The organism is Bradyrhizobium sp. CSA112, assembly GCF_029051645.1.
Lineage (GTDB): Bacteria > Pseudomonadota > Alphaproteobacteria > Rhizobiales > Xanthobacteraceae > Bradyrhizobium.
Genome location: NZ_JAACFS010000015.1, coordinates 56,389 through 159,270, shown reverse-complemented (window position 1 = coordinate 159,270; position 102,882 = coordinate 56,389). Strand labels below are relative to the sequence as shown.

Below are 102,882 nucleotides of genomic sequence, written 5' to 3'. Positions count from 1 at the left end.
CCCATGAACATGGCATGGACCGACGGCGCAGCCTCGACGAGCTTCCACGCGCTTTCAACCCTCCATCATCGTCGAAAGGTGATTCATGATGAAATCGATCCCCGTCGCGGCCGCCGCGCTGATCCTGTCGCTCGCCGCCGGCTCGCTCGCCCAGGCCCAATCCGGACCCACCCCGCAGGAGCAGATGGCCTGCCGTTCGGATGCCGGAAAATTCTGCGCCGAGCATGTCGGCAAGCCGCCGCAGATGAATGCTTGCCTGCGCGCGAACAAGGCGCAGTTATCGGAAGGCTGCCGCAAGGTGGTGGAATCGCGCGGCGGCTAACCCATCATCGGGAAAGTCGCTACCGGCCTTCTCGCCGGAAAACGCTCACCCGGCGATCATGTCCAAACAAAAGGAGCGCGATGACATTCTCATCACGCTCCAACATTGCGCTCGCCGCAAAAGCATCAATCATCCTGACCGAACAGCCTGATCCGGGGCATTTCGCTTCTCACCGGCTCGGCGAAGATGTCCCTTCGCCTGCGCTCGCCGAATTCCCTCGGCTCGCCTTCTTCCCGAATTCTGATCCGCCGCGGCTCGGTCACTTCGCGGACTCTCTCCTCGATGACATCGACCTCCTGCTCACGGGGCTGCTTCCATCGGCGCTTGTCTGTCCACTGTTGTCGCCTTTCGGCGCGCCGCCTTTCGGCAGCCGCCCGCTTCATGTCGACGTCGCTGGTCCTGGCTTCCCGAGACGCGGTGGTCTTTTCGTCGGCCTGTTCGGCGGGCTTTGAAGGTTGCGGATGTGACTGCGCGGGTTGCACGGCCGCTACGTTGTCGGCGGTCTTTTCTTCGCTATGCGGAGCATTGGCAGCGGGCGCTGCCGCCTCTGCTTGTGGCTGTGGTTGGGCTTGAGGCTTTGCTTGCTGCTGTTCCTGTGCGGGCGCGGGAGGCGAATTAGTCGCGGCCGGCGCAGTTGCATAAGTCACCGGCTCCGCTGGCGCCGTAGAGACGGGTATCGGCTCCGCCGACATTCTGCGTTCCAACTTGGAAACCGTCTGTACAGGTGGGCTCACGATGTTCGCGGCCAGATATCCACCGCCGAGACCTGCGGCGACCGCCACGACCACGGTTCCCACCCCTGCAAAATAAGCGGTCGACGTCCGCATAATTCGGCTCCCTCGTCCGCGCGGCAACGCGTGGACTGGACCGATGTTCCTGCACGTCACTGTGTGAAAACTGGAACTGGCGGCGCTGCCATCGCAGCGCTCGCAGCTCAGATCATCGCGGCGACTTTTTCCAGGCCGATGATGCGCGCGAGCGTGCGGACTTCGCTCTTCTGATCTTCACGCAACTGGAACAGCAGCGGCATCGCCGCCGATTTCAACTGCTGCACTTCCGCGGATTCGGGATCGATCTGCACCCCTGATGCATTCGGATTGGCTTGGCGGCCCGCGTGAATCTTGCGGGCAACGGCGCGCAGCGCGGTTTCCACCGGCGGCCAGTAGTACTCCTGCGACGCAGAGAGTTTCAGGCGGTCCTTGATTCCTGCGATCTGGACGTCGCTGAGCAGCGCGTAGTTTTTCTGCTGCGGCTGCGGCTTGGCGACGGCCTTGGGCTTCGGCGGCGGGGCGGCCTGTGCCGCGGCAGGCGGCGCAACTTCCTTCGGCAGCCCGATATCGACAGGGGCGGTCGACGCATAGGCCTGACGCAACGGCTCGCTTAGCGCAGCGGTGGTTTGGGGCGGCTCAAAGGCCGCAGTCGCGTAGCTCACGACGGCAAGCCGGTCCTTCTTGCTTTCCTTGTTCGACACCGGCGTCTGAACGGCAGCAGCGGGGGCAGAGGCCAGTTGGGGCTGCGCCGCAGGTACGCTGTCGCGGCCGAGAATCGCGGTGGCGGCGGCGCCGACCACGAGAAAGCAGATCAGTGCGACGATCGTCATCGTTTTGGTCAAAAAGGTCTCCATTCCCGCCGACGTTTGGCCCTTTTGCCGAAAACTGGATGACAATTGAGGCATTACGATGCCGATCGCAGCCGTAACGCGATCGAAAAGCTGGGGAAATCGCCCGAAACGAATCGGAATCAGGCCGCCGCGGCCAGTTCGTAGGCCTCCTGGATATCCGCCACGATATCGGACGCCTCCCACACGGCGTCGGGGGCGACCGCCTGCAGGGTGACGGTCCAGTTGCTCTTGCGGTTGCGGGGCATGCTGACGACGTCGAATTCGATACCGCGGCACAACGGATGCCGATCGAGCGCAAACATCACCCGCCGCCTGATCTCCTCGAGGGTCGCGGGGGTTTTGCCAAAATAGCGGTCCAGATCCATTTTCATGCCCATCGGCTTGCGGTCCCGTCCTACCGTGGCGGCGGACCATCCTCTGGGGTTATTGTTGGGGCTGATATGGTTAACGGCGCGTTAAGCCTCGGCAGGTAACCCCGGAACCAGGCAAATAGCGGAGCGGAACAGCAGGGCCATGGGGGGATCGACACCAGCGACGACGGCCGCGGCCGGGCCGTCGGTCCGCACCGCGCTGGCGGCGGCAGCGCTGGTTTCGGCGGTCACGCTGTCAGTCGCGATCTTCGAACTGTCGATGGCGGACTGGCCTTCCGGCTTCGTCCTGCTCGCAATCATTCCGCTGGTGGCACTGCTGTTCTGCGGTTGCGCCCTATGGTCGGCGACGCTGCTGCTTCGCATCCGGAACGGCGGCGTGAAATTCGCTCTTCCCTTCCTGGTCTGCGCCCTGGCGCTCGCCGTCCTCGTCTATGCCCCTCTGCACGAGATTGCCCTGCAGCAGAATTTCCACTGGCACCGGCAGAATCGCGAACGGATCGTGGCGCGGGTCGCGGCCGGCGAACTCAAGCCGAATGTCAGCCACAATGAAAACCTGATCGCGCTCGGCGACCGCGAGCCCAACGTTTCCGCAGGCGGCAACGACATCGTCGTCGATCAGACCGACGAAGGCACCTATGTGCTGTTCTTGACCTCGCGCGGCCTAAAGCACTATTTCACCGGCTTCCTGCACGTGCCGCCGGGCGGCGATCCCAAAAAATTCTTCGAGTTCGAGGACAAGCCGCCGAGCCGGCTCGTCCGCTACGACAAGGATTGGTATTTCGTAGCGAACTAGGACGCTGGCTTGACGCGCACCGTCCATTGCCGCCTTCCGCCCGTGACGGTGCCAAGCGCGATGCCGCCGATGATCAATGTCATCGCCAGAAACAGCGACGGCTCGAGCGGCTCGTTCAACATCACGGTTGCGCTGATGATGCCGAGCAGCGGCGTCGCCAGCAGCCACAGCGAGGTGGTGACGGCGGGCAGGCTCCGGTTCACCATCGTCATCGCCCAGTTGGCGAACGCTGTGCAGACGATCCCGCTATAGAGCAGAAGGGCGGCGAGACGGCTGGTCCACACGATGCGCGGCGCGCCTTCCGTGATCCAGGCAATGGTCGAGAGCAGCGCCGCCGCCAGCAGTACCTGCCAAAACACGAGCTGGAAGGGCGTCGAGATCCATTTGTGTGCCCGGACATAGACGATGTTGCCGGCCCAGCAGAATGCAGCGAGCAGAATCAGGCCGCTGCCGGACAGCGCGTTGCGGTCACCCCAGTTCAGCGTCTGTGGATTGAAGATGACCGCAAGGCCCGCCAAACCGCAGCCGATACCGATCGCACGCCGCCGCGTGATGGGCTCCGACAGTAACATCGCGGCGCCGATCGCGACCCATAGCGGCGTGGTATAGCCGAGCACGATCGCCCTGCCTGCCGGCACGAATTGCAGCCCCGACGCGACCAGCGCCGAAAACGCCACCAGATGCAGGATCGAGGTGCAGAAGACGACCGGCAGATCGCCGCGCCTTGGAATGATGAACTGCCCCTGCGCCCACAACAGCGGCGCGAGCGTGGCGGCGGCGATCATGCAGCGCAGCGCCGTTGCCCACAGCGGCGGCATGTCGTGCACGACCATCCTCGTCACCGGCCAGCTCGTCCCCCACGCCAGCACGACCATGGCGAGTAGCACCGCCGCGCGGCGGGTTGAAAGCCGATCCGCCATTTAACACGTCCCGTCATGGTCCCGATCCGCCTTGCCTAGCCTTTCAACTGGCCCTAACAAAAGAACCAGTCTTGGCAAAACAACAGAGCCAGTTATGGACGAGCTGCTGCCCGGGATGCTCCATCTGTCGCGAGACGGCGGCGAGACGCTGACACGCCAGCTCACCGACCAGTTGCGAGGGTTGATCACGGGCAGACGACTCGCGCCCGGCCGGCGGTTGCCGTCGAGCCGGCGTCTGGCGCAATCGCTCGACGTGTCGCGCAACACCGTTTCGTTGGCGATCGAGCAATTGGCCGCGGAAGGCTATCTGAGCCTTTCGGCCGGTCGTCGTCCGGCGGTGGCGAAAGGCCTGTCTCTGGACGGCGGCAAGCCTCCATTGCAGGGCAACCGCGCGGCGGCCGGCCGTTTGAAACTGTCATCCTGGGCGCGCGGACTGCCACAAGTGAACTGGCCGCCTGTCCATGCCGGGCATCCGCGGCCGTTTCAGCCGGGGCTGGCGGATGAGCGGGAATTTCCGCACGACCTCTGGAGCCGCTGCCTGCGGCGCGCAGCGCGAAACGCATTGTCGCGGCGGGACAGATCCATCAACCATCCGCCGCTGCAGCAGGCACTGTTGCAGCATCTGGCGGTTCATCGCGGGATCAAGGCCGAGCCGGCCCAGATCCTGATCGTGCCGACCGCCCAGGCCGGCCTGACGCTGGTCGCTGGTGCGCTGCTCGAGCGGGGCGATCACGCCTGGATCGAAAGCCCCGGCTATGGCGGCGCCCACGTCGCGCTGCGGGAGGCCGGCGCCATCGTCTCCGCCATTCCGCTCGACGCGCAGGGCATGACGGTCGGCTCCCGCAAGCACGCCCCTCGCCTGATCTTCGTCACCCCTTCGCACCAGTACCCGACCGGCCGGCTGATGCCGATCGGCCGCCGCCTCGAGCTTCTTCGCTACGCCGACGCGGCAGGCGCCTGCATCATCGAGGACGACTATGACGGCGAATTCCACTACGAAGCGCGCCCCGTGGCCGCGCTGCAGGGGCTCACGCCGTCGCCGCGCATTTTCTATCTCGGCACCTTCTCGAAATCGACCTATGCGGACATCCGTATCGGCTATGTCGTCGTGCCCGAAGCGCTCGTCGAGACCTTCGAACTGGCGCAGCGTCACATGGGCATGTTGACGCCGGTCGCGATGCAGGAAGCGCTGGCTGAGTTCATCAGTTCAGGCGCCTATCTCGGCCACATCAGAAAAATGACGCGGCTCTATAAAGGCCGCCGCGACCGCATGCTGCGGGCGCTGGCCGCGGAAGCCGGCGACCGTCTCAGCGTCGAAGCCCCCGCCGGCGGAATGCAACTGCTGGCGCGATGCAACGGGCCGGCGAACGACCGGCAACTGTCAGCGCGGCTGCTCGAAGCGGGCGTCGTCAGCCGTCCGCTGTCGAGCATGCTGTATCACAGGACAGGTGAGCACGGCCTGTTTCTCGGCTTCGCGGCATGGAATGAAAAGGAGATCGATCAGGCCGCGCGCATCCTGGGACGCATCGTCCGCTAGGACGCGCGGTATCGCGGCGAACTAGCCGGCCGCCCGCTTCGGCTTTGCATTCGCGGCCACGTCCGCAGGCGCTGGAACCTGCATGAGAATGGTTTGAGCGGTCGGCGCTATTTCCACGCCGCACTCCTGGAATCGCCGCTTCATGCGGCGGTTGAATTCCCGCTGCACCGGCCAGCGGCCGGCATCGGTGCAGCGAATCTGGCCGACGATCGAGGCCATCGAGCCGTCCACCTTGTCGACGCCCCACAGTTCGAGATCGCCGCGTATCAAATGCTGGAATTCGGGTTCGCGGCGCATCTCGGCGACGATGTCCTGAAGGATCTGGCCGGCGCGGTCGGTGTCCTCCTTGTAGGACACGTTGACGCTGACGGCCGCATTGCCGGCGCCACGGCTTGAATTGGTGATCGTCGTCACCGCGCTGAACGGCACGATGTGCACCGAGCCGTCGCCGGAGCGCAGACGAAGGGTGCGAATCGATACGTTTTCCACCGTCCCCGACAGGCCTGACAGCGTGACGTTATCGCCGACCTGGACGGTATTTTCGAGCAGCAGAAACAGCCCGGTGATGAGGTCCTGCACCAGTTTCTGCGAGCCGAAGCCGATGGCGATGCCGACGATGCCAGCGCCGGCGAGCAATGGCGCGACGTTGACGCCGATTTCGCTCAGCGCGGTCAGGCCGACGACGGTGACGATCACACCCAACAGCACCGTTCGCAGCATTGGCTGAAAGGTACGCAGCCGCGCCGCGCGCACGTAGTGGCCCTCACGCGATAGCGCAGTGATCTTGCGATCCAGCAGCGCGTTGCTGACTTCCCAGATCGCCGCCGCCGCCAGCGCGGCAATGCCGACGGTCACCACCGCCGACAGCAACCGGCTGCCGATCTGGCCGCCATAGAACCAGACGACGGCGTTGATGCCCCAGACCTCCAGCAGTGCAACGAAGCCGATGAAGGCAATCACGGCCGAGACGATGTTGCGGAGCAGCGGCAGATAGCGGTTGGCGCGGGTCTCCAGGCCCGGGAAGCGGCGCAGCAGATCCGGGCTGATGCGAAAGCCGCGGTCGATCAGGCTCAACACCAGGATGGTGGCGAGGCGCACGATCAGCACGACCGCGACGGTGCCGACGAAATATTGCAGCAGCAGCGAATAGCCGTTGCGGATGTTCAGCGCCCATACCGCCCACAATGCGAGGTCGAGGGCGATCGCAAGATAATGCCAGAGGCCGGCGACGCGGTTGCGTATCCTGGCCGCGGCGCCGTCGCGGCCGGACGGCGCGCGAATGGCGTCAGCGACCTGCCGGCGGCACTGCAGGATGACGACGACGACAAAGAGATGCACGACCAGCATCACCAGGCGGAGCACCGCAGCGTAGCCGGCGCGATGCAGGCCGAGAAGCAGCGCCACGTTGGCGAAGGCGATGCCCGAGACAGCGACGGTTACGATGCGCCGCGCCCATATCTCTATATAGGCGGCGGTCTCCGCACGAACGCGAAACAGCCCGAAAGGACCGGCCAGCGCCCGCACGACGCAGATCAGCGCGCGCGACAGCGCATAGGCATTGACGACCGCGAGGATCACAAGCCGGGTGGTTGAGAGATCGCCGATCCCGGTGCCGAGCAACATCGTGGCGATCCCGATGAAGACGAGCACCGGGAGCAGTTCAAGCACGAGGCGTCCGAGGACGAAGGGCAGCCTGACCAGCGACTGCCAGGTGCGCGCCAGGCTGAGCCGCCGCCGATGCTGCGCGGGCGCCGCGGCAACATCCGCAGCAGACGATGGCGGATCGACCATGGCCAGCGTCTGCGCCGGGGCCTGCGCCATCTGCGGAAGCCACGCTTCCAGGAGGGCCACCGGCCGTTTGATAAGGTGGAAGACCAGCCATTCGGCAGCGAGGGCGCAGATGAACACCAGCGCCAGCTTCCACGCGATATCGAGCAACTGATGATAGGCGGACGGATCGTTGGCGGTCCGCACGAACCAGTAATAGAACGCCCGGAAATGCGTCAATGTCCGCGCAATGTCGGCGACCTCGCGCGAGATCTCGCCGACCTGCTCGGACACCGTGAGCAGGAGCTGTGCGCCAAGGCTGTCCGCCGTGAGCGGTATCGCGGATTTCGGCTCGCCCGCTGCGGCCTGCGGTTGCGGCGAGGCATTGGCGATCGCGCGCAAGGTCTCGATGACCTGCGCGCGCTTCTTGTCATCGGAGAGCGTATCGAGCGCCCGCTTCGCCTGATCCGGCGTCAGGACCTCGGCGTTGCCGGCTGGAGGCGCCGCCGGCGCAGCGCCTTGCTGGGCGACAGCCGGGAACGCATACAGGACGAAGGCCAGCAGGATCGAGGGGAGCAACCTGTGCGACACGAGAGCCTCGTTGAATAAAGTGCGCCCGACGGCAAAACCGCGAGCGGTTTCGCCTTCGCGCATGCGTCATGTCGGATTGCCTGTTTTCGCCGTCATCTTGTGTCGGAAGTTTGCCACTGCAGCGGTTTTCTCTTGGCATTTGCCGCATCACATTGATGCGCACCGCTCAATCGCCGGGAACTTTCTCCGCTGCAGGATGAAAGAAGCGTAGCGTGACGCCCTAGCCAGGCTGTACGCGCGCGGCGGCCGCACGATATTCCGCGAGCGTGCGCGCAACCAACTCGTCGACAGACAACACTTCCGTCACGCCCGAGACGGAATGGCCTGCGCTCCAGATATCCTTCCAGCGCTTGGGGCTGCTTTCGCGGACACCGATGTCGATATCCTTGGCGATATCGATCGCGCCGCGCAGCGGCAAATTATCCGGATCCAGACCGGCGGCCTCGATCGATGGCCGCAACATGTTGGTCTGCAAGCCCGTGAATGCTGATGTCAGCAGCACATCGTCGGCGGTGCTCGCAACCAGCAGTTCCTTGTATCTGATATCCGCCATGCTCTCGCGGGTAGCGATGAACTTGGTGCCCATATAGGCGAGATCGCAGCCGAGGGCCTCGGCCGCGCGCAAGGCGTGGCCGTCGGTGATGCCGCCCGCCAGCACCAGCGGCCCATCGAAGAACGCGCGCACCGCGCGCACGAATACGAAGGGGTTGAGCCAGCCGGTCTGGCCGCCCGCGCCGGCCGTCAGCAGCACCAGTCCGTCCGCGCCCGCGGCGACGGCGCGCTCGGCATGTCGAATCGAGGCGACATCGGCAAACACCAGCGCGCCGGCATCATGCAGCGGCCCGATCACCGGCGCGGGCGAACCGACCGAAGTGATCACCATCTCCGGCCGGTGCCGCAGCAGCACCTCAAGATCCTGCTCCAGCCGCGCATTGGAGCGATGCACGATCAGATTGGCGCAGACCGGCGCTGACGGTTTACCGCTGGCATCCGCATGCGCGTTCAACCTGATGTCGATCTCCGTTAGCCATTGCTCGAGTTGTTCAGGGCTACGGCAATTGACCGTGGGAAACGAGCCGATCACGCCGTTGCGGCAGGCGGCGACCACGAGCTCGGTGCCGGAGACGAGAAACATCGGTGCCGCGATCAGCGGCAGGCTGAGGCGGTCGCGAAAGCGCGAGAGAGCATCGACGGATGGCAAGGCGTTTCTTCCAGGCTTGAGCCACTTGCTTGTTGTGCCAGCGTTCGCGCCAACCTTGGCACGATTAAAGCCGCGGACAAAGCAGGCGGAAGGAAGAACAAGATGAGCGGCGGCGGCAAGGTCAACAAGAAGGTGCTGAAGGCCAGCTTCTGGGCCGGCCGCGTGCGGATGGTGGGGTAACGCTGCTCCGTGTCCCCGGACGCGGTGCAGCGCGTACCGCTGCTCCGCAGAGCCGGGCTCCTGCTTCAGCCGGCCATGCGCCTCTGGATGGCCGCCTTCGCCTTGTCGAAATCATTGGGCACTTCGATGTCGACCTCCAGCGTCGAGACGCTCTTGCCCCGCTCCAGCTTGACGATGACCTTGTCCGGATCGAGCGCCACATGTTTCGACACGACAGCGAGAATCTCCTCCCGCAGCGTGACGAGCAGGTCGGACTGACCGAGCAGCCCGCGCTCATGCGCCAGCAGAATCTGCAGCCGCTCCCGCGCAACCGGAGCGGATGCGTTGCGGCCGCCGAACAGCCGCAGCAGGTTCATGCTCATGCAGCTCTCCGTCCCAACAGCCGGTTCATGAAGCCCTTGCGCTCGGCAGGCACGACCATGGCGACTTCCTCGCCCATCAGGCGGCGTGCCGCATCGATATAGGCGCGGGCCGGTGCACTCTCCGCATTGTTGAGCGTCACCGGCGTGCCGACGTTGGACGCCTTCAGGACATCCTGGCTTTCGGGAATGATGCCGATCAAGGGTGTCGCGAGGATTTCCAGAATGTCGTCGATATTGAGCATCTCGCCGCGCGCCGCGCGCGCCGGATCATAGCGGGTGATCAGCACGTGCTTCTCCACACGCTCGCCGCGCTCCGCCCTTACCGTTTTTGAATCGAGCATGCCGATGATGCGGTCGGAATCGCGCACCGAGGAAACTTCGGGATTGGTGACGATGACGGCTTCATCGGCAAAGCGCATGGCGAGCGTCGCGCCGCGCTCGATGCCGGCCGGGCTGTCGCACAGGATCCAGTCGAACCGGCTCCTGAGCTCGGCGATGACGCGGCCGACGCCCTCGTCGGTCAGCGCATCCTTGTCGCGGGTCTGAGAGGCCGGGAGCAGCCAGAGATTCTCCAGCCGCTTGTCGCGGATCAAGGCCTGCGGCAGCTTGGCGACGCCCTGCACCACGTTGATGAGGTCGAACACCACGCGGCGTTCGGCGCCCATCACAAGATCGAGGTTGCGCAAGCCGACGTCGAAATCGACCACCACGACGCTTTGCCCGCCCTGGGCAAGCGCCGCGCCGAGCGCAGCAGTAGAGGTGGTCTTTCCAACGCCTCCCTTGCCTGAGGTAACGACCAGGACCTTGGCCATACGTGATCTCCTTAGCCGGTTAATTCAGCGGGGTAATTTTCATGGTGTCGCCCTGCAGCCAGGCTTGCGCCGGGCGATTGCGGAGCGACTCGTCGATTTCTTCTGCAGTCTGGTAGTAGCCGTCGATGGCGAGCAGCTCCGCCTCGATCTTCTGGCAGTAGATCCGCGCATTGGAATTGCCGTTGACGCCCGCCATCGCGCGGCCGCGCAGCGTCCCGTAGATGTGGATCGATCCGCCGGCAACGATCTCCGCGCCCGACCCGACCGAGCCGAGCACCGTGACATCGCCCTCGATGAAGATGATCGACTGACCCGAACGCACCGGGCTTTCGAGCAGCAGCGAGGTCGGCTTCGGCCTGGCTTCGGGCTCGGGCTTCTGCGCCGGCTCGTTTCGCGTGATCACGCAGGCGCGGCCGCCCGTCAGCAAAGGCGGCATGTTCGCACCAAGGCGCTCTTCCTCCACGCCCTCGATGCCGAGGACGCGGATGTTGCGTTCGCCTAAGCTGCCGAGAAGATGGGAGATCGCCGAGGCGCTGAGATCGACAGAGGAAAGATCGAGCACGATCGGCTTGCCGACGAAATAGCCGGGCGAGCGCGCCAGCGTAGCGTCGATCTCGGCGAGCCACTCCACGATCGGCACGACTGGGCTGAACACAAACGCGACATAGGAGCGGCCGCGCAGCCGAACCAGTTGACGCGTGGGATCCGCTCGGACGTCCATGATGCTCGACTCGCCTTTCTTATTGAATAGTTAACAATCGACGAAGTTGGTTAACGAGTAATTAATGCGACAACGCGCGCTGCGCGCAGAAAACAGCGCAACACGCAGCGAATCCGGCGCATTTGTGGCCGATTCTTGCTGCTGACCGCTTGGGAATGCGCGTCAAAGCCTTTGCGTAAAGGGGTCGCGCGCGGTTGTAGTTAACAGGACCTCAACTTACTTTCGTCACGTTTCCGACCTAAATTAGTCCTCGCGCGGCTCCAACAAACTTATGAGTGAAACTTATGAGGCTGGCGGACTCCCTGGGGTCTGGCAGCTCATTCCGTCGGGCATGACGGGACATTTGCCGGCAGGGGACGAGGGCAGTGGAAGCCGTGGGCGTGGAGTGGTCGCGAGATCGTATCTCGCAGACAGGTGTCGTCGGAAACAGGGACGACGCCCTACATTCTGATTCAAATCTTCCAACCAAGCCTGGCAACGGGTGGAAGGCGGACGGAGATTCCTCCGCGCGCCTCCTCCATGAGCTGGAACTCCTGTCCGATGTCTCCGCAGCCGTTTCGCCGCCGCCTAATCCGCCGGGTAACCCGCCAAGTGCCATGAGGAGTGAGCGTATGAGTAGTGTGAGTGAGCAGGACCACCTCAATCCCCGCGACCCCCTGTACTACGCGCCGCGCTCGCTACGTGAGCGGTCGGGGATGCGCGGTGCAAGCCCCGAGACGCCGTTTTCTCCGGTGTCGTTCGACTCCCAGCTCGAGAGCGCGGTATCCGACGCGCTGCGCCATCCCCTCGATCCCGAGGTGATGCACGAGCCCGGCCTGGAGTCGAAAAAGGCATTGTGGACCGTCGCGGCACGCTTCGCCGGCGCCATCGGCGTCGCGGCGCTCGTGGCGCTGTTCTTCGTCGTCGCCGTGCCCGGCTCGCGGCAAAGCGACGGTGAGCCATCGACGTCGACGTTCTCCAACGTCGCGCAGTCGATCAAGACCACTTTGTTCCAGTCCACGGAGGCTTCGCCAAAGCCTGCGATCAACGAATTCCAGGCCCTTCTCGCCTCCACGCCGCCGAGCGCGCCGGCGGCGTCCGACCAGGACAGCCAATTGCTCAAGCAGTTCATGCAGTGGCGCGAGAAGCCGGATCCGGCCACGCCCCAACGCACCAACCCATAATCCAGACGGAGGGCTGACCATGCCCGAGAACCGACTTACGACGATCTTGTTCTCAAGGAGTCTGCCATGACCTCACACCGGATGACCTTGCTGGTCGGGGCTGTGCTCATCGGCATTGCGGGCAGCGCGCAAGCCGCCGGCGATATCACGATCGTGCGTGATCTTGCAGGCCGTGTCGGCCCCGTGATCGGCTCGGCACAGGCCTGCCGCGACATTGCGCGTCCCCGCATCCAGACCATTGCCGACAAGTTTTCACAGGTGATCCGGGAAGCCTCGTCCAACGAGGCAGAACGTTCCGATCTCAGCCAGGTGTTCGATCGCAGCATGGCCGAAGGACGCGCCGCCGTTACCTCGGGCAGGATCGACTGCATTCGGGCCGACCGTCAGCTTGCCGATCTCGAACGCTCGATCTCTGGACCGAGCCTCTCCAGCGTGATCGGCCCCTCGCCTGCCGCCGCGGCGACCGCCGCAAATGCAGCGACCGCGCCGACGGCCAACGTCCCGGCCGGCCCGCTGCCGCGCGGCATCGGCGAAAAGGAAATCCGCTTCGGCATCGCGGCCCCCTTCTCCGGCTCCGCCAGGGAGCTCGGCCGCCAGATGAAGCTCGGCATCGAGACCGCCTTCAACCGGATCAACGATTCCGGCGGCGTCGACGGGCGGATGCTCAAATTGTTCGCCGCCGACGACGGCTACGAGCCTTCGCGCACCCCGGAAGCGATGAAGCAGCTCTATGAAAAGGACCAGGTGTTCGGCATCGTCGGCAATGTCGGCACGCCGACCGCGGCGGTGGCGGTCCCCTATGCGCTCGAGCGCCGGATGCTGTTCTTCGGGGCCTTCACCGGCGCCAACATCCTGCGCAACGATCCGCCGGATCGCTACGTGTTCAACTACCGCGCCAGCTATGCCGAGGAAACCGACGCGGTCGTCCGCTACCTCGTCAAGATACGCCGGCTGCAGCCTCGGCAGATCGCGGTGTTTGCGCAGCAGGACTCGTATGGCGACGCCGGATTTGCAGGGGTCGCAAAAGCGTTCCGCTCCATGGGCGTGAACGACGGCGCCATCGTCCGGCTCAACTATGCGCGAAACACCGTCGACGTGGACGATGCGATCAACCAGTTGAAGCTTGCGAAGCCGCCGATCAAGGCCGTCGTCATGGTCGCCACCTACCGGGCCGCGGCGAGGTTCATCGAGAAGACGCGCGACCTCTATCCCGGAATGATCTACTCCAACGTTTCGTTCGTCGGCTCTACCGCGCTTGCCGAGGAATTGAAGCTGCTGGGACCGCGTTACACCAACGGCGTGATCGTGACGCAGGTGGTGCCGGCAGTGTCGGGCTATTCGTCGGCCGTGCTCGAATACAAGAACGCGCTCGCCAAATATTTTCCCGGCGAGGCACCCGACTACGTGTCGCTCGAGGGCTATGTTGCCGCCAACGTCCTGATTCAGGGCATCAAGCGGGCCGGGCCTCAGCTCGATACCGAGAAGCTGATCGATACGCTGGAGACGATGCGCAATCTCGACCTCGGTCTCGGGACCTCGCTCGGGTTCGGCCGCTCCGAGCATCAGGCCTCGCACAAGATCTGGGGCACGGCGCTCGATGAAAGCGGACGCTATCAGGCGATCGATCTCGAATGATCAGGAAGCCGCGATCCCGGTGATCGCGGCTTCATCACGCCTGAAGCTGCGGTCAGCGCTTTTCGATAACCAGGCTTTGGATCGCGCGGCCGAAATAACCGCGCTCGTCGGCGAGCCGCGCCATGGCGAGCCCCGCGCCGTCGGGGCCGATCCAGGATTCGGCATCGAGCAATATCCACTCGCCGACCGGCTCTCGCGCAAAATTCACGGTGAGATCGGCGTTGAGAAAGGTCCAGGCGCGAAAATCCAGCACGGCCGAGGTGCCGTTGCAGAAGTCCGCCGCCGCCATCGCCCGCATCGCCTGCGATACCGGCGATCCCCACACGATCGGCCGGTCGACGCGGTACCAGATCGCACCGGGACCGGGCGAGCCGAACCGGCCGCGAGCGGCGCGCAGCGACATGCCTGATACGAACGGACTGGAGGAAAAATCCGCCGGCTCGACGCGCGATTGATCCGGCCCCGGAAGCTCGACCGGCAATATCCCGGCCTCCGGCGGCAATTCGTGCGCCTGCACCTTGATCTTCAGCACGGTCGCGCCGACCGCGACCACGCCGCCGGCGAGCAGCCTGACGGCGCAAAGCTGAATCTTGCGTCCCTCGCGCAAGACCTCGCTCTCGATCGTTAGCGGCGCCACCGGCACGGGGCGCATCAGGTCGACGGTCACGCGGGCGACCCGCATCGCGACCGGCGTCGGAATCCGCTCCGCCGCCCACACCACCAGCGCCGCCGGCGGCGAACCGTGTTGCATGCTCGGGTCCCATGGCCCCGCAGCAAAGCGGCTGGTGACGACGTTGTTGCCGTCAACACGAAAGATGGCATCCATCGGGTGAGAGGTCCTGTGCGATCAAGGGAACGGCTTCTTGCCTTGTTCGGCGGAACGAGTCGAGGCCACGGCGGGCAGATCGCCCCGCGCCATCCGCAGGAGATGGAGAGCAAGAGGGCGCCTCAAATGAACGCCATGCCGCCATTGAGGACGATGGTCTGTCCGGTCATGTAGCTATTGCCGAGCACCATCGCGACGGCTTGCGCCACTTCCTCGGCCTGGCCCATGCGGCCGAGCGGGATGTTGCGCGCGAGGTCGGTCCGGCCGCCCATCATGTCTGTTTCGATCAGTGACGGCGCCACCGCATTGACGGTGATGCCTTCCCTGACGAGACGCGCAGCGTAGCCGCGTGTCAGGCCTTCCATGCCGGCCTTGGAAGCGTTGTAGTGCACGCCGATGGCACCGCCGCCGCGGGCCGCGCCCGAGGAGATATTGACGATCCGGCCCCATTTGCGCGCCCGCATCATGGGTAGAACGGCTTGCGTGCACAGGAACGCCGACTTGAGATTTACCGCTATGGTGCGGTCGAAATCATTTTCGGTGAGGTCATCGACGCCGCGCACGATTGCGAGGCCCGCATTGTTGACGAGAATGTCGATCGGGCCGAGCGCGGAAGCGACCTGTTCGACCAGGCCGGCAACGGCCGCGGCCTGCGAGACGTCGGCCGCCACCGCGATGGCGCGGCCGCCGTCAGCCTTGATCTTGGCGACGACGGCTTCGGCGGCGTCCGCCCGCTCGCGATAATTCACCGCGACTGCGGCGCCGGCCTCGGCCAGCGCCAGCGCAACGGCCGCCCCGATGCCGCGGGACGCGCCCGTCACCAGCGCAACATGCGCGCTCAGATCCTGTCCGACCATGATCGATCCTCCGTCGCGTTGACGACGGGGCGCGCCCCGCAAGACGCATCACAATGCGGGGTCGACCGCCTCGTCATATTCCTTCTTGAACCGCGCGATCAGTTCAGCGGCCGGCATCACCTTGCCGATGCCGCCGATACCCTGACCGCTACCCCAGATTTCCTTCCATGCCTTCGGCTTGCTGCGCTCGCCCGAGGCGTCGGTACCAAAGCTCATCTTGGAGGGATCGGAGGTCGGCAGATCGTCGGGATTGAGACCGGCGTTGACGATGGACGGCTTGAGGTAGTTGCCGTGCACGCCGGTGAACAGGTTCGAATAGACGATGTCTTCCGCCGACGAGGACGTGATCATCTCCTTGTAGCCCTCGACCGCGTTGGCTTCCTCGGTCGCGATGAAGGCCGAGCCGATATAGGCAAAGTCGGCGCCGAGAATCCGCGCCGCACGGATCGCGCGGCCGTTGGCGATTGCGCCGGACAGCGCGATCGGTCCGTCGAACCAGGCGCGCGTCTCCTCGACGAAGGCGAGCGGCGAGATCGTGCCGGCATGGCCGCCCGCGCCGGCCGCGACCAGGATCAGGCCGTCGGCGCCCTTCTCGATCGCCTTGTGCGCGAATTTCTGGTTGATCACGTCGTGGAAGACGATGCCGCCCCAGTCGTGCGCCGCCTTGTTGAGATCCTCGCGCGCGCCGAGCGAGGTGATCAGCATCGGCACCTTGTACTTCTCGCAGACCGCAAGGTCGTGATCGAGCCGGTTGTTGGACTTGTGAACGATCTGGTTCACCGCGAACGGCGCCGACGGCCGCTCCGGATGCGCCTTGTCGTAAGCCGCGAGTTCTTCCGTGATCCGCGCGATCCACTCGTCAAGCAGCGAGGCCGGCCGCGCGTTCAGCGCCGGAAACGATCCGACCACGCCGGCCTTGCACTGGGCGATCACGAGATCAGGCACGGAGATGATGAACAGGGGCGATCCGATCACCGGTATCGACAGGCGGCCCTTGAACAGCGCGGGCATGGACATTCGAAGCGATCCTCAATCTGTTTCGTAACGCGCGGCACGGTTCGAAAGCGTGATCCCATCGCGGGCCTGGCGCCCGCCATTCCGGATCACGCCCTAGAGATGCCGGACGTCATACCAACAAGGCAATCTTTCCAGTGTCAAGTATTGCGTTTTGGCGCTACTGGCAAAGCGCCCGGGTCACGTAATTTTCGGTCTTGCAGTCGCCCGGCTCGCGCTTGCGGCCGGGCAGGAACACTTTCGGCGAGCATTTCTCGGCCGCGTCGGTATCGAGGCTCTTGCCTTCCTTGTAGCCCTTGGTCTGGCACAGCCGGTCGGCCCCGGCCTTGCAGTCCGGCGCGCCGTTGGCCGCCACCGTGCAGGCCGCGCGCCCGCTCACCATGATCGAGGGCCTCGCGATGTTGGACAGGCTCTCGCCGGCGTCCTTGGTGCGCGCGTTGAAATCGTCGATGGTCTGGCTCGGGCTCTTCAGCGGCTGCAGCAGCGATTTGGATTTCTCGAACAGTTTTTCGATTTCGTTGATCAGTCCCGGATTTTCCTCGCGTCGCGGCGGGGCCGGCTCGATCTGCTGCGGCTCGGGCTGAGCCGGCACCGGTTGCTGGGCCGGCGACTGCACGCCGAGCGTAGGCTGGGGCGCGGCTTGCGGCCAGCCGGCTTCGGCAGAGAGCGCCAGCATGGACGCAACGAGGCCCACGGTCGCAAGTTGCGTCCCGAGCAGTTTGAGCAAAAGGCCGGTTCGATCGAACATCACACGAACGTAGCCTGAAGCCGGGATGCCGGCAAAACGTTAGACCAGCTTGAACGCGATGTAGAAGCCGAGCACCAGGACAACAGCGCCGATGGCAACCCACATCCCGAGCCGCTTCTCAAGTTCCTTGCGGATGGGGTCGCCGTAGCGGTTGAGCAGGACGGCGACTATGAAGAAACGCCCGCCGCGCGCCACGATGGAGCACAGGATGAACAGCCAGATATTGTAGCCCGCGAAGCCCGAAGTGATGGTGACGAGCTTGTAGGGGATCGGCGTCAGGCCCTTCAGGAGGATGATCACCGCGCCCCATTCGGCATAGGAGGCCCGGAAGGTCTCGACCTTGTCGCTGAGCCCGTAGATCGTGATGAGCCATTGCCCGATCGAATCGTAGAGCAGCGCGCCGATCGCGTATCCGACCACGCCGCCGGCAACCGACGCGATCGTACAGACGGTCGCGAACCACCACGCCTTCTTCGGCCGTGCCAGCGACATCGGCAGCAGCATGATGTCGGGCGGGATCGGAAAGAACGAGCTTTCCGCAAAGGATACGGCCGCCATGATCCAGAGCGCATAGGGCTTGTCGGCGGCGTCGATGCACCAGTCGTAGGTCCGTTTGAGCATGCGCGCATCAACCATCATGCGGCGGATTTGTCCATGCCGGAAAAGAACGGAATTCGAGAGGAATTAGTGCCGTTTACGCGAGGAGCGGCCTTGCAGCGCGACAATTCGCCGCCGGACTGCAGGGGACGCCGTCGCCTTGGGCAGTGTCTTGGGCGGTGTCTTGGGCAGTGTTTTGGGCAGTGTTTTGGGCAGTGTTTTGGGCAGTGTTTTGGGCAGTGTTTTGGGCAGTGTTTTGGGCAGCGCCTTGGCGGGCGTCGCCGTGCTCGCAAGGGCTTTGGACATTTTGACCGCCGATTTCGGCAGCTTCTCGGCGATGCCGAGCAAATCCTCGCGCCGCTCCATTTCGCGCCAGACGTCCTCGGGCCTCACGCCCGCCGCCGCCCAGAGAACGGTCAGGTTGTAAAGCAGATCGGCGCTCTCGCGGACCACCGCCTCTGTCTTGCCGCTGACGGCGTCGATTACGACTTCGATGGCTTCCTCGGCGAGCTTCTTGGCCATCTTGGAGGGGCCGCGTTGAAACAGCCGGGCCGTGCGCGACGTTGCCGGATCGAGATCCCTGGCCGCGATGACAGCCTGATACAGCCGTTCGAGCGAATCACTCATCGTTCCAGCCTAATGCAAAGCCATGGCAAGCGTGTTAACGGCCGCCCCTGCAACCATAGAAAAATCCACCGGCCGGAGCGGCCGGTGGATTCATCTTTAACGGTTGCGATTTTAGCGATCGCGTTTACCAGCCGCCATAGTAGGGGCCGCCGCCGTAATAATAAGCGCGGGGCCGGTGATAATACGGGCTACCGTAATAGGCCGGTCCGCCGCCATAGTAGCCGTAGTGGCGGTCATAGTAATAGTCACGGCGGTTCTGGGTGGCCGCAATCGCGAGCCCGGTGCCGACGATGCCGGCAAAGGCCGCCGCTGCGGCAGCGCCGCCACCACCGCGATAATACCTGCGGCGCGCGCTGATATCGGTCGCGTCGCTGGTCCCGGTCGAAGCCGTGACGCCCTTGCCTGACGTCGCGGAGCCGGCAAAAGCCTTCGACGGCTCGACCGCCGTCAGCGCCACTGCTACGACCGTTGCCACCGCGCCGGCGCGGCCGATCGACGAAAACACACCCTTTCGCGCAAACATCTCGACATCCTCCGTGGGAGCTGGCCTGACAGGCCGCAGATAGCTAACCACTGAACGGATACTAGGTTCCCCAATCCGAACGGCAGCTGAACGATCCCTGGCAAAATCGTGGCAGTCATCGACGGTTCAGGTTAGATGCTGCACAATGGCTCGCCCAAGGGCGAGAAATGCCGTTGGCGATGTCACGAAACAGACATCACCGGCGCGGCAACTTGCCCCACCTCATGCTGATGTAATCTCGATGCGTGCTATCAAGACCAGCGCCATCCGCTCTCACTTGAGCGTTCTTCTGGCTTTCATGGCCGGCCTGTGCGCGATTGTGGGGGTCACGGCGAATAACGTCCTGGCCGCGGACGAGCCCCGGCCTCCGCTCGCGATCCAGTTTTCACTCGACCGTCCGATCGATGCCGCGGCGGCGCCGTTCGTGATGGCCGCAGCCGGCGGCCTGTTCAGCGCGGAAGCGCTCGCGGTCACGACCAACATCGCCAGCGGATCGTCCGACGCGATTGCGCGCGTCGCGGCAGGCACCAGCGATTTCGCCCTCGTCGATATCAACGCCTTGATGCGGTTTCGCGACAAGGACAAGCAGGGCGGCCCCAGGATCAAGGCGGTGTTTGTGCTGTTCAACAGGGCGCCCTATACCATCATCGCCCGCAGGAGCCGCGGCGTCCGCATGCTGTCGGACATCGAGGGCAAGAATCTTGGCGCCGCCGAAGGAGACCTGTCGATCCGGCTGTGGCCCGCGGTGGCCAAGCAGAACGGCATCAACATCAAGAGCGTGAAGCAGAGCAGCATCAGCGCCGCGGTGCGCGAACCGATGCTGTCGGCAGGCCAGATCGACGCCGTGACCGGATTCTCCTATCTCTCGGCAATCAATTTGAGGGATCGGGGCGTGCCTGCCGACGATCTGGCGGTGCTGAAATTCGCCGACTATGGCTGCGAAGCCTACGGTTTCGCTGTTATCGCCAATCCGGCGCTGGCGGCCGCCAAGCCCCAGGCGGTGAAGGGCTTCGTGCGCGCCGTGATCGGCGGCCTGCATCTTACGATCAAGGACCCTGCAGGCGCCGCGGCCGAAGTCGCAAGCCGCATGGACGGCGGCTCAAAGGACCTCGAACTCGAACGCCTGCAAAGCATTCTGCGCGACAACATCCTGACCAGCGAGGTGAAACGCAACGGCATCGGCGCCATCGATCCGGCGCGTTTCGATCGCTCGATCGATCAGGTCGCGGAAGATTTCAAGTTTCAGAAGCGGCCGCACGCCTCCGACATTTTCGACGACCAGTTCCTGCCGCCGCTCAACGGGCGATTGAGCAACTAGGGAAAGTGTTACTCCTCATGGTGAGGAGCGCGTCTTCGCGCGTCTCGAACCATTAGGCCCGAGTGGCGTGCGCGGCCCATCCTTCGAGACGCGCGCAATGCGCGCTCCTCAGGATGAGGTTCGGGGGCGTGTCCACCAGTGAAAGCGATCGGAACAAGATTCATCCAGCTCTGGTTCTCCACCGCGATCCCGGATTAGTATAGGGCCGCAAATCGCTTCCTTTGAGTCCTTATCCGAATGTCCATGCTGCGCCTTTACACCCGCGTCCTCGAGCTGCTCGGCAAGGAGGCGCGGCTGGGCTGGATTCTCGCCGTCGCCAACCTGCTGCTAGCCGGCGCGCAATTCGCCGAGCCGGTGCTGTTCGGCAAGATCGTCGACGTGCTCTCGCGCAAGCCGCAGACCGGACCGCTGGCGACGAACTCGGCCTGGCCCCTGCTGGCGGCCTGGGTGGCGTTCGGCCTGTTCACCATCGGCTGCAGCGCCATTGTCGCGCTCCACGCCGACAAGCTGGCGCACCGCCAGCGTCAGGTGGTGCTGACGGATTATTTCGAATACATCATGCAGTTGCCGCTGACCTTCCACACCGGCACCCATTCCGGCCGATTGATGAAGGTGATGCTGAACGGCACTGATTCGCTGTGGCGGCTCTGGCTCGCCTTCTTCCGCGAGCACTTTGCCGCCATCCTGTCGCTGGTGGTGCTGCTGCCGCTAGCGCTCTACATCAACTGGCGGCTGGCGATCCTGTTGTTCGTGCTGTGCGTGGTGTTCACGGTGCTGACCACGCTGGTGGTGCGCAAGACCTACGGCATGCAGAGCGAGGTCGAGGCGCAGTACAGCGATCTGTCGGCGCGCGCCTCCGACGCGCTCGGCAATGTCGCGCTGGTGCAGAGCTTCGTGCGGATCGACGCGGAAGTTCAGGGCCTGCGCTTCGTCGCCGACAAGCTGCTCGCCGCGCAGATGCCGGTATTGGGCTGGTGGGCGCTGGTCACCGTCATCACCCGCGCCTCCACCACCATCACCGTGCTCGCGATCTTTACCGTCGGCATCTACCTGCACGCACAGGGACAGACGACGGTCGGCGAGATCGTGATGTTCGTGAGCTTCGCGACCATGCTTATCCAGAAGCTCGAGCAGGTGGTGAGCTTCATCAACAGCGTATTCATGGAGGCGCCACGCTTACAGGAATTTTTCGACGTGCTGGACGCCGTGCCGGCGGTACGCGACCGGCCCGGTGCTGTTGACACCGGACGGCTTTCCGGGCTCATCGAATTCCACGACGTCTCGTTTTCCTATGACGGCAAGCGGCCTGCGGTCGAAGACGTTTCGTTTACCGCCCTGCCCGGCCAGACCATCGCCCTGGTCGGCCCGACCGGCGCTGGCAAGTCGACGGCTATCGCGCTGTTGCATCGCGCCTTCGATCCGCAGTCCGGCATCATCAAGATCGACGGCATGGATATACGTGCCTTGAAGCTGACCGCGTTGCGGCGGAACATCGGCGTGGTGTTCCAGGAGGCGCTGCTGTTCAACCGCTCGATCGCGGACAATCTGCGGGTCGGCAAGCCGGACGCCACAGAGGAGGAAATGCGCATCGCCGCAAGCCGTGCGCAGGCGCTGGAATTCATCGAGCGCAGCGAAAAGAAATTCGAAACCCATGCCGGCGAACGCGGCCGCATGCTGTCTGGCGGCGAGCGGCAACGGCTGTCGATCGCACGGGCACTGTTGAAAGACCCGCCGATCCTGATCCTCGACGAAGCGACCAGCGCGCTCGACGCCGTCACCGAGGCCAAAGTCAACGCTGCCCTCGACGAGGTGATGAAGGGCCGCACCACGTTTGTGATCGCGCACCGCCTTTCGACTATCCGCAATGCCACCCGCATCCTGATGTTCGACAATGGCCGCGTGATCGAAAGCGGAACTTTCGATGAACTGGTGGCCAAGGGCGGACGCTTTGCGGAACTCGCGAAGGCCCAATTCATGGTGCAGGAGAGCGCGCGGCCCAGCATTGAAGCGCGATAGAACGCTGTTAACGTTCAACTATCGTCGAAATTGCATCTATTTCATCCACGATTTAGTAGCCGGGCCTCTGTTCTGAATCGCCAAGCCGGTATAGGTTTGCGCACTGCGCGCAACGCGACGGCGCCGGACACGCTTGAAACCCGAACGCTAGATCTAGAGGACCTCCTTCTCGAAGGCGGGTCGCAAAGGACCGGAACGGAAAAGTGCATTTTCTTCGCCCGCTGCTTCGCCATCCGTCAGTGAACTGGATCCTCCTTGTAGCGGCGCTTGTCGTCGTGACGCCGCGCGTCGTGCACGCCGAAGCGCTGCTGGTCGTCGAGGCCGATACCGGCAAGGTCCTGCAGGCCGACAACGCCACCATGCCTTGGTATCCCGCGTCGGTGACCAAGATCATGACTGCCTACGTCACGCTGAAGGCCGTGAAGGAAGGACGGCTGTCGCTCGATACGCTCTTGACGGTGTCGCCGGTCGCCGCCTCGCAGTCACCGTCCAAGATGGGTTTTCCTCCGGGCACCCAGGTCACCGTCGACAACGCGCTCAAGATGATGATGGTGAAGTCGGCCAACGACATGGCCGTGGTGCTCGCCGAAGGCGTCGGCGGATCGGTCGACGGTTTCTCTGGCATGATGAACCAGACCGCCTCGAGGCTCGGCATGACGCAGACGAGCTACGTCAATCCGAACGGCCTGCCGGCGGACGGACAGGTCACCTCGGCGCGCGATCTCGCGATGCTGGCGCGCGCCGTCATTCGCGACCTGCCGGAATACGAATACTTCATGCAGATTCCCTCGATCCGCTACGGTCGCAGGGTGACGCAGAATTTCAACAAGCTGATCGGACGCTATCCCGGCGCCGACGGTTTCAAGACCGGCTTCATCTGCGCTTCCGGCTACAATCTGGTCGCCTCCGCGACGCGCAATGGCAAGCGGCTGATCGCCGTCGTGCTCGGCGCTTCGTCGGGACAGGCGCGCGCCGTTCGAGCGGCGCAATTGCTGGAGCGCGGCTTCGGCAACGGGCTGGGCTGGCTGAAGCCCACGCTCGGCACTGTCGACAATCTGGTTCCGATCGATGCATCGCCGCCGAACCTGCGCGACGAAATGTGCAACGGCAAACGCAAGCGGCCGGCCACCGACGAGGACGCCGACGTCGTCGCCAGCAACGGTAGCGCTTCCACCGGCGAGACTGCGGTGACCTTCTTCACGGCGGGGTTTCAGCACCCCATCAAACCTGCGGATCTGCTGGCTGCCGCGGCAGAGCCGTCCGAGCCTGTTCCGGTCTATACCGGTCCAACCAAGTCCGGCGCCGCATTGATCGCGGCCGTTGCGGCGGAGGCCGAGAAGCAGGCGGCGTCGGCAAAGCGCGGCAAGAAATCGAAGATTGCCGCGAAGAAGCCCGACGCTGCATCAGCGCCCAAGGCTGAAGCCAACGCAAAGCCGGTAGCCAAGCCCGCTGCGGTCAGGCATGCGAACGCCAAGCCGGATGCTGCCGCCAAGCCGGCCGCCTCGGCCGAAAAAAAGCCGGCAGCCGCGGCCGAACGAAAGCCAGCCGCCCAACCCGCAGCCGCCAAGCCCGCGGCCGTCGGAGACAAGCCCGTGCCGAAGCCGACCAAGCCGAAGGCCGCCGCTAAACCCAAGGGCGAAACCAAGCCGGCTGGTTAACGGCCCACGAAGCCGCGTAATTTGGCAGTTTTCCTGCCATTCAGCCGAACTATTCCAGATCGCTGAATGCGTCGACAACGCACAGCCGCTTGCCATCGGCTGCGGCATTCACAATACTGCCCAAAATACAAGGCGTGCCCGGCCAAGAACAGGGAAACAACCGGAGGGGAAATACCATGGAGCGGATCTGGCTCAAGCAATATCCGGCCGGCGTGCCAGCCGATATCGACGTCACCCAATACTCGTCGCTGGTCGAGCTATTGGAAGAAAGCTTTGCGAAATTCGCCGACCGCAAGGCGTTCATCTGCATGGACAAGTCGATCAGCTACCGCGACCTGGACGAGATGTCGGCCGCGCTCGGCGCCTATCTGCAGAGCAAGGGCCTGCCAAAGGGCGCCCGCGTCGCGCTGATGATGCCGAACGTGCTGCAATATCCGGTCTCGACCGCCGCCGTGCTGCGCGCCGGCTACGCCGTGGTGAACGTCAACCCGCTCTACACCCCGCGCGAGCTCGAACATCAGCTCAAGGATTCCGGCGCGGAAGCAATCATCGTGCTGGAGAATTTCGCCACCACCGTTCAGCAGGTGATCGCAAAGACCTCGGTCAAGCACGTGATCGTCGGCAGCATGGGCGACCTGCTCGGCTTCAAGGGCGTGATCGTCAACCTGGTAGTCCGCAAGGTGAAGAAGATGGTGCCGGCCTGGTCGATCCCGGGCGCGGTCCCATTCAACGAGGCGCTTGCCTCCGGCCGCGGCATGAAACTCAACAAGCCGCAGCTCACGCGCGAGGACGTCGCCTTCCTGCAATATACCGGCGGCACCACCGGCGTCTCCAAGGGCGCGACGCTGCTGCACAAGAACATTCTCGCCAACGTGCTGCAGAACGACGCCTGGTTGCAACCGGCGCTGAAGAAGCCGCCGCATGTCGACCAGCTCTTTATCGTCTGCGCGCTGCCGCTCTATCACATCTTCGCGCTGACGGCGTGCTTCCTGATGGCGGTGCGCGCCGGCGGTGTCAATCTTCTGATCCCCAATCCGCGTGACATACCGGGCTTTATCAAGGAGCTGATGAAATACCAGGTCAACAGCTTCCCGGCGGTCAACACGCTCTACAACGCCCTGCTCAACGCGCCGGGCTTCGACAAGGTCAACTTCTCCAAGCTGAAGACCTCGTTCGGCGGCGGCATGGCGACGCAAAAGCCCGTCGCCGAGAAATGGCTGAAGGTCACCGGCTGCGCACTGTCGGAGGGCTATGGCCTGTCCGAGACCTCGCCGGTGCTGACCTGCAACCCTGCCGACACCGACGAGTTCTCCGGCTCGATCGGCATTCCCGTGCCGTCGACCTACATCTCGATCCGCGACGACGACGGCAAGGAAGTGCCGCTCGGCCAGCCCGGCGAGATCTGCGCCAAGGGTCCGCAGGTGATGACCGGCTACTGGAACCGGCCGGAGGAGACCGCGAACGTCAGGACCGCGGACGGTTTCTTCCGCACCGGCGACATCGGCGTGATGGACGAGCGGGGCTACACCAAGATCGTCGACCGCAAGAAGGACATGATCCTGGTCTCGGGCTTCAACGTCTATCCGAACGAGATCGAGGAAGTGATCGCAAGCCATCCGGGCGTGCTGGAATGCGCCGTGATCGGGGTTGCTGACGCGAAATCAGGCGAGGCGGTGAAGGCGTTCATCGTCAAGAAGGATCCGAACCTTTCGGCCGACGACGTCATCAAGTTCTGCGGCACGCAGCTCACCGCCTACAAGGTCCCCAAGCAGATCGAGTTCAGGACCGATCTGCCCAAGACCAATGTCGGCAAGATCCTGCGTCGCGAACTGCGCGACGAGAAAAAGGCCGCGGCTTGAGGAGCGTGCGGGCCCTGATCCATGGTTGAAGCTTCCGTCACGCCGGCCGGGATTCTGGCGTTCTGGCGTGACGCCGGCCCCGACCGCTGGTACACCCGCGACGATGCCTTCGACGCGGAGGTGCGCCTGCGCTTTCTCGGCCTGTGGCAGAACGCGGCAGCGGGTGAATTATCGTCATGGGAAGGAAGCGATGACGGCGCGCTGGCGCTCGTCATCGTGCTCGACCAGTTTCCCCGCAACATGTTCCGCGGCGACATCAGGACCTATGCCAGCGACCGCCTCGCGTGCGAAGTGGCGCACCGCGCGGTCGATCGCGGCGTGGACGCGCGGATTGATCCCGCTTTGCGTCAATTCCTCTATCTGCCCTTCATGCATTCGGAGCACCTGTCCGACCAGTTGCGCTGCATCGAGCTGTCGCGCGCCGCCGGCGATACCGAAAGCCTGAAATGGGCCGAACACCACGCCGACATCATCCGCCGCTTCGGCCGCTTCCCCCACCGCAACCGCCTCTTGGGCCGCGCCACTACGCCCGAGGAGCAGGCATTCCTCGATGAAGGCGGCTTTTCGCCGTGATGACGCAAGCGTGAACGGTCTCGACTGTTGCCGTTTCTCCTTCCCTGAATATTGTGCCGGTCACCTGCCCGGTCTAAGAAACACCCGCACATTGAGGGAGAATTGACGATGACGATCCAAGTTGGCGACAAGCTGCCGGAAGCCAAGTTTCGCGTGATGACCGCAGAAGGCCCGCAGGTCAAAACCACCGACGATATTTTCAAGGGCAAGAAGGTCGCGCTGTTCGCGGTGCCCGGCGCCTATACCGGCACCTGCCACAAGATGCACCTGCCGAGCATCTTCCTCAACGCCTATGCCATCAAGGAAAAGGGCGTGAACACCATCGCCATCGTTTCCGTCAACGACGCCTTCGTCATGAACGCCTGGAAGCGCGACACCGACCAGCGCGACGAGGCCGTGTTCCTCGCCGACGGCAATGCCGACTTCACCAAGGCGATCGGCATGGAGCTGGATGCCTCCGGCAACGGCCTCGGCATCCGCTCCAAGCGCTATTCGATGCTGGTCGACGACGGTGTGGTGAAGAAGCTGAACCTCGAGCCCGCGCCGGGCAAGGTCGAGGTATCCGGCGGCGATACGCTGCTGGGGCAGTTGTAAGAGCAGCCCCGTCATTGCGAGGAGCGATAGCGACGAAGCAATCCACTTCCAACGCTTGCGGCGCTATGGATTGCTTCGCTTCGCTCGCAATGACGGCTGAGTAGCAGCGGCCTTTCTCCCTTTCTCCCCTTCTCCCCTTGTGGGAGAAGGTGGCGCGAAGCGCCGGATGAGGGGTCTGTCTCCGCGGAAAGAACCCCTCACCCGTCTCAATCGCGCCTTGCGCGATTGATCCACCCTCTCCCACAAGGGGAGAGGGGAAAGAGGCACCTACTTCCCTACCCTCTCCTGCAACCGCGCCATCGCGATGCCGTCGCGCGCGAGCTGGTCGGCACGTTCGTTTTCGGCGTGGCCGGCGTGACCCCTGATCCAGTGCCAGCGCACCTGGTGCGGCTTCAGCGCGGCGTCGAGGCGCTGCCAGAGATCGACGTTCTTGACCGGCTTCTTGTCCGAGGTGCGCCAGCCGTTCCGCTTCCAGCCGTGGATCCAGCCGGTGATGCCCTGACGCACATACTGGCTGTCGGTGGTGAGATCGACCACGCACGGCTTCTTCAGTGCTTCGAGTGCCGAGATCGCCGCCATCAGTTCCATGCGGTTGTTGGTGGTGTGCGTCTCGCCGCCCTTCAATTCCTTTTCCTTGTCGCCGAATTTCAGGATGGCGCCCCAGCCGCCGGGCCCGGGATTGCCCGAGCAGGCGCCGTCGGTGAAAACCGTCACGTGAGGCAATTCACTCAAGCGGCAAATCCGGGCTGGGTCAGGCCGTAATCGCGCACGCTGGCGACGTTCTGGTGGAAGCGCAGCTTGCGGACGTATTCGAGCGGGTCCTTCGGCTTCACCAGCGCGCCCGGCGGCACGTTGAGAAAATCGACCAGCCGCGTCAGCAGAAAGCGCAGCGCCGAGCCGCGCGCCACCAGCGGCAGCGCCTCCTGCTCGGCTTCAGACAATTGCCGCTCGCGGCCGTAAGAATTGAGCAATGCACGCGCCTTGGTGACGTTGAAGGAATGATCCGGCTCGAAGCACCACGCGTTCAGGCAGATCGCGACGTCGTAGACCAGGATGTCGTTGCAGGAAAACGGGAAGTCGATCAGGCCCGACAGCTTGTCGCCGAGGAAGAAGACGTTGTCGGGAAACAGGTCGGCATGGATGACGCCGAGCGGAAGATCTTTCGGCCAGCACGCTTCGAGATGATCGAGCTCGCGCGCGATGAAGTCATGCAGACCAGGCGCGACGCTGTCGGCGCGCGGTGCGGCGACATCGAACAGCGGCCGCCAGCCTTCGACCGATAGCGGGTTCTTGCGGAACATCGGAAAGTCGCGGCCGGCCACATGCATCTTTGCCAGCGCCTCGCCGACACCGGCGCAATGGGCGGCATTGGGCCGCCGCGGCCACATGCCTTCGAGAAAGTTGATGATCGCCGCCGGACGCGCGGCCAGTTCGCTGTAGACCTCGCCTTTGCGATTCCTCGCCGGCTGTGGGCAGCGCACGCCGCGCTCGGCCAGATGTGCCATCAGCGACAGGAAGTACGGCAGGTCGGCCACCGCCACGCGCTTTTCATAGAGCGTGAGGATGAAGGCGCCCTTGCTGGTATGCAGCAGGAAGTTGGAGTTCTCGACGCCCTCCGCGATGCCCTTGTAGGAGAGCAACTCGCCGATGTCGTAGCCCTTCAGGAACTCCGCGAGATCTTCGGCGGCGACGTCGGTGTAAACCGCCATCGCGACTACTCGGCGGCAGCTTCGGGCCGCAGCGAACGCGGCAGCGGGAAGAATTCGTTCTCCTCCGCAGCCGACACCGTCTCCACATGCAATTCGAACCGCTCGGCGAAGGCGCCCATGATTTCCTCGACGATCACTTCCGGCGCGGACGCGCCCGCCGTGATGCCGAGGCTCTTGATGCCCTCGAAGCGCGACCAGTCGAGATCCGAGGCGCGCTGCGCCAGCACCGAGACCGGGCAGCCCTCGCGCTCGGCGACCTCGCGCAGGCGCTGTGAGTTCGACGAGTTCGGCGCGCCGACCACGATCAGCGCATCGACCACCGGCGCCACCTTCTTGACCGCGAGCTGGCGGTTGGTGGTGGCGTAGCAGATGTCTTCCTTGTGCGGCCCGTTGATGTTCGGGAAACGCTCCTTGAGCAGCGCAACGATCTCCGCCGTGTCGTCAATCGACAGCGTCGTCTGCGTCACGAAAGCGAGGTTGTTCGGATCCTTCGGCGTGAAGGTCTTGGCGTCTTCCGCGGTCTCGATCAGCGTCACCGCGCCCAGCGGCAACTGGCCGAGCGTACCGACCACCTCGGGGTGATGCGAATGCCCGATCAGCAGGATTTCACGGCCGCGCTTGAAGTGGATCGCGGCCTCGCGGTGCACCTTCGTGACCAGCGGGCAGGTGGCGTCCAGCGAAAAGAAATTGCGGGCGCGGGCATCGGCCGGAACCGACTTCGGAACCCCGTGGGCGGAAAACACCACCGGCGCGTTGGTATTGTCGGGGATTTCGGCCAGTTCCTCGACGAAAATCGCGCCCTTGGTCTTCAGGCTGTCGACGACGTAGCGGTTGTGCACGATCTCGTGGCGGACATAGACGGGGGCGCCGTAGATGGCGAGCGCCCGCTCGACGGTATCGATGGCCCGCACCACCCCCGCGCAGAAGCCACGGGGGGAACAAAGCACGATTCTAAGGTCTGGTTTGGCTGACATTAGGGGCTATTCCGGGACCGAATCACCCCTAGCCGGCGGGCAGGGAACGGCCAATTCGGATAAGGACTTGGGACTGCTTTCGGCCTCTGTCAAGGCACTTTAGCAGACCATTGCGCCAAAGGGGATGGAAGGCGTATATAGCGCCTTAATTCCCGTCATCACCGATGACCATAGGCTTCGCCTCCGAAAGAGGTGGGCGAGGCACAAAGGAGATTTGCCATGAGCAATGCACCGCTGATGCCCAAGGCGACGGCCGTGTGGCTGGTTGACAATACCGCTCTGACCTTCGACCAGGTGGCCGATTTCACCAAGATGCACCCCCTTGAGGTCCGCGCCATCGCCGATGGCGACGCCGCCCAGGGCATCAAGGGCATGGACCCGATTTCGACCGGGCAATTGACCCGCGACGAGATCGAAAAGGGCGAAAAGGACCCGAACTACCGCCTCAAGCTCGGCGAGAGCAAGGTTGTGCTGCCGCCGGCCGCCAAGAAGAAGGGCCCCCGCTACACCCCGGTGTCGCGCCGCCACGAGCGGCCGAGCGCGATCCTCTGGCTGGTCCGTAACCACCCCGAGCTGAAGGACGCGCAGATCATGCGCCTGGTCGGCACCACCAAGACGACGATCGCGTCAGTCCGCGACCGCACCCACTGGAACGCCTCGACGCTGACCCCGATGGACCCGGTGACGCTCGGCCTCTGCTCGCAGATCGAGCTCGATTTCGAAGTGCAGCGCGCCGCCAAGGAAAAGCCGGTCCCCGCTGCCTACGGTGGCGCCACCCTGCTGCCGGCCTCCGAGACCACGAAGAAGGAGCCGGAATTCGAGCCGAGCGAGCGGAAGGAAGACGACCTCAATGTCGATGCCGTGTTCGCCAAGCTGAAGACGATCGGCGGCAAAAAGCAGGACGACGACGAGGAGTAAGGCTATCGGCTACGGCTGATGCCGAACGCGGCGGGGCAACCTGCCGCGTTTTTGTTTGCGGCGAACACTGCGGGCCGGCTGACAGCCGCTTCAACCGTACTTCAGCTTCATCCAGAGGATTCCGCCGGCCAGAACGATCGTAACCGCATTCGCAACGATCAGCGGCGCATCACCGGAAAGCAGGCCGTACAACAGCCAAAGCAGGATGCCGAGCACCATGACGAAGAACATTCCAAGCGAAATGTCTTCGGTGGAGCGCGTTCTCCAGACTTTCACGAACTGCGGTGCATAAGCGAGCGTCGTGCAGGTTGCGGCGGCAAACCCCAGCAGCTTGATTGCAAGTTGTTCCATGCCGCCGTTATAGCATCGATTCGAAGATGGACGCCTTCTTCAAGAACTCAGTTCGCAGCACCAGGCCTTTCACCTTGTCGGTGCGGCCTTCGATCTCGTCGGGATCGTCCGTAAGGTGGATGTTCTTGATCAGGGTGCCGCGCTTGAGCCGGTGGACGAGCCTTCAGCTTCAAATCCTTGATCATTCGCAAGGCGCTCGCTTCTTCCTTCTCCCCTTGTGGGAGAAGGTGGCGCGGACGAAGTCCGTGCCGGATGAGGGGTTTTCCATCCGCGGAGAGAACCCCTCACCCGTCGCCGAACTTCGTTCGGCGCCACCCTCTCCCACAAGGGGAGAGGGGAAGAGACTTCCTCAACCCAATTCGATCTCGTCGTCGATCTCATGCGAGAGGCTGACGCCGCCGATGGTCAGAACCATTTTGGCGGGCAGCTTCTCGTGACCCTTCAGCTTGCCGGCCTCGATGGCGTCGCGCACGGCCTTTTCGATCTCGCGCTGCGAGGTGATGCCGACCTTCTTGAGGAATTTGCGCAGGCTGGCGTTGAAGACGTCTTCGTTCATGAGGGCCTCCTGATCATGGCCTGGTCGGATTGTTCAGCATGTGCTCCGCGAGATTGCGCTGGGCGCGATCGGCGCGCGCGTTGGCATTGCCGCGCTGCACGTCGCGGTTCTTGCGGCAATTAACATAATCATTCGAGCCTGCCGCAACATTGTTGGAGCGGCAAAAAGCGTCGTCGTCCGCGCTGGTGTCGGCCATGGTCGGCTGGCCGCGCTCAAGGCAGCCGGTGAGAAGCGGCGCTGCGAGCAGGAGGGCGATGAAGTGCCTTGCGGGTCCAGACTGCATGCGGAAGGCTCCTGTTTTCCTATCTCGTCATTGCCGGGCTTGACCCGGCAATCCATCGAAAAGATGGCGGCCTCTTTGAAGGCGATGGATGCCCGGGTCAAGCCCGGGCATGACGAGGAACCGTCATTCCGGGATGGTGCGCAAGCACCAGACCCGGAATCTCGAGATTCCGGGTTCGATGCTTCGCATCGCCCCGGAATGACAGCTAGTCGCCTACACCCTGCCCTTCAGCGCGTCGCGGATTTCCTCTAACACCTTGGGGTCCTCGATGGTGGCCGGCATGGTCCAGCTCTCGCCGTCGGCGATCTTCTTGATGGTGCCGCGCAGGATTTTTCCCGAGCGCGTTTTCGGTAATCGCCCGACCGTGATCGCGAGCTTGAAGGCCGCGACGGGGCCGAGCTTGTCGCGCACCAGCGCCACGATTTCCTTTTCGATCTCGGCAGGCGCGCGCGAGACGCCGGCCTTCAGCACCAGGAAGCCGCAGGGCACCTCGCCCTTGATCGCGTCCTTAATGCCGAGTACCGCGCATTCGGCGACGTCGGGATGGGAAGCCAGAATTTCCTCCATGCCGCCGGTGGAGAGCCGGTGGCCGGCGACATTGATGATGTCGTCGGTACGGCCCATCACCCAGACATAGCCGTCCTCGTCCTTGTAGCCGGCGTCCGAGGTCTTGTAGTAGCCGGGAAACTCCGTGAGGTAGGCTTCCCTGAAGCGCTCATCCTGCTGCCACAGCGTCGGCAGGCAGCCGGGCGGCATCGGCAGCTTGATCACGATCGAGCCCATGGTGCCCGCGGGCACCGGCTTGGAGGCCTCGTCCACCACGTCGACCTGATAGCCCGGCATCGGCACCGTCGGCGAGCCGTGCTTGACCGGCAGCATGCCGAGGCCCATCGGATTGCCGGCGATGCACCAGCCGGTTTCGGTCTGCCACCAGTGATCGATGACCGGCACCTTCAACTGCGCTTCCGCCCATTCCACGGTCGGCGGATCGGCGCGCTCGCCGGCCAGAAACAGCGTGCGGAATTTCGACAGATCGCATTTGCGGATGAACGCGCCGTCGGGATCCTCCTTCCGGATAGCGCGGAAGGCGGTCGGCGCGGTGAACAGCGCAACTGCCTTGTGCTCGGAAATGACACGCCAGAACGCGCCGGCGTCGGGCGTTCCGATCGGTTTGCCCTCGTACATGATCGAGGTGGCGCCATGGATCAGCGGGCCGTATACGATGTAGCTGTGGCCGACGACCCACCCGATGTCGGAGCCGCACCACCAGACCTCGCCCGGCTTGACGCCGTAGAGATTGAACATCGACCATTTCAGCGCGACCAGATGCCCGCCATTGTCGCGCACGACGCCCTTCGGAATTCCCGTGGTGCCCGACGTGTAGAGAATATAGAGCGGATCGGTGGCGAGCACGGGTACGCAGGGCGCGGTCGCTCCCGCCTCAAGCGCCGCACTGCGCTCGATTGCCCAGTCGAGATCGCGACCGATCGGCAACTCGCAAGTGTGCTGCGGCCGCTGCAGAATAATGCAACACTGCGGCTTCGCGCTGGCGAGCCGGATCGCCTCATCAAGCAACGGCTTGTATTGCACGATGCGGCCTGGCTCGATTCCACAACTCGCCGAGAAGATCAGTTTCGGCTTGGCATCGTCTATGCGGCTGGCGAGCTCTTTCGCCGCGAAGCCGCCAAACACAACCGAATGCACGGCTCCGATCCGCGCACAAGCCAGCATCGCAAACACCGCTTCCGGCACTAGCGGCATATAGATGATAACGCGATCGCCTTTTGTGACACCAAGGTTCTGCATGACGGCGGCGAGCGTCTGCACCTCCTTCAGCATCTCGGCATAGGTGAATTTCGAGATGGAATTTGTCAGCGGCGAATCGTGGATCAGCGCCACCTGGTCGGCGCGTCCGCCCGCGACATGGCGATCGAGCGCGTTGTAGCAGGTGTTGACCACGGCGCCGGCGAACCAGCGGCCATACGCGTCCATCGAGGGATCGAAGATCTTTTTAGCCGGCTCGATCCATTCGATCTCGCGCGCGGCCTCGGCCCAGAACCCGTCCGGATCGGCCAGCGACCGGGCATGGACCTCGTGATAGCGGCTGTTGTTCTGAACGTTCATGGCGTCGCTTCCCGTGCATTTGTGACCGGCCACGGTTCTTCCCGTTCCGGGATACGCCCACCTTAATCTGGATCAAGAAAAAAGAAGGGATTTTCTGCCCAGGGGGAGCCTTATCGCGTTCGGTCAACACGGGTCCGGTTGCCGAAATTTAACGATGATGAAAGCGTTTTTGTAGCCTTTCGCGAAGCTGACAAGTGCCAGCACCCTTAGGTGGTACAACTGGCTTCATCGATGGGCAGTTCACAGGGAATCCCATGCCGCAGTCCCACTTCCTGATAGAAGCATTCGACCTTGAGCAATGGTGTCCCGTTCTGCAGGCGATGCTTCCTGTCGACGATCCGGAAGCGCTCCGCGCAATTCTGGCTGGAGTGGCCGACGACGACCCTGAGCTGGAAAAACTTACTTTCTGGATGATGAAGAGCTCGCAGCCATCGTAGCGACATTCAATGTGAGCTTCGATGCAGCGCAATTGGATTCCAAAGATCTGGAGATCCGCCTGTTCCGATGGCGGTCATCCGATCGGACGCCATACCTGACCCACACAGAGTACGAACTGCCGCTGCTGCTGGAGGGCCGAAAGAAACTGGCGCGCATGTCGGGTCTGTATCCGCCGATGGCATTCGAGGGCGAGGACCGGTTTGAGCATTGGGTGACCAAGGGCGTGCTTCACAGCGAGGAAGTCAATAAACCGTTCGATCAGCCGGTTCGGACGTCCCATGGTCAGACTTACCTTGGACAACGGATCGTCTACTACACGCCGAAGGGCGAAGAATGGCGAATCCGGGCGAGCAAACTGATCTGGGACGCCTCAGGCAAATCCGGCGGCTGGAATGAATACTTCGAACGGCTCGAGGGCATGCTGTTCGGCTATGAAGATTGGCAGAACGATTGGTGGATCACGAGAGGCATAACAGGCGGCGGCTTCGGTGGCCTATCATGCTGCTGCATGGTGACCGCGGCCGGTCTGGCATGGATCGAAGCCGCCGGGTTCCGTGCATTGCCGCCCATTTATGGTCCGACGCTGACCATCATGATGCACGACTGGGAGAACGAAGCTGATCAATACGCCGCCATGCTTGGAGATCCCGAAAGCGTTGCTGTCGCGCGCTTCAACATGCTTGGTCGCGACTTCATGAATTTCTGGACTTCGCAGCGCGGCGGGCCGTGGGACTTGCCGGCCGGGCGGATTGCCGAATTCAACCGTTTCCTCCGAGGATCGATCGAGATCGTCGCTCGGCGCGACGATGCCGCAGAAAACGTTCGAATCGCCGGCTCATCACCAGGATCAATTCAGGCTAAATGCCGGCAGCAGCACTAGTAGCCGACGATTCCGTTGATCTTTTGCAGGCGGTCGCGCATCGCCTTTTTCAGATCGTAGTCGGGCTGGCCGTATTCCGCATTGCGCCGGGCAAGGTATTCCTGCTGCTCCCGCCGCAATGTGCGCGCCTGCTGCGGGGTCATCTTCGCGGCGGCCGCCCTCTCATACGCCCCCTGGACTTCGCGATCGAGATCGGCGAGTTCGGGATTGGCGCAGATCGCCTTCTCCACCTTGCGGCGGGCGGTCGCGCAATTGAAGCTCGGCTTGCCGGCGACTGCCTTCAGCGCGCCCTGCCGCTCTGCTTCCTGCGCCACCGCCCGGTGGTTGGCTCTGGCTGTGACGTGATCCGGGTTCAGCTTGATCGCCGCGGCAAAATCGGCCACCGCCTTGGGCAGATCGCCCTTCCTGCGCCAGAGTTCGCCGCGCGCGTTGTGAACATCGGCGTGCGCGGGATCGAGCCGCAACACGCCGTCATAGTCGGCGACCGCGCGGTCGATCATATCCTTGCGTTCATAGGCGGTGGCGCGCGCGATCAGCGCCTTGATGCGATCGGCCTTTTCGGTCTTTGCATTGTCGATCAGCGCGCCGCACGTGCTGAGCGTCTTGGCGTCGTCCTGCGCGGTGGCGGCAGCAAGGCACTGCGCCGGGTCGATCTTCAGATCCTTGACCGGCTCGGCGCCGGTCGCCGACGCATCATGTGCAAGCGCGATCCACAGCAGAGAGGCCGCGACCAGGTTGCGGATATCGGGATAGCCTCGCATCAATTGATCCGGAAAGCGCTGTCGATTGCGGCGCGATCCTAGCAAGCGACCTGCGTTTTCGACAAGCAGCCTGCAAATTTCCCGTTCGCACAAGAACAGATTTTGGCCGAAACGTGACCCGCGGGAAACGTAATTCTCTTCACAGACGGAAGAATACAATCCGTGAGAAAATCTGCTGTGAACCTTTTGCAGTTCTCGCGGACTCAACAACCATGACCACATTGACCGACCTGAATCCGCGCATCATCGCGCAATCCCAATCAGGATATTTCTACTTCTACATGGCCCTGGCCTGCATGGCCGTCGCCTTTCTCGGCTTCGCGCCGACCTACTGGCTGCCGCTGGCGAAGCGATCGTTCTCGGCTTCGCCGATCGTACACTTTCACGGCCTGTTGTTTTTTGCCTGGTCGCTTTACTTCGTATTCCAGAGCTGGCTTGCCGCGTCAGGCAAAGTCGCCCGGCACCGCACCATCGGCATGATCGGCGTCTCCCTGGCAACGGCGATGACGATTATCGGCTTCCTGGTCGCGGTCAACGCGATGAAGCGCTCGGCGGCGGCGGGATTGACCAATGAAGGAATCGCATTCGCGATTGTTCCGCTCAGCGGAATTCTGTTCTTTGCCGTGGTTTTCGCAACTGCCATTGCGGCCGTCCGCGAGCCGGAAACGCACAAGCGGCTGATGCTGCTCGCCAGCATCTCGCTGCTCGACGCTGCAGTCGCGCGCTGGTTCCTCACCTTCCTGGCGCCTCCCGGGCCTCTTGGCCCGCCGCCGGTGCCGGTGACCATCCCGCCGGCCATCGTCGCCTATCTCCTGCTCGTGGCCGCCATGGTTTTCGACTGGCGCACGCGCGGCCGGCCGCATCCGGTCTATGTCTACGGCGGCATTGCGCTGATCGCCATCAAGTTTCTGAACTGGCCGATCAGTGTCACGCCGCTCTGGCACTCCTTCGCTGGCGGCATCCTGGCGATGGCGCAGTAGGTTAGCTCGACTTCACCGTAATCCCGCCGTCGACCACCAGCTCGATCCCGGTGACGTAGCGGGATTCGTCGGAGGCCAGAAACAGCGCGGCGTTGGCGACGTCCCAGGCGTCGCCCATGTGCCCCATCGGCACCTGCGCGTCGCGCGCGCGCCACATCGCCTCGACGTCGCCAGCAGAATAGCTGGCCGCAAGACCGGCGGAGTGCTCGACCATCGGTGTCTTCATCAGGCCCGGCAGGATGCAGTTGACCCGGACGTGGTCGCGCGCGAACTGCACGGCTGACGTGCGCGTCATCTGGTTCATCGCTGCCTTCGAGGCGCCGTAGGTGACGTAGGAAATCCCGAGATGGCGGATCGAGGCGATCGATGAAATATTGATGATCGAGCCGCCGCCCTGCTTCTGCATCACAGGGATAACGTGCTTCATGGCGAAATAGGCGCTCTTGAGATTGACCGCGAAGACGTGATCCCAGCTCGCTTCGTTTACCTCTACGACGCTGCCCATCTCGGCGATGCCGACATTGTTGTCGAGCACGTCGACGCGGCCATAGGCCTTCAGGCACGCCGCCACCATCGCTTCCACCTCGGCTTCGCGCGAGACGTCGGCGGTGAAGGCGGTCGCCTTGCCGCCCTCGCCGGTGATGATATCGACGGTCTCCTGCGCCGCAGCCGCGTTGCGGTCGACGCAAAACACCTGCGCGCCCTCGCGCGCGAAGGTCACGGCGGTCGCCTTGCCATTGCCCCAGCCCGGACCGATCGAGCCTGCGCCCACCACCATCGACGTCTTGCCCTTGAGCCGTTCCATCGACTTCTTCTCCCTTTCTGTTTTCTTGTAGCCCGGGTGAAGCGAAGCGAAACCCGGGAATCTTGTTTGGCAGGTCCCCGGATTGCGCGGAGCCTGTCATCGGGCGCGCATTCGCGCGACCCGTTGGCTCCATCCGGGCTGCGAAATTGGCCGGCAAATTGGACGGACGAGGACCTCGGGTCAACCGGTCCGATAGATAAAAAAGATGCTCGGACATCGTCCGAAAAGCCCCTTGCCACGGTCGCCCAAACCGGACTGAATGCGCCCGCGAAAGGCCGGCCGAAGCCGGGCGTAAGTTAACGAATCTCCCGGGGAGAGCATGGCAGCAGACAAGACAACACCGCCCAATGACGAGGTCGTCGCCGTTTCGGACGAAGCCTTGCACAAGGCGGAAGCCTACATCGAGGCGGAAGAGGGCGCGGCTAACCGCCTGATGGGATGGGCGGGAAGAATCTCGACCACGATTGCCGTGGTCATGAGCCTGTTTCACCTCTACGCGGCCTACGCCATCGTTCCGACCCAGGAACTTCGCTACACTCATGTCGCGTTCACGCTGGTTCTGAGCTTCCTGCTGTTTCCGCTGGCGACACGCTTTCGCAACCGCGTGCGCTGGTGGGACGTCGTCCCCGGCATTGTTGCGGTCGCGACCATCGTATATGCGCTGTGGGGTGGTGAAGATTTCACCGACCGTGCCACCACGCCTGACCGCTGGGACGTGATCGTCGGCATTGTCTTCATCGTGCTGCTGCTGGAAGCGACGCGGCGCACCACCGGCGCGATCATGCCGGTGGTATCGATACTATTCATCGCCTATGCGATGCTTGGGCCGCATTTGCCGGCGCCCTGGACCCATCGCGGCTACGACCTGGACCGCCTCGTCGGTCACCTCTTCATTACGCTGGAGGGCATTTTCGGTGTCGCCGTCGACGTATCGGCAACGCTGATCATCCTGTTCACCATCTATGGCGCGTTTCTGCAGCATTCCGGCGCCGGCAAGTTCTTCATCGATTTCTCACTGGCCCTGATGGGCGGCAAGCCGAACAGTGCCGGCCGCACCGTGGTGCTGTCGTCGTTCCTGCTCGGTGGCCCCTCCGGATCCGGCGTCGCCACAACCGTCATGATCGGCACCGTGGCCTATCCGATGATGGCCAAGGCAGGCTTCGAGCGGAACGCCGCGGGCGGATTGCTTGCAGCCGGCGGGTTGGGCGCGATCCTGTCGCCGCCGGTGCTGGGAGCCGCCGCGTTCCTGATCGCCGAGTTTCTCAAGATCAGCTATCTCGACGTGATCTGGATGGCGACCATTCCGACCTGTCTTTACTACATGTCGCTATTGTTCATGGTCGAACTGGACGCCAAGAAATTCCATGCCAAGAACGTGAGCATCACGACGGAGATGTCGCTCGGCCAGATGACGAAGCGATACGGCTTCCACTTCATCTCGCTGCTCGCCGTCGTCGCGTTCATGATCATCGGCTACTCGCCATCGCTGTCGGTGTTCTACGCCATTGTGGTGACCTTCGCGTTGAGCTTCCTGCGCCGGGAGACCGCGCTGGTGCCGAGCAAACTGGTGAGGGCGCTAGCCGACGGCTCGATCGGCGCGCTGAATGCCGCGACCACCTGCGCCTGCGCCGGCATCGTCGTCGGCATCGTGACGTTGACGGGCCTCGGCCTCAAATTCTCGTCGATTGTCATCGCCTATGCCGGCGGCAGTCTATTGTTGACCGCGATCTACACATCGCTGATCGTCTGGATCATCGGCCTCGCCGTCCCGGTGACCGCCTCCTACATCATCTGCGCGGTGATCGCGGCGCCTGCGCTGATCAAGCTCGGCGTGCCCGACTACGCCGCACACATGTTCATCTTCTACTACGCCGTCTTGTCCGAGGTTTCGCCGCCGACGGCGCTCTCGCCGTTCGCGGCGGCCGCCATCACCGGCGGGGATCCCTACAGGACCACCCTGCAGTCCTGGAAATACACGCTGCCGGCGTTTCTGGTGCCGTTCGTATTTGTGCTCGACCCGCAGGGCGCAGGGCTGCTGATGTCGATTCCCAAGGGCGGATCGTGGGTCGATATTCTCGAAATCACGATCAAGACAAGCCTGGGCCTGCTAGCGCTTGCTGCGTTTGCCCAGAACTGGGCGCTGCGACAAAATACAGCGGTCGAGCGCGGCCTGCTTCTGCTATCCGGATTGCTGCTGGTGTTCCCGAGCCTGATTGAGGCAATCGTCGAATGGATCACCGGACGCGACATCAGCTACACCTATGTGCCGGGCCTGATCATCGGTTTCGGCGTATTGCTGTGGCAGGCCAGAACGCGGTCGCCAGAGCGACCCGCGCTCACAACATAGAGAAGAAAGCAATTGAGGGAGATAAAAATGAAAAAAACCACAGCCATGCTGGCGATGACACTGGGGCTTGCCTTTGCTGGCGTAGCCCATGCCCAGCAGAAGACCATGTCGATCGGCACCGGCGGCACCGGCGGGGTCTATTACCCGCTCGGCGGCGCGGTCGCCAACGTGCTCTCGAAGAACCTGCCCAACGTGCAGGCCACCGCCGAGGTCACCGGCGGCTCGGTCGACAATCTCAAGCTGATCGGCGCAGGCAAGAGCGAGATGGCCTTCACGATGGCCGACGCCGCGCTCGACGCGCTGAAGGGTGAGGACAAATTCAAGAGCGGCAAGGTGCCATTGCAGGCGCTGCTCGTGGTCTATCCGAACCGCATGCATGTGGTGACGGTGGAAGGCACCGGCATCCAGACCATGGCAGACCTGAAGGGCAAGCGCGTTTCGACCGGGTCGCCCGGCAGCGCCACCGAAGTGATGGCGTTCCGTGTCATCGAGGCCGCTGGCCTCGACAAGGACAAGGACATGAAGCGCGAGCGGCTCGGCGTTGCCGAATCCGTCAATGCGGTCAAGGATCGCAAGATCGATGCGTTCTTCTGGGTCGGCGGCATCCCGACTGCCGCGGTCACCGATCTCGCGGCGACGCCCGGCCTGAAGATAAAGCTGATCGACCATGGCGACCTGGCCGAGAAGATGAACGCGAAATACGGCAAGCTCTATTCTTCCAGCAAGATCAAGGCGGGTTCGTATCCGGGCTACGACAAGGACAATTCCATTACCGACGTCTGGAACTTGATCGTCACCGGCGACAAGATGAGCAATGAGGACGCCTACACCATCGTCAAGACGCTGGTGGAGAAGAAGGCCGACATCGTCGCCGTGCACAAGGAAGCCGAGAGCTTTTCGCTCGACAACCAGGTGCAGGAACGTTCGCCGATCCCGTTCCACCCCGGCGCGCTGAAATACTTCAAGGAAAAGGGCGTGGGCGGCTAGGCCTCGCGGTCCGGACGATCGGAAGCGATGTCCGGAATGCAGATTGCAGTGACCGCGGCCACCGAGGGCCGCGGTCATTTTTTTAGAGGAAAAGTCGCGTGCATCGCATCATTGCTGCTCCTGCGAAGGAGGGCAGAGGCATCACGGCAGAAGTTTTCTCAAGCCACGAAACATCGCGGCGCCGGCAAGCGACCACAGGCGTTAACATGCAGGGCGCTGATCAAATATTGCCCAGGCAAGGCGCCAGCTCGTTGAAGCCCATGAAAGCAACGAATGGGCTTGTCCGGCCCAGGCAATGTGCTGCTGAGCCCGGCCGTTTTCCTAAAATTTTATTCGTCTCTGCGGCTTTAACCCTACTGAAGTAATCATGTGGCCTCCCGCAAAATTCCATTATTGCGACCGCAACGCGGATGTACCAATGGCGCCGGGGTATCTGTTGGGAGGGCGGCCATGGAGCAAATCAACTTTAACGGGTACACGCGCGCAGCACACTTCGGGCACAGGAAGCTGACGCCGAGAGCCTGCGTCGTCGACAGCAAAAAGCACCTCCGATTGTTCCTTTCCGACGCCCTCGAGGATCTCGGTTTCGTCACCAGTGAATGCGGTCAGGCCGGCGAGTTGGCAGGGATGCTGCAGACGGAGCAGCCGGATCTGGTCGTGCTCAGCGTGTGCGTCGATGGGATCAATGTCGGGGAAATTCTTGAGGTCATCGTCCGGAAAAATTTCGCCGGCAAAGTCCTCGTCATCGGTCAACCAGACTCGATTATGGTAAAGGCCGTCAGGCAAATTGGCGACGAATACGGAATTGCCATGCTGCCCTCGCTCCAGACGCCGTTCGGCGCGGCCAGCCTGCGCGCGAGCGTCGCGACGCTGCTGCCGGCCGAGCCGGCGCCAAGCCCTGCCGTCGACGTCGCCGAGGCCCTGAAGGCCGGCTGGCTCGAATTGTGGTATCAGCAGAAGATCAACACCCGCACGCTGGTGCCTAGCGGCGCGGAGGCGCTGGTCCGGATGCGGCATCCTGCCTGGGGCGTGGTCCCGCCGGCCTATTTCATTCCCGACGACAAGGATCCGCATTTTCGCGCGCTGTCCGAATTCGTGGTCGGCCGCGCCATCGAAGACTGGCGCTATCTGCTGGAAAGCCAGGGCCCGGTCGATCTCTCGGTCAACCTGCCGGTATCGTTCTTCGGCAATGCTGCGGCGGTGCGCGAACTGTGCCGCGCCATGCCCGCCCACCCGGCCTTCGGCGGACTTTTAATCGAAATCAACAGCAGCGAAGTGATCGACAATCCGGACCTGGCGGTGGACGCCGCAAGACGCCTGCGGCTGCACAATATCGCGATCGCGATCGACAATGTCGGCGCGGAATGGCCGTCCCTTCTGGAGCTTCGGAGTTTCCCGTTCGCCGAACTGAAGGTCGACCAGCAATACATCAACGGCTGCGCGGACGATCGGCTGAAGCAGACGGTGTGCCGACGCATCGTCGAACTGGCCCGCGACAACGGCGCCCGCGCCATCGCTCAGGGCGTGGAGACCCGCGGCGACTTTCTCGCCGCCCACGACATGGGGTTCGATCTGGTCCAGGGCTATCTGTTCGGCAAGCCGGTGGCGGTACGGAAATTTGCTCGCTCCCGCCCTCAGCTCGCATCCGCCTCCGACAAGATGCCGTGATACGGCTTACTCGAACTTCATGTCGATGCATTTCGAGATGTCGGAGCCGAGGCCGGACGAGATGATGATGCAGCCGCGCACCTTCAGGTTATTGTTGTCGCTGGCCCACACCGCATAGCCGCCGGGGCCGAAGAACGTGTTGGTGTTCGGCCCCTCGGTTTCGGTGGCGTCGAACGAATAGTTCGAATCGGTATCGAAGATGCGGGGCTTCTTGGTGCAGCCGCCGTCGGACTGCACGTTGATGACTTCCTTGTTGTCTCGCGTCAGCGCGAGCGAGACCTGGCAGCGGTAATATTCGGAGGTCTTGGTGTTGAGCACATACGCGTAGGACTTGCACGTCGCTGTGTTGAGCCTGCCCGGCGCCAAACCGCGGCTGCAGGCGATCCGCTGGTTGTTGGAGAGCTTGAAATCGTCGGCTGCTGCGGCCGAAGCCAACGTCATGAACGTCAACGCAACACCGAAACCGATTTTCATGACGTGGTTCATACGAATCATCCCTATGACGTTCTTCGCAATGCAAAGCTTGTAACTGGAAACCGGAACATAGTCAGGAAGTCGAAGGCGGGAAATCACAAAGTCTCAAGGGCGGTGTGATGCGTCGAAGGTGCCGATTGACGGCACAATGCCGTTCGTGATTTGTTCAAAACATGGGGCAAGAAGCCGAATGGCTGTGGGGAGGATGAATGATGACGTGCATTTCAACGAAGACGGTCTTGATGGGAGCCGTCCTGGCGGGGTTTTCGACCGGCGCATTGGCGCAAGGCGCCGCGCCGACGCCTTGGGAGCTGAGGCAGGACATGGGCTATGCCTACGGCAGGGACGGCAAGACGCTCGCGTACAAGATGGGCACCAACAATGCGGGCCTGCTGCTCAAGGGCGCCAAGAAGGTGCCGAAGGGTACGCTGTTCTTCATCGGCCAGAACGGCCAGCTCTATATGCGCTCCGGCCCCTATCTGGAAAGCGACGGCAAGTTCATGTTCGGGTCGGATTGAGCTTCCTTTCTTCCTTCTCCCCTTGTGGGAGAAGGTGGATCGACGGCGCGAAGCGGCGGCGAGCCGGATGAGGGGTCTGTCTCCGCGGAAAGAACCCCTCATCCGCCTTCACTTCGTGAAGGCACCTTCTCCCACAAGGGGAGAAGGAGGGGACCTCCCTAAAACGCCGCTGCCAGCTCTTTCGCGCCAGGCTTGCTACTGTTGAAATCCATACGCTCGTCAGTGACAGCCAGCAGTTTCGCCACCGTGTTGTGGCGGATCGCGACGGGGTTGCGCTCGTAGCCGCCGCGCTGGAAGAAATTCGAGGTCGGCACCTGCTCGCGCATCGCCTGCGGCATGGTCACCATGTCGAGGCCGGTGCCGTCGCCGGTCAGGTTCATCATTTCGAGCTCGGCGGCCGTCAGCGGACGATTGTAGCCCTTGGCGCGCGCGAAATGGACCGAGGTCAAGAGCTTGTGGGTCTGCAGCATCGGCCCGACGTCGATATCGAGCACCATGGCGTGCACCGCCCAGCCCTGCGGGGTATTGGCGAGCTTCTCATGCTCGGACCATGTGTCCGGCACGGTGCGCGTGAACGCCACCATCTTTTTCAGCACGGCAAGCTTGTGGTCCATCGCCCTGCGCGGCGCGCCCGACAGCGTCGCGGCCCGCGCCGTCAGCTCCTTAATGAACTCGTGGCCCTGTTCGGCCAATAGTTCAACGCTATTGGTGGTCAGCAATTGGTTGTAGCCGATCGCGGTCGAGATCGCACGGGAGCCCGGCCGTGAGGCGCTCAGCCCCGACTGCATGTCGTAATTGCCGTTGCCGCCGGTCTCGAACGAATAGACCCGAATCGCCTGCTCGCGCGTGAGGCCCGCAGCCTGCGCGTAGCGGGCATAGGCGCGCTTGAACTCGACCTCGGATGACGGCCGCTGCGGCACGAACTGGAAATGGTCGGCGGCCGCTTTCAGAAAATCGGCGACCACCGGCAGCGGCTTGCGCGGCGGCTTCTCTTCCTCCGGCTCCGGACTAACCGGGCGTTTCGGACCGGTGTAGACCGGCGGCTGCGTCAGCACGTAATCGGCCAGCGTAATGGGCTGGCGTTCCCGGCGCTTGGCGTTGCGGCCCTTTCGCTTCTCGGAGATCGCGGCCCAATAGGCGCCGGCCTCCTCGTCGAACGCGGCGCGCGCTTCCTGATATTCCTTCAGCTTGCGGCGATATTCGGCAATCGCCTGCGGCGAGGCGGCTTGTGCCAATGCGTCGGCGGTTGAGGGAGGGATTGTGCCGGCATCGATCGCCATTGCAGGCGCGCCCGCGAACAGCGCGAGCGCTACAAATCCGGAACCCATGCGAATCAAGTGCACGCGCATGGCGTTGTTGTAGCAAGCGGACGCGCGAAGTCAGCCCCGAAACGGCCCGAACTTCGGCGGCGCTCTTTCTCCTTCTCCCCTTGTGGGAGAAGGTGCCGTAGCGAAGCGGAGGCGGATGAGGGGTCTGTCTCCGCGGAGAGAACCCCTCATCCGGCGCTTCGCGCCACCTTCTCCCACAAGGGGAGAAGGAAAGCCGCCCTACTCCTGCTCGACGCCGCTGGCCTTCACAAGCTGCGACCACTTCTTCTCGTCCTTGTCGATGAAATTTGCGTAATCTTCCGGCGTTCCGGGCGTGATCTCGGTGCCATCATTGCCCAACTGCTTCTTCACCTCGTCGCTAGCGAGCGCGTCGCGCAGCGCCTTGTTCAGCTTCTCGATGATCGGCCGCTGCGTGCCGGCGGGGGCAACGAGGCCGTAATAAAGCGAGGCGTCGAAGGCGGCGAGCCCCGCTTCCATCATCGTCGGAACATCGGGCAAGAGGCCCGAGCGGGTGGCGCTGGTCACTGCAAGTGCGCGCAACTTGCCGGCGGAGACATTGGCGTGCGAGGCCGGGATCGGCGCGAACGCCATCGGGATGTGGCCGCCGAGGAGATCGGTCAGCGCAGGACCCGTGCCCTTGTAGGGGATGTGCACGAGCTTGATGTCGGCGGCGCGAGCAAAATATTCGCCGGTGATATGGCTGGCGGTGCCGGCGCCGGCCGAGCCGAAATTGACCTTGTCGGGATTGGCCTTCGCATGGGCGACCAGTTCGGCCACACTTTTCGCGGGGAACGAGGGATGCACCACCAGCGAGTTCGGCGCGTTGCCGATCATGCCGATCGGCGCAAAGTCCTTGCGCGGATCGTAGCCGGGGTTCTTGTAGAGCGAGGGACCGATCGCCAGCGTGCCGGTGTAGCCCAGGAGCAGCGTGTAACCATCGGGATCGCTTTTGGCGACCGCCTTGGTGCCGACCGTGCCGCCGGCGCCGGGCCGATTGTCGACCACGACCTTCTCGCCGAGCAGTTCGCTCATCTTGTCGGCGATGGCGCGGCCGACGATCGAGGTGCTGCCGCCCGGAGCGAATGGAATTACCAAGGTGATAGCGCGGGCCGGATAGTTTTGCGCTCGCGCTGAATTGGTGGCTACGCTCGGGCCGAGCAGCGCGGCGACGACACAGAACGTCTTGATCCAAATGGGCATGATGAGCGCGCTCCCAGGACTGTTCTTCTTGTTGGCGCCGCCATCGTCGCCCAATCGCGCCGTGTTCGCAACCCGACCCGGAGACGGTTCCGTCATTGCGAGCCACCGGGTCGCGCGAATGCGCGCCCGATGACAGGCTCCGCGAAGCAATCCATGTCTCCGCTCACCGAGAGATGGATTGCTTCGTCGCTTCGCGCCTCGCAATGACGGCCCTACTTCCAGGCGAAGACCGGCTGCTCCAACTCGGCCACGCGGGTATCGCGACCCGCCAGCACTTCGGCAAATTGATAGATCAGCGCTGCCGTCGGCGCGTGGATATGTTGGCTGGCGTGGCGAAAGCGGATCACGCGCCGCGTGCTTTCGGGGATCGTGGTGAAGCTGAAGGCGCCCTCGCGCTCGATGTCGTCAAGTGCGACGCGATGGACGGAAGCGACCTCCGCCGGATTGGGCACGATATCGGCGCTGGCGCCGACCCAGACCACTACGGGCGTGATGAGATAGCCCGATCGCGTCGGGTAATCGTCGAGCAGGCCCAGCACATCGCCCTCGCCGAGGCCAACGCCGAGTTCTTCATGCAGCTCGCGCAGCGCTGCCTGCGCCTGTGTCTCGCCGTCGTCGCAGCGCCCGCCCGGCAACGCCCATTGGGCCGCGTGCGAACGCAAGGTCGCCGCACGGCGGGTCAGCAGAAACGTCGTGCCCCCACCGGCCTCGGCTTCCGTCAGCGCAATGGCCACCGCCGCGCGCTTCAGCTCAGGCTCTGCGCCGTCCGAAGGTACCCGCGTGAATGCCGCGCAGAGGGTTGCGATATTCCGCCGTGTGGTATCGTCAAATGACCGGGCCATCCCGCTTGACTACAACACCAGCGCATCAGATGAAATGACCCGGACAACATGACAGCCCGCAGGAAACGGAAAGCACGACATGACCGCCAAGGCCGCGGACAAACTCAAATCCGACGGCTGGAAGATCGTCGAAACATCAGGCTTCCTGCATCTGATCGGCCCGCTGTGGCAGCGCGTCGTCGACGGCGTGTATGAATTCGCGCTCATCACCGAGGACAAGCATCACAACCGCCGCGGCCTGGTGCAGGGCGGCGTCATCATGACCTTCGCCGACCGCACCTGCGGCATGACCGCCCGCTTCGTGTCGGGCAAGCCGACGCTGGCGACGGTGCAGCTCGACACGCATTTCGTCGAAGCCGGCAAAATCGGTGAGGTCCTGGTGTCGAAGCCGCACGTGGTGCGCTCCACCCGCAGCCTGATCTTCATCACGACAGAGGTGACCGTCGATAAGCGCTGTATCGCGATGGCGAGCGGTGTGTTCAAGATATTGAAGGGTGAGAGTTGAGAGAGAGAGGCCGTCATTCCGGGGCAATGCGCAGCATTGAACCCGGAATCTCGAGATTCCGGGTCTGGTGCTAACGCACCATCCCGGAATGACGGTCGAGATTGAGGAGCGATTGATGCAATACCGCCACCTCGGCCGCAGCGGCCTGAAGATTTCGCCGATCTGTCTGGGCACCATGATGTTCGGCGGACCAACCGACGAGGCGACGTCGTCGCGCATCGTGGGACGCGCGCGCGAGGCCGGCATCAACTTCATCGATACCGCGGACGCCTATAATGGCGGCCAGTCCGAGCAGGTGGTCGGCCGCGCCATTTCCAACAACAGGCACAACTGGATCCTCGCGACAAAGCTCGCCAACCAGATCGGCGACGATCCCAATCGCGGCGGGCTGTCGCGGCGCTGGGTGCTGCAGGCGGCGGACGAAAGCTTGAAACGGCTCGGCACCGACCACATCGACATTTACTACCTGCACAAGGAGGACCACGCGACGCCGCTGGAGGAGACGGTGCGCGCCATGGGCGATCTGATGCGCCAGGGCAAAATTCGCTATTTCGGCGTCTCGAACTACCGCGCCTGGCGTGTCGCCGAGATCTGCAACATCTGCGACAAGAGCGGCATCGATCGCCCGATCGTCAGCCAGCCCTATTACAACGCGATGAACCGGATGCCCGAGGTCGAGCACTTCCCGGCCTGCGGCTATTACGGCCTCGGCATCGTGCCCTATAGCCCGCTGGCGCGCGGTGTGCTGACCGGCAAGTACAAGCCGGATGCGGCGCCCGACAAGGAAACCCGCGCCGGCCGCGCCGACAAGCGAATGATGCAGACCGAGTGGCGGCCGGAATCGCTGCAGCTTGCACAGGAGATCAAGCGGCACGCCGAGGCCCGCGGCATCACCGCCGGGCAGTTCGCCGTGTCATGGGTGCTGAATTCGTCGTTCGTGAGCGGGGTGATCGCGGGTCCGCGAACCGAGGAACAATGGGACGATTACGTCAAGGCGCTCGACTACCGCTTCACGGCCGAGGACGAGGCGTTGATCGATCAACTCGTGGTGAGCGGCCATCCATCGACGCCGGGGTTCAATGATCCGGCCTATCCGATCGAGGGGCGGCGGGCGCGGACGGACGGCCATGCCCGATGAGCCGATTGGCGGGCCACCACTTTGCGCTGTATCAAGGCTGGAACGCTCGTAATCGGACAGTAACCTGTAACGGGATGGTAACCTCGCGCGTCTAAACCTCCCTGTTCAGGCGGAGATCCATGTGGAGGTCCATGTGGTGGACGAGCACAGAATAGCACCACGGCGGCGGTTATTGAAATCGGGCAAGATAGCGTTTGGCGGCGGTGCCGCCTTCGATTGCACGGTCCGCAATCTTTCCGAAACCGGCGCCGCGCTCGAGGTGATCTCCCCCGTCGGCATTCCCGAACGCTTCACCCTGGTGATCGAAGCCGACCACCTCCATCTGCCGTGCCGCGTCGTCTGGCGCAAAGAGAAGCGGATCGGGGTTCATTTCGAAGCCTGAGCAGCGCCGCCATTCTGCACAAGAGCATCTCTGCACAAGCGCATCACTTGCCCGAACAGCTACGGCCAGCCGCTACAACAGCGGTTGGATGCAGCGGAAGAGGCCGCGCACGAATGCGCCACGGGCGGGACCTGACAGATCGCGGTGCGGGTCCGGCCTGATACGTGGTGACCGGCCCCGCCGCGAAATGATCGCCTCCAGCTTCAGTGCTTGGATTCGAGGCTGACGATAACGCCTGTGGGCTCGGGCTCGTGCGGCGACAGTTTCGTCAGCGTCTCATCGCTCCAATTGGCAAGGTTGACGATCATGCCGATTGATGTGTTCGGCTCGGAAGCCTCGGTGGGTTCCAGGACGTTGAGCCCGCCGCTGTCGAGGAAGAACGTATGATCCCCGAACATGCTGGCCAGTTGCGGGACCACCGGATGATCGTCGGGAAGCGCCTGGGCTTCGAATTGCTTCAAGGTGCGTTCCACCTGTGCAGAGTTCAATTTCATGCACGACTCCTTAACTAGCTTCTGGGTTGGTCGAGGACCGCGAAGCGGCTAGGACCGCCACGCGGCTGCTTCCTGCGAAGGATACGAAAGACGTCAAGGGTGTCGGATCTTGATCGCTCGTCCCCACCACCAGCACGCGCGCTGGTTCGCAAGTTCTCATTCAAATCCGCAAGCATCGCGAATTGAATGCGGGACAGTGGTGCCTCTTTGCGCCGGTTCAACCGGGCAACGAAATTAAATTCGCAATGTTCCGCAAAATATCTGCTCGAAAATGTTGCGGCCGCGCGGAACCCTGCGGAACGTGCACGCTGCCGGGCGACCTCTATCTATCTTTCGTCGGGAATAGGGTGCCGCCTCGCCAACTCGTCGAGCGGCAGATGCGCCTCCGCATCGCTCAGCGCAAAGCGAACAATGACGTCCTGACGGCCGATCTGCCCCCAAAGCCCCTCCGATGACCATTTCTGTGGCATCGGCCCCCGCAGACCTTCGACCCAAACAAAATACCATTCCGTCATGGCAGCACCTCTCAGGTCTGGTCCGGAACCAGATGCGTTGCGGCCTCGTTGAGAAAGAGATTGTCGGCCTGGAACGCGAAAAGGCCGCTCAGCCTGTGCCCGCCCCTTCCGGAATTCTGCGACGGCCCGGAAGCCCCGTACACATCCAATGATGAGGATTTCGTCATGGAAATCAGCAATTTCAAGGACATGTACCTCGCCGAACTGCAGGAACTGGTGAGTATGGAGGAGCAGCTTGCGGAAGCGCTGCTCCGCATGGCGGCTGCCGCAGCCCATCCGGCGTTGAAGGATGCGCTGGTGGATCATCATGCGGAGACAATGCGGCAGAAGGAACGCCTTGTCGGCATCCTGCGCAGACATGACGCAGACTCGACGGCGCATGTCGATCAGGCCATGCAGGGCCTCATCAGTGAAACCCGCAAGATGCTCGGCATCCTGGAAGGCGACGATCTTCGCGATGCGGGCCTGATCGCATCCGCGCAGAAGCTCGAGCATTACGAGATCGCCGCCTACGGCTCAGCCGCCGCGCTAGCCGGCCAGCTCGAACTGCGTGACGACCAGATGATCTTGCACGACAGCCTGCTGGAAGAGAAAGAGGCCGACGCCATTCTCACCGACATCGCCAAGGGCGAAGTCAATCCGGATGCGCTGGCAGCGTGAGGGCAGGCTGATTGAAGCGAGGCGCTTACGTCGTCCCTGCCTAGTGCGCAATTGCGCACGGGGCGCAGGGATCCATAGCCTCCGGCCTCGCTTGTTTTGCACAGTCGTTACTATCTGCCTTTTCCAACAAGAGAGGCCGCGGAGTATGGGTCCCTGCGAGAGCGAACTGCAGTTTGCCGTTGCGCTTGAGGCAAATCAGCCGGCAGCAGTGCCCAGAATGTCGTTCGCAGGGCGCGGCTCGAATCCCTCGCCTCGCGGCGGGGGCCGCGGTGATCGAGCGCGACGAGAGCAGTGCCAAACCAACAGGCGCGCGGAGGCGGGCCGGAGATCCGGCCCGCCCGCGCCACCTCAAGCGGTTACGAGGAAATTCGCGGCGTTCAACTCGTTCGGAAGAAGACCCAAGAACAGCACCTGATTGCCCTCGCCGAGATCAAGGGTGGTGCCCGACGCTGACGCGCTCAGATTGTCCAGCGGGTCGAAGTCTGCTCCGAAGCCTTCCAACACCGCGACGTCCTGCGTTACGTCGAAGTCGGTAATGGTATCATTGCCTCGCTCAGTCTCGCGAAAGATAAACTGATCAGCTCCACCGAAACCCGCGAGGGTGTCGTCGCCGGCGCCGCCTTCGATCGTATCACCAGCATTGCCGCCGAAGATGGTGTCATTGCCGCGGTCTCCGAACAGACGGTCGGGCGCGTGATCCGCCAACTGCTGGTTGGCGACCGCCCGGATGAGGTCGTCACCGTTACCACCAAAGATCGTGTCGGCGGCAACGTCGCCGCCTCGCAGCGTGTCATTCCCGGCGTCCCCGAACACGGTATCGCCCGTAGGATCGTTCCAGGCGATGAAGTCATCGCCGGCACCGCCGAAGACGGTATCCATTCCGGCCATGCCGCCGACGGTGTCGTTGCCTTGACCGCCGAAAACCAGGTCATTGCCAGCGCCTGTATTGATATCGTCGTTTCCCTGGCCGCCCCTGATAATGTCGTCGCCGTCGCCGCCTTCAAGTCTGTCGTTCCCGGCAAGGCCACGGATGATGTCATTGCCGCCGAGCCCGGGAAGGAAATCGTCGCCCGGCGTTCCGACGACAACGTTGTCGTTGTCATCTGCGATTGCGATCAACTGACCCCGGATCTCGCCTCCCTGAAATTGATTCGTATGGACGTTGAAATAGATTGGGATCTCCGATCCGACCGGAGCTGTGCCGAATTCGTCGGCGAAGTCAGTGATTGGAACGCTGGCGGGGTCCGTCGTCTCCCATCGGCCACTCACCGTCCAGGAGCCATCCGTATTCAGGGCGATGCTGAGATCATCGCCGTCCTGTGCCGGGTTGATCTGCCCGAAGACAACGGGCCCGTTTACTCCTCGCACCTGATTGTGAAAATGCGTGGAGATGACGTCGTCTGAGGTCGATGGCGTCTGGGCCGGACCACCCGTAATCGGGCCGTAATCGACGCCCTCGATCCGAAACGTATAGCTCGCGGCAATTTCCGTGCTGTCAAAGATGACGGTGCCGAGACCGCTTGCAGTCGAGTTGTTCGGAGGAACTTCCTGAGTGCCTTCGAGAACCACGCGGAACGCTGTAGACATGAGAGCCTCCTGCTCTTTGCGCAGCAGGTCGGGCGGCCAGCGACGCCGGCCTGCATATGTGGCAGATGTTGCACCCGGCTCGCGCCGGCATGGATCAGGCGCCGCGTCGCTCCGCTATCGCGGAATCGGCGCGTTGTCCTTCTCGCGGTATTTCGGCCGAGAACAAGGGATCGCTGGATCGCGCCAAGCTAGCTCCGCCGCTGTAGGCCATCGACCGGGCGTTATTGTGATTTGTTTATCGCGATCGACTCATTGTGATGCAATGTCCGGTTGCCGACGCAGAAATTGTGTTCGGTTCCAACCTGCAACCCGTCACCGTAGCTCACCACCGTGGCTCGCATCTACAATCGCGACAATGCTGGAAGCACACGGTAGCGGGCGATTTCGTGCGGAAACTCGCCGCGGTTGGCGAGCAGGACGACGCCAACCTTGCGCCCGGGTACGAGCCCCACATAGGCCGTCGCATTGTTGAGGCCGCCCGGCTTGTCGACGATGCCTACTCCGTCCACATCGATGGTTTCCCAAGCCATCGCCTGTCCGAACTGCTCGCTGACACGGAACATTTCACGCTGCGTCATCTGTAAAGCCTCACGTAGCTGCGGATCGGCCGCGCCATCGCCGAGGCAGGCCGCGAGGAAGATCGCGAGATCCCGCGCTGAAGTGAACATCTGCCCGGTGCCGGGGAATTCAAAATAGCCCTGCTGGTTGCCCCGCGGACCGATTGGCATGCCGTTATCGGAATAGCCCTGGACGACGCGTTGCATCAGCGCCGGACCCATGATGGCGCGGCGGTCCGGCCCCCGTTCGGGGAGCAGCGTCGAATTCATATTGAGGGGCCGCAGGATACGGCTCTCGATGAGCTTGTCGATAGGAAGCCCGTACCGACGCTCGAGCGCGAGCTGCAGCAGCACGTAACCGGCGTGCGTATAAATGCGTTGCTTGCCCGGCCCTTCGCCCGCGGGCGGCGTCCAAACGTTGAGCATGTCGATGAATTCGGCCAACGAATACGACGCGTTGGGCCAGGGCGGGTGATCCGTCGGCAACAACAGGCCGGAAGTATGGGCGGCGAGTTCGCCGATCGTGACCCGGCGAATATAGTCGCCCTGCAGTTCCCCGACATATTTGCTGACCGGATCGTCCAGCCGCAACTCGCCGCGAAGCGTTCCGAGCGCGACCAGTGCAGCCTCAAACACCTTGCGAAGCGACGCGACATTGAACAGCGCGTCCGGCGTGATTGGACGCTTCTCCGCTTGATCGGCAAGGCCGTAGCTAAAGAACCGCGTGTGGCCGGCGACGTAGACAACGGATGCAAGCCCGCCCGCATGATCGGCCGTTGCCTCGGGCGCGATGTTGGCAGCCATGATATCTTCAACCCGGGAATCCGTATCAGGGCCGGTCATAACCGCTGACGCCAAACCGGGCAGGAAGACGAGCAGGAGCGCCAGAATTGCACGAGACGCGCAGTAAGACCGCGATCTGATCAAGAGCGTTACCTTTGGACATTTGCTGCGATAGCCTGCAGCGGCCACGCCGGTCGGACGATCCAGCGATTGATGCAAACGCCATAGTCGGTCCGCACCGTGCAGTGGCGGCCCGCACACCACCACGAGCGCAAACGCGCAGATGCTTTGCTGAGTTCCTCGATCCGATCGAGTGCTCGATGTCAAATATTTTCGATCGGCGACGCCGCATTACGAATGCTGCCGCGGGGTCTGGTGCCATGAACGAGGGATCACGGTGACACTTAATTGATATAACCAAACCCGGATGTCGTTTCACTCATCCGGGCTACACTTGCTGGTCACCATTTCTCGACCCACGGTCGGAGCACGACTTCGAACGCCCATGTCGACCGATGCTGGCGGTGCAGTTGCAGATAGGTTTCGGCGATATGGTCGGGGTCGGCCATGTTGTCGTCGACAGTCGTTCCCGCCAGCCGGTGCGCACGGGTCCCGTCCTCCTGAGTCCAGCCGATCGCGGCGTCGATCGGCACATTCGCGACGTGGATACCCTGCGGCATCAGTTCTCTTGCCATGCTCTGCGCGAGTCCGGACTTGGCATGACACGCCATTGCAAAGGCGCCGCTCGATGGGAAGCCTTTCAGCGCCGCGCTGGCGTTCGTGAAGATGATCGTTCCTTTGGCGCCGTTGGCGTCGGGTTGGTTTCCCAGCATGAGTCGAGCTGCCTGCTGACCTACCAGTAACGCGCTGAACGCCGCGTTTCGAAGCGTTTCGAACGCCATGACCGGGTCGGCTTCGACAACGCTCTTGCGGAAAATGCCAGGAACGCGGCCATCGATGTTATGCACGACAAGCCTCGGCATCCCCATGTCTCGAACGACGTTCTCGAACAACCGCTCAACGGCCGCCGGTTCGCTTGCATCGCAGGCGTATCGGCGTACGCCATGCATCTTCTCGAGAGTCTCAAGAACCGCCTTTTCTGGATTCCTGGCTGCGACGCCGACACGCATGCCGTTTTCCGCGAACAGCCTGGCGCAGCTTGAGCTGATGCCCGGGCCGCCCCCGACAATGAGCGCAACGCCCTGGACGGTAGGTTGGATTTCGTCTCTGTCGGATTGAGTCATGTTGCGTGCTCGAATGTGATCTTGCGGCATCGGATCTCCTTGCTGCGGTGACATTACGTCCTGCTCCGTCAGTGATTCCTTTCGACGCCGTTACCTCATCTGGACAACGACCTTCCCCTTGGCCCGCCCCTTCTCGAGATACGCAAGCGCCTCCCTCACCTGTTCAAATGAAAATACCTTGTCGATTCACCGGCCGGATGCGCCCTGCCTTGAGAAGCTCACCGATCTCCGCGAGCTGGCTGCCGTCTGGATGTACGAACAAGAACGAATACGCGACGCCGCGTTTCTTGGCGTGGCGAATTATCTTGCGGCTCAGCAACCCGAACACGAACACCATGAAAAAGTTCATACCTCGGGCGCGAGCGAATGCGGCGTCCGGTGGCCCAATGAGCGAGACGACAGTGCTCCCGGGCTTCAGTATCCGAAGGGATTTCTCGATCGCATCGCCCCTGACTGTACCCAGCACGGCATCGTAGTCCTGCAGCACTTCCTCAAATTGTTGCTTCTTGTAATCAACCACCTCGTCGGCTCCGAGGCTCCGGACCAGATCCACATTTCCCGTACTTGTCGTCGTCCCCACCCTTGCTCCGAGGTATTTCGCGAACTGGATCGCGAACGTACCAATACCGCCGGCCCCCGCGGGGACGAACAACCTTTGACCTGGCTTGAGGCGCATACGCTCCTTGAGCGCTTGCCACGACGTCAGTCCGACCATCGGGATCGAGGCTGCCTGCACGAAGTCCAGATTTGCCGGCTTGAGCGCGGCGGCGCTCTCGGGCACAAGTGCAAATTCGGCGAGAGCGCCCGTGCCGTTCAGGTCGAAGATGCTGGCGAAGACGGCGTCGCCCGGCTTGAAGCGAGTCACGCGACTTCCCACCTCCACCACGACACCGGCCAGATCGCTGCCCAGCGTGGCTGGTAGCTGAAGCCGGAGGATGGGCTTGAACGTTCCTTTCGGAATCATGTTGTCGATGGGATTCAAACCGGCCGCGTGAACCTGAACGAGAATCTCGTCCGGCTTGGGCACTGGCCGAGGCGTATCAACGAACGCGACCTGATCCGCTCTGCCATAACGCTTTAAGACAAGTGCTCTCATGTGTCCCCGTGCCGGAGATGTTCCGGTCTTGGCTGTGATGACGGCAGTCGGCGCTTGCACCGGCCGCACGCCGTCAGAAAGCTCGAGCGGTGCGGGGAGGCTGCGACGCCATTAGCGCATCAAGCCGCAGGTCCTTTCGTATCCCCGCATCCACCAGGCCAGCCGGCGCAAATCTGCGAAGAAAGCGCAGGCGCTTCGCGAGCCTGCCGGCCGCGTATCGGACCTTCGGGTGCGCCGCGCTGGCCGCTGTTAGCACCGTGTCGGCAACCACGCCTGGCTCTTCGGCAGTTGCCATGACCTCATTCACCCTCTTGTTCACGCCCGCACGGGCCTCGCGATACTCATCGAGCCTGGCATCCGGCTCCATGAAGTTCGCGTCGAATGGCGTCTTCGTGTACGCAGGCTCGACAACCGAGACCCGGATCCCCCTCGTGCGCAGTTCATGGTCGAGCGATTCCGAATAACCTTCCACCGCGTGCTTGGTTGCGGCATAGAGCGCGCCATACGGCATCGGTAGAAAGCCAAGCACGGAGCCGATGTTGATGATGCGACCACTCCCTTGGCGTCGCATGTGAGGCACGACGGCGCGCGTCATCCGAACCAGCCCGAAAAAATTCGTCTCGAAGATCGATCGGGCCTGATCGATCGAGCTCTCTTCCGCTCCGGCGGGGGCAACACCGAAGCCGGCGTTGTTCACGAGCAGATCGATGCGGCCGTCTCGCCGCATCACTTCGCTGACGGCCGCCTCCACGGATTCATCGCTGGTCACGTCGAGCGGCAGCATCTCGAACGAACGCGTGCCGGCCTGGGCTCCCCGTCTGCTGGTACCGTATACCTTGTAGCCGGCTTTCGCGAGCCGCTCCGCCGTGGCCTCGCCGATGCCTGACGAGGCGCCTGTAACGAGCGCAATTTTCCCCTTAGGCTTAACCATCTACTTCTCCTGATGACGCCGGACGGCGGGGCACGATCAAATTGCCTACAGACGCCTGCATCGGTTCGCTGCTCGATTTCAGCGCATTTTTAGTTACGATCGTAATTATTATAAGATGACGATCGTAATTATACTTGTCAAGACCCGCCACCGGCTTAAGATCGGCGGTATGCGTGTTTCCAAGGAAAAGGCGGCTGAAAACCGCGAACGAATTCTCGAGGCCGCGTCGCGCCTCATGCGCGAACGTGGCATCTCCGGCGTAGGCGTTGACGCGCTGACCGAAGCGGCCGGGATGACCCACGGCAGCCTCTACAGTCAGTTTGGGTCCAAGGAGCGGCTTATCGAAGAAGCGGTGGCCGACGCGATAGCCGCCAAAGGGAAAGAGCTGGGTGAGGTGTCTACTCTCGGCGGCTACGTTTCAGAATACCTCTCGGCGGCGCATCGGGACGCGCCGGGAAGCGGCTGTCCCTTTGCAGCTTTGTGTTGCGAGATGCCGCGCCAAAGCCAGGGCGTGCAACAGCGCTTCACAGCCGGCTTGAGGGCCATGGCCGGCTGGCTGAGTGGCCGAATGGGTTCCGGGATCAAGCAACGCCAGCGCGATGAGGAGGCGCTCGCGACCCTCGCCTCTTTGGTCGGGGCGCTCGTGCTCGCCCGCGCCGTAAGCGATCCCAAGCTATCAGACAATATCCTTCGCTCGACCAGGAAAAGGCTGGAGCGCTGATCTCTCGGCGCGGCCGGACGGATCCTGATGCATTGCGCCTGGTACATGCGGCACGCATCGCCTGTCCGATTTGGGTCGATGAACGATTTGTCACGACGGTTCAAAGCAGATGGCGGACCGCTTTGTGTCAGAAAGAGCCTGCGGCGCGCTCGCTTAGGCAAATGGAAATGGTGCCCAGGGGCGGGATCGAACCACCGACACTGCGATTTTCAGTCGCATGCTCTACCAACTGAGCTACCTGGGCATACTCGAAGGCCCAAAGGCCGGGCGAGCGGGCGGTTTATAGAGAGGTCGGACGCACCTGTCCACCCAGCTTCGCCTTCCTGTCCGGCATAGCCCGAAGGGCGACGACGGATGGCTTCGCTGGGCGCGGCCCGACTCCAGCGCTATCACCAAATTACTGGGGAATCTCGATTATTCGGCGTCCTCGGGGTCGGTGTCGCGGCCGGGGATGACGTATTTGTCGGACAGCCAGCGGTTCAGATCGACGTCCCGGCAGCGGCTGGAACAGAACGGCAGTGTGGCGGGATTCGCCGGCTTGCCGCAGACCGGGCAGGGTTTCGGCGGCGGCTTTCCGCCGGCATCCTTGGGCCTGCCAGCATCTTTGGGGCCGTCAACTGGCATTGAGCCAGCCGAACCGGATCGGGAAGCCCTCCCCGCCGAGCAGCGTGACCGATTCGTAGAGCGGCAGCCCGACCACGTTAGAGTAGGAACCGACCATCTTGACCACGAACGATCCGGCGATGCCCTGCACGGCGTAGCCGCCGGCTTTGCCGCGCCATTCGCCGGAGCCGATATAAGCCTGGATGTCATCCTCGCTCAAACGCTTGAAGCGGACGCGGGTTTCGATCAGGCGCTGGCGGAACGCCTCCTTCGGCGTCACCAGGCAGATCGCGGTGTAGACGCGGTGATTGCGCCCCGACAGCAGCCGAAGGCACTGCGCGGCTTCATCGACCAGGTTGGCCTTGGGCAGAATGCGGCGGCCGACCGCGACCACCGTATCGGCGGCGAGGATGAAGGCGCCGCGCAGCTCGTCGTCGAGCTTCACCGATTTCAGCGCCGCATCGGCCTTGGCCCGCGCCAGCCGATTGGCACAGGCGCGCGGCAGCTCGCCCCGCCTCGGGGTCTCGTCGACATCTGCAGGGCGCAGCGCGTCAGGCTCGATGCCGGCCTGGTTGAGCAGGCTGAGCCGCCGCGGCGAACCGGAAGCAAGAACGAGTTTGGGACGGCCAAGCATGCTGGATTTTGTCGTGGAAAAAGGATTCGGAAGGACGCGCGCGCGGGAACCTATCGGAAGGCACTCCATTCCACAACCGGGCAACAAGTGATTGATGGAACTTCGATTCTTTCGTTGTCCCTGCGAACGCAGGGACCCATAAGCACAGGCCGATGTCATTGAAACGACAGTCGGCGACTGGCACTTCCTTAAATTCGCACGGTCACGGCGTATGGGTCCCTGCGTTCGTCGCAGGGACGACCGCGACAGTGACTACCCGCTCGCCGCGCCGGCTTTGGCAAATCGGCGGCGGATGCGCATCGACAGTCCGTCGCAGACTTCGCGATAGGCTTGCAGCTTCTGCTCGCGGTTGCCTTCCATGCCGGTCGGATCTGGCGTCGGCCAATACTCGACATCGGCGGCAAGCGTCCGCGTCAGCTCCAGCGCCTTGTGGTGCGCCTCGGGTGACAGCGTGATGATGAGATCGAAATTGAGTCCCTCCCAATCGTCCAATTCCTCGAATGTCATGGGCTTGTGGCTGGAAATATCCTGGCCGAGTTCCGCCATCACGGCGACCGCGAACGGATCGAGTTCGCCCTTCTTGACGCCGGCGGATTTCACATAGAGCGCCTGCGGGAACATCTGCTGCAACAGGCTCGCCGCCATCGGCGAACGGACGCTGTTCAGGCCGCATGCGAACAGCACGGCCTGCGGATTGCGCGCGCGGGGCGGCGCCTCCATGCGGTCAGGCTTCTCTCTGACGTTTCGGCGTCATGCGTCCTGCCCCTTCCAGTGCAGCACGCAGATCAGCGTGAACAGCCGCCGCGCGGTTTCGAAATCGATCCGCACCTTGCCCTTCAGCCGCTCCTGTAGCGTGCGCGAGCCCTCGTCATGGATGCCGCGACGGCCCATGTCGATCGCCTCGATCTTGTCGGGCGTGGCGGTGCGGATCGCCTGGTAGTAGCTGTCGCAGATCATGAAATAGTCCTTCACGATCCGCCGGAACGGCGTCAGCGACAACAGGTGAGCCACGACAGGCGCGCCGTCCTCGCGGCGGATGTCGAACATCAGCCGGTTGCCGGTAATCGCGATGTGCAGCGTGTACGGCCCCTGCACTGTGCCTTCCGGCGCGAACAGGTTCTGCTCGATCAAATCGTAGATCGCGATCGCGCGCTCATGCTCGATATCGGGCCCGGAGCGCCCGATCGATTCCTCGTCGAGCGTCACCGCGACGATGCGGTTGTGCTGGTCATCGTCTGGCGGCGGCTTGTTCATGACAGATTGAGGCGTAATCCGACGGAGCGTGAATGGGCGTCTAAACCCTCGGCTTTGCCCAAGGTCATCGCGGCAGGCCCCAGCGCGCGCAACTGGTCCGGCCCGCATTTGAGAATCGAAGTGCGCTTCATGAAGTCTAGCACGCCAAGTCCGGACGAAAACCGCGCCGAACGCGCCGTCGGCAGCACGTGGTTGGAGCCGCCGACGTAGTCGCCGATCGCCTCCGGCGTATGGGCGCCGAGGAAGATCGCACCGGCGTTGCGGACTTTCGCCGACAGGCCTTCCGCATCCGCGGTCATGATTTCCAGGTGCTCGGCGGCGATCGCATTCGCCAGCTCCACCGCCTCGTCGAGTTTTTCAACCATGATGATGGCGCCGAAATCGTTCCACGAGGCGCGCGCGATGTCGGCACGCGGCAGCGTGGCAAGCTGGGCTTCCACCGCGCGTTCGACCTCAGCGGCGAGCGCCGCGCTGTCCGTGATCAGGATCGACTGCGCGCTCGCATCATGCTCGGCCTGCGCCAGCAGATCGGCGGCGATCCAGCCCGCATTGCCAGTATCGTCGGCGATGACGAGCACTTCCGAGGGGCCGGCGATCATGTCGATGCCGACCTTGCCGAACACCTGCCGCTTGGCGGCGGCGACATAGGCGTTGCCGGGGCCGACGATCTTGGCGACCGGCGCGATCGTCGCCGTGCCGTAGGCCAGCGCCGCCACCGCCTGCGCGCCGCCGACGCGATAGATCTCGGAGACGCCGCCGAGATCGGCGGCCGACAGCACCAGCGGATTGAGCTTGCCACCCGGCGACGGCACCACCATCACCACCCGCGGCACGCCGGCGACCCTGGCCGGCACCGCATTCATCAAGACCGAGGACGGATAGGCCGCGGTGCCGCCGGGCACGTAGAGCCCGACCGCATCGACCGCGCTCCAGCGCCAGCCGAGCTCGACGCCGAGCGCATCCGTGAAGCGCTCGTCCTTCGGCAATTGCCGCTGGTGAAAGGCCTCGATCCGGTCGCGGGCGAATTTCAGGGCATCGATCGTGCCGGCGTCGCAGGCCTTTACCGCGGCGTCGATCTCGGCCGCGGTCACGCGCAAGCCGCCGGCCGTGACCTCGAGCCGGTCGAATTTCTTCGTCGCCTCGATCAGGGCAGCGTCGCCGCGGGCGGCCACGTCATCGACAATGGCCCTTGTGGCGCGCTCGACATCGGCCGAAACCTCGCGCTTGGCGGCGAGGAATTGCTGGAATCGCTGGTCGAAATCAGCGCTGCTTCTGTCCAGGCGAACGGGCATGGGGACTTTCTGGGGCTAGGATCGAAGGCCCATGCTCAATGGCGCGGCGGCCAAGGGCCGTCAACCCTTGCCGCCTCAGAAACAGAATCCGTAGGGTGGGCTAAGCGAAGCGAGCCCACCGTATGGTTCTGCTCGGGCGGTCGAAGATGGTGGGCACGCTGCGCTTTGCCCACCCTACGGCGCCTACGGCGGTAGAATCACCCCTCCGGGCCTGCCGGCGCGATGGTGAGGTCGCTGGTCCCGAGATCGTCGGTGCCGAGGTCGGTCAGCTCACATTCCAGGCACTCGACGTCCAGCCGCAGCGCCCCGCCCTGGCTGAACAGCAGAAGCGCGCTGCCGCCCGGCGCCTCGCCGGGATGGAATTCGATCCCGACCAGTTCCAGCACCGCATCTAGCTGTTCCAGATCGATGTTGCGCGATTTACAGGCCAGCACCCTGTCGAAGCGCAGCGCCGCAATGAGGCGGCGCGGTTCGGTTCCGCCTGACAGCGTCTGCTCCCAGTCGAGCCTGTTCATGCCGACCACCAGCCGCTTTTCGTCCTGCCGCCAGACGATGTCGGACGCCTGGACGCGGGCGTCCTGGACATGGGCCGACATGACGGCGAGATCGTCGGCATCGAGCGCAATCAGTTTCAGCGGGTCCGCCGGCATCCCAATAATCTTTCGCTGATCTCTCGCTAGCCTGCGATCTACTCAATCGCTGATGCGCTCGATCGATGCACCGCAGGCCGAGAGTTTTTCCTCCAGCCGCTCGAAACCGCGGTCCAGATGATAGATGCGGTTGACCATGGTTTCGCCCTCGGCGGCAAGCCCCGCGATGACAAGCGAGACCGACGCGCGCAAATCGGTCGCCATCACGGGCGCGCCGCGCAGCCTGGCGATGCCGTCAATGGTCGCGGTTTCGCCGTCCAGCGAAATCCGCGCGCCGAACCGCGCCAGTTCCTGCACATGCATGAAGCGGTTTTCGAAAATGGTCTCGGTGATCTGCGAGGAGCCGTCGGCGCAGGCCATCAGCGCCATCAATTGCGCCTGCAGGTCGGTCGGGAAACCCGGGAACGGCGCGGTCGACACCGTCACGGGGCGGATGCCGGCGCCATTGCGCGCGACCCGGATGCCGTCATTGTTGACGGTGATGACGGCGCCGGCTTGCACCAGCACGTCGAGCGCCGACTGCAGCAGCTCGGGGCGCGCGCCGGAAAGCTGCACGTCGCCGCCGGTCATCGCGACCGCCATCGCATAGGTGCCGGCTTCGATCCGGTCCGGCAGCACGGTATGCTGGGCACCGTGCAGTTTCGCGACGCCCTCGACCGTGATGCGAGGCGTGCCCGCGCCGGTGATGCGCGCGCCCATCTTGTTCAGGCAATCGGCGACATCTGCGATTTCAGGTTCGCAGGCGGCGTTGCTGATGATGGTCGTGCCCTTGGCGAGCGTTGCCGCCATCAGCGCGACATGGGTGCCGCTCACCGTCACCTTGGGAAAGTCAATCGCTGCGCCGCGCAGGCCGCCGGGCGCCTTCGCCACCACATAGCCGCCGTCGATGGTGAGTTCAGCGCCGAGCTTTTCCAGCGCCATGATCAGGAGATCGACCGGCCGCGTGCCGATGGCGCAGCCGCCCGGCAGCGAGACCTTTGCTTCGTGCATCCGCGCCAGCAGCGGCGCGATCACCCAGAAGCTGGCGCGCATCCGCGACACCAGTTCATACGGCGCCGTGGTGTCGATGATATTCGCCGCCGAGATGTGCAGGGTCTGGCCCTGGTATTGCCGGTCGCCGGGCCGCTTGCCCGCGGACATGATGTCGACGCCGTGATTGCCTAAAATACGCTGTAACTGCGCGACGTCGGCAAGCCGCGGCACGTTGTCGAGGATGAGCGTTTCCTCCGTGAGCAGGGCAGCGATCATCAGCGGCAGGGCCGCATTCTTCGCGCCTGAAATGGCAATGGTGCCGTTGAGCTTGCTGCCGCCGACGATACGAATGCGGTCCATGACGACACCCTTCTACTATGCACAAATTGCAGGAGATATGGGTGCACAGCAGAAGATATTTGCGGCGATTTGATGGGGTGGCGCAGCAACCGTCATTCCGGGGCGCGCGAAGCGCGAACCCGGAATCTCGAGGTTCCGGGTTCGATGCTAGCGCATCGCCCCGGAACGACGTTCTTACGCTCTGAGCCTACGACCTGATGAACGCCAGCAGATCGGCATTGATCGTGGCCGCTTCCGTGGTCGGCATGCCGTGCGGAAAGCCCTTGTAGGTCTTCAGCGTGCCGTTCTTCAAAAGCTTCGCCGACAGCGGCGCGGAGTCTTCGTAAGGAACGATCTGGTCGTCGTCGCCATGCATCACCAGCACCGGCACGGTGATCTTCTTGAGATCTTCGGTGAAGTCGGTCTGCGAGAAGGCGACGACGCCGTCGTAATGCGCCTTGGCCCCGCCGATCATGCCCTGACGCCACCAGTTCTGGATAATGGCTTCCGAAGGCTTGGCGCCCGGGCGGTTGTAGCCATAGAACGGGCCCGACGGCAGCGCGCGATAGAATTCCGAGCGGTTCGCGGCGAGCTGCGCCTGAAGTCCGTCGAAGACTTCCTTGGGAAGACCGCCCGGATTGGCCGGCGTCTGCACCATCAGTGGCGGCACTGCGCTCAGGATCGCCGCCTTCGCCACCCGGCTCTCGCCGTGGCGGGCGATATAATGCACCACCTCGCCGCCGCCGGTGGAATGGCCGATATGAACGGCGTCCTTCAGATCGAGATGCGCCGTCAGCGCCGCGAGGTCGTCGGCGTAATGATCCATGTCGTGGCCGTCGGCCACCTGGCTGGAGCGGCCATGGCCGCGCCGGTCATGGGCGATCACGCGGAAACCGTTGTTCAGGAAAAACAGCATCTGCGTGTCCCAGTCGTCTGATGACAGCGGCCAGCCGTGGCTGAACACGATGGGCTGACCCGAGCCCCAGTCCTTGTAGAAGATGTCGACGCCGTCTTTGGTGGTGATGGTGGGCATGGGAATTCTCCTCTTGCTACGCCGTCATTCCGGGACACGCGTCTTCGCGTGGACCCGGAATCTGGATGTGGTGAAAAGAGATTCCGGGTTCGCGCTGGCGCGCGCCCCGGAATGACGAGATTGGGTCAAGTAAGCTCTCACGCGGGGCGGAAGCGCCGCCACACGCCGATGATCATGACGACAAAAAACACCAGGACGAGGCCCTGGGCCACCGCGAAGATGGGCCCCGACGGCGGATTGCCCGGCGCCAGTGCGGTCAACGCCGGTATCTTGAGGAAGCTCTGGATCACCAGCACGAACACGTTGAGATAAAGCGAGATCAGCGCGGTCAGCACGTAGATCCAGCGCCATGGGCCGGACAGCTTCGTGACGTAGAGCGCAATGCAGGCGACCGCCAGCAGCACCAGCGACAGAATGCCGATCATGTGAGATGGCAACGTCTTTTCGAACAAGAATGGCGGAATCACAAAACCGGTGGCGCTGGTCAGGATCGTGAACACCAGGAAGATCGCGGTGAGACCCGGCTGAAGTTTCGAGCCGAGCATTCCGAACATCACGACCAGGCCCGCGACGATGGCAATCAGGCTGATGATCACATGGACCACCGTCAACGTCGACAAACTCATCCCCAGCATCATGATGCGCCCCCTTCGTTGGAAACTTTCCAAAGGCTACGACGCGGCACGAAAAATTTCCACACGCATCGCGTGCCACGCCGGCAATGCAGGCATGTGCGTGAATGAAGACACAGCAACGAAAGTAGTATGATGCGCGAAATATTTGCACACTTGTCACAAATGCCAGCAGAGACGACGCTGATGAATTGAATCTAACAGTAGCGTGGGATCGGACCGTTATACGGCGCCTTCTCCTATAGCGCCGGCTTCGCGCTATCGGCCAGAAAGCCATGCAGCGCGGCAACGACCTGCGCGCCCTCGCCGATCGCGCCGCCGACGCGCTTGACGGAGCCGGAGCGCACGTCGCCGACCGCGAACACGCCGGGCACCGAGGTTTCCAGCGGCGACGCCGACGGCCCGTCTTGCTGTTTGCATTGCGCCCCCGTCACCACGAAGCCGCCGCGGTCGACCATGACGCCGCAACCCTCGAGCCAGCCGGTGGCAGGATCGGCGCCGACGAACAGAAACAGGTTGCGGATATCGAGCGCGTATTCCTCCGGCGCCAGACGGCTGCGCCAGCGCACACGCGCCAGCGACGCGTCGTCATCGCCTTCGAGGCCAATCACTTCGGTGTTGAACATCAGTTCGATGTTCGGCGTCGCCTCGATGCGCTCGATCAGATAACGCGACATGCTGGCGCCTAGCCCGCCGCCGCGGATGATCATGTAGACCTTGCGCGCATGGCCGGACAGGAACACCGCGGCTTGTCCGGCAGAATTGCCGCCGCCGACGAGCACGACATCCTGGCCGGCGCATAGCTTCGCCTCGATCGGCGATGCCCAGTACCAGACCCCGCGTCCCTCGAACTTCGCAAGATTTTCGATCTCGGGCCGGCGATAACGCGCTCCGCTCGCCACCACGACGGATTTGGCGCGCATCATCTGTCCGCAGTCCGTCGCCAGCGCAAAGAGGCCATCGGTGCGGCTGCAATCGAGCGAGCGGATCGAGACCGGGATCATCATGTCGGCGCCGAATTTTTGCGCCTGGTTGAAGGCGCGCCCGGCAAGCGCCTGGCCCGAAATGCCGGTCGGGAAGCCGAGATAATTCTCGATCCGCGCGCTGGCGCCGGCCTGGCCACCGAACGCGCGCGCGTCGAACACGGCGACCGACAATCCTTCGGAAGCCGCATAGACCGCGGTGGCGAGGCCCGCCGGGCCGCCGCCGACCACCGCGACGTCGTAGAGCTTTTCATGGTTGTTGTCGCCGATCATGCCGATCGCGTAGGCGATCGCCGGCTCCGACGGATTGCGCAGCACCCGCCCGTCAGGAATCACGACCAGCGGCAGATCGGCGCGCGAGGTGGCATAGCGCGCGACGAGGTCGGCGGCATCCTTGTCGGTTGCGGGATCGAGCACATAATGCGGCTGGCCGTTACGCCCCAGAAAATTCTGCAGCCGCGCCATGTCGCCGAGCGAGGCCGGGCCGATCAGCACCGGACCGCCGACGCCGCCCTGGATCAGGCTGACCCGGCGCAGGATCAGTGCGCGCATGATGCGCTCGCCGAGTTCGGCTTCCGCGACCAGAAGCGCGCGCAATCGATCGGACGGAATCAAGAGCGCTTCGACATCGCCGCCATCGGCATGACCGTCGACCAGCGCAACGCGGCCCGAGAGCTGGCCGATCTCGGCCAGAAACTGTCCCGGCCCCTGATCGATGACGGGAGTGACGCGGCCGAGGCCATCGCGCTGGGTGATCGCGACATGGCCCGACAACACCACGAACATGCCGGGGCCGACCTTGCCGGTCTCGAACAGGGCTTCGCCGTCTTTATAGCTTCGCAGCTCTCCGAACCGCCGCATGCGCTCGATTTCGTGCGGCGTCAGCGTCGGGAAGGTTTGCTCGTGACGAGGAAATGCGTAAGCGTTGGCGCCGGTCGCCGGGCCGGTCGTGATGTCTGCACTCATTTTGTCGCCGCCTAAAAAAGAAACAGAACGCTGCAGAGAGCGCGCCTTGCCACCCGGCGAGCGATCGGGATGTCCCGCTGCGCTACTGGCGAGGCTTTTCTCCGCTGGCGTCATCTAGGGAGGCATCGGCCGTTTCGGAAGATGCGACATCGCTGCGTCCGCGCGCCTGCGACTTCCGCCGCTTGAGATTTTCGCGCAGCGCCAGCTTCAACCGGTCGCGCCGCGAATCCTTTACATCCGCGCCGGTCTTTCCCGCAGCCTTATCGTGATTGTCCTTCATCGCTAGTACCGTCGAACACGCCTTGATCGAAACGGCGTCAGGCGACGCCGTCGCCGGAAGATGGTGGGTTTTACCGCAATCGTGCGCCCGGCACATCGGGCGGATGGCCGAACAGCTCTTTCACCGAGGCCGGATCGAGCTGATCGATGCCCTCGAATTCCTCGGAATGCGGTGGTAGGTGCATCGCTGCACCGGACTCAAAATTGCGAAAACAACCCCATGCAAAGTAGGAATGGGCCTTACGTCATCCGAAAACGCAAGACCTGGTAGGGCCAAGACTTGGTAGGGCGTCGACTCCTGAGAGGGCAGCATGCCCGGGATTGGGCCGGGCATCACGAGAATTGGAGCGAGCTGGAGACCAGGCGGCTTACGCCACAAGTATTCGACAGGCCTGCGCGACCGCAGTCCGGCCGTTCAGGACGAGATCGGGAACCAGAGTAAGGCCCAAACTTGTGGAATTGCCTGATGTAGCGATCCTCAGCGCCGGTTTTTCACGATTTTCGGCCCTTTCCGGCCCGCCCGCGTGCTTGCGCCAGAGTGGCCCTTGTGGCAAGAACCGGCCGCCTAGTGGGCGGCCATTTGGGCCGATTCCCTTAAGTACCGGGCATGCTGCCGTAGCTCAGTGGTAGAGCACTCCATTGGTAATGGAGAGGTCGACAGTTCAATCCTGTCTGGCAGCACCATTCTTCCTATTGAAAAAACTGCGATTTACGTGACCGATTTTGCAAGTTCGGTTTTGCAAAGTTTCGAAGGAACCACCGCTTAACCACCAGTTAGGTCTCCCATCCGCGTCGGTTCATCTACCGGCTCGCCTAATCCGCCCCGAATGATCGCGAACAGTTCAGCGTCGGACAGCGCTTCCACTGGGACATCGCCGCGTTCGATAATCTGTGCGGGTTTGCCGTCCAACCGATCCCCTATCTCGCGCAGTGCCGCGAGATCGCCTTCCAATCCCTTTTCAACCAGTTTTCGGGCGAGGGCGCGCAGAACGCGATGATCATTGCCAGCACAGATTTCCATCCGCAGCGCATCAGCGAAATAAGCATGCTTCACGTCGAATTTTTTCCCTCCGGAGGGGGTGTCCGTAAAGCGCGTTCAAGGACGTTGCTGATAGACTTCGCGTGCCACTGCCCTGCCGGGCGCCGTCGCGACGCCTCCCGGCATACAACTGTTTAACCATCCGTTAACCATAGCTATTCATGATGCTGCTCGTGTGTGTTCACGACGAGCTTGAACTACATGGCGCAGCGTACTTCCAGAGCGTCAGTTGGAGGGGATGAGGACATCCTGAGCTTTCCCTCACCGCTAGCACCGGACAAGGGAGCAACAGCCCTCGATCTGGTATATCAAGCGGCCGATGTCTTCCGCGGTATGGAGAAGCACGCACGCGATACCGAAGCCCGTGCCCAGTCGCTTTGCACAAGCGCCTTAGAAAGATTGCGGCTTGCCGAAATGCGAGCGGAGGCCGCCGAGCGGGCACAACGTGAACTCATCGTCACCGCCGAACGTAAGCTGCAACATGCGTGCCGAGCGCTGGAACAAGCCCAGTCCTTTATTGAAGCTCAGGAGGATAAGTTGACGGCCGTAGAGCTTCGTGCCGAAGTTGCTGAAGCTGAAGCGCGACAAGCCAAGGAGGTGCTCGCGCTCGTTGAAGAGGCCATTCGCAAGCGTCTGCTTTGCGCAAACCCGGATGCTGATGGCAGGTTGACAGCGGTAGCCTGATCCATTGCGACTGCCATGGCTCACTGAGTGCTACCGTGGCAGGTGCGGCACGAACGAACACCCCTGCTGTGAGCTTGACGGCAGCCGCCTCCTTTAGGCCAACCATTTGAAATCGGGCGGCGCATGGGTCGAGGTTCAAGGACGGGTGTACCGCGCGCGCCAATTCAAAATGACAGAGCCGAACGATAACTAGCTATTAACCAAGTTGGATTATCTGGAGAGTTGGGCATTCGGGGCGCGTGTGCTGGCTTGCGGGCCAGCCGGTAGTGTAGGCGTGGACCCATGGCCCTTGACCCGGAAGAGTTCGTCACCCTTACAGATCACGGCTCGATGAAACTGCGCGCGGCAGTTTCGCGCGCGATGACATTGCTACCCAAGGAACGCAAACGGACAACAATCGTCCGCGAGGGTGAACCGGCGATCCTGAATTTCGAGCAGATCAAGCACCTTGCGGCGCAGTGGGACGAACGGCTCGTGCCAATCGACTAGTTTCGCCGTGCTAGGTTCAATCGGGTCGCGCCCCGGCCGAAGCGGTAGTTGATCCGCGGGGTGACCCAGGTTCAGTTCATCGACACGAAGAACGGCGAGTCGCGTGGGGTGCCATTGCACCCGCGTGCGAATGAAATTACCTGCCGCGGTCGGCGAATCAGCCGGGATCGCGATCACTCCGCGTGGATCACAGGCCCGCGCTTGTTCACGCCCCCAGCGCGACCTTGCGGAACGCCTTGACCAGCGCCGCCTCCAGCTTCCCCTCCATGCCGCAGAGGATCTGGTAGGCGTCCTGCCGGGACATCGGCGGCCTGTAGGGCCTGGACTCGACCAGCGCGGCGAAGATATCCGAGATCGTCAGCAAGCGGACCAGATCGGAAATCTGCGAGGCCGCCAGTCCATCCGGATAGCCGGAGCCATCAAGATATTCATGATGATGCCTCACGCCATCCAGGATCTCCGGACTGACGCCCGATACGCCCTTGAGCAGATCATATCCGATCACCGGATGACGCCTGATGATCTCTTCCTCCTCGGCATCGAGGCGTCCCGGCTTGTCCAGGATCGACAGCGGGATGCGCGCCTTGCCGATGTCATGGAGGGTCGCCGCCATTCCGAGCCGCGAGACGTCCCCGTCGGAGAATCCGACATCGAGGCCGAAGGCGACCGCAACACCTGTTACAAGCAGGCAGTGCTGAAACGTGCCCTCATGATAGCGACGCACCTCGTCGAGCCACGACGAAAGCCCGTCCTGCCCGACGCGGGTGATGATCTTCGACGTCGCACGCTTCGCATCGGCAAGCTTCAGCGGCCTGCCATGGCGCACATTCGAAAACATCGAGGCGAAGGCCGCCGCACCTTCGTCCATATTCACTGCCGGATCTGCAGCGTTGTCTTCCGCGGCCGCTTCCGCCGCTTCGATCTGCGCAACCTTGAGAATGGCTTCCTTGGGGCGCGAAATCACTGAGGTCGCGCCGAGCGCATGGGCCTGCGCAACCATCGAACGGGAAAGGTTGTGAACGACGAACAGCTTCTCGGGAATGCCGGCAAGCTCGTGCAAGATAAACTTGAGCTGATCGACGCGAGGCATCTGCCGCAGGTCGATGTCGACCATCAGCACGCCATGCGACCTGATCCCGGTGCCGTCGCCGCCCAGCACCCAGGGGACCACGGCATGCTGCGGTTCGAGCATGGCGCGAATCGCCGGTAACTTCGTCGGTTCGTCTGTGACAAAATAGACGAGCATCCAAGAACTTCCGTCCGCCGTACTATTTGAGCTAGCTACCCTTCAAAATTGAAGCACTGAAAAGATAATGAACTATCTTGCCGGCGATCCGGACAACGAGCTCCGCACTTGGCGCCATCGGCATCTCAAGCATAAATCAACCTCGACTTGGCTACCTTGCCGTTAAGCATCCACCTCGTATAACTACGTACCTCAAACAGGTGAACATGTCGGTCGGGCTCCGAAGGGTCGTCAGATCGAGGGTATCGTCAGTGAGTGACCTCCTGCCGTCTCGAAGCGAACCGGGAACCGCGAGATTGACGCTGTGGGCCTTGGCCTCGATCGGCTGCCTGTTTCCCGCCGTCCCGGCGTTCGCGCAGGTCGATCTCGCCGGCGCGACGGCCAAGCTCACGCTGCAGGTCGCGACCGCCATCCTCGGCGAAAAATGCCGCCGCGTCGAGGCACCGAACCCCGCATCGTTCGCATCGGTATCTCTGCACCGCACCTTCCATGATGATTTCGACGCCCATCCCCTGCTGGACCAAAGATGGGCGTCGTATTACGCCGGCGGCCCCGCCTGGCCGGAGGCGCGCTATTGGGGCGGCGAAGGCTCCGACTTCAGGCGCAAGAGCACCTATAATGGCGAGCAGCAGATCTATGTCGATCCGCGTTATGGCGGGCTGGAAACAATGCCGCTCGGCCTCGATCCGTTCAAGGTCAAGGACGGCATACTCTCGATCATAGCCAGCCGCACCCCACCGGCGCTGAAGGCCGTGCTGTTCGACAATGAATATATTTCCGGCATCCTGACGACGCAGGGCCGGTTTGCCCAGCAGTATGGATATTTCGAAATCCGCGCCAAGATACCGGTCGGCATCGGCGTGTGGCCGGCGTTCTGGATGCTCGCCGATGACGGCGGCTGGCCGCCGGAAGTCGATATCATGGAAGGCCGCGGGCAACGGCCGGGCGACATCGTGATGACGACGCATTGGCGGATACCGGAGACGCAGCGCGTGGAACGCTGCGGGTTTGACTTCAGGGTGCCGGACGCCCCGACCGCGTTTCACGACTACGGCGTGCTGTGGCAGCCCGATCGCATCACCTATTTCATCGACCGCCAGCCGGTCTCCGAGATCAAGGTCCCCGTCGGCTTCGGCGTGCCGATGTATATGATCGTCAACCTCGCCATGGGCTCGAAGACTCTCGAGGGCGTCGGATTCGTCGACGGCGAGTCGCCCGCGACCGTCGCATTCGAGATCGACAGGATATCCGCCTACCAGATCGACGAACGCTGACCGGAGACAATGATGTTCGGAAAATTCTCGCGCCGGCATTTTGCGAAGCTTGCTGGCTTGTCCGCGCTCGGAATGGCGGCGCAACCCTCTGACGCCGCGGCGCAGCCGGCAGCAGAGCGGCCCGCGGCGGCGAGTTTTCCGAAAGACTTCGTGTGGGGCACCGCCACCTCGGCCTATCAGATCGAGGGCGCGGTGAGCGAAGACGGCCGCGGCCGCTCGATCTGGGATACATTCTCACACACGCCCGGCAAGATCGAAGACGGCACCACCGGCGATTTCGCCAACGATCACTACCACCGCTACAAGGAAGACATCGGCCTGATCAGGGAGTTGGGCGCAAGGGCCTACCGGTTTTCGATCGCGTGGCCGCGGGTGTTTCCGGAAGGAACGGGTAAGCCGAACCCTAGGGGCCTCGACTTCTATGACCGCCTCATCGACGAACTGCTCAAGCAGGGCATCGTGCCGTATGCGACGCTCTATCACTGGGATCTGCCGCAGGCGCTCGAGGATCGGGTCGGCGGTTGGCGATCCAGCGAAACGTCGAAAGCATTCGGGGATTATGCCGGCCACGTGGCGGCGCGTATCACTGATCGCGTCAGGTCGATCTTCACGATCAATGAAGCCGGAAGGTTCGTGAATTTCGGTTATGGATGGGGCATCGACGCCCCCGGCCTGAAGCTGCCGGATGCGGAAGTAAATCAGGTCCGCCACCATGTGGCGCTGGCGCATGGTCTTGCGGTGCAGGCAATCCGCGCGCATGGGCGCGCAGGCACCAGGGTGGGTCCGGCCGAAAACATTGCGGCCTGCGTGCCGGCGTTCGACACGCCGGAAAATGTTCGCGCCGCCGAGATCGCGACGCGCGAACTGAACTCGGGCCTGCTCGGCGTCATCCTGGAGGGCAAATACACCGACGGCTTCCTGCAGTTCGCCGGCAAGAATGCGCCGAAATTCACCGCCGACGAACTGAAGATCATTTCGCAGCCGAACGATTTCGTCGGCCTCAATATCTACGCGCCGCAATTCTATATCGCCGCTTCCGACAAGCCGCCGGGCTGGAGCGTGCTGCCGTTCCCCGCCTCGTTCCCACACATGAATTCGGAATGGCTGCGGGTGGGGCCCGAGACGATCTACTGGGCGCCGCGGCTGGCAGCAAAAGTCTGGAACATAAAGACGATCTACATCAGCGAGAACGGCACTTCGTCGGAAGACAAGCTTCGCGCCGACGGCCAGGTCTACGACCTCGATCGCATCATGTACCTGCGCAATTATCTCAGGCAGTTGCAGCGCGCGACGTCAGAGGGCGTGCCTATCAGCGGCTATTTCCTCTGGAGCCTGATGGACAATTTCGAATGGATCTACGGCTACGGGAAGCGCTTCGGGCTGTATCATGTCGACTTCGAGACGCAGCGCCGGACGCCGAAACTCAGTGTCGCCTTTTATCGCGATGTGGTGGCGCGGAATGCGATCGGCGTCTGACGCCGGCAGCTGGCCTCAATACCTCGCGGCCTGCCGGATTGACGCCGGGACCTCGGTGATGGGCCGCTGCTGGCCGTCGATTGCCACAGTCGCGGCGGGTTCATGCGCCAGCTTGCGCGAAGATTCGTGACTGACGAATACGCCTGCAGCCGTGAGCATTAGCACGACATAAAGGGCGAACATGCCGCCGACCCATTTCCAATAAATCCGGCGGGCGTCAGGAGTAAGGCTTTCAAGTAATCGACGCATGGTTACCTCCTCATCAGGAAACCTAATGCGCTGCGTATACGCCCCAAGCCAGGCCCGGTGTGTGACGTACTTCACAGATGCCAATTTGACATGGAGAACCCGTGACCGGAGCGGAATTGAAGAAACTTCGCGAGCATCTCGGTGAGGCCATTGGCCAGCCGCTGTCGGTGACCGACATGGCCAAACTCTGCGGGCTGCCGCCCGCTGATGGCGCCGACACCATCCGCAGATGGGAGGTCACCGGCCCGACCGGACCCGTGGCGGAGCTGTTGCGCATCCTGGCGATGGCCAGCGACCACTATCCGATCCTCGAAATGTTCAACGTGTTCGACCGCCACGACGTCCCGGTGAAAGACCGCCCCGCCCGCCGGCAAGCCTTCCGCGAACAGATGCGCAGCGACGTGCGTCGCCGCATTGGTTAGCCGTCGGCGTTCCCCGGACGCTGCGCAGCCGCGCGTGTGGTTCACGCGGTTTCACCCTCCCCTGGAGGGGGAGGGTCGACGCGCGTGTAACGCGCGGCGGGGCGGGGTGACGGTCTCTCCACATCCAGCAGTGCCCGAGTTGAGAGATCACCCCACCCCGTCTCGCATTCGCTACGCTCATGTGAGCCGACCCTCCCCCTCCAGGGGAGGGTAAGAACCACAGGGCTACGCGTGCGCCGCGGGGACACGAGATTCGAGACGGGCGGCGAGCGGGTAGATGGTTAAGCAAAGCTTGCCTGGAGGCTTTGCGGGACTTCGAAAATTAAGCCTTTCCTAACCTTTGATTAGGCCTTCATTAAGTACAAAAAACGTTTGTCTGCCAATAGGTTGGGTTCGCCCCCGCTGTCGCCTCCAAGTGACAGCATTTTAGATAAATGCCGTCTATGTGCGTGGCCACGGATGGCGCCCGCACGGGGTGTCGCCGAACGGTTTTCGGAGACCAATACAATGAAGAAGATCCTCGCAGCCCTCGTGGCCTTCGCAGCCCTCACCGCCGCCGCGCCCGCCCTTGGCGCCGATCTCGGTGCGCGCCCTTACTACAAACAGCCGCCCGTCTATGCGGCGCCGCTCTACAACTGGACCGGCTTCTATCTCGGCGGCCATCTCGGCGGTGCCTTCAGCGGCAGCCACGACTTCAACGGCGCGGTGCTCAGCGATTCCCGCGCCCGGCTGCTCGGCGGCGTTCAGGCCGGTCTCGATTGGCAATTCGCGCAGAACTGGGTGCTCGGCACCGAGGGCCAGTATTCCTGGCTCGGCAAGAACAACCTCTCCGCCAGCTTCCCCGGCGGCTACGTCTACACCAACGATCAGCGCGGCCTCGGCTCGGTCACGGCCCGCATCGGCTACACCTGGGGTCCGGGCCTGCTCTATGTCAAAGGCGGTTACGCCTATTCCGACAACCGCGAGAGACTGACCCTGGCCGGCGCTCCGATCCCCTTCCTGCTCGATGGCAACCACAGCCACGGCTACACCGTCGGCGCCGGCGTCGAATACATGCTCGCCCCGAACTGGTCGGTCAAAGGCGAGTACATGTATTACGACTTCGGCAGCAGCCGCTTTGTGAGCCCTGCCGCGTTGGTACCGTTCGGAAGCTTCCACAATGACGACCACACGCTGAAGGCCGGCATCAACTATCGCTTCAACTTTGCCAGCCCGGTGGTGGCGCGCTACTGAGCGCTTTCAACTCCGAATTACAGAAGGCCGGCTTTCACACGCCGGCCTTTTTTATTTTTTGGTTTTCGGTCCGCGTTTTCCGGTTCACGGAAAAAAATCCGCTGCAACAAACCTGTGCAGCCAAAAATTATGGCGAAAAAAGTCTCGTTTTTCCAAACTTGTTAACCGGGTATCGCGATACTGCCGCGCGAGGAAACATCCCAAGGTAGCGTAGACGGGGCAGCGGGCAGATGGCGTTACGATCGAAATTGAGTCTCAAGGGTTTTGGCGTCAGAGGCAGTCTGTTTGCCGCCTTCGCCGTCATCGCCGGCATGGCGATCGTCATCTCGGCCGGCGCCGGCCTGATGCTCGGGCGGCTTGGCGGGACGATGGTCGACTTAAGCGGACGGGACATTCCCCGCCTCGCCGCCAGTCTGCAACTCTCGGCGCAGAGCGCGAGCCTCGCCAGCCAGGGGCCGGCACTGCTGGCCGCACGCACCGAGGCTGCGCTGAACGATCGAACCATGAAAATGAAGGAAACCCAGGCGGTCGCGCTGCAGAAGCTTGGCGAGATCGTCGAGCTCGGCGCCGACAAGGCGGTCGTTGCGGCGCTCACCGAGAACATGAAGAACATCGATGACGTGATCAAGAGCCTCGGCGCGGCCGCGCGCGAGCGGCTCGAACTGGGCGCCCAACACGAAAAACTCTACGAAGCGGTGCGCAAGGCGCAAAGGCGCTTCATTTCCGCCGCCGCCCCCGCGGCGATCGACGGTCAGACTGAACTCTACAGCATCTACGCCGCCCCTCTCTTCGTCCAGAACGATGCCATCAAGGGCCACAAAGCCGCCGACCAGCTCGGCGACATCGCCGCCAGCGGCAATCTGATCGCGTTCGACATGATCGCCGCGCTTTCGACCAACAGCGGCGACACGCTCGAAACCATCGGTAAGGAATTCCGCACCGCGCAGGCGCGCGTGAAGGCGAATCTCGAATTGCTGCCCAAGACCACGGCGATGAACGTGGTTCGGAAAGCAACCCTGGACTTGCTGGCGCTCGGCGAAGGCAAGACCGGCGTCTTCAAGGTCCGCCAGCAGGAGCTCGACGCGGACGATTACGGTCAGACCATCCTGGAAGAGACCCGCAAGCTCAATGTCGGCCTCGGCATCAGCGTGCAGCAACTGGTCGACGCCGTGCGGAAGGAAACCGACGCCGCGGCCTGGCAGGCGCGCCAGGAGATTTCGTTCGGGACCATGGTCATGCTCACCCTCGGCGTCATGACGCTGATCGGCTCGATCCTGTTCGTCTGGCTCTATGTCGGCCGCAACATCCTGCTGCGGATCAGCAACCTGCAGCGCTCGATGCAAGTGCTGTCCAGCGGCGACCTCGATTCGGAGGTCTATCAGAGCCATCAGCAGGACGAGATCGGCGCCATGGCGGACTCGCTGCAGGTGTTCCGCGAGAGCATGATCCAGAGCCGTGCGCTCTCTGCCGAGCAGGACAAGGACCGCATCGTCAAGGCCGAGCGCGCCAACCGCATGGAAGCCCGCATCGTCGAGTTCGAAAGCACCGTGCGCAACGCGCTCGAAAGCCTGCAGACCGCCGCGAGTTCGATGCAGTCGACCGCGAAGAGCATGTCGGCGACCGCCGATCAATCCAGCGCGCTGGTGAGTGCGGTGGCGACGGCAGCCGAGCAGACTTCGGCCAACGTGCAGACGGTGTCGTCGGGCACCGAGGAATTATCCTCCTCGATCGAGGAAATCGGCCGCCAGGTCATCACCTCGGCGGAGATCGCCCGCAAGGCGGTCGACGACGCCGGTGCGACCGATGCGACCATGCAGGGGCTTGCGGACAACGCCGCGCGGATCAGCGTGGTGGTCGATCTGATCCAGACCATCGCCTCGCAGACCAACCTGCTGGCGCTGAACGCCACCATCGAAGCCGCGCGTGCCGGCGACGCCGGCCGCGGCTTCGCCGTGGTCGCATCCGAGGTGAAGAGCCTCGCCAACCAGACCGCAAAGGCGACCGACGAGATCCGCCAGCAGATCGTCAGCATGCAGACGGTGACGACGTCAGCCGTCAGCGCAATCAGGAACATCAGCAATACGATCAGCGAGATCAACGAGGTGACCACGGCAATCGCGGCCGCGGTCGAGGAGCAGGGTGCGGCGACGCGCGAGATCGCGCGCAACATCCAGCACGCCGCCGGCGGCACCAGCGAGGTCTCCAGCAATATTGTCGGCGTCTCCAGTGCCTCGACGCAGGCCGGAACCGCCGCCGGTCAGGTGTTGACCGCCTCCGACGCGCTGCGCCGCGAGGCCGACGTGCTGCGTGAGGAAATCGACGTGTTCCTGTCGAACATCCGGGCGGCGTAGCAGCCACATACGCCGTCATTCCGGGATGGTCCGAAGGACCAGACCCGGAATCTCGAGATTCCGGGTTCGATGCTGACGCATCGCCCCGGAATGACGGCTTAGCCTTGCAACCCCAGTATTTTGCTCGATAGCTATCCACTTTTTTCGGCTAGCGCCGCGCCGCCTCTGCCGCTAAGCCGGTAGCATGCATTCGAAAACCGACACGGTGCAGTCCTCGGCCGAGGCACTGCGATACCCCTTCGAGAACCACCCCGGCCACGATCAGGTCGTCGAGGTGGTGCCCGGCGTGCTCTGGGTCCGCCTCAAGCTGCCGTTCCGCCTCAACCACGTGAACATCTACCTGCTCGCCGACGGCGACGGCTGGGCGATGGTCGATTCCGGATTCGGCAATGAGGAAACCATCGCGGCCTGGACCACCCTGTTCGAGGGCCCGCTCCGGCATGTGAAGATCACGCGGCTGATCGTCACCCATTCGCATCCGGACCATGTCGGTCTGGCGGGCTGGATCGTCGAACGCTTCGACTGCCCGCTGCAGATGTCACAGGTCGAATATCTCCAGTCGGTCTATCACCAGAACCGCGGCACCGAGGAGCGGCGCAACGCGCAGCGGCTGTTCTTCCGCCGTCACGGCATGGACGAGAGCCTGACCGACAGATTGCTGGGCCGCGGCCAGGACTATTTGAAGCGGGTTTCGGTGCTGCCGCCGTCCTACCGCCGCATCTCGCATGGCGACGAGGTCGTGATCGGCACGCGGCGTTTCAAGGTGATCACCGGCGGCGGCCATGCGCTCGACCAGGTGATGCTGTATTGCGCCGCCGACAAGCTGTTCCTGTCAGCCGACCAGGTGCTGAGCAAGATCTCGCCCAATGTCAGCGTCTGGGCGGTCGAGCCCGACCAGAACTCGCTCGGGGAATATCTGGCCTCGCTGGCGAGCCTCACCACCACGCTGCCTTATGACGTGATGGTGCTGCCCGGCCACGGCGTGCCGTTTTACGGGTTGAAGACCCGCATCAAGCAGCTCGCCGATCATCACGAGGATCGCTGCCGTCTGATCGCGGAAGCCTGCCGGGAAGTGCCGCAGACCTCGAAGGAACTGGTGCCGGTGGTGTTCCACAAGCACGTGCTGGACGAGCACCAGATGGGCTTTGCCGCCGGCGAACTGGTCGCCCACGTCAATTACATGCTGGTCGAGGGCCGCCTGACCTCAGAGGTTGCCGACGGCGTGCTGCGGTTCCGGACGACCTGAGCGGCCGGCATGCGCCGCCTCACTAACGGACCGCTAGTTAATTGCGGACGACTCACGGCGGTGCCGGGCCACTAGCAGCGCGTCGACGTCAGACGACCGCACCACCGTCCCGTCATGGGCGAACGTCTCGTGGTTGGCCTCGATCGTCCCGGGGTCATAGAGGTAATTGACCATGATACCGAAGGATTCCTCGATGCCGCGCGTCGCGGCATTGCCGAGCCAGTTGATGCGCTCAAGCCGCGCGCCATTGCCGAGATGGAAGCGCGCGACCGGATCGATCGGCGGCTTCGATGAGACCTGGCGCGTCAGATAGATTGCGCAATGGCGCATCAGCCAGGGACGCAGCGCCTCGCTCCGTGACGCGTCGCGCCACCACCCGTCGGTCTTGAGTTCAGCCAATGCCGCCGTCTCGGCCTCGCTCGGGTCGGCCAGCGCGCCCGTCAGCCAGCGTCGGAAGCCCGGCACCGGCGACAGAGTGGAGAAACGGGTCAGATGCGGCAGCTCGGCCTTCAACTCCTCCACCACCTGCTTGATCAGGAAATTGCCGAACGAAACGCCGCGCAGGCCGTCCTGGCAATTCGAGATCGAATAGAAGATCGCGGTGTCCGCGTGCTGCGCCCGCTGCCGCGCAGCATCATCATCGCCGTCCTGGACCAGCAGCGGCTGCACCGCTCCGGCGAGCCCCTGCACCAGCGCGACTTCAACAAAGATCAGCGGCTCGCCCGGCAGTGCCGGATGAAAGAAGGCAAAGCAGCGCCGATCGGGCGCCAGGCGGCGGCGCAGATCATCCCAGCCCTGAATCTCGTGCACCGCCTCATAGGCGATCAGCTTGTCCAGCAGCGCTGCCGGCGACTGCCAGTCGATCCGCCGCAGTTCGAGAAAGCCGCGGTTGAACCAGGATGCGAACAGATGCTTGAGATCGCCATCCAGCGACTTCAGCGCCGGCTCGTCGCGGAGATGCGCCGTCAGCTCCTTGCGCATGGCGACGAGCGCGCCGGTACCGCCGGTTGCCATGTTCATTCGCCGCAACAGCTCCTGCCGCGGCGGATCGGCTGCTTGCGCCAGCCGCGCTGCGCTCTCGGCAGTGGCGCCGGCAAGATAGGCTTGCGCGGCCACGCGCAACGCGGCGGCGTCGGGCAGGAAGTTGGTGGCGAGATGGCGGTGGAAGTGGCGGCGATCGTCGGCGTCGAGATCGCGCAGGACGTCGTGGAGCTCACGCGCGACCACCGCGCCGGAGGCTTCGCCGCGTTCGGACAGCAAGGCCGCCGCGAGCCGTTTCGCCTGATCGAGCGGCGCGATTGCATCGTGCGCCGATCCGGCGTCGGCGCTGCTGCGCAGGCCGAGCGAAATCCGAAGCCGCTCCAGCCAGGATGGCCCCGGCTGCACGTCGCGAAAGCTGCTGGCTCGGGCGTTCTTCATGACGTTATCCTTCTGCGGAATGGATCGCCGGCTTGGTGGACGTCGGCCGTTGCGGGCTTGGCGACTGACGGCCGAAGGAGTTTCGCCGGCGGCGCGTAAAGTCCGCCGGAGCAGACGACGAGATCGCCGAGCGTCTGCGCGGCGAGCAGCTCGCGATTTGCCGTGGTGGTGTCGATGCCGAGATCGGACGGCCGCATCACGATGCCGCGCCTGCGCAAATCCTCGGTCACGTCGGCCGACCCCGCGCGCCCGAATTCGGTGTCACCGGCAATGGCGCGCAGCGCCGCCGCGCGTTCCTCCACTGAGCGGCAAAGCAGAAGATTTGCGACGCCTTCCTCGGTGATCACATGCGTGACGTCATCGCCGTAGATCATCACCGGCGGCAATGCGAAGCCCGCGGCCGCCGCCAGCTCGAACGCATCCAACCGTTCGACAAAGCTCGGCGCGCCGTTCGGCTGCCGGGTCTGGACCATCTGGACGACCAGCTTGCGCCCGCGGATGGTTTCGCCGGCCTCCCTTCCCGCGCGCAGCCAGGCCGGACTGTCATGCCGCCTGCCGCGCGCATCGGCGCCCATATTTGGCGCGCCGCCGAAACCGGTGATTCGGTCCCTCGTTGCGGTGGAGCTGTTGCCCTCAGCGTCGATCTGCAGGGTGCCGCCGATGAAGAGGTCGCAGGCATATTGCCCGGCGACCTGCGCCAGCGCGCGGTTGGAGCGCAAGTTGCCGTCACTGCCCACCGGAAACACGTCGGCACGCTCCGACATGTATCGCTCCATGCCGAGCTCGGAGCCGAAGCAATAGACGTTGTCGACAAAGCCGGCCTCGATCGCGGGGATCAGCGTCGGGTGCGGATTGAGCACGAAGTGTCTTGCGACCTTTCCCTTTAATCCGCGCGCCGCGGCGAAGGTCGGAAGGATCAATTCGATCGCTGCCGTGGCGTAACCGATGCCGTGATTGAGCCGCTGTACTTCGTAGGGCTCATAGATGGCGGCAATCGCCATCATCGCCATCAGGATGTTCTCCTCGCGGACTTTTGCGGGATCCCGCGTGAACAGGGGGTCGATGAGGTATGGCTTTGGGCCCGGGGCGACGAAGTCGACCCAGTCGCCGGGAATGTCGACCCGCGGCAAGCGATCGACGATCTCATTGACCTGTGCCACCACGATCCCGCCGCGGAAGGCGGTCGCCTCGGTGATGACAGGCGTGTCCTCGGTGTTCGGACCCGTGTAGAGGTTGCCGTCGCGGTCGGCCTTGTCGGCCACGATCAACGCAACGCGCGGGGTGAGGTCGACCAGCATCCTCCCGTAAAGTTCGAGATAAGTGTGGATCGCGCCGATCTTCAGCGAACCCATCGCGACGAGTTCGGCGAGCTTGCGGCTTTGCGGGCCGGAATAGGCAAAGTCGAGCCGGCTGGCGATACCGCGCTCAAACACCGCGAGGTGATCGGGCAAGGCCAGCACCGACTGCACCATGTGCAGATCATGCAGCCGCGCAGGATCGGCTTTGGCGAGCGCCGCAGAGAGAAAATCGGCCTGCTTCTGATTATCCCCTTCGACCGCGACGCGGTCGAAGGGCTCGATGACAGCCTCAAGCAGCGCCGTGGCGCGATCGGGCGGACAGATTTTTCCGCCGCCGCAGACCGATTGAGCCCTGCGCAAGCGATCGCCGCGGTTTGTCGATCTCCGGGTTGGCTGTCGTGACATCGTGAGCCCTTTTCCATGGTCCGGGGATACCGATGTCCAAACGTAGGGACGGGACATTGATTACAGAAACAGTATTTTGTAATATGATTGATCGTAAAATGCGATCAGTTGGCCATGCTCGAATTCGACCTCCTCCGCACCTTCGTCGCAGTGGCCGATTGCGGCGGCTTCCACCGTGCGGCTGAACAGCTCCACCTGACGCAGTCGACCGTAAGCCAGCAGATCAAGCGCCTCGAACTCGAAACCAGGCGACCGCTGTTCCGTCGCACCACACGGACGGTCGCGTTGACCGACGACGGCGAGATGCTGCTGGATGACGCGCGGCGGCTCTTGCAGCTCGAAGAAGCGGCGCGGCGGCGCCTCAGCGCCCCGCAACTATCCGGCATGGTGCGCCTGGGCGCGGTCGAGGAAGTTGCCAGTGGTTCGTTGCCGCCCGCGCTCGGCCGCTTCGCCAAATTGCATCCGAACGTGAAGCTCGAGGTCCAGATCGGCGTCAGTGCCGAACTGATCGGACAGCTCGACGCCGGACGGCTCGATGTGGTGCTGGCCAAGCGTCCGCTCGGCACATCACGCGGGCGTCTTGCATGGCGCGAGCCGCTGTTGTGGACGGCCGCAGACGCCTTCGAGCTCGCTCCTGGGGCCCCGTTGCCGCTGGCGCTGTACCGCGAGCATTCGGTGTCCCGTGAGGCGGCGCTTCAGGCGCTGCGCACCAGCGATCTTTCCTGGGAGATCGTCTACACCAGCCCCAGCCTGACCGGCGTCCGCGCCGCAGGCCTGGCCGGGCTTGCCGTCACCCCCTTGCCCGTCAGCGCCATCGTCGGCGGGTTGCGCGTTCTCGGCGCTGCGGAGGGCCTGCCACGCCTGCCGGATCTCGAATTCGCGATCTTTGAACGGGATCGGCCCATGGCAGCAGCGGCGGCGCTGGCTGCAACACTCTCATCTCTTGCGCCCGTTGCAGATCACCCCGCTCGCGGGGCCAAGAAACGCAGCTAGCGCATTGATCCCGATCAACATTTACTCCGCCTAGGTAGCATCCCGGAGCCGCGCTCAAATGTGGGATTTCGCGTAGACACCAAAGCTGGAAAGGCTCTAAAAAGAGCCCACGCCAATCCGGCCGGTTCCGTTCCAGGTCTAGTGATGGATTACAGCAAATTCTTCAGCACCGCCCTCAATCGCCTGCATGACGAGCGGCGCTACCGGGTTTTCGCCGACCTCGAACGGATCGCGGGACGCTTCCCGCATGCGGTCTGGCACTCGCCGAAGGGGCAGCGCAATGTCGTGATATGGTGCTCCAACGACTATCTCGGCATGGGCCAGCACCCCAAAGTGGTCGGCGCCATGGTCGAGACCGCCACAAGGGTTGGCACCGGCGCCGGCGGCACCCGCAACATCGCCGGCACCCATCATCCGCTGGTGCAGCTCGAACAGGAGCTGGCGGATCTGCACGGCAAGCAGGCTTCCCTGCTGTTCACCTCCGGCTACGTCTCGAACCAGACCGGCATCTCGACGATCGCAAAGCTCATTCCGAACTGCCTGATCCTGTCGGATGCGCTGAACCACAATTCGATGATCGAAGGCGTCCGCCAGGCCGGCTGCGAGCGGCAGATCTTCCGCCACAACGATCTTGCGCATCTGGAAGAGCTCCTGATCGCAGCGGGTCCCGACCGGCCCAAGCTGATCGCCTGCGAGAGCCTCTACTCGATGGATGGCGACGTCGCGCCGCTCGCCAAAATCTGCGATCTCGCCGAGAAATACGGCGCCATGACCTATGTCGATGAGGTCCATGCGGTCGGCATGTACGGCCCGTGCGGCGGCGGCATCGCCGAGCGCGACGGCGTCATGCATCGCATCGACGTGCTCGAAGGCACGCTCGCCAAGGCCTTCGGCTGCCTCGGCGGATACATCGCCGGTAACGCCGAGATCATCGATGCGGTCCGCTCCTACGCGCCGGGCTTCATCTTCACGACAGCGCTGCCGCCGGCGATCTGCTCGGCTGCGACCGCGGCGATCCGGCATCTGAAGACCTCGAACTGGGAACGCGAGCGCCACCAGGACCGCGCCGCCCGGGTCAAGGCGATCCTCAATGCTGCCGGCCTGCCTGTCATGTCGAGCGACACCCACATCGTGCCGCTGTTCGTCGGCGACCCCGAGAAGTGCAAGCAGGCCTCCGATATCCTCTTGGAGGAGCACGGCATCTACATCCAGCCGATCAACTATCCGACGGTGGCCAAGGGCACCGAGCGGCTGCGGATCACGCCCTCGCCCTACCACGACGACGGCCTGATCGATCGGCTTGCGGAAGCGCTGCTGCAGGTCTGGGACCGCCTCGGCCTGCCGCTGAAGCAGAAATCGCTGGCGGCCGAGTAGCCCTACCCCGCCTAATCGCTGGAATTTCGGCCGGTAGCGCGGTGCGCTGCCGGCCCAAAGCGTTTATACTGCCCTCTTCCGGCCATATGTTCCGGCTTTGGCCCTCGCGTCCGGCCAGTGTGAAGGAAAGCACGTCCGCATCAAGTGCCGGACAGGGAGACCCGCAGCGATGCTGCACGATTGGGGCGTAATCGCCGCCGCCTTCGCCTATATCGGATTACTGTTCGTCGTCGCCAGCTACGGCGACCGCCTGTCGCCGAGCCAGCGTGGCCGCGCCGGCATGCTGATCTATCCGCTGTCGCTGGCGATCTATTGCACCTCCTGGACCTTCTTCGGTTCAGTCGGCTTCGCCACCCGCACCAGCGTCGATTTCCTCGCGATCTATGTCGGCCCGATCCTGATGATCGGGGTTTGCACGCCGCTGCTGCGGCGCGTGATCCAGCTCGCCAAATCGCAGAACATCACCTCGATCGCCGACTTCATCGCGGCACGCTACGGCAAGAGCCAGGCGGTCGCCGCCACCGTGGCTGTCATCGCGATTGTCGGCTCGGTGCCCTACATCGCACTGCAGCTCAAGGCAGTGGCCTCCTCGCTGGAAACGATCCTGAGCGAGGACAAAGTGTTCTTCTCCTCGATCCCGATCATCGGCGACATCGCGCTGGTCGTGACCCTGGCGATGGCGGCATTCGCGGTGCTGTTCGGCACCCGCCAGACCGACGCCACCGAGCACCAGCACGGCCTGATGCTGGCGATCGCCACCGAATCCATCGTCAAGCTGGTGGCCTTTATCGCGGCCGGCGCCTTCGTCACCTTCTGGATGTTCACGCCCGTCGAATTGATCGAACGCGCGATGAAGACCCCGGAGGCGGTGCGCGCCATCAGCTACGTGCCGTCGATCGGCAATTTCCTGACGATGACGTTACTGTCGTTCTGCGCGATCATGCTGCTGCCGCGGCAATTCCACGTCAGTGTGGTCGAGAATTCCAGCCCTGAGGAGGTCCGCCGCGCGCGCTGGCTGTTCCCGCTCTATCTGGTCGCCATCAACCTGTTCGTGATTCCGATCGCGATCGCCGGCCTCGTCACCTTCCCGTTCGGCGCCGTCGAGAGCGACATGTATGTGCTGGCGCTGCCGATCGAGGCCAATTCCGCGCTGCTCAGCATTGCCGTGTTCGTCGGCGGCCTGTCGGCCGCGACTGCGATGGTAATCGTGGAATGCGTCGCGCTCTCCATCATGGTCTCCAACGATATCGTGCTGCCGATGGTGCTGCAGGGAAGCCCCGGGGCACGCGACGGCAGCAAGGCTTTCGGCGACTTCCTGCTCAGGATACGGCGCTTCGCGATCTTCGCCATCATGGTGATGGCGTATTTCTATTATCGCGCGCTCGGCAACACCCAGTTGGCGGCGATCGGCCTGTTGTCGTTCGCAGCCCTTGCGCAACTGGCGCCGGCCTTCTTCGGAGGCCTGTTGTGGCGGCAGGGAACTGCACGCGGGGCGATGGGCGGCATGCTGGTCGGCGTTGCGGTGTGGGTCTACACGCTATTCCTGCCGAGCTTCCTGGAAGGCAATCCGGCCGGTCTCTTACTCCTGCAGCAAGGCCCGTTCGGCATCACGGCGCTGCGTCCGCAAGCGTTGCTCGGCACCGATCTGCCGCCGCTGATGCACGGCGTGTTCTGGTCGCTCGCGCTCAACATCTTGACCTATGTCCTGATGTCGCTCGCGCGCCAGCCATCCTCGATCGAGCGGCTGCAGGCCGACCTGTTCGTGCCGAACACGCTGACGCCGATTGCCCCGACCTTCCGGCGCTGGCGCACCACGGTGACCGTGCAGGACATCCAGAGCACGGTGGCGCAATATCTCGGGCCTGAGCGCGCGGCCCAAGCCTTCGAGAACTTTGCCGCCGATCATCCCGGCCATCTCGATCCGGCTGCGCCGGCCGATTTCGAGCTGCTGCAGTACGCCGAACGCCTGATCGCCTCGTCGATCGGGGCAGCCTCCTCACGCCTCGTGATGTCGCTTCTGCTGCGCAAGCGCACCGTCTCCGCCAAGGCCGCGCTGAAGCTGCTCGACGATTCCCACGCCGCGCTGCATTTCAACCGCGAAATCCTGCAGACCGCGCTAAACCACGTGCGCCAGGGCATCGCGGTGTTCGACGCCGATCTGCAGTTGATCTGCTCGAACCGCCAGTTCGGCGAAATTCTCGCGCTGCCGCCGCAGCTCGTGCAGCTCGGCATTCCCTTGCAGGAAATCCTCGAATACATGGCCGCGGTCAGCCCCTCCGGCTCCGGCGATCCTGATACGCTGCTGGAGCGGCGGCTGGATGCCTACACCACGGAGGGCGAGCCCTATCTGGAGCGCCTGCCCGACCGCCACATGGTGATCGAGGTCCGCTCCAACCGGATGCCGGGCGGCAGCCTCGTCATCACCTTCTCCGATGTCACACCGAGCTTCGAGGCCGCCGAAGCGCTGGAGCGCGCCAATGCGACGCTGGAGAAGCGCGTGCGCGACCGCACCGAGGAACTCACGCGCCTGAACTCAGAACTGGCGCTGGCCAAGAGCACCGCCGAGGACGCTAACATCTCGAAGACCCGGTTCCTGGCGGCCGCCAGCCACGACATTCTGCAGCCGCTCAATGCGGCGCGGCTGTATGTCACGAGCCTCGTCGAGCGGCAGAACGGCGGCGAGGATTCACGCCTGGTTGAGAATATCGACGACTCGCTGGAGGCGATCGAGGAGATCCTCGGCGCGCTGCTCGACATCTCGCGGCTCGATGCAGGCGCGATGACGACCTCGATCTCCAGCTTCAAGATGGCCGATCTGATGCGCTCGCTCGAGATCGAATTCGCGCCGATCGCCCGCGCCAAGGGGCTGGACCTGACCTTCGTGCCCTGCTCGCTGGCGGCGCAATCCGACCGCTCGCTGCTGCGGCGGCTGTTGCAGAATTTCATCTCGAACGCCATCAAATACACCCCGCGCGGGCGCGTCTTGGTCGGCTGCCGCCGTCATGGGCAATCGCTGCAGATCGCGGTGTACGACACCGGCGTCGGCATTCCCGTGATGAAGCGCGGCGAGATCTTCAAGGAGTTCCACCGCCTCGAGCAGGGCGCGCGGATTGCGCGCGGCCTCGGCCTTGGCCTGTCGATCGTCGAGCGGCTGGCGCGCGTGCTCAACCACGGCATCGCGATCGACGCCAATGCCAGCGGCGGTTCGGTTTTCTCGGTGACCGTGCCGGTCGCCAAGGCGATCGACCACACCGCCGCCGTCACCAGCGCCACGCCGCTCTCCAAGACGCCGATAAGCGGCGCGCTGGTCGTCTGCATCGAGAACGACCCGGCGATCCTCGACGGCATGAAGACGCTGCTGACGGCCTGGGACGCCGAGGTGATCGCGGTGACCGATCCCGAGGCCGCGATCGCGGCGATCGAATCCGCAGATGGCGGCGTGACAGGCCTTCTGGTCGACTATCACCTCGACCGCGGCAACGGCGTCGCCGCGATCCGCGAGATCCGGCGGCGCTTCGGCGAAAACATTCCCGCCATCCTGATCACGGCGGATCGCAGCCCGAACGTCCGGGCGGCCGCGCGCGAGGAGAACATCGCGATCCTCAACAAGCCGGTGAAGCCGGCGTCGCTGCGTGCCCTGCTCGGCCAGTGGCGGGCCCAGCAGATGGTGGCGGCGGCGGAGTAGCCGTCACGCTATTGCCTCAACGTCATTCCGGGGCGACGCGAAGCGTCGAACCCGGAATCCATCGGGCTACAGCGCAAGCGGCGAAATGGATTCCGGGCTCGCGCCAAGAGGCGCGCCCCGGAATGACGATGGAGGAACAGCTTTAGGCATCACCCCGTCGGCGTGCCTTGGCGCCACTGGCCGCCGGAGATTTTTGCTGCCGCAATCACGGCCTGGGTGCGGCTTTCGACGCCGAGCTTCTGCAGGATCGCCGAGACATGCGCCTTGATGGTCGCCTCCGACACCCCGAGCTCATAGGCGATCTGCTTGTTGAGCAGCCCCTCCGACAGCATCATCAGCACGCGCACCTGCTGCGGGGTCAGCGTGACCAGGCGATCGCGCAGCCGCGTCATGTCGGGGTCGTCGGCCGACGAGAGATCGGTGTCCGGCGGAACCCAGACGTCGCCCTCCATGACCTTCATGATGGCGTCGCGCAGCGTTTCGACCCCGAAGCGCTTCGGGATAAAGCCGGAGGCGCCGAAATCCAGCGACCTTCGGATCGTGCCGGCATCGTCGCTGGCGGACACGATCACCACCGGAATCGCCGGGTATTGCGCGCGCAGATAGATCAGGCCGGAGAAGCCCGAGATCCCCGGCATGGTGAGATCGAGCAGGATCAAGTCGACGTCGGAATCCCGTTCGAGCAGCGCGGTGAGATCGTCGAACGATCCGGCCTCGCTGACGACGGCCGATGCCACGACGCTGGCAACCGCCTGCCGCAGCGCGTCGCGGAACAGCGGATGGTCATCGGCGATGACGAGGTGAGTATTGGCAGCAGTCATTTACTTCTTGCGAAAAGCGTTGCGGCAAACCGGTGACGTTTTCGGTAGGCCTGCCAAGCGGTTTTGCAATTGTCCCCTGCCCGGCAGTCGCATGCAAGCTCGCAATCTTCTCACGCGGTAAAGCAGTTAATTGCCGGATTTGTACAGATTTGTGCACCGCAACAAGGTTTCTGCGTTCACAATCAAACCTTGAACAGAAGATTGCGGGTCAATTCATCGACGGCGGTCACCGCCTGAAGCGCTGCGCGCAATCGATCACGGTTGCGAGGCGACAATCGCTTGACCGAGACCGCGTTGGTGGTCGGTGTTCCCTTGGCGATATCCTCGATCTGCTGCGACAGGATGAGATCGAGAAACACGCCCTGGGCCTCGACCAGCGCATCGAGATCGGTCTCGCTCATCTGAGCGAGCGCCTTCACGCCAGCGAGCCGCGCCGGCGTCGATCGGTCCGTTACGTGGTAGCGGATCGCCATGGCGCGCGCCGCGGCGACAATGCCGAACAACCCGGCCGCCTTGAGGTCGATGCGGCCGCCCTCGGTGCGAATACCGCCGAAAAGTTTCAGGCTCGCGGGGATGCTGATGCCTTCGACCAAAAGCTTGGCAAACGCGACCTGGCCTTCGGCTGCAGCGTAGGCGGCCTGCCTCACCGCGACGGCAAGACTGCCATCGCCGTGGACGGCGCGCAGGTCGAAAAAGATGTCGACGGATAGCAAGTCCGCAGGATTGGAGCGTGTGATCCAGTGGTCGATCCGATCCCGCCACGTTGCGACCGAGCCACGCCAGGGCGCGTTCTTCGCCATCACGCCGCCCCTGCAATAGGGCACGCCGACCTCATGCAGGATGTCAGCGACATGTGTCCCGAGCGCGGCGAACCAGCGATCCTCCTCGCTGTCAGGCTCGCCGCGTTCGAAGATCACTGCATTGTCCTGGTCCATCGCCAGCAGGCTTTCGCCGCGGCCGGCCGAGCCGAGCACGATCATGGCATAACCGCATGGGGGATCGCCCTGGCCACGCTGCTGCATGATCCGCTCGGCGATCACGGCGGCCTGCCCGGTGAGCGCGCCGAGTTCGCGGGAAATCACTTCCGCGATATCGCGGCCGGAAAGGCCTTCCGCCATCAGAGATTCCGCGACCCGCGGCAGCTTGGCCCAGGCAAGCGCCAGGGCGTGCGCGTCCGCGGCATTGTCAATCTCTTCGCCGAGCGAAATGGCCTCCCCGGCGCGCAGCCGCAGCAGGTCTCGCGCGGACAATGCCCCGATCACGCGGCCGGCTTCATCGGTGACGCCGAGATGGCGGGTCTTGAGACGGTTCATGCGGCCGATGGCGCGATAGACAAAAGCGTCCGCGGAAACCGCCGCGAGCGGCCGGCTCATGATCTCGCTGACCGGCAAATCGAGCGCGGCGGCGCCGAAGCGGGCGATCGCGCGCAGCACGTCGCGTTCCGTGACAATGCCCGCCTCCGCGGCCTTCACATTGCCGGAAGCAGCATTTGGCGCCACATACACCGCCGACGTTCTCTCGCTCGCCAGCCGCGCGAGGGCGTCGTGGACCGAAATGCCGGATGCCACAAAGACCGGAGGCATCCGCATGATGTCGCGATTGCGGTGCCGATAGGCGTAGCTGTCGAAGCGCTTCAGCGTTCGCTCCGCATCGGCACGTTCCGGAGCTTCGACGGCCTGGATCCAGCCGCTCCGCGCCTCATCGTCGAGGACAGAGGTAAGAGCGAGGCAGGCCCGTTCGGCCTCGGCAATGGTACGGATGCTGTGGTCGCGCAGCTTCGGCACCAGCGCCAGAAACACCCGCGCCGCCGTTATGGCATCGCCGAGCGCCGAATGCCGGTCGACGACGTCGACACCCAGCCAGGCGGCGAGCTCGTCCAGCGAATAGCCAGCCAGTTCGGGGGCGGCAATCTGCGCGAGCTGCCGCGTGTCAAGCGTGCGTGGCCGTATCCACGGCAGGCCGGCGAGATCGCATTCGCGCTTCAGCACCGCAAGGTCGAACCCGACCGCGTGCCCAATCACCAGTGCCCGACCGAGAAATGTGTTGAAGCGTGGCCAAACATCGGCAAATGGCGGCGCGCCGGCGACGGCCGCGTCGTCGATGCCGTGAATGCGCGTCGCTTCGGCTGGGATCGGTTGACCGGCCGGCCGCAGCAATTGACGGAAGGACTCGCCGGCAACCAGCTTTCCGGCCGAGAGTCGCACTCCGGCAAGCTCGATCACCCGCGCCTTGCGCGGATCGAGCCCGGTGGTTTCGGTATCGATGACGACAGCGTCGAGCGATAAAAGCGGGGCGCCGCCACTCGTCCTGTCCATCGCCTCTCCTGCCGGTCGCCGCGTGCGATCGATCGAGACTATGCCACGGCGCCCGCGATCAATGCCCGTTCCAGCGCGGCCCTGTCCATGCGCGCAATCAATTCGTCATGAATGTTGCAAAGGCTGACACGGAGATAATTGCGCGTCGTCTGGAAATCCCGGCCACGCAGCTTTTCGTGGATCGGCATCATCGCAAAATAGCTTTCCGCCAGCGGCTCCGGAATGTCCATCACCCGCTTGGGCGCATGGCCTCCGACCAGATCGAGCCGATGCGCAAGATCGCGGCGCGCTTCAAGCCAGGCCGCTTCTCCAATGGACGGAGGGACCGGATAGCGGTCGAAAACCGAAAGAACGACAAGGGTTAGCTGGTCGAGAATTTCCCGGCGCCGGGCCCCGGCCTGAGAAGCCAGCACCCCCTCGACCATTTCGCCCACCATCGAAAGCCCCAGCGGAAAGGCCTGCCAGCGAGCTCGCTCGACGGATTGCTTAAATCCCTCTTCGGCGAACAGGACCTTGGCATAGTGCCCGGCACGGGCGCGCGAATATTCGTAGATGCCCTTTTGCACGATGAACGCCGATTGCGCATCGATGAAGTCCGCGAGCGCCTCCCGGTCGCGAATCGGCGGACGGCGTCGGAAGAATTTTTCGAACAGCTTCATTGCAGTCTTACCCCGCACGGCGGCCTCGGCCAGTCTGCATACATATCCGGTAGCTGCAAAGCCCAGCGATTCCAATGCAGCAACGCTGTTAGCAGTCGCAACATGCTCCACCCCCCGAAAGTATAATTAAGAGCTGAGCATTCGTGGTGTTAGCCTTCGTTACCTCCAAACCGGCAAAAGACCGGTTGGACCAGCGGCCAGGGGGGAAGCCGCGCTGACGGGATTGCAATCCCCTCGACCAATCAATCCCGGCGCATGCGCTGACCGGTGTCTTGAGGGAGGATTTGCAACCTATGCCTAATTCCGCAGACCTAAAAGCAAGAGAAGAAGCCCACTGGGCGAAGACATCGCGCCTGATGTTCACACACCTTGGCGTCTGGTTCTTCTTCGGCTTCGTCATCCACATGTTCGTAAAGCCGCTCAACACCATCGTCATTCCCGTTCTGGGCTTTCCGCTGGGCTTCTACATGGCCGCGCAGGGCTCCCTGATCGTGTTTGTGGTCATGCTGTACCTCTTCGCGAGACAGCAGGACAAGATTGACCGCGAATTCGGCTTTGCCGAGGAAGACTGAGGGGAAACGGACATGGCTACACAATCTGCAGGCAGTTCCGACTTTCTCAATAACCTTGGGCGGGTCTACGGCATCTACACCGGAGGCTTTGTCGCCTTCGTGGTTTTGCTCGCGGTACTCGAGCAGGTCGGGGTCCCGAACAAGATCCTCGGCTATCTGTTCGTGTTCTTCACACTCGCGGTCTACGCCATCATCGGTGTTCTCTCGCGGACCGCACAGGTCTCCGAGTACTACGTCGCCGGCCGCAGCGTGCCCGCACTCTACAACGGCATGGCTACCGGCGCCGACTGGATGTCCGCGGCATCCTTCGTCGGCATGGCCGGCACATTGTTCCTGCTCGGCTATGACGGCCTGGCGTGGGTGCTCGGCTGGACCGGCGGCTTCGTGCTGGTTTCGATCCTGATCGGACCTTACCTTCGCAAGTTCGGTGCCTATACGGTGCCCGACTTCCTGGCGTTCCGTTACGGCGGCAATTTCGCCCGCGGCCTCGGCGTGATCGTGCTGGTCGCCTGCTCCTTCACCTATGTGACGGCGCAGATTTACGGCACCGGTCTGATCGCCTCGCGATTCCTGGGGATGCAGTTCGAACTGGCCGTCTTTGCCGGACTTGTCGGCATTCTGGTCTGTTCGATGCTGGGCGGCATGCGGGCGGTGACCTGGACTCAGGTGGCCCAGTATATCGTGCTGATCATCGCCTACCTGACGCCGATCGTGATCCTGTCCACCAAGAATTACGGCTTCCCGATTCCGGAGCTCACCTACGGACAGGCCATCGCTGACATCACAGCGCGCGAACAGCAAATGCTGGCGACTGGTCTGACGACGGCAGCAGCGCTGAAGCCGCACATTCAGCCCTTCATCAACTACAGTCCGCTGAACTTCTTCGCGATCATCATGTGCATGATGGTCGGTACGGCTTCGTTGCCGCACATCCTGATGCGCTACTTCACCACCCCTTCGGTGCGTGAGGCACGGCAGTCGGTCGCCTGGTCGTTGCTGTTCATCTTCCTGCTGTACTTCTCGGCGCCGGCCTATGCGGCGTTCTCGAAGCTGGAGGTGTACACCAACATCATCGGACGCGATCTGACAGCCATTCGCCCGTGGTTGTTCAACTGGGGTGAACTCGGGCTGATCCAGATCTGCGGCAAGAACGCAGGCAGCATCGATGCCATCGTGGCAGCCTGTAAGGCGATTGCCGGTCATCCCGGGGTCGTGAGGCTGCAGGACTTCGTGATCAACACGGACGTGATCGTGCTCTCCACCCCGGAGATCGCGGGACTTCCCTATGTGATCTCGGGTCTGGTCGCCGCCGGCGGCCTGGCGGCAGCGTTGTCCACCGCTGACGGGCTGCTGCTCGCCATCGCCAACGCGCTGTCCCATGACGTCTACTACAAGATGATCGACCCCAACGCGCCAACCGTACGCCGGCTGATGATCGCCCGCGTGCTGCTGCTGATCGTCGCCGTGGTCGCGGCGGCGACGGCGGCCACCAAGCCTGGAGATATCTTGGCCATGGTCGGCTGGGCATTTTCACTGGCGATGGCGGGCAACTTCCCGGCACTCGTGATGGGGGTCTGGTGGAAGCGCACGACAGCGACAGGCGCGGTCTGCGGCATCATTGCCGGCTTCGGACTGTGCTTGTTCTATCTCGTGACTTCCAGGTACTTCCCGGGCGCCGGCGTCAAGTATTTCGGCATGACGTCGCTGCTCAACCCGGTCACGGGAGCGCCCGTGGTCGATATCGCCAAGGCCATGGCATTGCCCAACGCCATGGAAAGCTTCCCGACGCTCGCTCACCCACTGGCCAACAAGGTCGGTTGGTTCAACCTGACCAACATCGCCTGCGGCTTGCTCGGAGCTCCGCTCGGCTTCGCTGTCATCTACATCGTCAGCAAGCTCGGCAAGGAGCCGTCGGCGGAAATGCAAGCCTATGTCGACGACATCCGGAAGCCGCGAGGCAGGACGGTGCTCGAGGAGAAGACGACCTAGAAGCGCTGTTACACGTTTCGGCAAACGGGGCCTCACAAGGCCCCGTTTTTGTTTTCAATGAAGCCACGACATCGCTTGCCGGGAAAGTCGTGGCTTGCCATTGTTGGAGCACGAGCGTGGTGTCGTCATCCATCGCGGCTCGTCGATTGCGAAAGCGCTGCGGGAGCATCGGACTTTGGATACTGCAACTTCATTTGCCAGCTATTGGTATTTTCATCTGCCAAACTTCATCCTGGCGGCATTGATGTACACGATGCTTGGCCGGTTCCTGCTCGGCCTGATGGTCGATGCGGATTCGCCGAACTATATCTGGCGGTTCTTTTGCCGGATCACCGATCCCGTGATCGGCGCCATCTCGATCGTAACTCCGAAGATCACTCCTCCCGCCGTGCTATGGCTGTTCGGCTTCGTCTGGATGTTCTGGCTGCGCGTAGTGTTTCACTACACGCTGTTGCTGTTGAATCTCGCTCCCCGGCTTGGCGGGGCGGCATCATGAACCGCAATTTCTATTTCATCGGCATTGCGTTCTTCGGGATGATCAACGGCATCTTCAACCAGCTCGCGCTGATTTTCACGCTGCTGTACGTCCAACTGCTCGCCGGCCCGTTGCTGTTTGGCAGCCTGTCCCTGACGTTGATGTTCGCATCGCTAATGGTTTCAACGGCCACCGTCATTCTTGGCGGCATTCCCGCCGCCATCTACGAGCGAGTCACCGGCGCATCGGATTCAAACAATGTGTCGCTCTGGATATGGCTTGCTGGAACCGCCCTTCTTGCGCTTCCCGCCGCCGGTAACTTTCTCAAGATCGGGCTGTAGCGGCCGATACGCGGTATTGAGGACCGGCCGCGCTGCCGCTACGCTGTGGCGGGTCTTTGAATCCGGCATGTTTCCCTTTTTCGACGGAGCGGCGGATCATGGAAGAGATGCGCCGTATCGCCTATGAAACGGTGCTCCGCGCCTGCGGATTCGCATCGCTCGCCATTTTCTGCGTCATGATCGGCCTCTCCTTCCTTCCGCGTTCCGCCTTTCAGGCGGGCGGCTTTCTCAGCATGGCAATGACACTCGTGCTCATTTTAAAGGCACGGGAAGCACGAACAAAGGATCATCGCCGGACCGAGATGTGGCTCTATCTACCCAAGGAGAGCCGCCCGCCCCAGGCTCTCGCGCAGAAGATGATTTCGAGCCTCATGCGGGAGACCTATTTGTCGTTCGCGCGCTGGACTGCCGTCATCTCGATTGTGATGTGGACCATCGCACTTATTTTCTCGGCCATTGGACTTTAGTCAGGGGCCGCGCCGACACCGGCACATTCATTCAACAGTTTCCGTAGCGTGATCGACGCCAAGCGGTGCCGTGCCCGCCGAAAGTACTATTGGGCCATTGCTCCCGAACATGTAGTGAGGCCCGCAATTGCGCGTCGATCTGACGCAACGCACATCTGCGCGATTATAAAAAAGGGGAGCGATTCTGAAATGTCCACTATGACTGCCACGTCTTCCGGCAAGGCCGGAGGAATGACGAAGGACGAACGCTTCGTCATCTTTGCATCTTCGCTTGGTACCGTCTTCGAATGGTATGACTTCTACCTCTACGGATCGCTCGCCGGCATTATCGGCGCACAGTTCTTCTCGGAATATCCGCCGGCAACCCGCGACATCTTCGCGCTGCTGGCCTTCGCCGCCGGCTTCCTGGTGCGCCCGTTCGGCGCTATCGTGTTCGGACGTGTCGGCGACATCGTCGGACGCAAATACACCTTCCTCGTCACCATCCTGATCATGGGCCTGTCGACCTTTATCGTCGGCCTGTTGCCCAACGCCGCCACCATCGGCATCGCCGCGCCGATCATCCTGATCGGGCTGCGCCTGCTGCAGGGTCTCGCGCTGGGCGGTGAGTACGGTGGCGCCGCGACTTACGTGGCCGAACATTCGCCGCACGGCAAACGGGGATACTACACCTCGTTCATTCAGACCACGGCGACGCTTGGACTCTTCCTGTCCCTGCTGGTGATCCTTTTCACCCGCACGATCCTGGGCGAGCCTGAATTCGCGGCCTGGGGCTGGCGCATCCCGTTCCTGCTGTCCGTGGTTCTTCTCGGCGTCTCGGTCGTGATCCGCTTGAAGTTGAACGAATCGCCGGTGTTCCAGAAGATGAAGGACGAGGGCAAGGGCTCGAAAGCGCCACTGACCGAAGCCTTTGCCAACTGGAGCAATGCCAAGATCGTAATCCTGGCGCTGATCGGCGGCGTGATGGGTCAGGGCGTGGTCTGGTACACCGGCCAGTTCTACGCGTTGTTCTTCCTGCAATCGATCCTGAAGGTCGACGGCTACACCGCCAACCTGCTGATCGCCTGGTCGCTATTGTTCGGCACCGGCTTCTTCATCGTGTTCGGCGCGCTGTCCGACAAGATCGGCCGCAAGCCGATCATCCTGGCGGGCTGCCTGATCGCGGCGCTGACTTTCTTCCCGATCTTCAAGATGATCACCAGCAACGCCAACCCGGCGCTGGAAAAGGCCATCGAGTCGGTCAAGGTCGAGGTGGTCGCCGATCCAAAGGGCTGCGGCGATCTGTTCAACCCGGTCGGCACCCGCGTCTTCTCGGCGCCGTGCGACACCGCCCGCGCCTACCTGTCCCAGCAGTCGGTCAAGTACTCGACCTCCTACGGCGCAGCGGGCTCCGGCGTGAAGGTCGTCGTCAACGGCAAGGACATTGCTTACGCCGACGCCAAGGCCTCCAACCCGGCGGTGCTGGCGGCGGTTCAGGCGGCCGGCTATCCGAAGGCCGGTGACGCCGGCATCGTGAAGATGTCGCATCCGCTCGACATCTTCAAACCGCAGATCGCGGCCATCATTGGACTGCTGTTCGTCCTGGTGATCTACGTCACGATGGTCTACGGGCCGATCGCGGCGATGCTGGTCGAACTGTTCCCGACCAAGATCCGCTACACCTCGATGTCGCTGCCCTATCACATCGGCAACGGCTGGTTCGGCGGATTGCTGCCGGCGACCTCGTTCGCGATCGTGGCCTCGACCGGCGATATCTACGCGGGCCTCTGGTATCCGATCATCTTCGCTGCGATCACGGCGGTCGTCGGCTTCTTCTTCCTGCCGGAAACCAAGGACGTCGACATTACGAAGTGAGCTCCGGCCGGGCGCCAAAGCGCCCGCCCTAGGAGCCTCACGACAAGCCGGCCGCGGAGCGATCCGCGGCCGGTTTTCATTTGTGGGCTCTCAATCCGTCGCGCCGATGAACTGCAGCACAATCTCGCGCCGGTGCGGCCGCGCGCGGTGCTCGACCAGATAGATCGCCTGCCACGTGCCCAGCGCGAGCGCGCCCTGCAGCACCGGGACGTGCAGCGAGGTCGCGGTCAGCATGGTCTTGATGTGCGCCGGCATGTCGTCCGGCCCCTCGGTGTCATGGCGCCAGCCGGCGTCTTCGGGCGCGAGCCGGTCCAGCGCCGTCGTCAGATCGGCGAGCACGGCCGGGTCGGCATTTTCCTGGATCGTCAGCGACGCCGAGGTGTGACGGATGAACAGCGTCAGCGCGCCTTCGCGCGCCCGAGCGTCGCGCACGAATTTCGCGACTTCAGCGGTCAGGTCGGTAAAGCCCGCACCCGAGGTCTGCACGGTCAGCAGCGAGGACACGATGGTGTTGGCGCTGACGGCAGAGGGAGCTGTTCGGGAAACGGATTTTGGCGATGTCACGATTCTCTCTCCACCCGTCGTCCCTGGGAACGCAGGGACCCATAACCACAGGCATTCATTGTCGCGCACGGTATCGCCTTCGATCGTGCTAGATAGAACGGCCGCGGCGTATGGGTCCCTGCGTTCGCAGGGACGACAGCCGAAACTATCCGTCAAATCTTGCCGTTGAGGTCCCGCTGCACCCGGTTGGCCATCTCGATCAGGCGACGCCAGGCCCGCTCCAGGAATGACATCATGCGATCCATGTCGCGGTCGCTCGGCAGCGGGATTTCGATCTTGCGCTCGCCCTCCGCCACCTTCGGCTCGCCCTTCTTCAGCGAATCCGATTTCGGCAGCGGCTCTTCGATCTTGCCGCTCACGGTGGGCTCGCGCGCGGCGAGATCTGCCTTGAGCTTTTCATTCTCGGCCTGCAGCCGGCCAATATCAGCTTGCAGCCGGCCGATTTCCGCGTCCATCGCCGCGCGCTCGTCGGGCACGGCATAGCAGGCCCAGCCCGCACCCGAATTGTTGCAGGTCGAGACCGCGCCGGTGCGGGTGTCGAGGCGGAGCACACCATCGCCGGCCGGCGACAGCGCGTAACGGCCGTTTTCGCTCTCCGGCATTCCCGCAACGGCGTATCCCGTGCCGGCGAGACACGCGGCCAGCACGACGAGCCTTAAGAATTTCGAGGACGATTTCGCTGTGCTCATGGGCTTGCTCCCGCCTCAGGACGGTACCGTTTCCTCGACCGCCGGGGCGCTTTCAAGGCGCGCCAATAGCGTTTTCGAGCCAAAGCCTGCCCCGGACCTGATCCGGGGTGGATACCGGTTCGCGTAAAGAAAACGCGTCGAAACAAATAACTAGATTCTAGAGCTATAGGGCGCGCGGGCGGACTTCAACGCATCTTCCAGCAATTCGAGGCGATCCTGTCCCCAGAACACTTCGCCCTCCAGCACATAGACCGGCGAGCCGAACACGTCGGCCGCCAGCGCGTCCTGCCGGTTCTGCTCATACGCTGCGCTGATTTCCTCCGAGCCGGAGCGCTCCACCAACTGCCTGCCGGGCAGCCCCGATTCGTCGGCGAGTTTCGCAATCGTTGCGGGATCGGCGAGATTGAGCTGATCCTCCCAGACGCCGGCAAAGGCCCGTCGCAGATATCGGTCGGGGTCGAAGCCGGCCTCGAGCGCCGCGATCACCACGCCGTCCGCGAGCCGGGCGTTGAACGGCCAGTTGGCCGGCTGCAGGTGAAATTTCAGTCCGCGCTTGTCGCGCCAGCGCTGCAGTTCGACCATCCGGTAGCGCTGCCGGACCGGGTGACGCCTCATCAACGGCAAGCCGCCGGTCTCCGAGAACAGGTCGACCAGCACCACCGGCCTGTGATTAACCTTGAGATCGTAAGTACTTACGATATCCCGAAACGACTGATGCCCGATATAGGCCCAAGGCGATTGGAGCGAGAAATAATAATCGACCTGACGCGGCATGCGGGCTCCGGGGGACGAGGATTTTCGCTTCATTCGGAGTATCCCAACAGACCGCCCAAAGGGGCGCAAGATCGATCCTTGCAAGAATGGCTGCTGCACTGCGATGTCGGTCCACAGGGTCGCGGACGCCGACGGAATAACTCCAATCAAATCAATGCAATAACTGGTTACGGCCTAATCTTGACTTGAATAGACGCGGTAAGTATGGTCCGCGCGGCTTTCAAGGGTGACGGGCGTAATTTCCATCAACCGTTGGCATCGTTTAATGTCTTGGGCATGGCCGAAGACAAGAACGACAACGCAGGTGGGAATCGCGATCAGCCGTCTTCCGACGAAGCTGCGCTTTCCGCAAGGCTCGGAAGTCTGGATCAACGGTTGTCCGAAATTCGCGACAGCCGGAAACTCAGGACTGATCAACCCGGAACTGAAAGCGGAGACAGGGCTGCCAGAGCATCTGCGATGGCGCTGGGTTTCCGGCTTTCCTCGGAATTGGTCGCGGGCGTTGTCGTCGGAGCGGCGATTGGCTGGGGGTTCGACCGTTTGTTGTCGACATCGCCGTTCGGTTTCATCGTGTTTCTGCTGCTCGGCTTCGTCGCCGGCGTGGTGAACGTGGTGAGATCTGCAGGCGTAGCTTCCCGCAGGCGCTGAGCTTCGACCGGGAAGTCACGACATTTGAAATTCGATTGCCGGCCAGGCCGGTGGATAAAGAGCCGCGCGGATGAAAATCGACCCGATCCACCAGTTCAATATCGAACCCCTCTTCACGATCGGCCATATCGGCAACCAGACGATCGCCTTCACCAACTCGTCGCTCTACATGTTCCTCTCAGTAGCGGTGATCTCGCTATTGATGATCGGCGGTATGGCGAAGCGGCAACTGGTTCCCGGGCGGCTGCAGTCGATCGCAGAAATCTCTTACGAGTTCGTCGCCTCGACGATCCGCAGCACCGCCGGTGCGGAAGGCATGAAGTTCTTCCCGCTGATCTTCTCGCTGTTCATGTTCATCTGCATCTCGAACCTGATCGGCATCATCCCCTACACGTTCACGGTTTCGAGCCATATCATCGTCACCGCGGCGCTTGCCTTCCTGGTTTTCTTCACGGTCCTGATCTACGGGATCTACAAGAACGGCTTCAAGTTCTTCAAGATTTTCGTGCCCTCCGGCGTGCCGATCTACATCCTGCCGCTGGTCATGTTCATTGAAATCCTGTCGTTCTTCCTGCGGCCGGTCTCGCACAGCGTGCGTCTATTCGCCAACATGCTGGCCGGTCACATCGCGCTGAAGGTGTTCGCGGGCTTCGTCGCCATGCTCGGCGTCTCGCTTGGCGCCGTCGGCTGGATCGGCGGCGTGCTGCCGCTCGCGCTCACCGTCGCGCTGACCGCGCTCGAACTGCTGGTCGCATTCCTGCAGGCCTACGTGTTCGCGATCCTGACCTGCATCTATCTCAACGACGCCATTCATCCGGGACACTAAGCGGTCCGGGGAATTTCCACCCACCCTTTGTCTTATCCTCAAGGAGCTCTAGAAATGGAACCGGCAGCAGCTAAACTTATCGGCGCGGGCATCGCATGCATCGGCATGGGCGGCGCGGGCGTCGGCGTGGGCATCATCTTCGGCAATTACCTCGCCGCAGCGGTGCGCAATCCTTCGGCTGCGCAGGGCCAGTTCGGCAACCTGATCTTCGGCTTCGCCGTGACCGAAGCGCTCGGCATCTTCTCGCTGCTGATCGCGCTGCTGCTGCTGTTCGTTCCGCTCTGAGCTGCACCCTACCGCGCCGCCCGGCCCGGGCGGCGCGCTGACAGCAACAGGAGAACCCCGTGGCTGAAAAAAGTCATGGTACCGGCGCCCACACCGGAGCAGATGGCGGACACGGCGGAGGATTTCCTCCGTTCGAGTCGAGCACGTTTGCTTCGCAACTGGTGTCGCTCGTTATCGCGTTCGTCGCGCTCTATGTGATCGTTTCCCGTATCGCGCTGCCGCGCGTCGAAAGCGTGATCGACGCGCGTCAGAACGCGATCGAGGGCGATCTGGCGGCGGCGCAGAAACTCAAGGACGAGTCCGACGCTGCGCTGAAGGCGTATGAGACGGAACTCGCTTCGGCGCGTTCCCGCGCACAGGCGATCGGCAACGAGACCCGCGAGAAGCTGAATGCGGCCGCGGAAGCCGAGCGCAAGACGCTGGAAGACCAGCTCGCCACAAAGCTGGCCGCCGCCGAGAAGCAGATCGCGGCGACGCGGGAAGCCGCGATGAGCAATGTCCGCGGCATCGCAGCGGACGCAGCCGGCGCGATCGTGCAACGGCTCACCGGCGAGCTGCCCGACAAGAAGACGGTGAGCAAGGCCGTCGATGCTTCGTTGAAGGGATAGACCGATGTTCACCGAACCGGAAACCTGGGTCGCAATCGCCTTCGTCATCCTGATGGTGCTGTTTGCCTATCTCGGCATCCACAAGACGGTGCTGACGGCGCTCGACCATCGCAGCGAACGCATCAAGGCCGAGCTTGACGACGCCCGCCGTCTCAAGGAGGAGGCCGCCAAGCTGCTCGGCGAGTACCAGACCCGCCGGGCCAGCGCCGAGCGCGAGGCCGAGGAAATCATCGCCAACGCCAAGGCGGAAGCCGAGCGCATTGCGACCGAGGCCAAGGCCAAGATGGAAGACTTCGTCGTCCGCCGCACCAAGACCGCCGAGAGCAAGATTGCCCTCGCCGAGGCCCAGGCGCTGGCCGACGTCCGCGCCGCCGCCGCCAACGCCGCGGTCGAAGCCGCCTCGAACATCCTGTCGCAGTCGGTCAAGGGCTCGGTCGCCGACGACCTGCTCGCCAAGGGCATTGCCGAGGTTCGCGCCAAGCTGAACTGAGCGTTTTCAATCAACCAAAAAAA

Annotated in this window: 102 protein-coding genes, 2 tRNA genes and 3 pseudogenes; 47 read left to right on the top strand and 60 right to left on the bottom strand. The window is 63.2% G+C overall.

Annotation, left to right across the window (positions count from 1 at the left end; translation table 11 throughout):
* The first annotated feature begins 88 nt into the window (after positions 1-88).
* Positions 89-322, top strand: coding sequence for a cysteine rich repeat-containing protein (locus GWE18_RS23955; protein ID WP_275188148.1), 234 nt, complete (start codon positions 89-91; stop codon positions 320-322).
* Between the two features lie 125 nt (positions 323-447).
* On the opposite strand, the gene GWE18_RS23950 is transcribed toward GWE18_RS23955, so the two are convergent.
* From GWE18_RS23950 to GWE18_RS23940, 3 genes are all read right to left on the bottom strand, one after another.
* Entirely contained in the window at positions 448-1,149 is a 702-nt protein-coding gene (locus GWE18_RS23950; RefSeq protein ID WP_275188147.1) for a hypothetical protein, read from the bottom strand.
* Between the two features lie 107 nt (positions 1,150-1,256).
* Complete coding sequence (locus GWE18_RS23945) at positions 1,257-1,934, bottom strand: hypothetical protein (protein ID WP_275188146.1); 678 nt, start codon at positions 1,932-1,934, stop codon at positions 1,257-1,259.
* 128 nt (positions 1,935-2,062) lie between these two features.
* A complete protein-coding gene (locus GWE18_RS23940) occupies positions 2,063-2,320 on the bottom strand; it encodes a hypothetical protein (protein WP_275188145.1) in 258 nt (85 codons plus the stop codon).
* A gap of 136 nt (positions 2,321-2,456) precedes the next feature.
* Here GWE18_RS23940 and GWE18_RS23935 point away from each other — a divergent pair, with 136 nt between their 5' ends.
* Positions 2,457-3,107, top strand: a complete 651-nt coding sequence (locus GWE18_RS23935) for a hypothetical protein (RefSeq protein WP_275188144.1) — start codon at positions 2,457-2,459, stop codon at positions 3,105-3,107.
* Here the strand turns inward: GWE18_RS23935 and GWE18_RS23930 are convergent.
* Complete coding sequence (locus GWE18_RS23930) at positions 3,104-4,027, bottom strand: DMT family transporter (RefSeq protein ID WP_275188143.1); 924 nt, start codon at positions 4,025-4,027, stop codon at positions 3,104-3,106. The two genes, GWE18_RS23935 and GWE18_RS23930, sit on opposite strands and share 4 nt — an antisense overlap.
* Before the next feature lie 94 nt (positions 4,028-4,121).
* Between GWE18_RS23930 and GWE18_RS23925 the strand changes: the two genes are divergently transcribed.
* A complete protein-coding gene (locus GWE18_RS23925) occupies positions 4,122-5,564 on the top strand; it encodes a PLP-dependent aminotransferase family protein (RefSeq protein WP_275188142.1) in 1,443 nt (480 codons plus the stop codon).
* Between the two features lie 21 nt (positions 5,565-5,585).
* Here GWE18_RS23925 and GWE18_RS23920 read toward each other — a convergent pair whose 3' ends face one another.
* The 5 genes from GWE18_RS23920 to minC form a co-directional block, all read right to left on the bottom strand.
* Positions 5,586-7,922: a mechanosensitive ion channel domain-containing protein gene (locus GWE18_RS23920; RefSeq protein ID WP_275188141.1), complete on the bottom strand. Its 2,337-nt coding sequence runs from the start codon at positions 7,920-7,922 to the stop codon at positions 5,586-5,588.
* A gap of 220 nt (positions 7,923-8,142) precedes the next feature.
* Entirely contained in the window at positions 8,143-9,123 is a 981-nt protein-coding gene (locus tag GWE18_RS23915) for a nitronate monooxygenase (protein WP_275188140.1), read from the bottom strand.
* A gap of 245 nt (positions 9,124-9,368) precedes the next feature.
* Positions 9,369-9,665, bottom strand: a complete 297-nt coding sequence (gene minE, locus GWE18_RS23910; protein WP_082645923.1) for a cell division topological specificity factor MinE — start codon at positions 9,663-9,665, stop codon at positions 9,369-9,371.
* The gene (gene minD / locus GWE18_RS23905; protein WP_275188139.1) at positions 9,662-10,477 is read right to left on the bottom strand and encodes a septum site-determining protein MinD; all 816 of its coding nucleotides are present in this window, start codon (positions 10,475-10,477) and stop codon (positions 9,662-9,664) included. The genes minE and minD overlap by 4 nt, the downstream gene beginning before the upstream one ends.
* A gap of 19 nt (positions 10,478-10,496) precedes the next feature.
* Positions 10,497-11,198, bottom strand: a complete 702-nt coding sequence (gene minC, locus GWE18_RS23900; protein WP_275188138.1) for a septum site-determining protein MinC — start codon at positions 11,196-11,198, stop codon at positions 10,497-10,499.
* Between the two features lie 611 nt (positions 11,199-11,809).
* Between minC and GWE18_RS23895 the strand changes: the two genes are divergently transcribed.
* Positions 11,810-12,361: a hypothetical protein gene (locus tag GWE18_RS23895; protein WP_275188137.1), complete on the top strand. Its 552-nt coding sequence runs from the start codon at positions 11,810-11,812 to the stop codon at positions 12,359-12,361.
* Positions 12,362-12,427: 66 nt separating this feature from the next.
* On the top strand, positions 12,428-13,996 hold the full coding sequence (locus tag GWE18_RS23890) for an ABC transporter substrate-binding protein (protein WP_275188136.1): 1,569 nt from the start codon (positions 12,428-12,430) through the stop codon (positions 13,994-13,996).
* 52 nt (positions 13,997-14,048) lie between these two features.
* On the opposite strand, the gene GWE18_RS23885 is transcribed toward GWE18_RS23890, so the two are convergent.
* The 7 genes and pseudogenes from GWE18_RS23885 to GWE18_RS23855 form a co-directional block, all read right to left on the bottom strand.
* Entirely contained in the window at positions 14,049-14,822 is a 774-nt protein-coding gene (locus tag GWE18_RS23885; RefSeq protein WP_275188135.1) for a thioesterase family protein, read from the bottom strand.
* Between the two features lie 122 nt (positions 14,823-14,944).
* Positions 14,945-15,679: an SDR family NAD(P)-dependent oxidoreductase gene (locus tag GWE18_RS23880; RefSeq protein WP_275188134.1), complete on the bottom strand. Its 735-nt coding sequence runs from the start codon at positions 15,677-15,679 to the stop codon at positions 14,945-14,947.
* A gap of 48 nt (positions 15,680-15,727) precedes the next feature.
* Complete coding sequence (locus GWE18_RS23875; RefSeq protein ID WP_275188133.1) at positions 15,728-16,696, bottom strand: nitronate monooxygenase family protein; 969 nt, start codon at positions 16,694-16,696, stop codon at positions 15,728-15,730.
* A 157-nt stretch (positions 16,697-16,853) separates the two neighbouring features.
* Entirely contained in the window at positions 16,854-17,441 is a 588-nt protein-coding gene (locus tag GWE18_RS23870; protein WP_275188132.1) for a hypothetical protein, read from the bottom strand.
* A gap of 39 nt (positions 17,442-17,480) precedes the next feature.
* Positions 17,481-18,062, bottom strand: a complete 582-nt coding sequence (locus tag GWE18_RS23865; protein WP_275188131.1) for a YqaA family protein — start codon at positions 18,060-18,062, stop codon at positions 17,481-17,483.
* A gap of 279 nt (positions 18,063-18,341) precedes the next feature.
* A pseudogene (gene hisE / locus GWE18_RS23860) lies at positions 18,342-18,665 on the bottom strand (phosphoribosyl-ATP diphosphatase); the annotation flags it as partial.
* A 124-nt stretch (positions 18,666-18,789) separates the two neighbouring features.
* A complete protein-coding gene (locus tag GWE18_RS23855; RefSeq protein ID WP_057854716.1) occupies positions 18,790-19,188 on the bottom strand; it encodes a hypothetical protein in 399 nt (132 codons plus the stop codon).
* Positions 19,189-19,486: 298 nt separating this feature from the next.
* Here GWE18_RS23855 and GWE18_RS23850 point away from each other — a divergent pair, with 298 nt between their 5' ends.
* The 6 genes from GWE18_RS23850 (at position 19,487) to GWE18_RS23825 (ending at position 27,206) form a co-directional block, all read left to right on the top strand.
* A complete protein-coding gene (locus GWE18_RS23850; RefSeq protein ID WP_275188161.1) occupies positions 19,487-20,506 on the top strand; it encodes an ABC transporter substrate-binding protein in 1,020 nt (339 codons plus the stop codon).
* 237 nt (positions 20,507-20,743) lie between these two features.
* Entirely contained in the window at positions 20,744-22,522 is a 1,779-nt protein-coding gene (locus GWE18_RS23845) for a glucan ABC transporter ATP-binding protein/ permease (protein WP_275188130.1), read from the top strand.
* 203 nt (positions 22,523-22,725) lie between these two features.
* Complete coding sequence (locus GWE18_RS23840) at positions 22,726-24,180, top strand: D-alanyl-D-alanine carboxypeptidase family protein (RefSeq protein WP_275188129.1); 1,455 nt, start codon at positions 22,726-22,728, stop codon at positions 24,178-24,180.
* A gap of 176 nt (positions 24,181-24,356) precedes the next feature.
* Positions 24,357-26,039 (top strand): long-chain fatty acid--CoA ligase, encoded by a 1,683-nt coding sequence (locus tag GWE18_RS23835; protein ID WP_275188128.1) that lies wholly within the window; start codon positions 24,357-24,359, stop codon positions 26,037-26,039.
* 21 nt (positions 26,040-26,060) lie between these two features.
* The gene (locus GWE18_RS23830) at positions 26,061-26,612 is read left to right on the top strand and encodes a DUF924 family protein (RefSeq protein WP_275188127.1); all 552 of its coding nucleotides are present in this window, start codon (positions 26,061-26,063) and stop codon (positions 26,610-26,612) included.
* A 108-nt stretch (positions 26,613-26,720) separates the two neighbouring features.
* Entirely contained in the window at positions 26,721-27,206 is a 486-nt protein-coding gene (locus GWE18_RS23825) for a peroxiredoxin (protein WP_275188126.1), read from the top strand.
* 267 nt (positions 27,207-27,473) lie between these two features.
* On the opposite strand, the gene rnhA is transcribed toward GWE18_RS23825, so the two are convergent.
* Genes rnhA through ispH form a run of 3 tightly spaced genes read right to left on the bottom strand, consistent with a single transcriptional unit; the run spans position 27,474 to position 29,889 of the window.
* Positions 27,474-27,938: a ribonuclease HI gene (rnhA, locus tag GWE18_RS23820; protein ID WP_057854709.1), complete on the bottom strand. Its 465-nt coding sequence runs from the start codon at positions 27,936-27,938 to the stop codon at positions 27,474-27,476.
* Positions 27,935-28,915: a homoserine kinase gene (locus tag GWE18_RS23815; protein WP_275188125.1), complete on the bottom strand. Its 981-nt coding sequence runs from the start codon at positions 28,913-28,915 to the stop codon at positions 27,935-27,937. Before GWE18_RS23815 ends, rnhA begins: the two co-directional genes overlap by 4 nt.
* A gap of 5 nt (positions 28,916-28,920) precedes the next feature.
* On the bottom strand, positions 28,921-29,889 hold the full coding sequence (gene ispH / locus GWE18_RS23810; protein ID WP_275188124.1) for a 4-hydroxy-3-methylbut-2-enyl diphosphate reductase: 969 nt from the start codon (positions 29,887-29,889) through the stop codon (positions 28,921-28,923).
* A 219-nt stretch (positions 29,890-30,108) separates the two neighbouring features.
* On the opposite strand from ispH, the gene GWE18_RS23805 reads away from it, so the two are divergent.
* Complete coding sequence (locus tag GWE18_RS23805; RefSeq protein ID WP_057854706.1) at positions 30,109-30,807, top strand: cell cycle transcriptional regulator TrcR; 699 nt, start codon at positions 30,109-30,111, stop codon at positions 30,805-30,807.
* Between the two features lie 90 nt (positions 30,808-30,897).
* Here the strand turns inward: GWE18_RS23805 and GWE18_RS23800 are convergent, their stop codons facing one another.
* The 5 genes and pseudogenes from GWE18_RS23800 to GWE18_RS23780 form a co-directional block, all read right to left on the bottom strand.
* Positions 30,898-31,158: a SemiSWEET transporter gene (locus GWE18_RS23800; protein ID WP_275188123.1), complete on the bottom strand. Its 261-nt coding sequence runs from the start codon at positions 31,156-31,158 to the stop codon at positions 30,898-30,900.
* A 7-nt stretch (positions 31,159-31,165) separates the two neighbouring features.
* Positions 31,166-31,343, bottom strand: a pseudogene (locus tag GWE18_RS23795) (PhnA domain-containing protein).
* 164 nt (positions 31,344-31,507) lie between these two features.
* Positions 31,508-31,714 carry a DUF6494 family protein gene (locus GWE18_RS23790; RefSeq protein WP_275188122.1) on the bottom strand — a complete coding sequence of 69 codons (207 nt, stop codon included), beginning with the start codon at positions 31,712-31,714 and terminating at the stop codon, positions 31,508-31,510.
* A 13-nt stretch (positions 31,715-31,727) separates the two neighbouring features.
* On the bottom strand, positions 31,728-31,910 hold the full coding sequence (locus GWE18_RS23785) for a hypothetical protein (RefSeq protein ID WP_275188160.1): 183 nt from the start codon (positions 31,908-31,910) through the stop codon (positions 31,728-31,730).
* A 300-nt stretch (positions 31,911-32,210) separates the two neighbouring features.
* A complete protein-coding gene (locus tag GWE18_RS23780) occupies positions 32,211-34,121 on the bottom strand; it encodes a propionyl-CoA synthetase (protein ID WP_275188121.1) in 1,911 nt (636 codons plus the stop codon).
* Between the two features lie 254 nt (positions 34,122-34,375).
* Here GWE18_RS23780 and GWE18_RS23775 point away from each other — a divergent pair, with 254 nt between their 5' ends.
* Entirely contained in the window at positions 34,376-34,558 is a 183-nt protein-coding gene (locus GWE18_RS23775) for a hypothetical protein (protein WP_275188120.1), read from the top strand.
* 32 nt (positions 34,559-34,590) lie between these two features.
* Positions 34,591-35,439: a hypothetical protein gene (locus GWE18_RS23770; protein WP_275188119.1), complete on the top strand. Its 849-nt coding sequence runs from the start codon at positions 34,591-34,593 to the stop codon at positions 35,437-35,439.
* Here GWE18_RS23770 and GWE18_RS23765 read toward each other — a convergent pair.
* Positions 35,436-36,200, bottom strand: coding sequence for a tetratricopeptide repeat protein (locus tag GWE18_RS23765; protein WP_275188118.1), 765 nt, complete (start codon positions 36,198-36,200; stop codon positions 35,436-35,438). The genes GWE18_RS23770 and GWE18_RS23765 overlap by 4 nt on opposite strands.
* 212 nt (positions 36,201-36,412) lie before the next feature.
* On the opposite strand from GWE18_RS23765, the gene GWE18_RS23760 reads away from it, so the two are divergent.
* Complete coding sequence (locus GWE18_RS23760; RefSeq protein WP_275188117.1) at positions 36,413-37,180, top strand: hypothetical protein; 768 nt, start codon at positions 36,413-36,415, stop codon at positions 37,178-37,180.
* 1 nt (position 37,181) lies between these two features.
* Here GWE18_RS23760 and GWE18_RS23755 read toward each other — a convergent pair whose 3' ends face one another.
* A complete protein-coding gene (locus tag GWE18_RS23755) occupies positions 37,182-37,985 on the bottom strand; it encodes a glucose 1-dehydrogenase (RefSeq protein WP_275188116.1) in 804 nt (267 codons plus the stop codon).
* 319 nt (positions 37,986-38,304) lie between these two features.
* Between GWE18_RS23755 and GWE18_RS23750 the strand changes: the two genes are divergently transcribed.
* The 3 genes from GWE18_RS23750 to GWE18_RS23740 all read left to right on the top strand — a co-directional run bounded on the left by GWE18_RS23750 (position 38,305) and on the right by GWE18_RS23740 (position 42,987).
* The gene (locus GWE18_RS23750) at positions 38,305-40,332 is read left to right on the top strand and encodes a TRAP transporter fused permease subunit (protein ID WP_275188115.1); all 2,028 of its coding nucleotides are present in this window, start codon (positions 38,305-38,307) and stop codon (positions 40,330-40,332) included.
* A 27-nt stretch (positions 40,333-40,359) separates the two neighbouring features.
* Positions 40,360-41,319 (top strand): TAXI family TRAP transporter solute-binding subunit, encoded by a 960-nt coding sequence (locus GWE18_RS23745; protein WP_275188114.1) that lies wholly within the window; start codon positions 40,360-40,362, stop codon positions 41,317-41,319.
* Positions 41,320-41,769: 450 nt separating this feature from the next.
* Positions 41,770-42,987 carry an EAL domain-containing response regulator gene (locus tag GWE18_RS23740; RefSeq protein WP_275188113.1) on the top strand — a complete coding sequence of 406 codons (1,218 nt, stop codon included), beginning with the start codon at positions 41,770-41,772 and terminating at the stop codon, positions 42,985-42,987.
* 6 nt (positions 42,988-42,993) lie between these two features.
* Here the strand turns inward: GWE18_RS23740 and GWE18_RS23735 are convergent, their stop codons facing one another.
* Complete coding sequence (locus GWE18_RS23735) at positions 42,994-43,473, bottom strand: hypothetical protein (protein WP_275188112.1); 480 nt, start codon at positions 43,471-43,473, stop codon at positions 42,994-42,996.
* A gap of 200 nt (positions 43,474-43,673) precedes the next feature.
* Here GWE18_RS23735 and GWE18_RS23730 point away from each other — a divergent pair, with 200 nt between their 5' ends.
* Positions 43,674-43,979: a hypothetical protein gene (locus GWE18_RS23730; protein ID WP_275188111.1), complete on the top strand. Its 306-nt coding sequence runs from the start codon at positions 43,674-43,676 to the stop codon at positions 43,977-43,979.
* A gap of 158 nt (positions 43,980-44,137) precedes the next feature.
* Here GWE18_RS23730 and GWE18_RS23725 read toward each other — a convergent pair whose 3' ends face one another.
* The 3 genes from GWE18_RS23725 to GWE18_RS23715 all read right to left on the bottom strand — a co-directional run bounded on the left by GWE18_RS23725 (position 44,138) and on the right by GWE18_RS23715 (position 47,349).
* Positions 44,138-45,259, bottom strand: a complete 1,122-nt coding sequence (locus GWE18_RS23725) for a hypothetical protein (RefSeq protein ID WP_275188159.1) — start codon at positions 45,257-45,259, stop codon at positions 44,138-44,140.
* Between the two features lie 267 nt (positions 45,260-45,526).
* Positions 45,527-46,507 carry a tripartite tricarboxylate transporter substrate binding protein gene (locus GWE18_RS23720; RefSeq protein ID WP_275188110.1) on the bottom strand — a complete coding sequence of 327 codons (981 nt, stop codon included), beginning with the start codon at positions 46,505-46,507 and terminating at the stop codon, positions 45,527-45,529.
* Positions 46,508-46,719: 212 nt separating this feature from the next.
* Entirely contained in the window at positions 46,720-47,349 is a 630-nt protein-coding gene (locus GWE18_RS23715; RefSeq protein ID WP_275188109.1) for a CoA pyrophosphatase, read from the bottom strand.
* A gap of 79 nt (positions 47,350-47,428) precedes the next feature.
* On the opposite strand from GWE18_RS23715, the gene GWE18_RS23710 reads away from it, so the two are divergent.
* The 3 genes from GWE18_RS23710 (at position 47,429) to GWE18_RS23700 (ending at position 49,374) form a co-directional block, all read left to right on the top strand.
* On the top strand, positions 47,429-47,854 hold the full coding sequence (locus GWE18_RS23710; RefSeq protein WP_275188108.1) for a PaaI family thioesterase: 426 nt from the start codon (positions 47,429-47,431) through the stop codon (positions 47,852-47,854).
* 115 nt (positions 47,855-47,969) lie between these two features.
* On the top strand, positions 47,970-48,992 hold the full coding sequence (locus tag GWE18_RS23705; protein ID WP_275188107.1) for an aldo/keto reductase: 1,023 nt from the start codon (positions 47,970-47,972) through the stop codon (positions 48,990-48,992).
* A 136-nt stretch (positions 48,993-49,128) separates the two neighbouring features.
* Entirely contained in the window at positions 49,129-49,374 is a 246-nt protein-coding gene (locus GWE18_RS23700; RefSeq protein ID WP_275188158.1) for a PilZ domain-containing protein, read from the top strand.
* Between the two features lie 203 nt (positions 49,375-49,577).
* Here GWE18_RS23700 and GWE18_RS23695 read toward each other — a convergent pair whose 3' ends face one another.
* Together GWE18_RS23695 and GWE18_RS23690 are read right to left on the bottom strand one after the other, a co-directional pair.
* Positions 49,578-49,868, bottom strand: coding sequence for a hypothetical protein (locus GWE18_RS23695; protein WP_275188106.1), 291 nt, complete (start codon positions 49,866-49,868; stop codon positions 49,578-49,580).
* A 326-nt stretch (positions 49,869-50,194) separates the two neighbouring features.
* Positions 50,195-50,383, bottom strand: coding sequence for a hypothetical protein (locus GWE18_RS23690; RefSeq protein ID WP_057854688.1), 189 nt, complete (start codon positions 50,381-50,383; stop codon positions 50,195-50,197).
* A 165-nt stretch (positions 50,384-50,548) separates the two neighbouring features.
* On the opposite strand from GWE18_RS23690, the gene GWE18_RS23685 reads away from it, so the two are divergent.
* On the top strand, positions 50,549-51,043 hold the full coding sequence (locus tag GWE18_RS23685) for a DUF892 family protein (RefSeq protein ID WP_275188105.1): 495 nt from the start codon (positions 50,549-50,551) through the stop codon (positions 51,041-51,043).
* A gap of 348 nt (positions 51,044-51,391) precedes the next feature.
* Here GWE18_RS23685 and GWE18_RS23680 read toward each other — a convergent pair whose 3' ends face one another.
* The 5 genes and pseudogenes from GWE18_RS23680 to GWE18_RS23660 form a co-directional block, all read right to left on the bottom strand.
* Entirely contained in the window at positions 51,392-52,630 is a 1,239-nt protein-coding gene (locus tag GWE18_RS23680) for a CHRD domain-containing protein (protein ID WP_275188104.1), read from the bottom strand.
* A 341-nt stretch (positions 52,631-52,971) separates the two neighbouring features.
* Entirely contained in the window at positions 52,972-53,991 is a 1,020-nt protein-coding gene (locus tag GWE18_RS23675; RefSeq protein ID WP_342804283.1) for a serine hydrolase, read from the bottom strand.
* 440 nt (positions 53,992-54,431) lie between these two features.
* Positions 54,432-55,214: an SDR family oxidoreductase gene (locus tag GWE18_RS23670; protein ID WP_275188102.1), complete on the bottom strand. Its 783-nt coding sequence runs from the start codon at positions 55,212-55,214 to the stop codon at positions 54,432-54,434.
* A gap of 90 nt (positions 55,215-55,304) precedes the next feature.
* Positions 55,305-56,310, bottom strand: a pseudogene (locus GWE18_RS23665) (NADP-dependent oxidoreductase).
* 73 nt (positions 56,311-56,383) lie between these two features.
* Positions 56,384-57,241 carry an oxidoreductase gene (locus GWE18_RS23660; RefSeq protein WP_275188101.1) on the bottom strand — a complete coding sequence of 286 codons (858 nt, stop codon included), beginning with the start codon at positions 57,239-57,241 and terminating at the stop codon, positions 56,384-56,386.
* A 115-nt stretch (positions 57,242-57,356) separates the two neighbouring features.
* Between GWE18_RS23660 and GWE18_RS23655 the strand changes: the two genes are divergently transcribed.
* Entirely contained in the window at positions 57,357-57,962 is a 606-nt protein-coding gene (locus GWE18_RS23655; RefSeq protein WP_275188100.1) for a TetR/AcrR family transcriptional regulator, read from the top strand.
* Positions 57,963-58,130: 168 nt separating this feature from the next.
* Here the strand turns inward: GWE18_RS23655 and GWE18_RS23650 are convergent.
* The 12 genes from GWE18_RS23650 to GWE18_RS23595 all read right to left on the bottom strand — a co-directional run bounded on the left by GWE18_RS23650 (position 58,131) and on the right by GWE18_RS23595 (position 67,600).
* Positions 58,131-58,206: transfer RNA gene (locus tag GWE18_RS23650), tRNA-Phe, on the bottom strand.
* A gap of 170 nt (positions 58,207-58,376) precedes the next feature.
* Positions 58,377-58,586: a DNA gyrase inhibitor YacG gene (gene yacG, locus GWE18_RS23645; protein ID WP_275188099.1), complete on the bottom strand. Its 210-nt coding sequence runs from the start codon at positions 58,584-58,586 to the stop codon at positions 58,377-58,379.
* The gene (locus GWE18_RS23640; RefSeq protein WP_275188098.1) at positions 58,576-59,199 is read right to left on the bottom strand and encodes a Maf-like protein; all 624 of its coding nucleotides are present in this window, start codon (positions 59,197-59,199) and stop codon (positions 58,576-58,578) included. Before GWE18_RS23640 ends, yacG begins: the two co-directional genes overlap by 11 nt.
* A gap of 252 nt (positions 59,200-59,451) precedes the next feature.
* Positions 59,452-59,919, bottom strand: coding sequence for a low molecular weight phosphatase family protein (locus tag GWE18_RS23635; RefSeq protein WP_275188097.1), 468 nt, complete (start codon positions 59,917-59,919; stop codon positions 59,452-59,454).
* 30 nt (positions 59,920-59,949) lie between these two features.
* Positions 59,950-60,453 carry a UPF0262 family protein gene (locus GWE18_RS23630; RefSeq protein ID WP_057850113.1) on the bottom strand — a complete coding sequence of 168 codons (504 nt, stop codon included), beginning with the start codon at positions 60,451-60,453 and terminating at the stop codon, positions 59,950-59,952.
* A complete protein-coding gene (gene hisD / locus GWE18_RS23625; protein ID WP_275188096.1) occupies positions 60,450-61,745 on the bottom strand; it encodes a histidinol dehydrogenase in 1,296 nt (431 codons plus the stop codon). The genes GWE18_RS23630 and hisD overlap by 4 nt, the downstream gene beginning before the upstream one ends.
* 197 nt (positions 61,746-61,942) lie before the next feature.
* Entirely contained in the window at positions 61,943-62,395 is a 453-nt protein-coding gene (locus tag GWE18_RS23620) for a DUF2948 family protein (protein ID WP_275188095.1), read from the bottom strand.
* A 42-nt stretch (positions 62,396-62,437) separates the two neighbouring features.
* Complete coding sequence (gene murA, locus GWE18_RS23615) at positions 62,438-63,727, bottom strand: UDP-N-acetylglucosamine 1-carboxyvinyltransferase (protein ID WP_275188094.1); 1,290 nt, start codon at positions 63,725-63,727, stop codon at positions 62,438-62,440.
* 187 nt (positions 63,728-63,914) lie between these two features.
* Positions 63,915-64,739 (bottom strand): alpha/beta hydrolase, encoded by an 825-nt coding sequence (locus tag GWE18_RS23610; protein ID WP_275188093.1) that lies wholly within the window; start codon positions 64,737-64,739, stop codon positions 63,915-63,917.
* A 137-nt stretch (positions 64,740-64,876) separates the two neighbouring features.
* Positions 64,877-65,377, bottom strand: a complete 501-nt coding sequence (locus tag GWE18_RS23605; protein WP_275188092.1) for a hypothetical protein — start codon at positions 65,375-65,377, stop codon at positions 64,877-64,879.
* Positions 65,378-65,610: 233 nt separating this feature from the next.
* Positions 65,611-67,320 (bottom strand): FAD-dependent oxidoreductase, encoded by a 1,710-nt coding sequence (locus GWE18_RS23600; protein ID WP_275188091.1) that lies wholly within the window; start codon positions 67,318-67,320, stop codon positions 65,611-65,613.
* Positions 67,321-67,402: 82 nt separating this feature from the next.
* Positions 67,403-67,600, bottom strand: a complete 198-nt coding sequence (locus GWE18_RS23595; protein ID WP_275188090.1) for a hypothetical protein — start codon at positions 67,598-67,600, stop codon at positions 67,403-67,405.
* Positions 67,601-68,208: 608 nt separating this feature from the next.
* On the opposite strand from GWE18_RS23595, the gene GWE18_RS23590 reads away from it, so the two are divergent.
* A tRNA-Thr gene (locus GWE18_RS23590) sits at positions 68,209-68,283 on the top strand.
* A gap of 79 nt (positions 68,284-68,362) precedes the next feature.
* Here GWE18_RS23590 and GWE18_RS23585 read toward each other — a convergent pair.
* Positions 68,363-68,653, bottom strand: a complete 291-nt coding sequence (locus tag GWE18_RS23585; RefSeq protein WP_275188089.1) for a hypothetical protein — start codon at positions 68,651-68,653, stop codon at positions 68,363-68,365.
* Positions 68,654-68,839: 186 nt separating this feature from the next.
* Between GWE18_RS23585 and GWE18_RS23580 the strand changes: the two genes are divergently transcribed.
* Together GWE18_RS23580 and GWE18_RS23575 are read left to right on the top strand one after the other, a co-directional pair.
* Entirely contained in the window at positions 68,840-69,322 is a 483-nt protein-coding gene (locus GWE18_RS23580; protein ID WP_275188088.1) for a hypothetical protein, read from the top strand.
* Between the two features lie 282 nt (positions 69,323-69,604).
* The gene (locus GWE18_RS23575) at positions 69,605-69,811 is read left to right on the top strand and encodes a hypothetical protein (RefSeq protein WP_275188087.1); all 207 of its coding nucleotides are present in this window, start codon (positions 69,605-69,607) and stop codon (positions 69,809-69,811) included.
* A gap of 205 nt (positions 69,812-70,016) precedes the next feature.
* Here GWE18_RS23575 and GWE18_RS23570 read toward each other — a convergent pair whose 3' ends face one another.
* Positions 70,017-71,057 carry an HD domain-containing phosphohydrolase gene (locus GWE18_RS23570; RefSeq protein ID WP_275188086.1) on the bottom strand — a complete coding sequence of 347 codons (1,041 nt, stop codon included), beginning with the start codon at positions 71,055-71,057 and terminating at the stop codon, positions 70,017-70,019.
* A 329-nt stretch (positions 71,058-71,386) separates the two neighbouring features.
* On the opposite strand from GWE18_RS23570, the gene GWE18_RS23565 reads away from it, so the two are divergent.
* Complete coding sequence (locus GWE18_RS23565) at positions 71,387-72,331, top strand: glycoside hydrolase family 16 protein (RefSeq protein WP_275188157.1); 945 nt, start codon at positions 71,387-71,389, stop codon at positions 72,329-72,331.
* A 12-nt stretch (positions 72,332-72,343) separates the two neighbouring features.
* The gene (locus GWE18_RS23560; protein WP_275188085.1) at positions 72,344-73,807 is read left to right on the top strand and encodes a GH1 family beta-glucosidase; all 1,464 of its coding nucleotides are present in this window, start codon (positions 72,344-72,346) and stop codon (positions 73,805-73,807) included.
* A 15-nt stretch (positions 73,808-73,822) separates the two neighbouring features.
* Here the strand turns inward: GWE18_RS23560 and GWE18_RS23555 are convergent, their stop codons facing one another.
* Positions 73,823-74,056: a hypothetical protein gene (locus tag GWE18_RS23555; protein WP_156438240.1), complete on the bottom strand. Its 234-nt coding sequence runs from the start codon at positions 74,054-74,056 to the stop codon at positions 73,823-73,825.
* Positions 74,057-74,157: 101 nt separating this feature from the next.
* Here GWE18_RS23555 and GWE18_RS23550 point away from each other — a divergent pair, with 101 nt between their 5' ends.
* The 4 genes from GWE18_RS23550 to GWE18_RS23535 all read left to right on the top strand — a co-directional run bounded on the left by GWE18_RS23550 (position 74,158) and on the right by GWE18_RS23535 (position 79,308).
* On the top strand, positions 74,158-74,478 hold the full coding sequence (locus tag GWE18_RS23550) for a hypothetical protein (RefSeq protein ID WP_275188084.1): 321 nt from the start codon (positions 74,158-74,160) through the stop codon (positions 74,476-74,478).
* 507 nt (positions 74,479-74,985) lie between these two features.
* A complete protein-coding gene (locus GWE18_RS23545; protein WP_275188083.1) occupies positions 74,986-75,711 on the top strand; it encodes an outer membrane beta-barrel protein in 726 nt (241 codons plus the stop codon).
* Positions 75,712-75,941: 230 nt separating this feature from the next.
* Entirely contained in the window at positions 75,942-78,062 is a 2,121-nt protein-coding gene (locus GWE18_RS23540) for a HAMP domain-containing methyl-accepting chemotaxis protein (RefSeq protein ID WP_275188082.1), read from the top strand.
* Positions 78,063-78,246: 184 nt separating this feature from the next.
* Positions 78,247-79,308: an MBL fold metallo-hydrolase gene (locus GWE18_RS23535; protein WP_275188081.1), complete on the top strand. Its 1,062-nt coding sequence runs from the start codon at positions 78,247-78,249 to the stop codon at positions 79,306-79,308.
* Positions 79,309-79,341: 33 nt separating this feature from the next.
* On the opposite strand, the gene GWE18_RS23530 is transcribed toward GWE18_RS23535, so the two are convergent.
* Together GWE18_RS23530 and mdcA are read right to left on the bottom strand one after the other, a co-directional pair.
* Positions 79,342-80,727, bottom strand: a complete 1,386-nt coding sequence (locus tag GWE18_RS23530; protein ID WP_275188080.1) for a malonyl-CoA decarboxylase — start codon at positions 80,725-80,727, stop codon at positions 79,342-79,344.
* Complete coding sequence (gene mdcA / locus GWE18_RS23525; protein WP_275188079.1) at positions 80,724-82,430, bottom strand: malonate decarboxylase subunit alpha; 1,707 nt, start codon at positions 82,428-82,430, stop codon at positions 80,724-80,726. Before mdcA ends, GWE18_RS23530 begins: the two co-directional genes overlap by 4 nt.
* Before the next feature lie 114 nt (positions 82,431-82,544).
* On the opposite strand from mdcA, the gene GWE18_RS23520 reads away from it, so the two are divergent.
* The 3 genes from GWE18_RS23520 (at position 82,545) to GWE18_RS23510 (ending at position 88,482) form a co-directional block, all read left to right on the top strand.
* Entirely contained in the window at positions 82,545-83,423 is an 879-nt protein-coding gene (locus GWE18_RS23520; protein WP_275188078.1) for a LysR substrate-binding domain-containing protein, read from the top strand.
* Between the two features lie 144 nt (positions 83,424-83,567).
* A complete protein-coding gene (gene hemA, locus GWE18_RS23515; RefSeq protein WP_275188077.1) occupies positions 83,568-84,797 on the top strand; it encodes a 5-aminolevulinate synthase in 1,230 nt (409 codons plus the stop codon).
* Between the two features lie 169 nt (positions 84,798-84,966).
* Positions 84,967-88,482 carry a PAS domain-containing hybrid sensor histidine kinase/response regulator gene (locus GWE18_RS23510; RefSeq protein ID WP_275188076.1) on the top strand — a complete coding sequence of 1,172 codons (3,516 nt, stop codon included), beginning with the start codon at positions 84,967-84,969 and terminating at the stop codon, positions 88,480-88,482.
* A gap of 149 nt (positions 88,483-88,631) precedes the next feature.
* On the opposite strand, the gene GWE18_RS23505 is transcribed toward GWE18_RS23510, so the two are convergent.
* The 3 genes from GWE18_RS23505 to GWE18_RS23495 all read right to left on the bottom strand — a co-directional run bounded on the left by GWE18_RS23505 (position 88,632) and on the right by GWE18_RS23495 (position 92,277).
* Positions 88,632-89,303: a response regulator transcription factor gene (locus GWE18_RS23505; RefSeq protein WP_275188075.1), complete on the bottom strand. Its 672-nt coding sequence runs from the start codon at positions 89,301-89,303 to the stop codon at positions 88,632-88,634.
* Positions 89,304-89,485: 182 nt separating this feature from the next.
* Positions 89,486-91,618 (bottom strand): DUF294 nucleotidyltransferase-like domain-containing protein, encoded by a 2,133-nt coding sequence (locus tag GWE18_RS23500; RefSeq protein ID WP_275188074.1) that lies wholly within the window; start codon positions 91,616-91,618, stop codon positions 89,486-89,488.
* Between the two features lie 38 nt (positions 91,619-91,656).
* Positions 91,657-92,277 carry a hypothetical protein gene (locus tag GWE18_RS23495; protein ID WP_275188073.1) on the bottom strand — a complete coding sequence of 207 codons (621 nt, stop codon included), beginning with the start codon at positions 92,275-92,277 and terminating at the stop codon, positions 91,657-91,659.
* Between the two features lie 293 nt (positions 92,278-92,570).
* Here GWE18_RS23495 and GWE18_RS23490 point away from each other — a divergent pair, with 293 nt between their 5' ends.
* The 6 genes from GWE18_RS23490 (at position 92,571) to GWE18_RS23465 (ending at position 97,975) form a co-directional block, all read left to right on the top strand.
* A complete protein-coding gene (locus tag GWE18_RS23490; RefSeq protein WP_275188072.1) occupies positions 92,571-92,849 on the top strand; it encodes a DUF4212 domain-containing protein in 279 nt (92 codons plus the stop codon).
* A gap of 12 nt (positions 92,850-92,861) precedes the next feature.
* Entirely contained in the window at positions 92,862-94,838 is a 1,977-nt protein-coding gene (locus GWE18_RS23485) for a sodium:solute symporter family protein (RefSeq protein ID WP_275188071.1), read from the top strand.
* Between the two features lie 94 nt (positions 94,839-94,932).
* Positions 94,933-95,334, top strand: coding sequence for a hypothetical protein (locus tag GWE18_RS23480; RefSeq protein WP_275188070.1), 402 nt, complete (start codon positions 94,933-94,935; stop codon positions 95,332-95,334).
* Positions 95,331-95,654, top strand: a complete 324-nt coding sequence (locus GWE18_RS23475; RefSeq protein WP_275188069.1) for a hypothetical protein — start codon at positions 95,331-95,333, stop codon at positions 95,652-95,654. The genes GWE18_RS23480 and GWE18_RS23475 overlap by 4 nt, the downstream gene beginning before the upstream one ends.
* 98 nt (positions 95,655-95,752) lie before the next feature.
* On the top strand, positions 95,753-96,121 hold the full coding sequence (locus GWE18_RS23470; protein ID WP_275188068.1) for a hypothetical protein: 369 nt from the start codon (positions 95,753-95,755) through the stop codon (positions 96,119-96,121).
* Between the two features lie 189 nt (positions 96,122-96,310).
* Positions 96,311-97,975 (top strand): MFS transporter, encoded by a 1,665-nt coding sequence (locus GWE18_RS23465; RefSeq protein ID WP_275188067.1) that lies wholly within the window; start codon positions 96,311-96,313, stop codon positions 97,973-97,975.
* A 90-nt stretch (positions 97,976-98,065) separates the two neighbouring features.
* On the opposite strand, the gene GWE18_RS23460 is transcribed toward GWE18_RS23465, so the two are convergent.
* The 3 genes from GWE18_RS23460 to GWE18_RS23450 all read right to left on the bottom strand — a co-directional run bounded on the left by GWE18_RS23460 (position 98,066) and on the right by GWE18_RS23450 (position 100,002).
* On the bottom strand, positions 98,066-98,539 hold the full coding sequence (locus GWE18_RS23460) for a secondary thiamine-phosphate synthase enzyme YjbQ (RefSeq protein WP_275188066.1): 474 nt from the start codon (positions 98,537-98,539) through the stop codon (positions 98,066-98,068).
* Between the two features lie 152 nt (positions 98,540-98,691).
* On the bottom strand, positions 98,692-99,228 hold the full coding sequence (locus GWE18_RS23455; RefSeq protein WP_275188065.1) for a hypothetical protein: 537 nt from the start codon (positions 99,226-99,228) through the stop codon (positions 98,692-98,694).
* A gap of 150 nt (positions 99,229-99,378) precedes the next feature.
* Positions 99,379-100,002 (bottom strand): 2-hydroxychromene-2-carboxylate isomerase, encoded by a 624-nt coding sequence (locus tag GWE18_RS23450; protein WP_275188064.1) that lies wholly within the window; start codon positions 100,000-100,002, stop codon positions 99,379-99,381.
* A gap of 276 nt (positions 100,003-100,278) precedes the next feature.
* Between GWE18_RS23450 and GWE18_RS23445 the strand changes: the two genes are divergently transcribed.
* From GWE18_RS23445 to GWE18_RS23425, 5 genes are all read left to right on the top strand, one after another.
* A complete protein-coding gene (locus tag GWE18_RS23445; RefSeq protein ID WP_275188156.1) occupies positions 100,279-100,650 on the top strand; it encodes an AtpZ/AtpI family protein in 372 nt (123 codons plus the stop codon).
* 70 nt (positions 100,651-100,720) lie between these two features.
* A complete protein-coding gene (locus GWE18_RS23440; protein WP_275188063.1) occupies positions 100,721-101,476 on the top strand; it encodes a F0F1 ATP synthase subunit A in 756 nt (251 codons plus the stop codon).
* 54 nt (positions 101,477-101,530) lie between these two features.
* Entirely contained in the window at positions 101,531-101,761 is a 231-nt protein-coding gene (locus GWE18_RS23435) for a F0F1 ATP synthase subunit C (protein WP_016847054.1), read from the top strand.
* 59 nt (positions 101,762-101,820) lie between these two features.
* Positions 101,821-102,369, top strand: a complete 549-nt coding sequence (locus GWE18_RS23430; protein WP_275188062.1) for a F0F1 ATP synthase subunit B' — start codon at positions 101,821-101,823, stop codon at positions 102,367-102,369.
* A 4-nt stretch (positions 102,370-102,373) separates the two neighbouring features.
* Positions 102,374-102,859 carry an ATP F0F1 synthase subunit B gene (locus GWE18_RS23425; RefSeq protein WP_275188061.1) on the top strand — a complete coding sequence of 162 codons (486 nt, stop codon included), beginning with the start codon at positions 102,374-102,376 and terminating at the stop codon, positions 102,857-102,859.
* Positions 102,860-102,882: the final 23 nt, after the last annotated feature.

Bases quoted from the DNA above. Each gene is read 5' to 3' on its own strand.
- GWE18_RS23610 (WP_275188093.1), bottom strand. From the start codon at position 64,739: ATGCCCACCATCACCACCAAAGACGGCGTCGACATCTTCTACAAGGAC.
- GWE18_RS23425 (WP_275188061.1), top strand. From the start codon at position 102,374: ATGTTCACCGAACCGGAAACCTGGGTCGCAATCGCCTTCGTCATCCTG.
- GWE18_RS23785 (WP_275188160.1), bottom strand. From the start codon at position 31,910: ATGGCCGACACCAGCGCGGACGACGACGCTTTTTGCCGCTCCAACAAT.
- GWE18_RS23685 (WP_275188105.1), top strand. From the start codon at position 50,549: ATGGAAATCAGCAATTTCAAGGACATGTACCTCGCCGAACTGCAGGAA.
- GWE18_RS23440 (WP_275188063.1), top strand. From the start codon at position 100,721: ATGAAAATCGACCCGATCCACCAGTTCAATATCGAACCCCTCTTCACG.
- GWE18_RS23740 (WP_275188113.1), top strand. From the start codon at position 41,770: ATGGAGCAAATCAACTTTAACGGGTACACGCGCGCAGCACACTTCGGG.
- GWE18_RS23505 (WP_275188075.1), bottom strand. From the start codon at position 89,303: ATGACTGCTGCCAATACTCACCTCGTCATCGCCGATGACCATCCGCTG.
- GWE18_RS23815 (WP_275188125.1), bottom strand. From the start codon at position 28,915: ATGGCGGTTTACACCGACGTCGCCGCCGAAGATCTCGCGGAGTTCCTG.
- GWE18_RS23555 (WP_156438240.1), bottom strand. From the start codon at position 74,056: ATGCGTCGATTACTTGAAAGCCTTACTCCTGACGCCCGCCGGATTTAT.
- GWE18_RS23620 (WP_275188095.1), bottom strand. From the start codon at position 62,395: ATGCCGGCGGACCCGCTGAAACTGATTGCGCTCGATGCCGACGATCTC.
- GWE18_RS23605 (WP_275188092.1), bottom strand. From the start codon at position 65,377: ATGATGCTGGGGATGAGTTTGTCGACGTTGACGGTGGTCCATGTGATC.
- yacG (WP_275188099.1), bottom strand. From the start codon at position 58,586: ATGCCAGTTGACGGCCCCAAAGATGCTGGCAGGCCCAAGGATGCCGGC.
- GWE18_RS23800 (WP_275188123.1), bottom strand. From the start codon at position 31,158: ATGGAACAACTTGCAATCAAGCTGCTGGGGTTTGCCGCCGCAACCTGC.
- GWE18_RS23925 (WP_275188142.1), top strand. From the start codon at position 4,122: ATGGACGAGCTGCTGCCCGGGATGCTCCATCTGTCGCGAGACGGCGGC.
- GWE18_RS23675 (WP_342804283.1), bottom strand. From the start codon at position 53,991: ATGGCTGCCAACATCGCGCCCGAGGCAACGGCCGATCATGCGGGCGGG.
- GWE18_RS23630 (WP_057850113.1), bottom strand. From the start codon at position 60,453: ATGAACAAGCCGCCGCCAGACGATGACCAGCACAACCGCATCGTCGCG.
- hisD (WP_275188096.1), bottom strand. From the start codon at position 61,745: ATGCCCGTTCGCCTGGACAGAAGCAGCGCTGATTTCGACCAGCGATTC.
- GWE18_RS23755 (WP_275188116.1), bottom strand. From the start codon at position 37,985: ATGGAACGGCTCAAGGGCAAGACGTCGATGGTGGTGGGCGCAGGCTCG.
- GWE18_RS23530 (WP_275188080.1), bottom strand. From the start codon at position 80,727: ATGAAGAACGCCCGAGCCAGCAGCTTTCGCGACGTGCAGCCGGGGCCA.
- minD (WP_275188139.1), bottom strand. From the start codon at position 10,477: ATGGCCAAGGTCCTGGTCGTTACCTCAGGCAAGGGAGGCGTTGGAAAG.
- GWE18_RS23670 (WP_275188102.1), bottom strand. From the start codon at position 55,214: ATGACTCAATCCGACAGAGACGAAATCCAACCTACCGTCCAGGGCGTT.
- minC (WP_275188138.1), bottom strand. From the start codon at position 11,198: ATGGACGTCCGAGCGGATCCCACGCGTCAACTGGTTCGGCTGCGCGGC.
- GWE18_RS23780 (WP_275188121.1), bottom strand. From the start codon at position 34,121: ATGAACGTTCAGAACAACAGCCGCTATCACGAGGTCCATGCCCGGTCG.
- GWE18_RS23765 (WP_275188118.1), bottom strand. From the start codon at position 36,200: ATGCGAGGCTATCCCGATATCCGCAACCTGGTCGCGGCCTCTCTGCTG.
- GWE18_RS23885 (WP_275188135.1), bottom strand. From the start codon at position 14,822: ATGGATGCCATCTTTCGTGTTGACGGCAACAACGTCGTCACCAGCCGC.
- GWE18_RS23450 (WP_275188064.1), bottom strand. From the start codon at position 100,002: ATGCCGCGTCAGGTCGATTATTATTTCTCGCTCCAATCGCCTTGGGCC.
- GWE18_RS23570 (WP_275188086.1), bottom strand. From the start codon at position 71,057: ATGCTCGTCTATTTTGTCACAGACGAACCGACGAAGTTACCGGCGATT.
- GWE18_RS23560 (WP_275188085.1), top strand. From the start codon at position 72,344: ATGTTCGGAAAATTCTCGCGCCGGCATTTTGCGAAGCTTGCTGGCTTG.
- GWE18_RS23930 (WP_275188143.1), bottom strand. From the start codon at position 4,027: ATGGCGGATCGGCTTTCAACCCGCCGCGCGGCGGTGCTACTCGCCATG.
- GWE18_RS23500 (WP_275188074.1), bottom strand. From the start codon at position 91,618: ATGGACAGGACGAGTGGCGGCGCCCCGCTTTTATCGCTCGACGCTGTC.
- GWE18_RS23845 (WP_275188130.1), top strand. From the start codon at position 20,744: ATGTCCATGCTGCGCCTTTACACCCGCGTCCTCGAGCTGCTCGGCAAG.
- GWE18_RS23875 (WP_275188133.1), bottom strand. From the start codon at position 16,696: ATGTCCATGCCCGCGCTGTTCAAGGGCCGCCTGTCGATACCGGTGATC.
- GWE18_RS23710 (WP_275188108.1), top strand. From the start codon at position 47,429: ATGACCGCCAAGGCCGCGGACAAACTCAAATCCGACGGCTGGAAGATC.
- murA (WP_275188094.1), bottom strand. From the start codon at position 63,727: ATGGACCGCATTCGTATCGTCGGCGGCAGCAAGCTCAACGGCACCATT.
- GWE18_RS23745 (WP_275188114.1), top strand. From the start codon at position 40,360: ATGAAAAAAACCACAGCCATGCTGGCGATGACACTGGGGCTTGCCTTT.
- GWE18_RS23890 (WP_275188136.1), top strand. From the start codon at position 12,428: ATGACCTCACACCGGATGACCTTGCTGGTCGGGGCTGTGCTCATCGGC.
- GWE18_RS23940 (WP_275188145.1), bottom strand. From the start codon at position 2,320: ATGGGCATGAAAATGGATCTGGACCGCTATTTTGGCAAAACCCCCGCG.
- GWE18_RS23490 (WP_275188072.1), top strand. From the start codon at position 92,571: ATGCCTAATTCCGCAGACCTAAAAGCAAGAGAAGAAGCCCACTGGGCG.
- GWE18_RS23730 (WP_275188111.1), top strand. From the start codon at position 43,674: ATGACGTGCATTTCAACGAAGACGGTCTTGATGGGAGCCGTCCTGGCG.
- GWE18_RS23510 (WP_275188076.1), top strand. From the start codon at position 84,967: ATGCTGCACGATTGGGGCGTAATCGCCGCCGCCTTCGCCTATATCGGA.
- GWE18_RS23470 (WP_275188068.1), top strand. From the start codon at position 95,753: ATGGAAGAGATGCGCCGTATCGCCTATGAAACGGTGCTCCGCGCCTGC.
- GWE18_RS23705 (WP_275188107.1), top strand. From the start codon at position 47,970: ATGCAATACCGCCACCTCGGCCGCAGCGGCCTGAAGATTTCGCCGATC.
- GWE18_RS23485 (WP_275188071.1), top strand. From the start codon at position 92,862: ATGGCTACACAATCTGCAGGCAGTTCCGACTTTCTCAATAACCTTGGG.
- GWE18_RS23850 (WP_275188161.1), top strand. From the start codon at position 19,487: ATGGCCGGCCTGTGCGCGATTGTGGGGGTCACGGCGAATAACGTCCTG.
- GWE18_RS23660 (WP_275188101.1), bottom strand. From the start codon at position 57,241: ATGGTTAAGCCTAAGGGGAAAATTGCGCTCGTTACAGGCGCCTCGTCA.
- GWE18_RS23475 (WP_275188069.1), top strand. From the start codon at position 95,331: ATGAACCGCAATTTCTATTTCATCGGCATTGCGTTCTTCGGGATGATC.
- GWE18_RS23855 (WP_057854716.1), bottom strand. From the start codon at position 19,188: ATGTTTGCGCGAAAGGGTGTGTTTTCGTCGATCGGCCGCGCCGGCGCG.
- GWE18_RS23575 (WP_275188087.1), top strand. From the start codon at position 69,605: ATGGCCCTTGACCCGGAAGAGTTCGTCACCCTTACAGATCACGGCTCG.
- GWE18_RS23435 (WP_016847054.1), top strand. From the start codon at position 101,531: ATGGAACCGGCAGCAGCTAAACTTATCGGCGCGGGCATCGCATGCATC.
- GWE18_RS23715 (WP_275188109.1), bottom strand. From the start codon at position 47,349: ATGGCCCGGTCATTTGACGATACCACACGGCGGAATATCGCAACCCTC.
- GWE18_RS23895 (WP_275188137.1), top strand. From the start codon at position 11,810: ATGAGTAGTGTGAGTGAGCAGGACCACCTCAATCCCCGCGACCCCCTG.
- GWE18_RS23750 (WP_275188115.1), top strand. From the start codon at position 38,305: ATGGCAGCAGACAAGACAACACCGCCCAATGACGAGGTCGTCGCCGTT.
- GWE18_RS23595 (WP_275188090.1), bottom strand. From the start codon at position 67,600: ATGAAGGACAATCACGATAAGGCTGCGGGAAAGACCGGCGCGGATGTA.
- GWE18_RS23870 (WP_275188132.1), bottom strand. From the start codon at position 17,441: ATGTTCGATCGAACCGGCCTTTTGCTCAAACTGCTCGGGACGCAACTT.
- GWE18_RS23445 (WP_275188156.1), top strand. From the start codon at position 100,279: ATGGCCGAAGACAAGAACGACAACGCAGGTGGGAATCGCGATCAGCCG.
- GWE18_RS23880 (WP_275188134.1), bottom strand. From the start codon at position 15,679: ATGGTCGGACAGGATCTGAGCGCGCATGTTGCGCTGGTGACGGGCGCG.
- GWE18_RS23735 (WP_275188112.1), bottom strand. From the start codon at position 43,473: ATGAACCACGTCATGAAAATCGGTTTCGGTGTTGCGTTGACGTTCATG.
- GWE18_RS23830 (WP_275188127.1), top strand. From the start codon at position 26,061: ATGGTTGAAGCTTCCGTCACGCCGGCCGGGATTCTGGCGTTCTGGCGT.
- GWE18_RS23655 (WP_275188100.1), top strand. From the start codon at position 57,357: ATGACGATCGTAATTATACTTGTCAAGACCCGCCACCGGCTTAAGATC.
- GWE18_RS23535 (WP_275188081.1), top strand. From the start codon at position 78,247: ATGCATTCGAAAACCGACACGGTGCAGTCCTCGGCCGAGGCACTGCGA.
- GWE18_RS23790 (WP_275188122.1), bottom strand. From the start codon at position 31,714: ATGAACGAAGACGTCTTCAACGCCAGCCTGCGCAAATTCCTCAAGAAG.
- hemA (WP_275188077.1), top strand. From the start codon at position 83,568: ATGGATTACAGCAAATTCTTCAGCACCGCCCTCAATCGCCTGCATGAC.
- GWE18_RS23465 (WP_275188067.1), top strand. From the start codon at position 96,311: ATGTCCACTATGACTGCCACGTCTTCCGGCAAGGCCGGAGGAATGACG.
- GWE18_RS23865 (WP_275188131.1), bottom strand. From the start codon at position 18,062: ATGCTCAAACGGACCTACGACTGGTGCATCGACGCCGCCGACAAGCCC.
- GWE18_RS23760 (WP_275188117.1), top strand. From the start codon at position 36,413: ATGACCACATTGACCGACCTGAATCCGCGCATCATCGCGCAATCCCAA.
- GWE18_RS23495 (WP_275188073.1), bottom strand. From the start codon at position 92,277: ATGAAGCTGTTCGAAAAATTCTTCCGACGCCGTCCGCCGATTCGCGAC.
- GWE18_RS23825 (WP_275188126.1), top strand. From the start codon at position 26,721: ATGACGATCCAAGTTGGCGACAAGCTGCCGGAAGCCAAGTTTCGCGTG.
- GWE18_RS23955 (WP_275188148.1), top strand. From the start codon at position 89: ATGAAATCGATCCCCGTCGCGGCCGCCGCGCTGATCCTGTCGCTCGCC.
- GWE18_RS23835 (WP_275188128.1), top strand. From the start codon at position 24,357: ATGGAGCGGATCTGGCTCAAGCAATATCCGGCCGGCGTGCCAGCCGAT.
- GWE18_RS23950 (WP_275188147.1), bottom strand. From the start codon at position 1,149: ATGCGGACGTCGACCGCTTATTTTGCAGGGGTGGGAACCGTGGTCGTG.
- GWE18_RS23600 (WP_275188091.1), bottom strand. From the start codon at position 67,320: ATGAGTGCAGACATCACGACCGGCCCGGCGACCGGCGCCAACGCTTAC.
- ispH (WP_275188124.1), bottom strand. From the start codon at position 29,889: ATGTCAGCCAAACCAGACCTTAGAATCGTGCTTTGTTCCCCCCGTGGC.
- mdcA (WP_275188079.1), bottom strand. From the start codon at position 82,430: ATGTCACGACAGCCAACCCGGAGATCGACAAACCGCGGCGATCGCTTG.
- GWE18_RS23805 (WP_057854706.1), top strand. From the start codon at position 30,109: ATGAGCAATGCACCGCTGATGCCCAAGGCGACGGCCGTGTGGCTGGTT.
- GWE18_RS23720 (WP_275188110.1), bottom strand. From the start codon at position 46,507: ATGCCCATTTGGATCAAGACGTTCTGTGTCGTCGCCGCGCTGCTCGGC.
- GWE18_RS23695 (WP_275188106.1), bottom strand. From the start codon at position 49,868: ATGAAATTGAACTCTGCACAGGTGGAACGCACCTTGAAGCAATTCGAA.
- GWE18_RS23640 (WP_275188098.1), bottom strand. From the start codon at position 59,199: ATGCTTGGCCGTCCCAAACTCGTTCTTGCTTCCGGTTCGCCGCGGCGG.
- GWE18_RS23520 (WP_275188078.1), top strand. From the start codon at position 82,545: ATGCTCGAATTCGACCTCCTCCGCACCTTCGTCGCAGTGGCCGATTGC.
- GWE18_RS23545 (WP_275188083.1), top strand. From the start codon at position 74,986: ATGAAGAAGATCCTCGCAGCCCTCGTGGCCTTCGCAGCCCTCACCGCC.
- GWE18_RS23635 (WP_275188097.1), bottom strand. From the start codon at position 59,919: ATGGAGGCGCCGCCCCGCGCGCGCAATCCGCAGGCCGTGCTGTTCGCA.
- GWE18_RS23725 (WP_275188159.1), bottom strand. From the start codon at position 45,259: ATGGCGATCGATGCCGGCACAATCCCTCCCTCAACCGCCGACGCATTG.
- GWE18_RS23690 (WP_057854688.1), bottom strand. From the start codon at position 50,383: ATGACGGAATGGTATTTTGTTTGGGTCGAAGGTCTGCGGGGGCCGATG.
- GWE18_RS23580 (WP_275188088.1), top strand. From the start codon at position 68,840: ATGGCGCAGCGTACTTCCAGAGCGTCAGTTGGAGGGGATGAGGACATC.
- GWE18_RS23775 (WP_275188120.1), top strand. From the start codon at position 34,376: ATGCCGCAGTCCCACTTCCTGATAGAAGCATTCGACCTTGAGCAATGG.
- minE (WP_082645923.1), bottom strand. From the start codon at position 9,665: ATGAGCATGAACCTGCTGCGGCTGTTCGGCGGCCGCAACGCATCCGCT.
- GWE18_RS23935 (WP_275188144.1), top strand. From the start codon at position 2,457: ATGGGGGGATCGACACCAGCGACGACGGCCGCGGCCGGGCCGTCGGTC.
- GWE18_RS23540 (WP_275188082.1), top strand. From the start codon at position 75,942: ATGGCGTTACGATCGAAATTGAGTCTCAAGGGTTTTGGCGTCAGAGGC.
- GWE18_RS23455 (WP_275188065.1), bottom strand. From the start codon at position 99,228: ATGAGCACAGCGAAATCGTCCTCGAAATTCTTAAGGCTCGTCGTGCTG.
- GWE18_RS23680 (WP_275188104.1), bottom strand. From the start codon at position 52,630: ATGTCTACAGCGTTCCGCGTGGTTCTCGAAGGCACTCAGGAAGTTCCT.